Below are 113845 nucleotides of genomic sequence, written 5' to 3' on the forward strand. Positions count from 1 at the left end.
TGGTGGAGGGAGAAGGATTCGAACCTTCGAAGGCAGAGCCGTCAGATTTACAGTCTGATCCCTTTGGCCGCTCGGGAACCCCTCCACGGGGTATTTCCTGATTGTCACTACTTTGCACTTGAATGGTGGAGGGAGAAGGATTCGAACCTTCGAAGGCAGAGCCGTCAGATTTACAGTCTGATCCCTTTGGCCGCTCGGGAACCCCTCCCCAAGTGCGAGGCGCATACTATCAGATCCAGAGGCTTTGTGAACCCCTTGATGAGGCATCTGGCAGTAAAAAATGACTGTTCGTCGATTTTTTGATACATACAGCTCAAAATTCAAGCTTATCAGCAAGTTGTGCGCTGCTTTTCTGCACAAAACCGCATCCGTGCAAGTTGGCGATCGCGCTGAAGAGAAGGCAGATAGCAGAAGACCGCCAGTGTCGGCGGTCTTGCCGGGCATCACATCTAGCGCTGGAACGGGTAGACCGAACCCAGTTTCAGGATCTGGGTCAGCTCGTCCAGTGCGCTGCGGGACTCCTGCACCAGTGCCGGATCTCGCAGGTCATCGAGGGTCAGGCGGTCGCGGTAGTGACGATCGACCCAGCCATCGAGGCGGGCAAACTGGCTGTCGTTGATAAGGCAGGCCGGATTGACCGCAGCGAGTTCCTGATCGTTCATGGCAACCCGCAGTCGCAGGCAGGCCGGGCCGCCGCCATTGCGCATGCTCTGTTTCACATCCATATAGTGGACCGCCTTGATCGGAGTCTCCTGCGTCAGCAGCTTGCCAAGATAGGCCGACACCGCCGGATTATCGCGGCACTCGGTGGGGGCGATAATGGCCATCTCGCCACTCGGCAGGGTGAGGATCTGGGTGTTGAACAGGTAGGATTTCACCGCATCCAGCACGGATACCTCGGCGGTTGGCACTTCGATAAAGTGCAAATTCCCCTCGCCAAACTTGCCGCTGATCTCGGTCAGTACCGCTTCGGTGTTGAGGAACGCTTGCTGGTGGAAGAAGAGCACGTTCTGGTTGCCCACCGCGATCACGTCGTTATGGAATACCCCCTGATCGATCACCTCCGGGTTTTGCTGAATAAACACCACGCTCTCCTCGCCAAGGCCATGCAGGCGGGCGATGGCCTGGCTTGCTTCCAGAGTCTGGCGGGCCGGGTAGCGCTTCGGCGCCGGGCGGGAGTAGTCAAAGGCGCTGCGGCCATAGACAAACAGCTCGACCCCCGCCTCACCATAGGCGCGACAGAGGCGGGTATGGTTGGCCGCCCCCTCGTCGCCGAAGTGCTCATTCTCCGGCAGATGGAGGTGGTGGCTGAAGTGGCGATCATTGTTGAACACGGCGCGCAGGATGCGACCAGTGACGTCGGGCTCCAGGGAGCGGTGAAACTTGTTGGTCAGGTTGGCGGGGGTGAAGTGAATGCGGCCATCCTGGGTATCGGCACTGGGAGAGACGGTGGCGGCGTTGGCGGTCCACATGCTGGAGGCCGAATAGCATGCAGCCAGTACGGCAGGAGCCTGCTTGGCGGCCTGCTCCAGCACCCGGGCATCGTTGCCGGTGAAGCCGAGGCGGCGCAGGGTGGCGAGATCGGGACGCTCTTGTGGCGCCAGTACCCCCTGGGTCATGCCAAGCTCGGTCAGCGCCTTCATCTTGCGCAGCCCCTGTTTGGCGGCCTCTTTCGGATTGGAAGCCTCCTGGGCATTGCTCTGGGAGGCAACGTTGCCGTAGGAGAGGCCAGCATAGTTATGAGTCGGGCCGACCAGACCGTCGAAATTGACCTCGAAGTGCTTCATTGAGTACATCCTTTCGATTTTTATGATGGGTAGCGGTTCCTTCCGCGCGCAATGCGTCGGGGTTGGGCCATTATAAAGAGATTTTATGTTTTTGTAACAAGCCGGTAACCAGCAGACGTTTTTATGTCGTTTCAGATATAAAAAGAGGGGCGGTATGGCAGAAAATTGAAAAAGCGGTTGCGTCCAGCCTGTTGCCTTCGCATTAATAAATAAAGAAGCAATAAAAGAAGCCGTGTGGTTCGGGCTGGTCAGGCAAATTTGCTCACAAGATTGCTTTTTAGCGCCAAATCTCTTATACAGCCCCACAAAACCGCACACCAACCCCGTCGGGTGCAATGAGGATAATAGTTACAGCATGGGCAAATCACTGGTCATAGTGGAGTCTCCGGCCAAGGCCAAGACGATCAACAAATATCTGGGCAAGGACTACGTGGTGAAATCCAGCGTGGGTCATGTTCGCGATCTGCCCACCAGCGGCAGCGCCAGCACCGAGCCCAAGAAACCTGTCATTCGCGGCATCAAGTTGAGCGAATCCGAGAAGGCTGCCAAGGATCGCAAGGCCCTGTTTGCCCGGATGGGTATCAATCCGACCGCTGGCTGGCAGGCCAACTACCAGATTTTGCCCGGCAAGGAGAAGGTGGTCAGCGAGTTGCAAAGTCTGGCCGAGAAAGCCGACACCATCTATCTCGCAACCGACTTGGATAGAGAAGGAGAAGCGATCGCCTGGCACCTGCGCGAGATCATCGGTGGCGACGACAGCCGCTACAAGCGCGTGGTGTTCAACGAGATCACCAAGAGCGCCATCAAGGAGGCGTTTGCCCAGCCGTCCGAACTCAATATTGACCGCGTCAATGCCCAGCAGGCCCGTCGTTTCCTCGACCGCGTGGTGGGTTACATGGTCTCCCCGCTGCTGTGGAAAAAGCTGGCCCGCGGTCTCTCCGCCGGTCGGGTGCAGTCTGTCGCGGTGCGTCTCATCGTCGATAAAGAGCGCGAAATCAAGGCGTTCGTTCCGGTCGAGTTCTGGGATCTCAATGCCGACCTGCTGACCGCCGACAAGAGCGATCTGCGGATGGAAGTGGTCAGCCGCAACGGGGCCGACTTCAAGCCGGTGACCCAGGCCGAGACCTTTGCCGCTGTCGCAGCCCTGGAAGGGGTCGACTACAAGGTTGTTAACCGGGAAGACAAGCCGACCGGTTCCAAACCGTCCGCGCCGTTTATCACCTCCACCCTGCAGCAGGCGGCCTCTACCCGTCTGAGCTTCGGGGTCAAGAAGACCATGATGATGGCCCAGCGTCTCTATGAAGCGGGTTACATCACCTATATGCGTACCGACTCCACCAACCTCAGCAAAGAGGCGGTTGAGGCGGTGCGTGAATATATCGGCGAGCAGTATGGCGCGGCCTATCTGCCAGCCGAGCCGAATTTGTATGGCGCCAAGGCCAATGCCCAGGAAGCGCACGAAGCGATCCGTCCCTCCAACGTACAGGTGACTGCCGAGATGCTGGAAGGGATGGAGCCGGATGCCATGCGTCTGTACGATCTCATCTGGCGTCAGTTCGTTGCTTGCCAGATGACCCCGGCTCAATACGACTCCTCCACCCTGACCGTCAAGGCGGGTGAGTTCGAGCTCAAGGCCCGTGGCCGTACCCTGCGCTTCGCCGGTTGGACCAAGGCACTACCGCCGATGGGTCGCAAGGGCGAAGATAGCCAGCTGCCGGCGGTGACCGTTGGCGAGGTGCTGAAACTGGTCAAGCTGGATCCGCGCCAGCACTTCACCAAGCCGCCGGCCCGTTTCACCGAAGCGGCGCTGGTGCGCGAGCTGGAAAAACGCGGCATCGGCCGTCCGTCAACCTACGCCTCCATCATCTCCACCATCGTTGATCGCGGTTATGTGCGGGTCGAAAGCCGCCGTTTCTTCGCCGAGAAGATGGGCGAGATCGTCACCGATCGTTTGGTGGAGAACTTCGTTGAGCTGATGAACTACGAGTTCACCGCCAAGATGGAAGACAAGCTCGATGGCATCGCCGAAGGGAGCCTTGAGTGGAAGAAGGTGCTGGACGCCTTCTACGCCGAGTTTACCCAGGAGCTGGAGAAGGCCGACAAGGCGCCCGAAGAGGGCGGCATGCGTGCCAACCAGATGGTGATGACCGATATCGACTGCCCGGATTGCGGCCGCAAGATGGGTATTCGTACCGCCACCACCGGCGTGTTCCTCGGCTGCTCCGGCTATGCCCTGCCGCCGAAAGAGCGCTGCAAGAAGACCATCAACCTGGTCTCTGCCGACGAATTTGTCTCCGCCACTGACGGCGAAGAGGCAGAAACCGAAGCGCTGCGCGCCAAGCACCGCTGCGGTGTCTGTGGCACTGCGATGGATGCCTACATCATCGATGACAGCCGCAAGCTGCACGTCTGTGGTCGCAACCCGGATTGCGATGGCTACGAAATCGAGAAGGGCCAGTTCAAGCTCAAGGGCTACGAAGGGCCGAGCATCGAGTGCGACCGTTGCGGAGCCGAGATGCAGCTCAAGAACGGCCGTTTCGGCAAGTACATGGGCTGCACCAACGAGACCTGCAAGAACACCCGCAAGATCCTGAAAAACGGCGACATCGCGCCGCCGAAGGAGGATCCGGTGCCGCTGCCGGAGCTCAAGTGCACCCAGTCCGATGCCCACTTTGTGCTGCGTGACGGGGCTGCCGGTCTGTTCCTGGCGGCCAGCAACTTCCCCAAATCCCGCGAGACCCGCGCGCCGCTGGTGGAAGAGCTCAAGCGCTTCAAGGATCGCATCTCCGCCAAGCACAAGTATCTGGCCGGTGCCCCGCTCACCGATCCGGACGGCAACCCCGCTATTGTGCGCTTCAGTCGCAAGACCAAGGAGCAGTACGTGATGAGCGAGGTCAACGGCAAGGCGACCGGTTGGACCGCTCACTACGACAACGGTACCTGGCAAGAGAGTTTGCCAAAGGCTAAAAAAGCGTGATGAAAAGAGGCCCCGACAAGGGGCCTCTTTGCTTATGGATAGCGGTATACTGAGACAGCTGCAAGGAGTGCAGCTGTCGTCAATCGCGAAGTAGACAAGGAGGTTGAGATGGAGATTAACGAGATCCGGCCGGGTATGAGCTGCATGACCCGGGAAGGGGCGGCCTATGTGCTGGAGGTGGACCGGCAGAGCCTGCTGGTGCTGCTGCAGCGTGCGGATGAGACCATACCGGTGCAGGTGCGCAGCGACGAGATCCTGGCGCCGCTGGAGTGATCCGGCTGTGACCCCCTCAAAACGGCAGTAGAAAAAGCAGCTCGGCCAGATCGGGCTGCCATTGCCACTCCTTCATTCTGACCCTCCCCCCGATCACCACGACCCCCTCCTGCTGCAGGCGTCCCGTCTGTTCGGCAAAGCCTGGCGACCCTTTCGGTAACGAGATGGTGCCCGCTGCGCCCAGCACCCGATGCCAGGGCAGTACCTTGTCGGTTTCCCGCAGCACCTTGCCCACCAGTCTTGCCCGTCCGGGCAACCCGGCCAGATCGGCCACCTGACCGTAACTGACCACCCGGCCTGCCGGGATCAGGGCGATGATCGCTTCGATACGGGCCGTTTTGTTCAATGGGGATGGTCTTGGTTCAATGCTCATAAACCCGATTCGTCAAAAACAACAGAAGCGCCATTGTGGCGCTTCTGTCATGGGGCTGGCAATGATTCAGCCGAAGGTCTGGCTAAGCCCCTTCAGTTGCTTGGCCCGTTCCAGCAGAGCCTGACTGGAGTGATCGACATCCAGCATCTTCTGACTGTTGGCGTGGGAGTATGCGGATATCTGGTGGATGCTGCGGCTGATCTCCTCCACGACCGCTTGTTGCTGCTCAGCAGCGGTGGCGATCTGGGTGGAGTGTTCGGTGACCAGCTCTATCTCTGCCAGCACGGTATGGAGACTGCTGGCGCCCTGGCGGGTCATCTCGGCACATGCGCGGGTCTGTTGCAGGTTCTCCTGCATCATCCCCTTCCAGCGTCCCAGCGTGTGCTGGATCTGCTTGATGCTGCCCTGGATCTGCTCGGTCGCCTTGTGGGTGCGGGTCGATAGAGTTCGCACCTCGTCGGCCACCACTGCAAAACCACGGCCCTGCTCCCCGGCGCGAGCCGCTTCGATGGCAGCGTTGAGGGCCAGCAGGTTAGTCTGCTCGGCGATGCCCTGGATCTCGCCCATCACACTGCCAATCCGTTCGGATTCGCTGGCGAGCTCTACTGCCGAGTTGAACGCCAGCTCTGCCTGTTTGGCGAGCTGTTCGATCTGTTGTTCGGTCTGGTTCAACTGCTGGTTGGTTTGTTCACAACGATTGCGAGCTTCGTTGACCTGACCGTTGGAGTCCTGAATGTTGCGGGCGATCTCGTGGGCCGTGCTAGCCATCTGAGTCATAGCCGTAGCCATCTGCTGGGTCTGGGCATCTTGCTCGTTGATATCGAGACAGGCCTGATGAGAGGCCTGCTTCAGATTGATGGCCAGGGTTTGCAGAGGTGCCGTGGCATCGTTGATCCGCCCCAAAACGGTTCGGATGCGGGCCTGCAGCATCTTGATATGAAAATCGGCAATGGCGCCGGGGTTGTCACCGGAGTAGACCAGCCGGGTCAGACTGTCATATTCACGGCCCAGTTGCTGCAGATAGTGGGGCAGGGCAAAGAGCTCGCGCCAGTAGGCTCCGCCAATAAGCAACAGGGGCAGCAGCATCAGCAGGACGGTCATGGCCCCTTGACTGGCGAAGGTCCAGCCCATCAGGCCGAGCAGCAGCAGGGTAATGGCCGGGGTGCGTACTTTGGCAAGAGAGGGGAGATTGCTGCTGTTGCCGCGCTCGGCCTTGAGCAGAGCTTGGTAGGTCTGAGCGGCGATGCGCTTGAATTGGGGCTCGGGCTTGCAGCGTACCGACTGGTAGCCGCTGATCCTGTTGCCTTCGTAGATGGGGGTGACGTAGGCATCTACCCAGTAGTAACGGCCATCCTTGCAGCGGTTTTTTACCATACCGCGCCAGGGTTTGCCCTCCTTGAGGCGGGCCCAGAGATCGGCGAAGGCGGCCTTGGGCATGTCGGGGTGGCGTACCAGATTGTGGTTGTGTCCCACCAGTTCATCGACCGGGTAGCCTGCGATGTCGCAGAAGGCCGGGTTGGCGTAGGTGATCACCCCGCGCAGGTCAGTGGTGGAGACCAGTTGTACGTCGGCAGGAAACTCCACTTCGCTATCCAGGGTATGGACATCTCTGCGGGCCATAGGAATACGCTCCGATGTTCTTGTTGATAATGTTGTCGTTGTTATTGTGGCAGATCTGGAGGTGGCCGCAGGCTCGCGCCAGCAGGATGCAGACCAGCTTCATTAGGGGCTGGATTTTGCCAATAATGGCGGATGAATGGTAGGGGGAAGTTGATGTTTTGTTGGCTAATCGTAAAAAAGGCGGCCAATTGGCCGCCAAAGTAGAGACAACATTACCTCTGTGGCATCCGGTAGCGCACCTGCAACTGATCGAGGATCTGCAGCTGACCCGGCAGGCGGGCGGCGAAGTGATCCCAGCCCTTGTGGGCGGGATCGCTCCAGGCCACCTCGGCCGTGGCCAGCATACGCGGGAACAACATGTAGTCGAGACGATCACGGCTGGTGATCAATTCTGACCACAAGGGGCTCAGCACCCCGAGGATGTTATCGTTGGCATGGAAATCGGCTGGGGCAGGATCGCAAGCATAAACCTGCTCCAGATTGAGGGTCCCCGCCCAGTAGAGGCCGGGTTCATGAATATCGGCGCTCCAGGCGAGATCCAGATAGAGGAACTGGGCGGGCGCCATCACCACAGGATAACCCGCGGCGGCAGCATCCAGCCCCGCCTGAAAGCTGGTCCAGGCACAGATGGCCGCTTTGCGGCTCACCTTGTCGCCGTGCAGGATCTCCTCCCAGCCGATCATTTGTTTGCCTCTGGCGGCCAGATAGCGCTGGCAATGGCGCAGCAGATGGCCCTGCAGTTCACGGCAGTCGGCGTAGCCCTGTTCGGTCATCAGCTGCTGGCAAGCGGGACTGTCGGTCCAGACCCCGGTCGGCACCTCGTCACCCCCCATGTGGATCTGCGGGCCGGGGAAGAGCTCGCATACCTCGTCCAGCACCGCCTCCAGAAAGCGGTAGGTGCCGGGCAGGGCGGGGTTGAGCACGTTGTCATCGAAATGCTGAACCGAGCGGTAGCGGGAGTGATCCGCCGTTTCGATCAGCAACTCGGGCAGCGCCTTGATGGCGGCGTGGCAGTGGCCCGGAATGTCGATCTCGGGAATGACGGTGATGCCGAGCTCACTGGCATAGCTCACCAGCTCCTTCACCTCGCTCTGGGTGTAGTAGCCGCCATAGGGTTCGGCACCGCCGCTGAGCTGGGGGTCGATCGCCAGATTATGGCCGCGCCAGGCACCCACGTCGGTCAATGCCGGGAAGGCCTTGATCTCGAGTCGCCACCCCTCGTCATCGGTCAGGTGCCAGTGGAAGCGGTTGAACTTGTAGAGGCTCATCAGCTTGAGCAGGCGCTTGATGGTGGCCGGTGTGTGGAAGTGGCGGGCGCAATCGAGAAAAATGCCGCGAAAGCCAAAGCGCGGGGCATCCTCCAGCGTGACGCAGGGCAGGCTCTCGCCATGTTGCAGATACCACTGGGCCAAAGTCACCAGCCCGTGGCGCCAACCCGTTTCGTCGGCGGCGGCAATTACCACCTCCTGCGGCGTGATGGTGAGTTGGTAGGCTTCGGGGGCCAGTTTGGCCTCGGTCAGCCGGATTTCAGCGTCGTGATCCTGCTCCAGCGCCAGCGACGTCAGCTCGTTGAAGTACGCCAGCAGCCTCGGCACATCGCGGGGAGCGCTGACATGAGCCCGCTCGGCCAGCCGGAAGTTCCCCTCCAGCATTACCAGATGAGCCGGTTGTGGCACTATGCCGGGCAGGGGCTCGACATCCGGCAGATCTGGGCGGGTTACCGGCGGGTTTTCCAGTCCGAGATCCTGAGCTGCCAGCGTCACCGGCAGCAGCTGGGCACCCGTAGTCGCCTCCGGCAAGCTGAGGAAAAAGCCTTGCGGCATGTCGGAGAGCTTCTTGATGGGGGTCTGGCGGCAGCAAAAGCGCAGCTCGCAGCTGCCAGCGTTCGGGACAATCACCTTGTAGCTGCCGCTCTGGCGCTCCAGCTCGCCCCCTTGCAAGGAGTCGGGGTCGATATGGCGAGCCAGACAGAAGTGCAGCTTCCACTTGGTATCCGGCATGCGTGAGAGGGTGAAGGTGAACCAGACATCCTCGCCGTCACGTCGGGCGACCTGGGTGTGGATCAGGGGTGTAGACATGGAAAATCCTCTGATTGGGCAAACAGGATGGCACCATCGAGCGCATCTGCCTGGGGGGGGATCAGGTTGAGCTGGCCGAGACGGGGAGCGAGGCGGGTGCCAATCCCCCCAAGCAGGGCGATCTGTCTGGCACCGAGCTGGGTCATCCCCTCCAACAGGATCCGCAGTTGTTCGCAGGTTTCGTCCAATAGCTGATTGGCGAGCTCGTCGCCATCGCTGGCTGCATCGAACACCCAGGGGGCAAAGTGGCCATAGTCCGCCGGAATGGCGCGGGTGGCCCAACGTACCACTTCGGCCTGATCCCGCTTGAAGCGGTCCATCAGGCGGATGGCGAGGGTGCTGGGGGGAAGAATGCCGTCGTGGCAGAGCAGGGATTGCTGGATGGCGCGCAGCCCCAGCCAGGCGCCGCTACCTATGTCTGAAATGGGGAAGCCGCGGCCGGAGCAGGTGCGGATCTGCCCCTCCTGATAGACCAGCCCCACCGAGCCGGTACCGGCGATCAGAATGGCCCCCTCACGGCCGCCAAAGGCGCCGAGGCAGGCACCGAAGGCATCGGAGGTGAGCCTGACGCTGGCGAAGGGGAAGGGCATCTCGAGCAGGGCGTGATAGCAGTCGGCCAGCTCGGCGGAGGCGAGCGCCAGCCCGACCCCCATCTGCTGTTCACTCTCGATAGCGATCCCGGCGGCAAGGCGGGCGCTGGCGATGGCGGCCAGCACATTGGCGTGGGCATGGGGGATGCCCAGCTCCAGATTGGAGCCGGCCGCGCGCCCCTCTCCGAGCAGCTTGCCCGCCCGATCCCGAATGCGGGCGCGGGTGTGGGTGCCCCCGCCATCGACGCCGACCCAGAACTCAATCATGGCGACCTCCATTTTCCTGCACATTCAGCCAGGTGATGGCCAGGGCAAACCAGGCGGCGTGGGGGATCCACTGCTCGCCCCAGCGCCAGTTCTGATCCAGCCGATCCTTGTACTCCTCTGGAATAAAGGCCACCTCATTTTCGTCATCGAATCCGGCGGTGATGCCGTTGCAGATCCCCCCCTGCGCATTGGGATACCCTGCGGTATAGGCGGGGTTGTTGATGCCGTGGCCCGCCAGCATGCAGGCGTTGAAGGGGTTTTGCCCGAGGATCCAGTCGAGTTGGCGCTGACCGTAAGTGATGAGCGGCTGGCTCTGGCGGGGGAAGTGACGGGCGCCAGCAAAGGCCATGGCCGCCAGCGAGGCCAGGCGGGCATTCTCCCCCTGCCACCAGTAACCGGATTCGTTGTGGTGGGGCATAAAGAAGCTGATACGTGGCGCTTCGCCAACCCCTTTCACATACTGGCGAGCAAGGGAGAAGGGGTTGCCCGCGCGGGCACAGAGCGCCAGCTCGGCGGCCAGTGCCTGCTCGATCACGCTCTGCACCGCGGCCTTGCGCTCCCGATCCGGCTCTACCCCCAAATATTCAAGCAGCGCCAGCACCGGCAAGCCCGCTTCGGCGGCGTGGTAGTAGGGGCGCGAGCCATCCTCGTTGGCGGACCAGTAGTGGCCAAGATCCGGGTGGCTGTGCTGACGGGCGCACAGCTTGCCGGCCCGATCCCGCACCTCGCCGAGCCACTCGGGCCCCAGCGTTTTGGTCAGCTCGACCGCCGCCAGCAGGGCGCAGTAGTCGTCGATGATGTTCTCGCAGCCATCGTCCAGATAGGCGTGGTTGTGCTCGCGCAGGTGCAGGTAGCCGCGCCGCGCCGCCTCGGCATAGCCGCTTGCATCGATATCGCCGCTGATGCTCTCGCGCGCGGCCCGGGCCAGGGCGGCAATGGTCATGCCCCCGCCCTGACGAAAGCCGGCCTGCCAGTTGGCGGACTTGAGCCCCTGTTGGGTGGCATAGGCGCACAGCTCGCGCTGGGCGGGATCCTTGCTCCACTTGTCGAACAGGGTCATGTAGAAGAAGCCCGACTCATCCTGCATCCGGCAGAGGAAATCGGCGCCGTGCAGCGCCTCGTCATTGAGCCGCTTGCAGAGGTTCACCCCGTCGATATCGCGGCGCGGGGCCAGCAGTTCCCGGCACTTGAGCAGGGCCCACACCACCATGGGGGTCTGCTGGGGGTTGAGGTAGTTGGCGTAGGAGAGGTGGCTCAGGTACTTGCTCATGTCGCCGCTGGCATCGAACCAACCGCCGTGCACATCTTTGTGCTGGTCGGTGCCAAACAGGCGGGCGCTGCGGTCGGCCCGATCGAAGGTGCCGCTGGCGCGCTGCCCCTTGAAGTAGTGAATAACGTCCGAGAGGCAGCGGCTGGCCAGCAGATCCTGGCCGATGGCAAAGCGGGTGGAGCGGACTATGCCTTGGGCAGTGATCGCCTCCAGCCGATAGTGGCCGGGCTCCTTGAATGCAGAGAAGTCGGCGCGCCAGTAAGCACGCCCCTGCCAGCCGGGGACGCTGCCAGCCGGTTGCAGCGGAGTTTCAAACAGGATCTGGCCATCATCAAGGCGTTGCAGCCTGACATAGCCGCCGAGATCAGGGGCGGGGGAGGTTTGCAACAGGGCGACCTTGTGTCCGTCGCACTCGTAGCCCACCTGATTGATCAAGAGTTCCATCAAGGTATTACTCCTGTGGTTCACCGCCGGGCGGTGAGGCACATCACGGGGCTGTGGCCGCCCCGTATCGAGGCATGGCCGGACAGGGTTGTCCGGCCGGTCTAAGGCTCACCCTCACTCGTAGAGGTAGCAACGCACGAAGTGGTTGTCGGCAAGCTTGGTTATGGGGGGCAGCGCCTCCTTGCAGCGGGGCATCGCCTGATTGCAGCGCCCGGCAAAGGGGCAACCGCAGGATTCCGGCGTCCAGAGCGGGATCTCCCCCTTGCGGCCACCCTCCAGCTCGGCGTGGATGCTCTTCTCCGGGTCGGGCACCGCCGAGATGAGCAGCTGGGTGTAGGGGTGCTGCGGGTGGTGCAGGATCTCGTCCACTTCGCCCCACTCCACCATGTGCCCCACATACATCACCGCCAGATCTTCCGCTACATAGCGGGCGGTGGCGATGTCGTGGGTGATGTAGAGCATGGAGACGCCGAGCTCGTTCTTCATCTGCTCCATCAGGTTGAGGATGCCGATGCGAATGGAGACGTCGAGCATGGAAGTCGGCTCGTCCGCCAGCACCACTTCCGCCTCCACCGCCAGATTGCGGGCGATGTTGACCCGCTGACGCTGGCCGCCGGAGAGCTGGTGCGGATACTTGGCCGCCGTTGCTTTGGCGGGGGTCAGGCCGACCTTTTCCAGCAGGGCGTAGACCATGTCGGGCAGCTCTTTCTTGTCGATCACCTTGCTGTGCAGCAGCAGGGGACGGGCGATGTGGTGATAGATGGTGTGGGTCGGGTTGAGCGAACCGAACGGATCTTGCCACACCATCTGCACGCTCTGGCGATAGTCCAGCAGGGCGGTGCCCTTGTTGAACTCCTCCAGATCGTGGCCGCGATAGAGAATGCGCCCGGCACTGAGCTTGTACATCTTGGCGATGATCTTGGCGATGGTGCTCTTGCCGGAGCCCGACTCACCGACCACCGCCAGGGCGCGGCCCCGGTGCAGGTTGAAGGTGATGTCGGAGAGTGCCCGCATCTTGCCACTCTTGATGGCATTGGAGTTGATGGGGAAGTCCTTGTAGAGGTGCTGGACTTCGATGATGGGTGCATCGGTTTTGGCGATTTGCATGACAGACATCCTTAACAGCCAGCGGCCTTGTCCAGATAGATCACGGAATCTTGTTGCAGTCCCTGCTCCTCATAGAGGTGGCAGGCGGTCTGTTGCCCGGGGCGGATCTCGGCCAATCTGGTGTACTCCTGACGGCAGCGATCGTGCACCTTGCCGCAGCGGGCCTGAAAGCGGCAGCCGACCGGCACCTCCAGCAGGTTGAGCGGGGTGCCCGGGATCCCTTCCAGCACCTTCTTCGGCCCGTGCAGGGGCGGGAAGGAGTTGCCGAGCCCTCTGGTATAGGGGTGCAGCGGTGCGGTCAGGATCGCCTTGGAAGGGGCGACCTCCACCAGTTCACCGGCATACATGATGCCGATGCGATCGCAGAACTCCACCATCAGGGAGAGGTCGTGGGTGATGAACAGAATGGAGAAGTTGAACTTCTCTTTCAGGGCATAGACCTTCTGCAGGATCTCCCGTTGTACCACCACATCGAGCGCCGTGGTCGGCTCATCCATGATGAGCAGCTCGGGGTTGAGCGCCATGGCGATGGCAATCACCAGCCGCTGGCGCATGCCGCCGGAGAACTGGTGCGGGTAGTCCTTGAGCCGGCTCGGGTGGATATCGACGATGGTGAGCAGCTCCTGGGCGCGCTTGATCGCCTCGTAACGGGTCATGCCGGGATTGTGTGCCAGCAGCACGTCGCAGAACTGCTCCTCCATCCGCAGTACAGGGTTCAGGGCGTTCATGGCGGACTGGAACACCACCGACACCTGTTGCCAGCGATAGGAGCGCAGCCGCTCGTCGTTGTAATGGAGGATGTTCTCCCCCTTGAACAGGATCTCGCCACCGCTGATGTAGGCGGGCGGCTTGTGCAGCCGGGCCACCGAGAAGGCGACGGTGGATTTGCCGCAGCCCGACTCACCGGCGAGACCGAAGATCTCGCCCTGTCTGATGTCGAAGCTCACCGAGTTGACGGCGCGCACGTCGCCATTTTCGGTGATGTAGTCAACGCAAAGATTGCGTACTGACAGCAGGGGATGCTTGTTCATGCTGTCTTCTCCTGTGCTGTGGCAACCGGAGTGGTGACCGGCGCCGCGAGTTTCTTCCAGCGGCTCAGCCCTTTGTGGGAGCGCAGCTGCGGGTTGGCAATCTCGTCGATGGCGAAGTTGAGCAGAGCCAGACCGGCACCCAGTGTGGCGATGGCGAAGCAGGGGGCCAGGATCTCCCACCAGGCGCCGACCAGAATGGCGCTGGAGGTCTGGGCGTTGTAGAGCATGATTCCCCAGCTCACCACGGTCGGGTCGCCAAGCCCCAGAAACTCCAGGGTAGCTTCGGTGACGATGGCGTAGATGATGGAACCAATGAAGCTCACCCCGATGATGGAGATGAGGTTGGGCAGGATCTCCACCAGAATGATGCGCCAGGCCGGCTCGCCCAGCACTTCGGCGGCGATGACGAACTCCTTCTCGCGCAGGGCCAGGGTCTGGGCCCGGATGACCCGCGCGCCATAGGCCCACGAGGTCAACCCTATTATCACGGCAATCACCGCCGGTGACGCCTCCCCGATAAAGCTCGCCAGCACCAGTAGCAAGGGGAGGTTGGGGATCACCAGCACCACGTTCATCAGGAAGGTGAGGCATTCATCCACCAGACCGCCGAAGTAACCTGCGGTGATGCCGATGGCGACGGCCAGGGTGCAGACCAGCAGGCCAGCGCTGAAGCCCACCATCAGTGAGATACGGGCGCCGTTGGTGAACTGGGCCCAGATATCGTGGCCCATGCGGGTTGAACCCATCACGAACTCGGCACTGGGCGGCTGGTGCGGGCGAGCCACCCGTTTGGTCGGCTCGTTGCTGGCCAGAATGGGGGCAAAGAGGGCCATCAGTACGAAGGCAACCACGATGGCGAGGCCACAGGCAGCCTTCTTGTTGCCCAGCAGGATTTTGAGAATGGTCGGCATACGCATCTTATTTGCCTCCTGTACGCAGACGGGGATCCAGGAAGACGTAGAGCACGTCGGCCAAGAAGTTGAAGCTGAGCATGGTGATGGTCATGATGAGCAGCTGCCCCTGAATGAGCGGGTAGTCGCGGGCCAGAATGCCCTGATAGAGGGTCAGGCCCAGGCCGGGATAGTTGAAGATAACCTCGGTGATGAGAGATCCACCGATGACGAAGCCGAGCGCCATCGATAGGGCGGTGACGCTGGGCAGAATGGCGTTGCGGGCGCCGTAGTTGAAGATCACCCGGTTGCTGGAGAGCCCCTTGGCCTTGGCCATGGTGATGTAATCCTCGCCCAGCAGGTTGATCATGTTGTTGCGCATGGTGATGAGAAAGCCCCCCACCTGCACCACGGCCAGGGTCAGCACCGGCATGATGGCGTGGGTCATGATGCTCTTGATGTGCTCCCAGCCCCAGTCAGCCTTGATCTCCGGGCTGTAGGCGTAGCCGATGGGCAGCCATTCGAGGCTGACCCCGAACAGGAACAGGGCGAGCAGGGAGACCACCACCGGCGGAATGGCCTGCATCACCAGGGTGAGCGGGGAGAGAATGCTGTCCATCCGGCCGCCGCGATACCAGGCGGCGAAGATGCCGACGATGGAACCGATGGAGAAGCTCAGGATGGTGGAGGTGCCGACCAGAAACAGGGTCCAGCCGATGGCACGGCCCAGCACGTCAGAGACCTGCTGCGGGTAGAAGCGCACCGAGGTGCCGAGATCCCAGGTGAAGACACTCTTCACATAGGTGAGAAACTGGGTGCCGATGGGGCCGTCGACAAAGCCGAAGGTGGCTTTGAGGGCTTCCAGGGCGGCGGGTTCCATCATGGCGCCAGCGCGGGCAAACATCACGGAGACAGGATCCCCTGGCATGGCACGGGGTAACAGGAAGTTGATGGTGGCGGCTACCAGAAAGGCAACCAGATAGAAGGAAAAGCGTCTCAGTATGAATCCCATGATAGTACCTTTTACTGCAAGTCTGCCCCGCGTCGGGTATAGCTACCCCAACCCCGGCGGTGCCGGGCAAGAAGGGGATTAACGGGGAAGATGGCCCCCCGCAGGGGGCCGGGATTGTTTAGCTGTTTGGCTTGAGGGACAACACGTGCAGCAGACGCTCAGGGGTGTCCGGGTGGAGCTGAGGTTTGGCTACCGGGTTATCAGCACTGAACCAGCCGTTGAAGCGCTTGGTGCTGTACTCATACCAGGTCGGGTTGTTGAAGACCGGAATGATGGTCTGGTTGGCACCAACACGATCCTGGATGGCGAACATGATCTCCTTCTGCTTGGCCGCATCGGCGGTCTGGGTGAAGTCATCGATCAGCTTGTCGAGCTCGGGGTCCTTGTAACGGGGTGCGGCGAAGCGGTTGCCACGGTCACCCATGTTGCGGGAGTGGAACGCGGTCTCGAAGTACTTGTGCGGGTTGGCACCGGCAAAGTAACCCTGCAGCGCGACATCGAAGTCACCGGTGATCAGGTTCTCGGTCCAGACGGTTGCTTCCGGGGTGGCGGTCTTGGCGTTCAGGCCCAGCGCCTGCAGCCCTTCTACACCAATCTGAACAGTGTTGACCCAGTCGGTCCAGCCGTTCGGTACCAGTACCTTGAACTCGATCTTTTTGCAGCTCGGGGTGTCGAGGAACTTGTCGCCGTCACAATCCTTGTAGCCTGCCTCTTTCAGCAGGGCCTTGGCACCTTCCAGATCGAACTTGTTGTACTTACCGTACTTCTTGTCCACTTCCGGGTTGTTCCAGGAGTCAAAGGCTTTGCCCAGACCTGACGGGTACTCGTTGACGGTGGGGTAGCCGTAGCCCGCGATATCCACCATGGACTGGCGGTCCATCGCCATGGAGAAGGCGCGACGGAAGTTGATATCGTTGAAGGCTTCGTTATTGCCCGGGTTCTTGGTCTGGAAGTTGACGTTGAACGCCACGGTACCGGAGGCCGGGAACCAGTATTTGTTGTTCTTCGGATCGTTGCCAACGTAGAGGCGCTCGATATCCGGTACGAAGGAGCCGAACCAGTCGATGTCACCCTTCATGACAGCCGCCAGCACCTGGTCGTTGGTGGCCATCTGCGGCATGCGGATACAGTCGATGGCGAGGTTGGCGTTATCCCAATAGTGCGGGTTGCGGCACTGGGTGTAGAGCTGGGCGGAGAAGTTGTCCACTTCGGTGAAGGGGCCAGTACCAACCGGCTTGTCGTTGGTGAAGGCAACCGGATCTTTCACCGATTTCCACTGATGCTCCGGCACTATGGGTACCAGCACCAGATCGTTCACCACGTTGGTGTTGACCTCGGTCAGGTCGAATTTGACCTTGTTGGGGGCCAGCTTCTCGACGCTCTTGATCTGGGTCCAGATTGAGCGCTCATCCAGCGCCTTGTTGGCCTTGACCAGATTGAAGGAGAAGATGATGTCATCGGCATCAAAGGCTTCGCCGTCAGACCACTTCACGCCGTCACGCAGATCGAAGGTGACGGATTTCAGGTCATCGCTGAACGCATAGTTGGTGGCCAGACGATAGACGGGTTTGCCCCCTTGCATATCGTTGAAGATCACCAGCGGCTCATAGATGAAGTGACGGGTGGTGTGCAGCAAGCCCGCTTGCAGGAAGGGGTTGAAGTTCTTGACCCAGGCGGTTTCCTGCTGTGCGACCATGGTCAGCACGGTTTTGTTTTCTGCGGCCATGGCGTTACCGGCGGCACCGGCAAGCATCATGGTTCCCAGCATTACAGCGGTAGAGATTTTGGATACTTTGGCAAGCATATGTTTTCCTTTCTTATTTTTTGGCATTCCCGAGGGTTCGCCTTGTTTTGTGTGAGCACCGGTTTCGCATGCTGATGAAATCGGCCCTCTGTGTTGGTCAGGTGTCTAACCTTTGTCGTTCTGTTTTCCAACGCCCTAAGCAAACCAGAATTAACAGGAAAACAACAACTATTGATTTCGTTGTTTTCGTAAAAATTGACGGTGTTACGTCAATCTCGTCAAAATGCTTTTTTATCTGTTTAGAATCATTGGTTTGCGTTATTTGCTCTCGCGTAGAAAGTGGCTGTGAAAATGGCGTATATGACAAATTTGTGAATTGGATCTGCTCTCGGTTTCGGGGTCGGGCGGGGCTTTGTTTTGCATAAAAAAAAACCAGATTGCCAATTGTGATCCGGCGCCCGTTTAGGGCGCCGTGTCACGGCTTGCGGTTGGCGAGTTGACGCAGGGTCTGGGCGCTGTGCTGCAACTGCTGGCGCTGGTGGTCATTGAGCGGGCAGTGGCCCAGCACATACTCGGTGGTGGCCACGACCGTCTTCCAGCGTGGCGACTTGGGCAGGGTGTCCAGACTCAGGTATTTGTCGAGGGTGCGGGTCTGCGGGCTGGATCTGTCCATATAGACCCGCCACAGCTTGCTCTTCTCTGCCAGCACGATTTTGCCCTTGCCGGTCCCCTGCTGCCAGGCATCCAGGGTGAGCTGCATGGTCTCTACCAGCGCCCGGCGCAGCGGCTCGTCATCCTGCTGGCGAATGAGGTCGTCGGCCAGCGAACGGAACTCGCCACCCAGGCGGCTCAGCTCGCCCAGCAGCTGTTCATCTTCGATGATGGCTTGCCGCGAGAGGTTCTTGAGGGCGTTCTCCAGCGCCATTACCCGGTTCTCATCCTGACGCAGCTCGGTACTCAGAGTGAGGGCGAAAGCGGCCTGTCCTCCGAGCGCGATGGGCAGGGCACGGGCGTTGAGCACGTCCTTCTGCCCGGCCACCAGAAACTCCAGATTGTGTTCCCGCTCGCTGGCAAGGTCGGGCCACTGCTGTTGCAGTGGGGTGGCGAGCCACTCATTGAGGGGCTGCCCCTCCATGGCTTCCGGCTCCTGTCCCAGCAGGCGCGCCAGCACCCGGGAGGCAAACAGCACTGTGCCCTGCTCGTCGATAAAGATCATGGGGTCGGCCCCTTCACCGAGCAGGGCCAGCAGCCGCTGCTGATCCTGATGCAGCCGATCCTGCAGGGTGAGGCGATGTTCGATCTCCTGCTTCAAGAGCCGGTTTTCCACCAGTGAGGCGCGTCCGGCCTTGGCCTCGAGCAGTGCCTTGACCCGGGCAAAGAGCTCCTCCTTGCAGAAGGGTTTGACCAGATAGTCGTTGGCACCGGCCCCGAAGCCCTCCTCGATATCCTTGGGTTGGTTAAGGGCGGTGAGCAGCAGCACCGGCAGCATATCTTTCGGGTGCTGCTGGCGCAGGCGGCGGCAGACGTCAAAACCGGAGAGGGTGGGCATCATCACATCGAGCAGAATGAGGTCCACCGGCTCTTCGGCCAGCTTGGCCAGCGCATCGTGGCCATCGCTGCTGGGCAGAATGCGGTAGCCGCAGGGCTGCAGCAGATGGCGCAGGATGTGCAGGTTGATGGGCTCGTCATCCACCACCAGAATGAGCGGCGCATCCTCGGGGGGAGGGGGCAGATCGTCGCTCTCCCAGTCCGGCAGGATCAGAGGTTGCTGGCGCACCAGCTGATGCTCGATCTGGCGGCTGTCGAGAGTCAGATTGGCCGCTTTGCCGGTGGCAAGGGGCAGGGTAAAGGCGAAGGTAGAGCCAACGCTCGGCTCGCTCTCGACAAACAGCTCGCCCCCCATCAGGTGCACCAGCTGACGGGTGATGGAGAGACCAAGGCCGGCCCCCTGCTTGCTTACCTCCGGGCTCATCTGTACCAGCGGCTCGAAGATATGTTCGAGATGATCGGGGGCGATGCCGATGCCGGTATCCGTGACCTTGATGCGCAGGAAGTTGTTCTCGACGATGGCACTGAGCACCACCTTGCCCTGCGGCGTGTACTTGATGGCGTTACCCACCAGGTTGTAGAGCACCTGTTCGAGCCGCTGTTCGTCGGCCAGCACCGGCGGCAGTTCGGCCGGGCTGATATCCACCAGGGTGAGGGGTTTGGCCTGCACCAGATGCAGGCAGAGATCCAGCACCAGCCGGATAACCCCTTTTGATGAGACGGGCTGGGAGTGGATCTCCAGCTGGCCATAGCGCATCTGATGGTAGTCGAGCAGATCGTCCACCAGACGGGCCAGGCCGTCTGCGCTTTTGATGATGAGCCCGAGCTGCTTTTGCTGCCCTTCGGTCAAATCCTGCTGACTGGCGAGCATCGACTCGGCCATCCCCTTGATACCGTGAATGGGGGTGCGCAGCTCGTGGGAGGTGTTGGCCAGCAGTTCATCCTTGAGCTTGTCCGCCTGCTGCAGGCTGAGGTTCTGCTTGTGGGTCAGCTTGACCTGCTGTTGCAGCTCCTGGGTCTGCTGTTCGATCAGTTCGATCTTGTCCTTCACCGAGCGCTGCATATGGCGAAACGCCTCGGCCAGCCGGTCGATATCATCGCCGGTGCGCTCGATGGCGATGGGGTGATCCAGCGCGCCGTCGGCCACCTGCTCGGCCGCTTCGGTCAGGGAGCGCAGCGGCGCCGTGATGGAGTGGGAGAGCCAGCGGGAGAAGAGGATCAGCAGCAGTACCGAACCCGCGCCCAGCACAATTACCAGAGTTTCCAGCTGGCGGATCGGGGCATAGGCTTCCCGGGTGGAGATCTCGGCGATAAAGGCCCACTCGGTATCGAACACCTTCACCTGGGTGTAGGCGGCCAGCACCTCGTCATCCTGATAGGAGTGGAACAGCCCGACCCCCTGCTCGCCGGAGAGCGTCTTGGTGATGAGGGGTGTTTGCAGCGGCCGGAAATTGGGGCTAAAGCTGTTCTCGACGCTGAACTCCGGTGCCAGCCAGGCATCGGCGCGCATCCGCTTGTCAGGGCCGATCAGGATGGTCTCGCCGGTCTCGCCCAGCCCCTCCCGCTCCGCCATGATCTGGTTGAGCTTGTCCGGCAACAGCTCGAAAATCACCACCCCGCGCACATAGTCGTACTGCATCACGGGGGCCGCCATGTAGGCGACCACCTGCCCGGTCAGCTCGTTGCGGCCAAAATCGGTGAACTCGAAGATCTGCTGCGGTTTCTGGCCGCCATCGAGGCGGCGTTTGATCTTGGCGAAGGTCTGGCCCAAGCCACTGCCCTGATAAGGTCCGGAGAGCAGATTGGTGGCAAAGTTGGGGTGCTTGGTGACCGAATAGACCACATCACCGTTGAGGTCCACCAGAAAGATGTCGCTGTAGTTGGACTTGCGCACCATGTCGGCATAGCCGCGATGAAAGCGCTGGTGCACCCGGCCATACATCTCGTCGGCGAGGATAAGCGCCGTGATGGAGGGTTCGATCTCCACCTGACTGTCCGGTTTGCGCAGTTGATCCCAGGAGCCGGGCAGATAGCGGGCCTGAGCACGGCTGCGGGCCTCCTGCGGTGTGGTGCCCAACTTCTCGAAGGCGCCGGTAAAGCCATAGAAACGGCCGATACTGTTGCCGGCGAAATCCTGCTGGGAGAAGTTGATGATCTGCTCTTTGAGGTTGTTGAAGTAATCCTCGAGCTGACTCTTCTTGATATTACGAACGGAGACCAGGTGGTTGGAGGTCTGGGTGGTGAGATCCTTGCCGTGGCTGTATAGGAAGAAGAGGGTGATGACCAAAAAGGGCACCATGCCCAACATGAAAAAAGCCAGCATTAACTGCGGCCTGAGCCCACGAAGCGTGAAGATCCATTTCATCTTGTGATTTTCAATTGAGAATCCGGTTATTAAGCCGCTCAAGTCTCGAACGAAAGCGTAATCATTTCAACGACTTTATCCCAAATTCGCTTGGTGGGTCACAGCTGGCTGGAGAAAAATGCAGCAAGGCGTTTAAACCCTGAGCAAACAGTCTGCATCAGGGCTTAAATTGCGAAAAAGGGGTTGTGCTGGCGCTCGTGGTACGTATAATGCGCCTCGTTGTCAGGCAACTGGCACGAAAGCAGTAACGCGGGAATAGCTCAGTTGGTAGAGCACGACCTTGCCAAGGTCGGGGTCGCGAGTTCGAGTCTCGTTTCCCGCTCCAATTTTCCATCGCACCAACGATGGAATTCACTTTCAAGACAATCAGTCTTGTCAGCATGGCGCGTTAGCAAAGCGGTTATGCAGCGGATTGCAAATCCGTTTAGTCCGGTTCGACTCCGGAACGTGCCTCCATATTCTCTCTTTTTTTCCCTGATTTATTTATCACTCTTCGAGCCGTGAAGCTTGGTCAGTATCCTTGCTGCACCAGTAACTGTTCGCAGCCAGCCTGTTTCCATTCGCGCTCGAGATAGTGGCTCACATCCGCCATGTTTTGCCCCCGATATTGAAACTGCACCTCGGCGCTGTGCTGGTTGAGATCCGCAATCCGTTGCTTCAGTGTGCCGCATTGCCACAGGCTGACGGTGGGCACGCCCCGTTCGGCCAGCACGATGGCATCTTCCCGATTCAGTTGCCACTCCTCCAGTTGTGCCCGTGTCAGGGCAACCATCAGCACCAGCAGTGCCACTTCCGGCAGTTTCATGCGTGTCTCCCTACTGCATGTTTTTCCCCTGATAACTGTGGCAAAGCGCACGATTTTCGCAAGTTTGTTAACTGTTGGTTAATGACGTAACCCGTTTTCAGTATTTCCCGTTTTTCACCATTTTTTTATAAAAAAAATGCGTTGGTGATGTAGTAATCCTACATGGAGTGGGGTAATCTTTGCTCAGTGGTCTTACCAGTAAGGAGTTACATCATGTTTCATCCCTTTTCCCTGACTCAGATTATTCTTCGTCGCATTTATGTATTGCTGGTGGGCATTCTGGCTTTCCCCGTGATGCTGTTTCGCAGCGATCGTGCCCGCTTCTACAGCTATCTGCACCGGATCTGGAATAAAACCAGCACCAAACCGGTGTGGCTCAAAATGAGCGAGCGTGGCGAGCGGATCTTCTACTAAACCCCATTCGCACCATGTGCAAAAAGAGACAGCCAAAGCTGTCTCTTTTTTTATCTGCTTGCCGCAACTCCTGGCTCCCACCCCCCCCCCGCTTGTTGATTTCTTGTTTCTTGCAAGTTGCGTCCAGCCCTGCCTGTTGGCGGGGCTTTTTTATGTCTGACGCATCTCTTTTGATGGAAGCAGTGAAGAAGATTAACGGGATGAAAGCACCATATGGCACTTTTCCCGTTCATTAATGGGTGGTCGTCGAGAAATTTTCAATGATGAAATAGCTGTTTAAAATCAATTGATTGAGTGTCTTTCTTTGGGTTTTTTAACTCTTTTTGTGTTTTTTTGAAAGGGAACATCCCGTTTGCCGGTTCTATTGCAGGTACCCGGTTGCGACAAATCGGGGATATCAGCAACATCCAACGACATCAAAAGGAACATGAACATGAATGTTAAAAAAAGCACTGCTATCGCCTCCGCCATGACCGGTCTGCTGGCGCTGGGCGCCCAATTTATCGCGGCACCAGCCATGGCTGCCGATGAAAAGGAGAAGTGCTACGGCGTGGTCAAGGCCAGCAAAAATGACTGTGCGACCAAGAGCAGCTCCTGCGCCGGTACTGCCAAGGAAGATGCTCAGGGTGATGCCTTTGTGGTGATGCCCAAAGGGCTGTGCGAGAAGCTGGTCGGCGGTTCGCTGCAACCCAAGTAAGAGACATCGGGCAGGGGATGGCCAACGGGCCGCCCCCTGCATCTTCTCTGATTGGCGAAAGCGAGTCTTGCGATGAACCCTTTGATTGGTATCGGATTACGCACTCCCCATTACGATGAGATCCGGCAAACCCTGCCGGCAGTCGGTTGGCTGGAGGTGCACAGTGAAAATTACTTCGAACGGCACAGCCAGGGTTTTCAGGTGCTCGCCGAACTGGCGCAGCACTACCCCGTCAGTCTTCACGGCGTTGGCATGTCCCTCGGTTCTGCCGACCCGCTCGATCCGCACCATCTGCAGCAGTTGTCGACACTGGCCGCGGCGATCAAACCGGTACGGATCTCCGAACATCTCAGCTGGGGCAGCATTGGCGGGCGTTATTTCAACGATCTGCTGCCGGTGCCCTATACCCGCGCCTCCCTGCGCAACATGAGCGACAAGATCCAGCAGGTACAACAGACTCTGGGTTGCCGCATGCTGATTGAAAATCCCTCCTCCTATCTGCAACTGGCCGGGGAGATGAGCGAGTGGGAATTTCTGGCCGAGCTGCAGCAGCGCAGCGAGTGCGGCATCCTGCTCGACCTCAACAATCTCTATGTCAGTGCCTTCAATCACGGTTTCTCTTGCGATGAGTATCTGGCGGCGATCGATCTCGCCACCGTCGGGGAGATCCATCTGGCCGGTTATACCGAGAAACAGCTGCCGGAAGGCTCCCTCTATATCGACACCCACAGCGCCCCTGTGGTGGAGCCGGTCTGGGAACTCTATCGCCAGATCTGCCGCAAGCAGGCCATTCCGACCCTGATTGAGTGGGACCTCGAGATCCCGCCGCTGCCGGTCTTGCTGGCAGAGGCGGCGCAGGCCAGCGCCATTCTGGATGAGGCGCGTGTCATGAGTGGACCACGGGAGGTGGCCCATGGCTGAACTGGCACAGTTGCAACAGCACTTTGCCGATGGTCTGCTGGGGGCGCCTGACGCCATTTCCCCTCACATCAGCTCCCGGCTCTTTTCTGCCGAATCTGTGCTGCAGGTCTATCGCAACCACTTCATCCTGAGTCTTGGCGAGGTGCTGGCGAGCAGTTATCCCGCCGTTAAGGCCATGGTCGGGGATGACTTTTTTGCAGCGGCGGCCCGTGGCTTCGTATTAGCCGAGCCGCTCAGGGAAGGGAGCGTCATGCACTATGGCGCCGGATTTGGCCAATGGTTGGCCCGCTTGCCAACTACAACCGGACTGCCCTGGCTGGAGGCGCTGGCTCAGTTCGAATGGCAGCTTGAGCGTGCCAGTCTGCTGCCGCTGGAATCACGCTGCTGGCCAGCCGAGCGTCTGGCCGCATTATCGCCGCAACAATGGGAGCGGCTGCGACTCTTGCCAGCCACTGATCTGCTGCTGGTTGCCAGCGATTATCCGGTGCTGGCCCTGTGGCAGATGGCGCTGCACTGTGGTGAAGCGGTGGAGGTGCTTGATGCCCCCGTCTGGTTGGCATTGAAGAAACAGCCGGATTGCCGGGTTGCACCCTTGCCCCTGACGGCGGGTGAGTGGGCGCTGCTACAGGGTTGTCTCGCTGGTACGGCGCTGGTCGATCTGCTTGCGGCCGACCCTGCGGCCAGTGAACATCTCACTCGCCTGATAACCCTTGGTCTGCTGGTGGATATGGAGGTAATGCCATGATGGCAAACAAATGGCTGGCGCTGGCCAGCTCAAGTGGTGATTTGCCGCGCTGGAGCAGTACCGGTGTGCTGTTGCTGGCGCGGCTGTGGGTCGCGTCGGTTTTTATCACTTCAGGCTGGCTCAAGCTGACGGCGTGGGATTCCACCCTCTATCTGTTTGAATCCGAGTATCAGGTGCCCCTGCTGCCCTGGTTGTGGGCTGCTTATCTGGGTACGGCGACCGAGCTGCTGTTGCCGCTCTTCCTGCTGGCGGGGCTTTTTACTCGCCCAGCCGCCTTGCTGCTGTTTGGCTTCAATATCATGGCGGTGATCTCCTACCCGACCCTCTGGGCGGGTGGCTTTTACGATCACCAGCTGTGGGGCTGGATGCTGCTGACCCTGATCATCTGGGGCGGCGGTGTGCTGAGCCTGGATCACTGGCTGACACGTCGCAACCATTGATTTATCAGTGATTTTCCCCAATCACAAAGAGCGCCACAAGGCGCTCTTTGTCATAATGACGGCCGGCGAAATTTCCCATGAGAGAAAAGGAGCAGCCAATGATCATTCGTCAGGCAAGGGTCGCAGATATACCCGCACTGGTGGCGCTGCGCATGGAGCTGTTTTGTGAGGTCGGTGAGCTGGTGACGCCGCAGGCAGACCCGGCCTTGTGGCAGGCCACCCTTGACTACTTTACCCGGGCGATGAGTGAAGAGAGCGCTTTATCTTGGCTGGCTGAGGCCGATACGCAAGAGGGCGGCAAACAGATCGTGGCGGCAGGGACGCTGGCACTGTTTGAACGGCCACCCTATCCCGGCAATCTGGCGGGGATGGAGGGGTATCTGCTCAATATGTATACGCGGCCACAATGGCGCCAGCAGGGGATCGCCACGGCGCTGCTCGATGCCATTACTGCCTTCGCCAGCGCGCGTCAGCTGGGCAAGGTGTGGCTCCATGCCAGCGAGCAGGGGCGCCCTCTCTATGAGCGGATCGGCTTTGTCGCCAATCCGGCCTATCTGGAGTGGCAACCGGCGGTGGAATAAGGGTTGCAGCTCTGCATGAGTGGCGTTTGGTCGGTGAATTTGATTTACAGCAATAAATATGGCGTCAGATGGGATCGCGGCAAAGCCGCCAACTATGCTGATGGAGCACGCCACCATTATCTTATTGATCCACTGCGTGGTTTGGCCATGGTGGGTGCCAGTCTGGAGGATACGTTTCGATGTTCAATAGCAAACTGAAAGCCGAGTTGCAGCAGTGCCAGGATCAACTTCTGGAACAGCAGGGATTTTTTGACGCAGTGCACGGCAGCGTGGCGACCATCACCTTTACGCCGGATGGCACTGTGCTGGCCGCCAATGATCTCTTTCTCAACGTGGTGGGCTTCAGTGCGCCCGAGGTTATCGGCCAGCATCACCGTATCTTTTGCGACAAGCTCTATGCCCAGAGCAGCGACTATCAGCAGTTTTGGGCGGATCTGAAGCAGGGGCGTTCCCGTACCGGGGTATTCCAGCGCTTCAACAAACGGGGCGAGGCGATCTGGCTGGAAGCGACCTATTTTCCGGTCAAGTTGCGGGGCGTGGTGACCAAGGTGATCAAGATCGCGGCCGATATTACCGAGCACCACCTGCAACTGCTCAGCCAGCAGGCGGTGGTGACGGCGCTGGATCGGTCACTGGCGGTCATCGAGTTCACCCCTGGCGGGGAGGTGATTGCAGCCAACGGTAATTTCCTCCATACCATGGGCTATACCCTGGCTCAGGTGCAGGGCAAGCATCACCGCATCTTCTGCGACGATCAGTTCTATCGAGACCAGCCCCACTTCTGGGATGAGCTGGGCCGTGGTCAGTTCAAGTCCGGTCTCTTCTGTCGTCAGAACAGTCACGGTAGCAAGGTGTGGCTGGAGGCGACCTACAACCCGATCCTTGATGAGCATCGCAAGGTGGTGAAGGTGATCAAGTTCGCCAGCGACATCACCGAGCGGATCAACAAGAGCGATGCGGTGCGGGAAGCGGCCATGTTGGCCCACGATGCGGCGCAGGAGACCCTGAACTGCGCCGAGCGCGGCGCGGGTCTGCTCTCCTCGGTGGTCGATACCTCCAGCCTGATTGCCAGCCAGCTGACTCACAGCATCGGCCTTATCAATCAGCTGAACGAGCAGTCGCGTAGTATCGAGGCGATCGTCTCCACCATCAGCAGCATCGCCGACCAGACCAATCTGCTGGCCCTTAACGCAGCCATTGAGGCGGCGCGGGCGGGGGATCAGGGTCGTGGGTTTGCGGTGGTGGCTGACGAGGTTCGCCAGCTGGCGGCCCGCACGTCTCTCTCTACCGACGAGATTGCCAAGGTGGTACAGAACAACCGGGAGCTGACCGCCAAGGTCACCTCCGAGATGTCTGACGTCGCCAGCAGCGCCGAGCTTGGCAAGCAGCAGGTGGGCGAGGTGAATGAGGTGATGAGCGACATCCGCCGGGAGGCGAACAACGTCTCCAGCACCGTCTCTGATCTGGCCATCTGAACCCCCTGACTTCCTGTCATGCTGGGGCATTGACTCATATTTGAGCAGTCAGTGCCCCAATCTGAACCCCTCCTGTATCGTCCCGCCATTGTGAATTGTCCTCTTCTGGCCCCTTGATTAGGCTTGCCGCCTCATTCATTTCAGAGCAGGAACAGAACACGATGGCATTACAACAGAAGGGGCGGGCAATGGCCCTGCTGGTTATGGTCGCGAGCATGGGGCTGAGCGGCTGTATGGGGCAGATGGGGCTTTCCGGCATGGTCACCAAGGGCAACCTGAGCGTGGTGGATAACCGCTACGCTCGTGCCGGGGTCTTTATGCTGCTCTCCCCTGTCTACGGTTTGGCCGCGACCGCTGACCTGTTCGTCTTCAATACCATCGAGTTCTGGTCTGGCAAGAACCCTATCACCGGCAAATCTCCGGCTGTGGTGGACATGAAAGCCAATCCGGTGCTCAAGGTGAACCAGCATCTGGATCCAGCCCTCAAGAAGGTGCCGCTGGCCATGCTGCCACAAGGGGTGCGCGAGGTGGAGATCAGCTACCCGGACGAGCATACCGCCCAGATGGAGGTGCACTATCTGGATGGCCGCCGCAGCATGATGCGTGGCGAGAAGCGTGGCGAGCTGATGGATATCTATTTCGATGGCCGCTTTGTCTCTACCCTGAGCCGCGCAGAGCTGGAAGAGCGGGCGAATCAGGGCAAAGCTGCTGCCTAAATTCAACTGAATCCAGATCGATCCAGCTTCAGATGGGGTATACCTAATCTGCTGGCAAAATCGCCATGATGTCTAAGGGAGTAGACTATGACGGTGAATGGATTGCGATTGGCGGAGTTGATTGGTTCCCTCAGTCATGCGCTCGATATGACCGAGGGGCAACCAAGAGGACACTGCATTCGCTGCTGCTGGATAGGTTCCCGTCTGGGGGAACGGCTGGGACTGGATGCCCGGCTGCGCCATGACCTCTACTACACGCTCCTGCTTAAGGATCTTGGGTGCAGCAGCAATGCTGCCCGTATCTGCGAGCTCTATCTCACCGACGATCTTCACTTCAAACGCGATTTCAAACTGGTGGATGGCTCCCTCTCCGAGGTAGTCAACTTTGTGCTGGGCCACACCGGCTTGCAGGCGGATCTGCTGGGACGTTTTCGCAGCCTGTTTCATATCTTTCGCAACGGTGACCAGATTGCCAACGAACTGATCCAGACCCGCTGTCATCGGGGAGCGGATATCGCTCGCCAGCTCCGTTTCAGTGATGATGTAGCCGATGGCATCCTCTCCCTTGATGAACACTGGAATGGCAAAGGTCGGCCCCTGCAACTGGCTGGCGAGGCGATCCCGCTCTTCTCGCGCATTGCCCTGCTCTGTCAGGTGGTGGATGTGTTTCACGCGGCTGCAGGTCCGGATGCGGCGCTCAAGGAGCTGCGCGAGCGCAGCAGCAGCTGGTTTGATCCGGCACTGGTTCGCGAATTTGAAGCGCTGGCCGACGAAGAGTTCTGGCAAGGACTGGCCGATCCCCGACTGACCGAGTGGGTGCTGGTCCACCCGGCCGGGCAAGGGGAGGTAGCGCTGGATGAAGAATATCTGGACGAAATCGCGGCGGCCTTCGGGCAGGTGGTGGACTCCAAAAGTCCCTACACCGCGGGTCACAGCGGCAGGGTTGCGCTCTATACCGACATTCTTGCCACCCAGATGGGGTTGTCCGAGTCGCGTCGACGCTGGCTCAAGCGGGGCGCCTTGCTCCATGATGTGGGCAAGCTCGGGGTGAGCAACGCCATTCTCGACAAGCCAGGCAAACTCGATGCGCAGGAGTGGGCGGCGGTGCAGATGCATGCCGCCTATACCGAGGAGATCCTGAGCCGTATCGGCGCCTTCGAGGAGCTGGCACAAGTGGCGGGCGCCCACCATGAGCGGCTCGATGGCAAGGGCTACCCCAAGGGGCTGAAGGGGAACGAGATTACCCTTGAGACGCGCATCATCACCACAGCCGACATCTTCGATGCCATCACCGCCAAGCGCCCCTATCGCGGCGCCATCCCTGTGCCGCAGGCGTTGGAGATGATGGCGGAGAATCTGGGCACCGCAATAGACCCCGATTGTTTTGCCGCCCTGCAGGCGGGTATTCAGGATTTCTCCCTCTACCTCACCACCGAGCAGCCGCTGGCCAATGCCAGTTAAGATTTGCAGCCTTCATGGCCCAAGTGGCCAGTCAGACAGCAAAACGCCCCGCAACAGCGGGGCGTTTTGCATTGGGCCTAGTCGGGCTGCTTGCGATGGGGCGGGGTGAGGATCAGCCCCAGCAGGCGGCGCAGGTGGGTGAGCTGTTCGGTCAGCTGGACGTTGAGCCAGAGGTAACCATTGATGGCTGCCTCTGCGTTGGGCGGCAGCGACACCCGGGTCGCCACCTCGTGCAGGCGGGCGATAGCGTCATCTGCGCCGCGACCGTCACCGGTTTGCATCATCAGGGCAAGCTGGTTGATTGCCTCCTCGGTGGCCAGATGGCAGGCTTGCAGCGCAGCCGTGCTCTGCATCAGGAAGTGGCTCTCCCGATCGTTCCAGTAGGTGTTGGCCAGCATCTCAAGAGTGCAGAGGGTGTTGCGCATGGTGACCTGCACCGCATCAAACAGGGCGACGCTGTGGCGTGTTTCCTTGGCCGCGGGGGCCAGCAGGGCCCGCAGTTTGCCGGTCTGTGCCAACAGCTGGGAGAGATTGTGCTTGAGGCGCGGGCGCTCCAGCACATTGGGGGAGAGGTGGGTGTGATAGAGCCGCCCCGACTGCTGCAGGATCTGGTGCAGTTGCAGCCGCCAGTGGCTGTAGGCCCGCTGGGGATAGATGCTGCAAAAGAGCAGTGCCAACAGGGAGCCCAGTATCACGTCAGCACTGCGCCACAGCGCCGTCTCTATGTCCCCCGGCATGGCCCCCATGGTGACCCCCAGGGTGATGCCGATCAGCAGCCCCACATAGGGGCGCTTGCCGAGGGCCAGATAGCCGCAGAGAAACATGATGCACCCGCACCAGATCAGGGTGAGCGGTAGCGAGTAGATCTCGAGATAGAGCGCCACCACCCCGCAACTGGCGCCGAAGATGGTGCCCACCACCCGCTGCAGGGCGCGGGAGAGCACATTGCCCCAAAACGAGATGGGGCCCATCACCACCACCAAGGTTATCAGCGGCCAGGTGCTCTCCGGCAGTTTCAGCTCGCGGGTCAGCAGAAAGGTGAGCATAAAGGCGAGCGCAATGCGCAGGCCATGGACGATCCGGTAGCGGCCATAGACCAGCAGATCGAGTCGGGAGAGGGGGGCATCAAGACGCACGGTCTGCCTCCTGTCAGGTGGGTGACGGGGCGCCGTGCATCCGGCCGACGCCCCGTCGGGATTTAGGCCAGTCGTCCCTGCAGGGGGTGGATCCAGACCCGCTCGCCAACGGCGATCCCGGGTTGATCCGGTACGATTTCGATCAGGCAGTTGGCCTCGGCCATGGAGCTCAGAATACCCGAGCCCTGCGGCCCTGTAGTGCGCACCCGCAGCTGGCCGTTACGGTCCTGATGGAAGATGCCGCGCAGAAATTCGGTGCGCCCCGGACGGCTCTTCATCTTCTCGTCCGCCAGTGCCGAGAGGCGCAGCGGCTGCCACCGCTTGCTTTGCAAGCGGGCGATGGCGGGCTCGACAAACTGCAGCACGCAGATCATCGCCGCTACCGGATTGCCCGGCAGGCCGAAGAAGGGGGTCTGCCCCAGCTTGCCAAAGGCGAGCGGGCGGCCCGGCCGCATCTGGATACGCCAGAAATCGATCTGGCCGAGCTCCGCCAGCACCAGCTTGATAAAGTCGGCGTTGCCTACCGAGACCCCACCCGAGCTCAACACCAGATCTGCGCTGGCGGCGGCCTGCTCCAGCTGCTGGCGCAGGATGGTCTTGTCATCGGGAATGATGCCAAGGTCCATCACCTCGCAACCGGCGGCGCGGATAAGGGCCATCAGGGTGAAGCGATTGCTGTCGAAGATATGACCGGGGGCGAGCTGCTCGCCCGGCGCCTGCACCTCGTCGCCGGTACTGAACAGCGCTACTTTCAGCGGGGTGCGCACAGTGAGACTGGCTTGACCGAGTGATGCCGCCAGCCCCAGCTGGGGGGCGCCAAGCCAGGTACCGGCCGGGATGGCGACCGCACCTTTGGCGAGATCTTCCCCGGCCAGGCGCACATTCTGCCCTGCGCGGATCGGGGCGGTGACCGTGACCCACTCACCTTCAATCTGCGTCTCTTCACGCATCACCACGGTATCGACACCGGGGGGGAGCGGGGCGCCGGTCATGATTTGCACCGCCTGACCGGCTAGCACAGGCTCGTGGCGCTGCTGGCCCGCCAGCACTTCCCCCACCAGTTGCCAGCGACCGGCGGCGAGATCGTCGCTGCGAAGGCCGATGCCATCCATCGCCGAGTTGGCGTGGGGCGGCACATTGATGGGGCTTATCAGATCGGCGGCCAGCACGGCGCCGTGGCACTGGGCCAGCGGTTTGTCGCTGCAGGCCGTGCTCGGGGTGAGGGCCGCCAGAATGGCATTGCGGGCCGCCTCGACCGAGAGAAAGCCCTTGCCCGCCTCCGGCTCCTTGCTCTGGCAGCCGTCAAGCCAGCGGCAGACGAAGTCGGCAATGGCCGCCAGATCGTTGATATCGAGGCGGGGCAGGCTTGTCTGCTGTTGTTCGCCACTCTGTGGGGGCTGATCGCTGGCCAGCGCTATGATGTCCCGGTCTTCGGGGAAGAGCAGCGGCTTGCCAATTTCGGCGCGGTGCAGCTCGATTTTCGGGAAGTGTTCGTGCTTGAACCCCTCGACCAGCAGCAGATCGAGCTCTGTCTGATCGAAGCTGGCCAGCAACTGGCGAAAATCGGCTTCGGCCAGTTCCGTTTCAATGATACGGGCATGACGACGGCGGGAGGCAACCATCATCTGCTGGGCACCCGCCTTGCGCAGGCGGTAGCTGTCTTTGCCCGGCTGGTCGATATCAAAGTCGTGATGGGCGTGCTTGAGCACCCCGATGCGCAGGCCACGATCCACCAGCAGGGGGATCAACTGCTCCAGCAAGGTGGTCTTGCCGGTGCCGCTCCAGGCGGCGAAGCCGAGCAGGGGAAGAGTGGGGGCCGGGGTCATGAGGTGACTCCTTGTTGGGGGTCGATAGCCGGGGCAAGCAGACGGGCCTCGTAGGCGGCCAGCTCGGCAGGGCTATTGAGATTGATAAAGGCATCCGGCTGATCGGCAAAGCTCACCACCGCCATATGGTGGCGGGCAAACCAGATATCGATTTTGCGCTCTCCCTCTGCCAGCGCAGCGGTGAGGGAGGGGAGCAGGGATTTGTGCAGCAGGGCGACCACGGGTTGCAGCCAGTCGCCGTCGTGGGCTACCACCAGCTCGGTATCCGGGGTCAGGGCGGCGCGAAAGCGGCTCATCAGATCCAGCGGTAGGGCGGGGCCATCGCAGGGGACAAACAGCACCCAGTCGTGACGGGCGGCGGCAAGACCTGCCTGCATGCCCGCCAGCGGGCCGAGATAATCGTTGTTGTCATCGCAGATGACCGGGGCCAGCGCCTGATAGCGGGCCTGACTGCGGTTGGCGTTGATCAGCACCTCATCCACCTGGGGGCGCAGGCGCGCCAAAACATGGTCGATAAGAGGGCGTCCCGCCAGTGCTACCCATCCCTTGTCTTCGCCCCCCATCCGGGTGGCGCGGCCTCCTGCCAGGATCACTGCTGATACGGCAACGGGATCAGAGTGGCTGTCGCTTTTTGAAGTCATGTCGCTCGATGATTTTTAAAGGGGTCGTCTCTTGCAGCTGGCCACGGGCGAGGGTCCATTGCCGCTCGCACAGGTCGGTCAGGGCGTTGCTCTGGTGGCTGATGACGACCAGGCCGCTGCCATGTTCCCGCAGATCTTGCGCCAATGCGGCCATCAGGGCAACCGAATGTGTGTCGAGATTGGCGGTGGGCTCATCCATCAGCAGAAAGGCCGGTTGCAGCGCCCAGGCGCGCGCCATCGCCAGCCGTTGCCGTTCGCCACCGGACAAAATGCTGATGTGCTCCCGCGCCAGCCCTTCCAGCTCGACCCGGCGCAGCGCCTCGAACACCCGGATCTCGCTGCCGAGCTGTTTATCGAGCGCCCAGGCCACGTTGTCGTGCACCGTGCGATCGAACAGATAGGGGGTCTGGTGCAGATAGGTGACCCGGCCCGGCCCCAGATCCCGCTTGAGCAACCGGTTGAGTCGCTGTTGCCAGCGCCCCGGCAGATTGGTGTGGCCGCGGGTGGGGGTCAGCAGCCCCGCCAGGATCTTGAGCAAGGTGGTCTTGCCCACCCCGTTGGCTCCGTGCAGCCAGATGGCATCCCCCGGTGCGATGGCGAGCCGGTCAATCTCGAACAGCTGGCGCTCGCCAAAGCGCATCGTTAGCTGGTGGGCGGTCAGGGCCATGGGGTACTCCTGTTGATACACAGTGGGGGCATGGTCAGTTCTTCAGATAGCTGTGGCCGCGACACGCCGTCAGCAGCAGGTTGAGCAAGAGGGCGAGGGTGAGCAGCACTATGCCGAGTGCCACCCCCTGGGTGAAGGCCCCTTTCTGGGTTTCCAGCGCGATGGCGGTGGGGATATTGCGGGTAAAGTGCAGGATGTTGCCCCCCACCATCATGGAGCAGCCCACCTCGGTGACGATGCGGCTGAAGGCGCCGATGATGGCGGCCAGCAGGCCAAAGCGGCACTCGTGCATCAGGCCGATCAGCGCCTTGGGCCAGGAGACCCCCAGGGTCAGGGCGGTCTCCCAGGCGCGCCGATCGCTCTGGACAAACGCCGCGTGAGCCATGGTGGCGATCACCGGAAAGGCGATCAGCATCTGCCCCACCACCATCGCCTGCTGGGTAAAGAGCAGCTTCCAGTCGCCAAAGGGGCCGGCCCGCGACAGCAGCATGTAGAGCAAGAGGCCAATCACCACAGTCGGCACCGATTGCAGGGTATTGATGCAAGAGAGCCAGAGCCAGCGGCCGGGCAGCGGCAGATAGGCCAGGGCAAAGCCCAGCAGCAAGGCGGGCAGCAGCACCAGCAGCAGGGCGATGCAGGAGACGGAGAAGGAGACCCCCACCACCTGCCACAGTTCAGTGTCACCACTGAACAGCAGGGCGAGGGCCGCCAATGTCGTGTCGATCAATGTCGGCATCAGGCGCCTCCCTCAGCGAACCGGGGGAGGGCCATCAAGGTCAGCTCAGCGGTCAGCGTTGCCATTATTTCCCGTTGGCATCCGCTACAAACAGCGCCTGACCGGCTACCTTGAAATCGCCGATCAGCTTCTGGCCATGCTCGGAGACCAGCCAGTTCTTGAGGGTGCGGGCCCCTTCGGTGTTGAGATCCGGGTAGCGCTTGGGGTTGACCAGGATCACCTGATAGGGGTTGAACAGGCGCTTGTCGCCCTCCAGCAGTACGGCGAGATCCAGCTTGCTCTGGTAGGCGAGCCAGGTGCCGCGGTCGGTCAGGGTGTAGGCACCGAGCTCGGAGGCCATGGTCAGGGTGGGGCCCATCCCCTGGCCGATGGATTTGTAACCGGCAAACTCGGGTTTGACGTCAGCGGCTTGCCACAGGGTCTTCTCCTTGATGTGGGTACCGGACTCGTCACCGCGGGAGATAAAGGTCTGGCCCTGCTCCTTGATGGCTTGCAGCCCCTTGGCTGCGTCGTGCAGTTTGCCGAGACCCGCCGGATCTTTCGCCGGGCCGACGATAACGAAGTCGTTGTACATCAGGTGTACCGGCTCGATGCCAAAGCCTGCGTCGACAAACTTCTTCTCGGCAGACGGTGCGTGGGTCATCACCAGATCCGCGTCGCCGTTCTCGCCCATCTTCAGGCTCTGGCCGGTACCGGCCGCCATCACCTGCACCGGATAACCGGTCTCCTTGGTGAACTGGGGCAGCAGCCAGCCCAGCAGACCGGACTGCTCGGTGCTGGTGGTGGTGGCGAGGCGGATCGGCGCTTTTGTGGCATTAGTATCAGCTTCGGCGTGGGCCACACCGGCGATCAGCAGGCTGGCGGCGAGGGAGAGGGCAAAACGTTTGAGGCTGGTTTTTATCGTCATCGTGATGCAACTTTTTTCAGGGTGGCTGAGGAGAGGGCAAGAGTAAGCAAGCAGGGTGCCAAACTGTTCCTTTGCCGCTGCATTCACGGTTTGCCTTTTAAAAACAGAAGCTTATTAGAATCAATTAGGTGAGCTTGTTATCGCTTTTAATAATTGGTGTTGGTGCTTTTGATACGGTAAGGACAAAATGTCCCACTAAGGTTCCGGTTATCGGGACATTCACCGACCGTACGTGCATCCGAGGTACTTTTTTCCATGACACTCCCTCCCAGCCGCTGGTCTGCCCTCTCCCTGCTTATCGTTGACGATGAGCCCGGCATGCGCAGCTTTCTGGCCAAGGCGCTGGCCAAGCGCTTCGCCCAGATTGAGACTGCCGCCAGCGTGGAGGAGGCGGAAGCCCTGCGCTGCCGCCTTCACTTCGACCTTATCATTGCCGACATCCGGCTGCCGGGGCGCTCCGGCATCGAGTGGCACGAAGCCATCGACCCGGCCACTCGCCGCAGCGACATCATCTTCATGACCGGTTTTGGCGATATGGAGACCGCCCTCAAGGCGCTGCGCCTCGGCGCCAGCGACTTTATCCTCAAGCCATTCAACCTCGATCAGATGGTGCAGGCGGTGGACAGAGTCATCGAGCGCCGCCAGATGGAGCGGGAGAACCTGCTGCTGCGCCGGGAGGTGAGCAAGCTCTTCCCGCCCACCCTGATTGGCGACAGTGCCAAGACCCGCGAGCTCAAGACGCTCATCGCCAGAGTAGCCCCCTCCAATGCCGCCGTATTGGTGGAGGGGGAGTCCGGCACCGGCAAGGAGCTGGTGGCCCGCGCCCTGCATCAACTCTCCGGCCGGATGGGGGCCTTTGTGCCCCTCAACTGCGCTTCCATCGCGCCGGAGCTGCTGGAAAGCGAGCTGTTTGGCCACGTGCAGGGGGCCTTTACCGGCGCCCGCAAGGGGCGCGACGGCCTGTTCCGGGTCGCCCATCAGGGTACCCTGTTTCTCGACGAGATCGGCGAAATGCCGCTCGCCATGCAGGCCTCGTTGCTGCGGGCGCTGGAGCAGAAGGCCATCCGCCCGGTGGGGGCCGAGCGCGAATTGGCGGTGGATGTGCGCATCGTCGCCGCCACCAACCGCAACCTCAAGGCCGAGGTGGAGGCGGGCCGCTTTCGCGAAGATCTCTTCTATCGCCTCAACGTGGTGGCGCTGCCGGTGGCCCCGTTGCGGGAGCGGATCGACGATATCCCCGCGCTGGTACACCACTTTACCCGCCAGCTCACCGCCGAGATGGGGATGGGCTCCTTGAGCTGGACCCACGAGGATGTGGTAGTGATGCAGGCCTACCCCTGGCCCGGCAACGTGCGGGAGCTGCGCAACCTCATCGAGCGCTGCCTGCTGCTGGGCAAGCCCCCGGCGGATTACTGGCAGAGCAGCAAGCCTGCCGAACAGGGCACGAGCGAGGAGGGTTATCCGCTGGCGTGGCCGCTGGCGGAGGTGGAAAAAGCCCACATCCTGCAGGTGGTGGCGAGCCATGATGGCAACAAGTCTGCCGCCTCCCGGGTGCTCGGGGTGGCGCGCAAGACGCTGGATCGCAAATTCAAGGAGTGGGCCATCGAATGAGGAAGGCTGATCGGATGGGGTGGCGATGAAACTGACCCTGCTCTCCCGCTGCATGCGTGCCCTGTTGCCCCGTTGCGTACGCACCAAGGTGCGCTGGCGCCTGCTGCTGCTCACCTCGGTACCCATCATGCTCACCCTGGTGGGCATGATCGCGCTCACCCTCTACTGGACCCTCACCTACAGCTGGCAGAACCTGCTCACCACGGTGCGCAGCGATCTTGGGGTGGCCCACCACGCCATCACGGTGCAGCAGCAGCGCCAGACTGAGCATCTCGAGCATCTACGCGATGCCTGGGCCTTTCAGCTTCGGCTGCGGGAATCGCCGGATCAGTTGCATGACTGGGTGATGCCGCTGGCGGCCAACTATGGTCTCGATTTTCTGCGCTTGCGCCGTGGCCCCGAGCTGGATCAGCTGACGGCGCAGGAGCGGGCCGCCCTCACGGCCGGGCGCAGCGTCAGTCACTTCGTGGTCTGGTCACAGCAGGAGATGCTCGCCCTCTCCCCGCAACTGGCCAAGCGGGCTGTGCTGTGGCAGCGGGATGGCACCAGGGTGGTGGAGGACCGGGGGCTGATCAGCCTCTCACTGACGCCGGTGATGGGCCGAGACGGCTCCCTTTGGGCCGTGCTGGAGGGGGGCGAGCTTGTCAACGGCAGCACCCGGCTGGTGGATGAGCTCAAGGGGCAGGTGTTTGCCAAAAATACCCTGCCGGATGGCAGCGTCGGCACCGTTACCCTGTTTCTCGACGATCTGCGGGTGAGCACCAATGTGCCGGTCAGCAGCAGCCGTCAGGTGGGCCGGGCGGTGGGTACCCGGGTCTCGCCGCCAGTGCGCGAGCAGGTGCTGGGGCGGGGGGAGATGTGGGTTGACCGCGCCTTCGTCCACGACGCCTGGTATGTCTCTGGCTACGAGCCGCTGCTGGGAGCCAGGGGCGAGCGGCTCGGCATGCTCTATGTGGGCTTTCTCGAGTGGCCCATTATCCGCACCTACCTCACCAATCTGGTGGAGCTGGGTTCCGGCGTAGTGCTGCTGTTGCTGCTCTCCGGCCTGCTGGTCTATCGCGGCGCGCGGGATCTCTTCTCCCCCATCGAGCGGATGCACAAGGTGGTGCGGCAGGTGCAGGCCGGGGAGTCGGCTCGCATCGGCCCGCTGGCCCTCGACCCTGACCACGAGCTGGCCCAACTCGGTCGCCAGTTCGACGCCATGCTGGACAGGCAAGAAGCGCATCAGCAGCAGATGGCTCGCAGCGCCGACGAGCTGGAGCAGAAGGTGGCCGAGCGTACCCAAAGCCTCGAGCTCAAGACCGCCGAGCTGGAAGATCATATTCATATGCTGACCGAGGCGCGCCAGCAGCTGCTGATCAGCGAGAAGCTGGCGGCCCTTGGCGAGCTCTCCGCCGGGGTGGCCCATGAGATCAACAATCCGCTAGCGGTGATCCTCGGCAATGTGGAGCTGATGAAGCTGGAGCTGGGGGAGGCGGCCGAGCCGGTCAGCGAGGAGCTGGCGCTGGTGCTGGCCCAGATCGAGCGCATTCGTGCCATCACCCGCAGCCTGCTGCAATATTCGCGCCCCGGCGATTACGAGACGGCGCCTGTGTGGCAGCACCTTAACCCCATCATCGAGGAGAGCCTGACGCTGGTGCGCTCCGCCCTGCGCCAGCAGCAGGTGGAGCTGGTGGCCGATCTCAAGGCCCAGCAGCCCATCGAGGCGGATCGCCAGCAGCTGTTGCAGGTGCTGATCAACCTCTTGGTCAACGCCAGCCACGCGCTGGGGGAGCAGGGGGAGATCCGGGTCGAGAGCCGCGACTGGGTCGATGAACAGGGTCAGCTGCGCGGGGCAGAAGTGCGGGTGATCGATAACGGCAGCGGCATCGAGGCGGCCATTATCGACAAGATCTTCGACCCCTTCTTCACCACCCGCGCCACCGGCACCGGTCTGGGGCTGGCCCTGAGCCACCGCATCATCAGTCGCTGGGGCGGAGAGCTCTTGGTGGACTCCACCCCGGGGCAGGGGAGCTGCTTTACCGTGCGGCTGCGCAGCCACGCCCTGCTGCCCAGCGGCAGCGAGCCTGCGAAACTGGAAGGGTGGCGCATCGCCCTCAATGCCGAGGGGCGTGAGACAAGCGATTGATGCTGTTATAAAAAGGCCCGTGATAAAAACAGCCCGTCAACATGGTTGGCGGGCTGTTTTGTCGGTGGGTGAGTGGTTATTTACTGCGGGCTCCACACCAGCTTGCCGCTCTGGGTCAGGTCATAGCCGCCGAGGCGGGCAGCCAGCTCGCGCCCCTCGGGGGATTGCAGCCAGCCGATCAGCTGTTGCAGCAGGGTACGAAAAAAGACCCCCTGCGGCATCACCAGATCGAAGCACTCCTGTGACAGCGGCATAAAGCCGAGGCCAAACTCGGTGGCGGTGCTCTGGGCGCCGGGCCCGACGTCCGCATCGCCACGGCTGATGGCGGCGGCCAGCTCCCGCTCGCTGTTGACCTCGAGGGTGCGCTCCAGCCGGGTCAGCGACTCCCCCTGGGTTTGCAGCCACTCCTGCAGAGCGCGCTGGCTGCCTGCCCCCTCCTGACGCATGGCCCAGCGCCAGTCGAGCGCCTCTTTCGCCTCCTTGGGTTGCAGCCCCTGCCGCAGCACCAACCCCTGTACCCGCCTAAATCCATGAACGATCACCCATTGCCGGTGGCCCTGATACTGCTGCACCAGCGCCGGGTGGCGCAGGTGGGCTTCCTCGGCCTGCCCCCAGTGGATGGCGCAGAGATCCACATGGCCGCGTGCCAGCATCGCCAGCCCCTGACGGGTGCCGCACGGGGTGTAGCCCACCAGTGCCTGGGTGCCGAGCTGCCGGGCCAAGCGGCTGCTGGCGTAGTGCAGCAGCACGTCGTCCGAGCCCGCCAGCAGCAGCCGGTCGTTCATCACCCCCTCGTGGCAGCTGCCAAGCAGCCAGCGATCGAGCAGGGATCGCGGAAACAGCCACTTGCCGGTTGCCTTGGTGGCGGGGATGCGCGCCTCGTTGGCGAGCTGGTAGACCTTCTTCTCGTTGAGATCGAGGTACTCGGCCACCTGCTTCACATTCATAAATTCGTTCATGGTTTAATCCCGCATCCCGCGACCGGTCGAACCGGGCGCCAACACCGGCGGCTTCTCGTCCAGCACGATATGGTCGTGGCCGCTGAAGACCTCGAAATGGCGCCCCTTGGCGCGGGCAATCATGGTGATGCCGAGCTGGCGGGCGAGATCCAGTCCCATCTGGGTGACGCCGGAGCGCGACAGCAGCACCGGAATGCCCATCTGCGCCACCTTGATCACCATCTCCGAGGTGAGCCGCCCGGTGGTGTAGAAGATCTTGTCGTGGCCAGCCTCGCCACTCATCCAGAGCTCGCCCGCCAGAGTATCCACCGCATTGTGGCGTCCCACATCCTCGACAAAGGAGAGGATTTCGCTGCCGCGACAGATAGCGCAGCCATGGACGGCACCCGCCATCTTGTAGGTTTCGTTATGGGCCGACAGCGCCTTGAGCAGGGCGTAGAGGGTGCTCTGTTTAAGCTCGGGCGCCGCCAAGACCACCCCTTCGAGCTTCTTCATCACGCTGCCATACATGGTGCCCTGACCGCAGCCGGAGGTGACCGTCTTCTTCTCCAGCGACTTGTCGAGATCGGCGGCCTGCTGGCTGCTCACCACGGCGGCGGCCTCGCTCTCCCAGTCGACGATCACCGACTCGATGGCCGCAATATCCTCGATAAAGCCCTGATTTTTCAGATAACCCAGTACCAGTGCCTCGGGGCGGGCCCCCAGCGTCATCAGGGTTACGATCTCCTTCCAGTTGAGGTAGACCGTCAGTGGCCGCTCACAGGCGATTTGGCGGGTTTGCAGCGTGCCCTGCTCATCCATCACCTCGACGGCCATGGTGAGCTGGGCGGCTGCATTGCTTTTGATAAAGGTCGGTGTCATGGGCCCCTCGCGACCGGTTGCCGGGATCTAAGGGGAGGGATACAGCAAGTTTTGTTCCAGATTACTTTGGGCGAGATTCTCTTTTTTGGAGTTAAGTAGGTTCGAATAGCGGAGCGTATTCGGACGATCGCGAGATGTGCAGCCTTGAACTCGGGCGCATATCGCCAGGTCGTGACGCTATGCTTGGTTTTTCGGCTGCAAAAAGAGAAAGGGGATGGCTGAGAGTCCTTATTCCACAGTTTATCATTACGCAGCAAGCGGTATCTCCCCGCCGAATTGGTGCGGCATGATTGACCACTCTCGACAGAAAATGGAGTGACCGGTTAACGGATTTATCGTTGAGTCATCGGAATGACCGAATCAACCAATCGTTAGATACTCGATTGTCCGAATACGCTCCGCTATTCGAACCTACGGCCCTCATATTTTTAATTTGTATGGCAATGTGTTAATGTTGTTTTTAAAATTACCAATTAGTCATTTTCAATGGGGGGAGTAAAATGGAAGGGATTAAAGAATGGTTGCAAAGAAATATTTATGTAATGGCTGATTTCACTGACGAAACATACACGAGTATTTCTGATTTTAGTGTTATGTGGGCAATTTTCGAGGGTACTCAGTTACAAGATCGTCCTGAGGGGCGATCCGCGGTGGATGAGCTGGAATTTGTAGCACAACGAACTTTCTATTGTGCTACCGTTTTGGAGTACGCGCGCACTTACTGGTCACAGCGTTATATTGGAGCTGATGGTGAGGGAAATGATAAATTCAGAAGGCTAGGTTTTAGGCATAAACCGCATTCTGAATTAGTACTTCGAGTATTGAAAGGAGAGGTAGTCAATGAAGAGGAACGGATTCATGCTTTGCTGCTAATAGTATATCGTCTTCGAAATAATTTATTTCATGGTGAAAAGGACATGGCGAAAATTAACAGTCAAGTTGAGAATTTAACATATGGCGCTTTAGTGCTAAAAGACATTATTGAAGCTACAAGAAGACATGTATTTCTAAACGTGACATAAATATTATCTCGTATGTTGGGATGAATTGTAGGTTGGTGCTGAACGAAGTGAAGCCCAACGTTTACCGCGTGATCTTGTTGATGTAGGCAATCATTCTGGTCACTTGGTTATTGCCAGCACCAATCTGGATTGGGATGTGGGAAAATTGGTTTTTCTTTACATGTTGGGCTTCGCTGCGCTCAGCACCAACCTACGCTCTGCACCCACCTACGCTCCGCGCCAACCCATATCCCGCACGACAGGCCAACCCGCAGCAAAGCCCCTATCAACCACTAAACCTGCCTTGGCCCCACTCTTGCTAAGTCTTATCCCATTGATGGCCGTGGCCGCCCTGAATGTTCCCTCTGTGATCCGCCCCGAACGGGGTGGATTACGGGGGAGGGCGGCCCGGCAGAGACCTTCTGATGGGAGCCGTGACAGTGCAAGAGACAACCAATACCTTGCCCCCGCAGCGCTGGCTGCAACTGGAGTTAAAGGCCATCGACAGCCAGGTTGGCCGCTGGCAGAGCCGCCGTTTCGAGATAGCGGCGCTCCATCCCGCGCAGCCCGAGGCTGCAGGCGCCTTGCCCCTTACCCTGTTTCGCGATGAGCGGGGGGATTATCGCTTCAACCTGAGCTCCGGCTCGCCCCGCCTCTTTGTCACCGGAAGCCGCGTGGACAGTGGCTTTGTGGCCGATGGCCTGACCCTGAGCCAGACCGTGGCCGCCTCCTATATGGATGGCGAGCGGCAGGTGCTCTCCTGCCCGCTGCCCGAGGCGCTGCAAGCCTGGGTGGAGGCCTTTATCGGCCGCCACGGCGAGCTGCTGGAGGCCCGTCGCAAGGGCAAGAAGGGCAAGGGGCGGGCGCAGGATCAGTTGGGTGTCGATAGCCAGGATCAAGCCAGCTGCGGTGCCGTTAAAGCCACCGGCCCCGATGGCCGCGAGCGTGGCAGTGACAGCGGAAATCGCGCCCATGAGTGAGTTCCTTAAGCGCTGGTCGTCTCGCAAGAGTGAGGCGCGCAAGCATCAGGCATTGCAGCCAAGGGAAGAGGTTATCCCCGAGGCAGTTGCCGCCCCCATAGAAGGCAGTGGCGAAGGTGAAACTCCAGATACTGCGCTGGATAGCTCCGTAGTCAGCACTGACAAGGGGAGCAGTGAACCTCTTGCCGTTGAGAGGGCCGAGAGTGGCGAGCTGCCGCTAACAATGGGGCAGCCGGGCAAGCCAAAACTCCCCGACAGGGAGGCGCTGCGGGCCATGTTTCGCAGCCATAAACCGGATGGACTCGACGACTACACCCAGGACTTCAGCCAGCCCGAATTGCTGCCTGCGGCCCTGACCGCCGGGCTGCGCAACTGGCTGGTAGAGCAGGTAACCGCCCCGGAGAGCGAATCGGTCAATCCGGCCAGCGGATCCGCTGAACCGGTGGCGCTTGTCAGCGAACCTTCCACCGACGAGCTGGCTGATAACCATTCTCAAACCCATACCGACGATCGGGACATTTTGGTTTCCTCTGGTGGACAAAATGTCCCAACCAAAGGTGGGGAAATGGAACCCTCAGGATCCTGACTCCCTGTCAGTCACTTTTTTTCCGGGGGAGTTGGCTCGCCTCTTGCTCTCTCGGCTTACCAACAAGCGCCCATCCCATGAGGTGGCGCGCGCAGGAGTGTATGTGAGCACTGAACAAACATTGCCAAATCTGAGCCCAAATCTGGCCCACGGGGCGGGGACGGCCGAGCATAACGCGCGCGCTCGCGCCTATGCCCTGCAGCATACGGTCAAGACCGACAACCTGATCCCGGCCACTGTCTCATACCAGAGTCAGGGGCGCCTGCTGCTGGTCGGCCCGGAAGATCGGATTCGCCGCGCCGCCAGCCTGCTGCCCGCCGGGGTGAAGCCCACCCTGCTGGTGACCGAAGCGGTCCACGATGCCGAGGCGGTCGATCTCGAAGCCATTTTTGATGCCACCGCATCCCTCGCGGCCCTGACCCTGCGCGAGCCGAGCCTGACAGGGTATCTCGGCCAGTTCCAGCTCACTGGCCTCAATGGGCAGGGTGAGCGGGTTAATCTGGCTGCGCTCTGCTTTCCACAACAAACGGTTGTTGGTAGCGAACCGCGCTTCGATCTGGTGGCCGATCTGGGCCGCGCCCCGCTCTTTGCGCTGGAGCGCCCGCCGGTCGGTTATCTGCATCTTGCCGATGATCAAGGGCTGGCCGAACGGCTTGCCGAGCTCTGCGCGCTGACCGGTATCTTCGACAAGCCGCGCTATTTTCGCCTCGACCCCGAGGCGTGCGCCTTTACTGCCCGCGGCGTGCCCGGTTGCAGCCGTTGTCTCGATGTCTGCCCGACCGATGCCCTCAAGCCCATCAATGGTCGCATCCAGATCGATCCCCATCTCTGTCAGGGCTTCGGTAGCTGTGCCTCTGCCTGTCCGACCGGGGCGATTGCCTATCACCAGCCCGATGCCAACACCAGCGGCGACTACCTGCTGCGCTTGCTCAAGCACTACCGGGAGGCGGGCGGCGACGCGCCTCGGTTGTTGATCGCCGGTGAAAACGAGCGCGAATGGGTGGAGGCCGAACTTACCCGCCTGCCCGCCAACTGGCTGCCGGTCTGGGTGGAGGAGAGCGCAAGCTTAGGCATCGAGAGCTGGTTCGCCGCACTCGCCTATGGCGCCAGCGCGGTGCGCATTGCGCTGGGTGACGATGCTCCCGCCAGCGTGCGGGCATTGGTTGAACGGGAGCTGGCGAGCGCCGCCGTGCTGCTGGCGGGCGCTGTGCTTGCTACCGATCGCATTGCTCTGTTTAACCCGGATGCTGGTGAGCCTGTTTCCGGCCAGCCAGCCGTTGCCCTGCTGGAGAAGCCGCTCAAGGGAGACAAACGGGAGAACCTCTTTGCCGCCTTCGATGCCCTCTGGCAGGCCAACGAAGGGCGCCGCGAGCCGCTGGCGGTGCCCCACGGTGCCCCATACGGCAGTGTGGAACTCAAAGAGTCTGACTGCACCCTCTGCATGGGCTGCGTGGCGGTCTGCCCGAGCCGTGCCCTGCATGCGGTGGGGCACACTCCGGGTCTCAACTTTATCGAGCAGGATTGCATCCAGTGCGGCATGTGTGAAAAGGCGTGCCCCGAGCAGGCCATCGTACTGGTGCCCCGCCTGCAACCCGTGCCCGAGGCGCGCCGCGCCGTGCAGAGCCTGAAAGCCGAAGAGGCGGCCTGCTGCATTCACTGCTCCAAGCCGTTCGCGCCCGCCTCGATGATCCGCCGTATCCAGCAAAAACTGGCCGGTCACTCCCACTTCCAGAACGAGGCCGCCCAGCGGCTGCTGATGTGCGAGGAGTGTCGGGTCAAGGATGTGTTTGCAGCGCTGGCGGCGGATCCCGTCTCCCAGCTCAAGGTGTGAGGGCCAGTGATGAGTGAACAACATAACGAAAAGGCTGGCGAACTGACTATGACCGAACTGGAACAGAGCAGCGCCGATCTCTACGCCCTGCTGGCAAGCCTCTGGCGCGCCGCTCCCCGTGGCGAACAGCTCGCCTGGCTGCAAGGGTTGCAGGCTATGCCGGGCCCCTTTGCCAGAGGGCTGGGGCTGGTGCAGCTGGCAGCCAGTAGCCACCACGAAAACGAGCTTGCCGAGGAGTATCAGGATCTCTTTATCGGGCTGGGGCGCGGGGAGATCGTGCCGTTTGCCTCCTGGTATCTCACCGGCTCATTGATGGAGCTGCCGCTAGCGGTACTGCGCGCAGATCTGCAGTCCCTCGGTTTTGAGCGCCAGAGCGGAGTGTGTGAGCCGGAAGATCATCTCGCCGCCCTCTGTGAGGTGATGGCGGTACTGATTGGCGAGCAACACCCGGAGCGCAACCGCTTCTATGAGCGCCACCTTGCCCCCTGGGTACTCGCCTGCTGCCGCGATCAGCAACAGGCGAAAGGGGGTAGCTTCTACCGGGCAGTCGGCGCCCTTGCCGAAGATTTCTTCAAGCTGGAAAACGAATTGCGCCTGCCGTTTGGCGCCTGCGTGGTGAAGGGCTGAACGCTTTTGTCCACCCGCAACAAAACGAGCAGACGAGATATCCCATTGGACGCGAAGCTGGCGCACAGGCGCCAGCAAGAACAACAACAGAGGTCACAAGAATGAGCGATGAACAGCTGAAAGACCCGTCCCGCCGCAATCTGATCAAGGGAGTTGGCGTGGTCGCCACCATAGGTGTGCTGGCCGGTGCCACCGGCCGGGTGGTGGGCAAAGAGGTGTTGACCCACGACACCGAGCCTGATCAGGGCTATCGGGAGACCCCCCATGTTCACGACTTTTATCGCACCCTGCGCGGCACCGACTGAGCCGGATCAGTGAAGGAGAACTCATGAAACTGACGAAACGTGCCGAGCAGCCTCAAGTGGGCGAGCAGGGCAATGAGGCCATTCGCGGTCAGGGGCTGACCCGTCGCGCCTTTATGGTCAACTCCGGTCTGGTAGCCGGTGGCGCCGTGGCTGCCGGTTGGCTGGCACCAGCCATGATGCAGCGGGCGGAGGCCAAAACCGTGGCGGCCGACGTGCCGGTCGAGGTGAAGCGCACCATCTGTTCCCACTGCTCGGTGGGCTGCGGCGTCTATGCCGAGGTGCAGAACGGCGTCTGGACCGGTCAGGAGCCGGCCTTTGATCACCCCTTCAACCTTGGCGGTCACTGCGCCAAGGGAGCGGCCCTGCGCGAGCACGGCCACGGTGAGCGTCGCCTCAAGTACCCGATGAAGCTGGTGGGTGGCAAGTGGCAGCGCATCAGCTGGGATCAGGCCATCGAAGAGGTAGGCAATGAAGTGCTGCGTCTTCGCAAGGAGTCCGGCCCCGACAGCGTCTACTGGCTCGGCTCCGCCAAGCACTCCAACGAGCAGGCCTACCTGTTTCGCAAGATGGCGTCGCTTTGGGGCACCAACAACGTGGATCACCAGGCGCGGATCTGCCACTCCACCACGGTCGCTGGCGTCGCCAACACCTGGGGCTACGGCGCCATGACCAACAGCCTGAACGACATGCACAACAGCAAGTCGATCATGTTTATTGGCTCCAACCCAGCGGAGGCCCACCCGGTCGCCATGCAGCACATCCTGCTGGCAAAAGAGCGCAACGGCTGCAAGATTTTGGTGGTCGACCCGCGTCGCACCCGCACCGCCGCCAAGGCAGACATGTACCTCTCCCTGCGTCCGGGCACCGACGTCGCCTTTATCTGGGGCATGCTCTGGCACATCTTCAAGAACGGCTGGGAAGATAAAGAGTTCATCCGCACCCGTGTCTACGGCATGGATGAGGTGCAAAAAGAGGTGGCGCGCTGGACTCCGGCGGAAGTGGAGCGGGTAACCGGCCTCAACGAACAGCAGGTCTATGGCGCCGCCAAACTGCTGGCCGACAACCGCCCCGGCTGCGTGGTCTGGTGCATGGGCGGCACCCAGCACACCACAGGCAACAACAACACCCGCGCTTACTGCATCCTCGAACTGGCCCTCGGCAACGTGGGCAAGAGCGGGGCGGGCACCAACATCTTCCGTGGCCACGACAACGTGCAGGGGGCCACCGACTTTGGCGTCACCTCCGACTCCCTGCCCGGCTACTATGGGCTGGAAGAGGGCTCCTGGAAGCACTGGGCCCGGGTGTGGGATGTGGATTACGAGTGGATCAAGGCGCGCTTTGACAACAAGGCCTACAACGGCAAGCTGCCGATGAACAACAACGGCATTCCGGTCTCCCGCTGGGTGGACGGGGTGCTGGAGAACGCCGATCTCATCGAGCAGGGCTCCAACATCCGCGCCATGTTCTACTGGGGCCATGCGGTCAACTCCCAGACTCGCGGCCCGGAGATGAAGAAGGCGATGCAAAAGCTCGACATGATGGTGATTGTCGACCCGTACCCCACCGTCGCCTCGGTGATGAACGATCGCACCGACGGCGTCTACCTGCTGCCGGCCACCACTCAGTTCGAGACCTATGGTTCCGTCACCGCCACCAACCGCTCCATGCAGTGGCGCGACAAGGTGATTGAGCCTCTGTTCGAATCCAAGGTCGATCACGAGATCATGTATCTGCTGAGCAAGAAGCTTGGCTTTGCCGACCAGCTGTTCAAGCACATCAAGGTCGAGAACAACCAGCCGCTCTTGGAAGACATCACCCGCGAGTACAACCGCGGCATGTGGAGCGTGGGCTACACCGGCCAGAGCCCGGAGCGGCTCAAGGCGCACCAGCAGAACTGGCACACCTTCCACAAGACCAACCTCAAGGCCGAAGGCGGCCCGGTCAGCGGCGAAGTGTATGGTCTGCCCTGGCCCTGCTGGGGCACCCCTGAGATGAAGCATCCCGGCAGCCACATCCTCTACGACACCAGCATTCCGGTATCGGAAGGGGGCGGTGGTTTCCGCGCCCGTTTCGGCATCGAGTATCAGGGCGTCTCGCTGCTCGCCGAAGACTCCTGGCCGAAAGGGAGCGAGGTGGAAGACGGTTATCCCGAGATCACTGCCGACCTGATGAAGCAGCTCGGCTGGTGGGATGAGCTGACCGAGGCCGAGAAGAAAGAGGCCGAGGGCAAGAACTGGAAGACTGATCTCTCCGGCGGTATCCAGCGGGTCGCCATCAAGCACGGCTTCGTGCCCTACGGTAACGCCAAGGCGCGCTGCGTAGTGTGGACCTTCCCGGATCAGGTGCCCAAGCACCGCGAGCCGCTCTACACCCCGCGCCGGGATCTGCTGGCCGACTACGCCACCTGGCCTGATTCGAAGAGCCTGTGGCGCCTGCCGACCCAGTACGCCTCGGTGCAGGAGAAGGATGTCAGCAAGGAGTTCCCGATCATCCTCACCTCCGGCCGTCTGGTGGAGTATGAGGGGGGCGGCGACGAGACTCGCTCCAACCCCTGGCTGGCTGAATTGCAGCAGGAGATGTTCGTCGAGATGAACCCGGCGGATGCCAACGACGTCGGGGTGGGCGACGGTCAGGATGTGTGGGTCGAGGGGCCGGAAGGGGGCCGGGTCAAGGTGAAGGCGCTGGTGACCCCGCGGGTCAAACCGGGGCTTGCCTTTATGCCGTTCCACTTCGGTGGCCACTTCGAGGGCAAGGATCTGCGATCCAAATATCCGGAAGGGTCTGACCCCTATGTGCTGGGGGAGTCGGTCAACATAGTCACCACCTATGGTTATGACCCGGTCACCCAGATGCAGGAGACCAAGGTCACCCTGTGCCGTTTTCGCAAAGTAGGAGCCTGATCTCATGGCCAGAATGAAATTCATGTGTGACACCAAGCGCTGCATCGAGTGCAACGGCTGTGTGACGGCGTGCAAGAACGAGAACGACGATGCCCTCGAGTGGGGCATCCAGCGTCGCCGGGTGGTGACCCTCAACGACGGCCTGCCGGGAGAGACCTCCATCTCGGTCGCCTGCATGCACTGCACCGACGCCCCCTGCATGGCGGTCTGCCCGGCCGACTGCTTCTATCACACCGACGACGGCATCGTGCTGCACAACAAGGATCTCTGCATCGGTTGCGGCTACTGCCTGTTTGCCTGCCCGTTCGGGGCGCCCCAGTTCCCGAAGACCGCCGCCTTTGGCGATCGGGGCAAGATGGACAAGTGTACCTTCTGCGCCGGTGGCCCGGAAGAGGATCACAGCGAAGCGGAGCGCCAGAAGTACGGCGCCAACCGCATTGCCGAGGGCAAGCTGCCCATGTGTGCCGAGCTCTGCTCCACCAAGGCGCTGCTGGCGGGGGATGCGCAGGTGATCTCCGATATCTTCCGCGAGCGGGTTGCCTATCGCGGTGCCAAGGATGCGGCTTGGGGTAATGGCGATGAGCTGTTCCACGATGCCAGCAAGCTGAACAAGCAGGGAGGGGCGGCATGAAAACCTGGCTAATGGCCCTGTTTGCTGCCCTGCTGTTGGTGAGTACCGCAAGTTTCGCCGATGCCGAGAAAGAGGCGGTCGGCTTTGCCGGCGCCGATTATTGGCGGGCGGTGAAGGATGGGCAGGAGGGGGTGACCACCTCCCGCTCGCCGGAGCACGGGGTGCTGATCTCGGTGCCGGGCCAGCTCTGGTTCGAGGTGAAGACCAAGTGGGTGTCGCCGCTCGGCGCCATCGCCATCTTCGGATCGCTCGCCATGTGTGGCCTGATGTACCTGGTGGTGGGGCAGACCAAGCTCTCCAAACCGCGCACCGGGCGCAAGCTCAAGCGCTGGAGCAGGCTGGATCGGGCGCTGCACTGGACCACGGCGGCCATGTTCCTGACCCTCTCCGGGTCGGGCCTGGCCATCATCTACGGCAAGTACTTCATCAAGCCGGTGGTGAGCCTCGGGGTGTGGGAGAACTGGATCTGGTTCGCCAAGGTGTTCCACAACTACGTGGGGCCGCTCTTCTTCCTCTGCCTGATGGGGGTGCTCATCAAGTGGTTCCGCCACAACATCGTCAACATGGTGGATGTGCAGTGGTTCATGAAGTTTGGCGGCATGCTCGGCAAGCACAAGGGGAGTCACCCCTCGGCGGGCTTCTCCAACGGTGGCGAGAAGGCGATCTTCTGGCTGCTGATCTGGTTTGGCGGCATTGTGGTGGCGACCGGGCTGTTCCTCGACTTCCCCATCTTCGGCCAGCTGCGTCGCCAGATGGAGTGGGCCAGCTTCATCCATATCGTAGGCGCCTTGATCCTCATCTGCGGCTTTATCTTCCATATCTACATGGGCCTGTTCCAGCTGGAAGGGGCGCTGGAGGGGATGGTGACCGGCGAGGTGGACGAGACCTGGGCCAAGGAGCACCACGACCTCTGGTATGAAGAGGTGAAGCACACCCTCGATGAGCCCAAGGCGGGCAAATCAAGCTGATGGTCGACAAAGAGTAAAGAGAAGGGGCGCTGCGGCGCCCCTTTTGATGGCGGGTCGATCGTGATGGCAAATTGATTGAGCGATGCCGCAAACGGCGATGGTTTTTTGGGCCACCTTGAGCAACAGTAACAGGGGTTCCATTCACACAAGGGATGACAAATGATGAGAAAAGCATGGCTGGCAGCGGTATGTGCATCTGCGCTCTTCGGTGGTATTGCGGGCGTGGCGCAGGCGGCTGACGGGATCAAGACCCAGCAGGTGCAGTTCAAGAAGGGGGAGTCAGGGGCAACCATCAACGGCACCATTCAGGGTAGTCAGACCCTCGATTACAAGCTGACGGCCAACAAGGGGCAGAGCATGGTGGTGATCCTGACCGGCAAGCCCTACTTCAATATTCTGCCGCCGGGCAGCAAGGGGGAGGCGATGTTTATCGGCTCTACGGAAGGGAACAACTTTGAGGCGACCCTGCCTGCCAAGGGCACTTATACCATTCGGGTCTACCAGATGGGGGCGGCCGAGAGCAGCAAGGCCAAGACGCCGTTCAAGCTGGAGGTGGGCATCAGCGGCTAATGCCAGCAGCTGACAAGCATCACAGAGGTGGCGGCCACAAAGGGCCGCCACCGTTGTTTTATCACCTCTGTTTTTGCCTCGCCAAGGTTAATAGTCCCCCCGGGCCAGCCGCTCGAAGTAGCGCTGATAACGTCCGCTGGCGATGGCCTGCTGCAACTGTTGATTGAACTGATCCCGCAGTTTGGCTGAATCCGGCATCTTGCGCGGGAACATCACAAAGCTGTCGTTGCGCAGAAAAGGGGTCTGACTGTGGGTGATGAGTGCCGCGCTGGTGGGGTCGAGCTGGCTCTGCAACTCGGCCAGACCGACTCGCAGCTCTTGCGGATAGAGGTCGATCCGTCCGCGCAGCAGCTTGCCGAAATTCTGTTTCACGTCGGTGACTTTCTGTTGGGTTACCTTGCCATCGGCCACCATCTTGTCCAGCTCGGGCCCGTAGCTGTAGGCGATATCGCCCCCCAACCGCATGCCGATGATCTGCTCAAGGCGCTCGGCCTGCAGCTGCCGTGATTTGAGGGAGAAGAAGACAAACTGCTCCTGCAGCACCGCTTCGCTGAACAGAAAATCCTGTTCCCGCTCCGGTTTGTGCATCCAGACGGCGGTGGCGTCGTAGAGCTGGCTGTTGGCCGCCAGCGAATAGACCCGACCCCAGGGGGCGAAGTGGAACTTCACCTCATAGCCCGCCTCCTTGAACAGATCGCTGATGAGGTGGGCCACTGGCCCGTGCTGTTTTGACTGCTCGGAGACGAAAGGGGGCCATTCACCCACGATGATGTTGAGCTCCCGGCCCGGCGCGGCGAGAGCCGACTGGCAGGTCAGAAATAGCCACAGAGCAAGCAGCGGGATCAGGCGCATGGCAGAAAGAAGGGGACGCAGGCTGGCAGAGGCGAGGGCATCAGGTCACTCCCGGCTGTGATGCGGTGAAAGGGGCTGGGTTGCCCGCAATGCTAACATGAGTCTCATTCCTTGCCGTGGATATTTGTCTCGCCGGGGTCGCCGGGCGCCTATTTTGGCCGCAGGGTATGCCCAAGCTCACAAAACCGATCGAGTAAACGTCATATGATTGATTTCATTATGAGTCTTGCTCTCCTGCCGAACGGCAATTTCACGTAAATCAAAGAGAATGACTATGGCTACCGGACAATATCTGCTGTGGAAAGATGCACAGGGACAAGATTTTCGCCCCGTTGCACTGACCGGCACTGATCTGCTTAACAATCGATACCTCAACAAGGGCACGGCCTTCACCGAACAGGAGCGGGCCGATTTTGATCTCGATGGTTTGCTGCCGCCTCAGGTGCAAACTTTTGAAGCCCAGCTCGAGCGAGTGTATGAGGGGTTCAAGAGCGCTTGCAGCGATATCGAGAAGTACCAGAACCTGCGTGCCCTGCAGGATCGCAACGAAACCCTGTTTTATGCCCTGTTGTCACGCCATGTGGAGGAGATGACTCCCTACATCTATACCCCGACCGTGGGCAAGGCGTGCCAGGAGTTCAGCCACCGCTTCCAGAAGCCGCGCGGCCTCTACATCACCCCGGACAACGTGGATGACATGGGCAGTCAGGCCCGTCACTTCGATGCCAAATCGATCCGCATCATAGTCGTCACCGACAGCCAGGGCATTCTGGGGATCGGTGACCAAGGTGTTGGCGGCATGGGGATCCCCATCGGCAAGCTGGCGCTCTATACCCTGGGTGCCGGTATTCACCCCGCCTGCTGCATGCCCATCGCGCTGGATGTGGGCACCGACAATCAGAAACTGCTCGATGACCCCATGTATCTGGGCCGCCCCCACAAGCGTATTCGCGGCAAGGAGTATGAAGAGTTCATCGACAAGTTCGTGCAGGGGGTCAAGCGCCACTTTCCCAATGCCGTGCTGCAGTGGGAAGACTTCAGCAAATCCAATGCCTTCAACAATCTGGCCCGCTACCAGCAGGCACTGCCGTCATTCAACGATGACATTCAGGGCACCGGTGCCGTGGTGCTGGCCGGTATCATCGGCGCGGTCAAGGTCAAGGGGGAGACCCTGGGCCAGCAGAACTATCTGGTCTATGGCGCTGGCGCCGGCGGGGTTGGCGTCGCGGATCAGATCTGCGCGGGGATGATCCGCGAGGGGATGGATCCGCAGGCGGCCCGCGATCGCATCTACATCCTGGATACCCAGGGGCTGGTGTGCGACAACCGGGACGGGCTCGACGAGTACAAGCGTCGCTACGCCAAACCTGGGCTGTTGTTGGCGGGTTGGGATACCGAGGTGCCCGGCAAGGCCAATCTGGCCGATGTGCTGCGTCATGTGCCCATTACCGTGCTACTGGGTACCAGCGGCTCGGGCGGGGCCTTCCAGGAAGAGCACATCCAGCTGATGCTGCAGCATTGCGAGCGCCCCATGGTATTCCCGCTCTCCAACCCGACCGCCAACTGTGAAGCGCTGCCGGAAGATATCTACCGTTGGAGCAATGGCAAAGCCATCGTTGCAACCGGTAGTCCGTTCAAGGATGTGAGCTACGAGGGGCAGGAGTTCAGGGTCGGGCAGGGCAATAACGTCTTTATCTTCCCCGGTGTAGGTCTGGCGGCCATCGTCAGCCAGCTCCGCGAGATCACACCCGATGTCTTCACTACTGCCGCCTTTGCGCTGGCTGAGTGCGTGAGTGAGGTGGACCTGGCGAAAGGAGCCGTCTATCCCCGCATTCGCGAGCTGCGCAGCATCTCGGTGCATGTGGCGACCGCCGTGCTCAAGGATATCGTGCGCCGGGATCCCTCCCACCCGCTGATCGGTCAGGATTTGCAGCAGCATATCCTCAACCACATGTGGGAGCCGGTTTACCTGCCCTATCGTCGGGTATAACCGCATATTCACCGCCGAGATAACGGGTCGGTAAAGATGACAAGGGGGTAGCGCTGCTACCCCCTTTCGTTTATCCCCGTGGCATTCACTAAGTTCGCAATGGCCGCCAGCGCCCTTCCTGATTGCGACAGGCGGTATCCTGCCACTGCTGGCTCGCCTTACCGATATAGAGTTGCTCGCGATAGTCGCGACACCACTCCCCGCCGGGATGGCGGAAGGTGCGTAGCGGGGTGACGCTACCCGAGTGACGATTAGCCGGATTGAACCAGGTGAGGCTCTGCCCTTTGGTGCGGGTTTCCAGCGCCTTGGCAAGGGCCTGATTGGCCAGTTGAACATCAGCCTTATCCATCTGATGGTAAAGTGGCGGAGTGTCGACCGTGGCGCAGCCAGAGAGGCCGAGCAGGAGGAGTGTTATCAGATATCGCATCATGGTTGCCCCTGTTGGCGAAAACCGTTGTTGAGCAGCGCCCGCTCCTGATCATCGGTAAGCACTTGCTGGCGATCATCGACCGTGCCATCACCTCTTAGTTTGTTGCCGTTGGCATCGACAGCATCCACACCGTTGTCATCGACCGTGCCATCGCCCCTGAGTTTGTTGCCGTTGGCATCGACGGCATCCACACCGTTGTCATCGATGGTGCCATCACCCCTGAGCTTGTTGCCATTGGCATCGACGGCATCCACACCGTTGTCATCGACTGTGCCATCGCCTCTGAGCTTGTTGCCGTTGGCATCGACGGCATCCACACCGTTGTCATCGATGGTGCCATCGCCTCTGAGCTTGTTGCCATTGGCATCGACCGCATCCACGCCGTTGTCATCAACGCCATTGCCAAACCCGCGGCCACCCCCATGGCGTTCTCCCCCTGCATGTTTTTCTCCACCAGCATGCCGTTCACCTCCACCATGCTGCTCTCCGCCGGCATGCTCGCCTTGGCCGCCACTGTCATCGCTGCCCCCATCGCTGTCGCTGCCACCGCCGCTGTTGCTGCCTCCGCCGTTGTCGCTGCCTCCGCCGCTGTTGCCACCACCGCCGCTGTCGCTGCCACCGCCGCTGTTGCTGCCGCCGCCGCTGTTGCTGCCGCCGCCGCTGTTGCTGCCGCCGCCGCTGTTGCTGCCGCCGCCGCTGTTGCTGCCCCCATCGCTGTCGCTGCCACCGCCGCTGTTGCTGCCTCCGCCGTTGTCGCTGCCTCCGCCGTTGTCGCTGCCACCGCCGCTGTTGCTGCCTCCACCACTGTTGCCCCCACTGCCACCATCGCCATCTTTGTTGTGAACGATCAGCTCATTGGCTATGTAGCTGTGGCTGCCATCGAGCAGCAGATTGAAGAGTGCGGTAGTGGGAGATGCCTCGATCCAGCAGAGTGACTCAACCAGCAGTAATTCCGGCTGGGGTTGCAGGGCCAGATTGCCCGTCACCATGGCAGGTGCCGGGCGACACATTATCTGCATGCCGGTAAATAGCGGCAGCACTGCCAGTTGCGGGTTTTCGGTTCGGGTCATGGCCGGTGAGATGGCCGCCCAGCCCCGAGTGGTCAGCAGAGGGTGCTCTGCGGTAAAGAACGGGGGCAGATCATTGATCCCGTAGAGTCTGCGTTTGCCTAGTATGACCCGTTCGATCGCCATGATCCGGTTACTGCCGCCGTGCTGATCCAGCACCCGTTCACCGACCCGCAGCGTCTCTATAGGGCGGGTGGAGCCATCGGCCATCGTGATGCGAGTGCCGGCGATAAAGCAGGACTTGGCATAGGCCTGATTCATTTGCCACTCATTGTGGGCGAAATCATAACTGAACGGGTTTGCAAACAGGGCGAGTGCGATGGCCGAGCCGATCAGCAATCTGCGCTGGCTGGCCTTGAATGGGGGCTGTGACATGGGGACTCCTTGTCCATCTTGATTCACAGGATCCATTATAGAGCGCCCCCTGGCGGCGGCATTTTTGACCATGAACACAATAAACATGATGGAAAAACGATTGGCGTTCGTCACAATAATGCGTAAAATCGCATACTCGATGCTTGTAGCAACGAATCCCGCCTAAAAAGCCAGTTTCATGCCCTTCCCAAGCAGTAAAAGGTAACAAGTGACGCATTTGTGTTCATTTCGCGCCTTGAAAAAGTCTTGTGATAACTGAAAAGTGATAAATATCCCCATCAGTTATCAAAAAATTAAGGACATCCATGTTTTCCTTAGTCAAGCAAAGTGTCGCCGGGCTGCAAATCCTGTTTGTCGCCTTCGGTGCCATGGTTCTGGTGCCTCTGCTCACCGGATTGAACCCCTCCATGGCCCTGCTTGGCGCCGGTGTAGGCACCCTGTTGTTCCAGCTCTGCACCCGCCGCCAGGTCCCGATTTTCCTCGGTTCCAGCTTTGCCTTCATCGCCCCCATCATCTACGCCACCCAGACCTGGGGATTGCCATCCACCATGTTTGGCCTGTTTGCCGCCGGTTTCATGTATTTCATTCTGGCTGCGCTGATCCGGGCAAAAGGGATGGGCTTTGTGCACAAATTGCTGCCGCCCGTGGTGATTGGCCCGGTGATCATGGTCATCGGTCTTTCTGTGGCGCAGGTTGCCTGCAACATGGCGATGGGCCGTGCCGGTAGTGAGCAGGTAGTACCAGCGGGTACTGCGCTGACGCTGGCTGGTATCTCGCTGGCGGTCACCCTGATTGCAGCTGTGTTCTGCAAGGGGTGGATCAAGCTGATCCCCATCCTGTGCGGCGTGATTGCTGGTTATGTCTCGGCGGTATTCATGGGCCAGGTGAGTTTCGATGGTATGGTGAACGCCCCCTGGCTGGCGCTGCCCCACTTCGAAACCCCGGAGATCAACTGGGCTGCTGCGTTGTTCATGTTGCCGGTAGCCATCGCCCCCTGTATCGAGCATATCGGTGGCGTGTTGGCGATTGGTGGCGTGACTGGCAAGGATTACACCAAGGATCCGGGTTTGCACCGTACGCTGGCCGGTGACGGTATCGGCGTCTGCTTCGCCGGTTTCATCGGTGGCCCACCCGTGACCACCTACGCCGAAGTGACCGGTGCCGTGATGATCACTCGCAACTTCAATCCGGTCACCATGACCTGGGCTGCGGTGTTTGCCATCATTCTGGCCTTCTTCGGCAAGTTCAATGCGCTGCTTACCTCCATCCCGATGCCGGTGATGGGCGGTATCATGCTGCTGCTGTTCGGATCCATCGCTGCCATCGGTCTCAAGACGCTGGTGGAATCCAAGGTGGATCTGGGGCTGTCACGCAATATCGCCATCGTTGCCGTGACTCTGACCGTCGGTGTCGGTGCGCTGGAGATGAAGATTGGCGACTTCGCGCTGGCCGGCGTTGGCCTGGCCTCCGTTGCCGCCATCCTGCTCAACCTGATCCTGCCTGCGCACTCCGAAGAAGGAGTGATGGACGCGGCCAAGGACTGAGTTTCACCAGACGTTGATTGTTGATTTGGAGAAGGCCACCTCGCGGTGGCCTTCTCATTTTCGGATATCTAGCGCCACTTTTTGGCTCGACGGAGCTCATCTGGAATCTAATTTGGAAGCAGATGAGGGGGTTAGCATTCTCATTTGACGTATCTCTTTTCGTGACCTTAGCTAAAGGACAGGTTTGGCTCTGAGGTCTCCTCGAGCAGTATGGGAAAATGGATGTTGGCGTTTTCTATCATTTCTCTCCCAGACCCCTGTCATAAAACGATGCGCTTTTTCTTTGCCACGGCGCTGTTGTATGGCAGAGGCTTATCCGCCCCACTCCGCACTCCCCTTATGCTGCACTGGAATGTTTCCTCCTCGATTTGTTGTGAGCCTCCCTCGCCGGTTGCGTTTCGTTGCGCACAGGCAAAATCCGGATCTGTTTGCTGCTGCACATGGGTGGGCGGCGAGCCGTGAAAGCCGGCATGACCCCAGCGGGTCAGACGTGCACCGCCATCGGTAACGGCGGATGTTCAGGGATGAATGGCAAGCAAAGCGAGGTTGCAATGAACTATCAACTGCTGTGGAAAAGTGCAATTTTTTCAGTCACTTCCATGATGGCGATAAGCGCTGTTCAGGCTGCGCCACTGAATGTGATGACCGAGGATTACCCGCCATTCAACATGCAGGGGGAGGGGGGCAAGATTGTCGGGCTGTCGACCGAGGTGGTCGAAGAACTGTTCAAGCGTGCTGGAGTCGAATACAAGCTGACCCTGATGCCTTGGAAACGGGCGTACGAAGATACCCTCGGTACTCCTAATACCGCCCTCTACTCCACGACCCGCACTCCGGAGCGGGAAGCACTGTTCAAGTGGGTAGGGCCGCTGGTCAATAACAACTGGGTGTTTTTCTCCAGTTCGACCGCCAATATCACGGTCAAGTCGCTGGAAGATGCCAAGCAGTATTCGGTGGGTGGCTATAACGGTGATGCGGCCGCCGAATATCTCAAGGCCCAGGGATTTGCCAAGTTGCAGCTGGCGGCCAACGATACCGCCAACGTGAAGAAACTGGAGGCGGGCCGCATCGATCTCTGGGCTACCGGCCAGTATCTGGCCCCCTATCTGGCCAGCAAGGAGAAGGTGGCCTCACCCAAGCCGGTCTTCGTGTTCAAGGAAACCCAGATGAGCTTGGCGTTTAACAAGGACACGCCCGATGAGCTCATCACCAAGCTCAACGAGATCCTAGCAGCCATGAAGGCGGATGGCACCATCGACAAGATCAATGCCAAGTACCAGTAACAGTACCAATAGCAAGTGCCACTCAATGGCACTGCGCCGGCTGCCGTAAAACCGGGAGGAAACCATGGATTGGAAAAGTCTGACGTTCAGGATTGCCGTGTTGACCTCCCTGTCGGTGAGTCTGCTACTGGTGTTGTTTGGCGCTTACAACTACAACGCGGTCAGGGCGGAGAGCTACAGCAAACAGAGTGCGCTGGTCGAACAGGCCATCGGCCGGCTGCAGCTCTCCCTGCCCGGCCCGCTGTGGAATTATGAATCGGCCTTCATCGAGGCATCGCTCAAGTCCGAGCTGGCGGCCGATATCCTGAGTGCTTTGCTGGTGGTCAACAAGGACAAGCTGGTGGCCGGGTTTGCCCGTGATTCGGCGGGGGACATTGCTCCCGTGACAGCCATGCCTGCCGATACCGCTGCCTATGGGGGATATGATCTGGTCTATGACGACAGCGGCCAGAAAAACACCGTGGCCCGATTGCTGGTGCAAACCAGTGATGCCGCCATTCAGGCCCAACTGCGCCAGCAGTTGATCACCACCGTCTGGCAGATCCTGGTGCTCGATCTCTGCATCATCGCGTTGCTGATGGTGCTGATTCATCGCAATGTGCTCAGGCCGCTCCATCAGATGAATCAGGCGGTGTTTGATCTGGCCAAAGGAGAGGGGGATCTGACCCGGCGTCTGAAGATCAGCCGTCAGGATGAGATGGGCGCGCTGGCCACCAACATCAACCACTTTATTGCCAAGTTGCAGGAGATGGTGGCGGAGATCAACGAGCTCTCTGCCGGTGTGTTGCAAACCGCCGAACTCTGTGACGCCCTCTCGGCAGATACCCGGGTAGGCAGTGACGCCCAGCAATCCGAGCTGGATCAAGTCGCCACCGCCATCACCGAGATGAGTCAGGCAGTGCAGGAAGTGGCTGGCAATGCGGTGAAAACCTCTGGCGCCACCGATGAGGCCAACCTCTATGTGGAGCAGGGTTACAATCTGGCGGGCCATGCCAATGAGGCCATCCATCAACTGGTGGGGGAGGTGGAGCGGGTCGCCACCCTGATGCGCACCCTTTCGACCGAAAGCAGCAGCATTGGCACCATCATCGAGGTGATCAACGGCATTGCCGAGCAGACCAATTTGCTTGCCCTCAACGCGGCCATCGAGGCGGCGCGGGCGGGTGATCAGGGGCGCGGTTTTGCGGTGGTGGCGGATGAGGTACGCACCTTGTCGGGCCGTACTCGCCAGTCGACGGAGGAGATCAGCGCCAGTATCAAGCGGTTGCAGCAAGCGACCCAGAATGTCGGTGCCGGCATGCAACAGAGTCAGGAGAAGGCATCCCGCGCCGGAATCGAGGCGGCAGATGTGCAGATATCGGTGGAGAAAATTAAAAATCAGGTCAGCCTGATCCGCGAGATGAACATGTATATCGCCCAGGCATCGGAAGAACAACACTCGGTGGCGGAGGCGGTCAGCCACAGTGTCAACCGGATTGCGACGCTGAACAGCGAGAGTGCGGCCAGAGTGGCACAGGTTGCCGAGGCCAGCAGCGATCTGCGGCAGCTGTCGGCCCAACTCGACACCCTGCTCAAGCAGTTTCGGGTCTAGTCACTTAACTTCGCCCCGTTGGATCATCCTGCGGGGCAGGCCGGTTCCCATTATTTTGAGGCGCGGCGAGATGTCGTGAGGGGCAAGGGGCCTTGTCCTGCAGCGCTTTTCGTCATGCCCATGTCACTGTTCAGCTGAGATTGGCGTGATCGTGATACGCGAAACTCGCAGCATCATGCTCTGCCCGATACGCAGTCCGACAGCGCTGGACGCATATTTTCATTTTCCCCGCTCATGCCTGCCTGCATCTATTGTGCCGCTGATCTCGACCCTTTAGAATTTCGTTTAATTACAGCGAGTCCTGAGCCGCCATCTGGCTTTATCAGGTGTGGAATCCCATCTTCTTCATGATGAATGCAAATAACAGGTGGTTGGTATGACGGGGGTTGCGCCAGGCAATAACATATCAGCCTATCACTTCGGTGATTATGTCTTTGATGTCAAAAGGCGAGAGCTGATCTTCTGTGCCGACAAGGACAACTTGCAAAGCGCCCGGGTGGTGCGTTTGTCATCGGCAGAGAGCCTCATTTTCAGCTATCTGCTCGATCACCATGACGAGGTGTGCGACAAGGATCTGTTGCTCGAAATCGGCTGGTTGGGTCGCCCCATCAGCCCCAACTCACTGAACGTGGCCATCGCCAATATTCGTCGCCACTTCGCCTCATCCCCCCAGACGCTGGATATCAGAAGTACCCCGAAAAAAGGGTACTCCCTGCATCTGAACTGCAAGATGAAGAGCTATTACGGCAAGGCACTGCCAACAGAGAGTGAGCCCTTGCCCGAGCCGATGAGCGAGCCCACGCCTGCAGCGGCTGCGCAGCCACCGTCGACATCACCAAGCTCCGACCACGAGGTCATCAAAGAGCCTGCTGCTCCCCGTTCTTTTGGTGAGCGCGCCAAACTTGCCTTTCTCAGCGGTATCGGGCGGCCAATGCTGGCAAGGGGCCTGATATACGTCAATCTGCTACTGGTTGTGCTGGTGGCGTTTGTCGCCAGCTATCTCCATTTCGAGTGGCTCCATGTGCACTGCACCGACTCGCCGACCGGCGTTGTTTGCCAGATGGAGGCACGGAGCGATGTGCCACCAGTCAAACCGGCATCGCTGGTGCTGGTCTCCGGCCACCAGGTTCGCGTGCTTTCCTATAAAGAGCTCGAAAAAACGCTGTAAGGGATCTCTGATGAAACGAACGCTGAAAAATACCTTGCTGCTGTTGCCACTGCTTGTCGTGTTGCTGTTTGTGGTCGGGATGTTTATCAACAGTCTGGGCTGCCATTACGACCTGAAAATGTCGGCCAATGGAGTCAACTATCACGGGGTGTGCCGCTGGGGCAAAATCACCGTGATCGAAGAGGAGGAGGCGACCAGGGAGAAGTGGCGGGTGACCGGTTTTCAACTGACCTTCTTCAACCAGCTTGTTTACCTCATCGACAGTCGTACCCAACTGCACGAATCGGGTAACGATGACTCCTATCTCAATGAGTACAACCTGATCCAGTCGCAATATGCGCTGGTCAACTATGCTTGGGTGCCGCTGACCGAAAACAAGGTGGCAATTTTCCAGCGCGATCCGGTGCATGAGGTCGTGATTGCCCAGCGAGATGGCTGGTTCGATCTCTACCGCTGGTTCTTCCCCCCGGCACCGCTGGTGCCTGTTCAGCCGCAAAGCGCAGGTGCCGGGCGTCCCGCTAGCTTCTAAGCAACTTGCACCAGGGGCCGGTGATATCGCAGTGGCCTGTCTCATCACTGTTTTGCCAGCCCAGCCTATGGTAGAAGGCTACTGCCGCCGTGTTGCGGGTCGCAACCTTGAGCGAGCCGTGCGGCGAATCAGCGAGGCCCCGCTCCAGCAGGGCGCGCCCGATCCCCTGGCCGTGCCAGTCGCTTGACACATAGAGGTGATGGACGAAGTGATCGGGCTGCCAGATGGCGATAAAGCCGCAGATATTGCCCCCCTGCTCGGCTACCCACACCTGTTCACCTTTGCTCTGTTCCTCGAAATCCTCGAGTTGGAAACGGGCGGGATCGACCCAGTGAAAGGTGTGGCGGCGACTCTTTAAAAACAGCCGGGCCAGTTGGGGAATGTCGTGTTCTTCCATGAGCCGGATCATGATGCCCTCCCGGATCAAGCCAATGTTCATTGAGGCAGCTGCACAGGGGCAGGTTAATCGATGCAAATGACAAGGGTGTGATTAAGCACTGTCCATTGTATTTGCCATGGGGCTATACTGCCGGAGTCCCTTGTATGGATGGCTTGAGGATCGCTGATTTATGGACAATAAACTGATTGAAGGCAACATTTTTGTTCCGGCGCACATAGACGATGTCTGGCACGCCTGGACTACCGAAAGCGGTCTGCGCAGTTTTCTGGCTCCCGAATGTTTGATGGTGGCCGAACCGAATGGTCCTTTCGAGATCTACTTCAGGCCTGATGCCCCACTGGGTGAACGTGGCAGCGAAGGGTGCCGGGTCATGGCTGTCATGCCCTATGACTTGCTCAGTTTCAGCTGGAATTTCCCGCCCACCCTACCCCATATCCGCCAGCAAAAGACCCAGGTTTGCCTGCGATTTGTGCCGGAAGGGCAGGGCACGCGCCTCTACTTCCTGCAGAGCGGTTGGGCCAATGATCCGGATTGGGATCAGGGTTATGCCTATTTTCGGGAAGAGTGGCTGGAGACCAGCCTGCCACGGTTGCAATACCGTTTTACCCATGGCCCCATCGACTGGAACAATCCGCCAGACAAGGCGCAGTTGAAGGCGCTGGCCCAGTAATCCCGGATATCAGACATAAAAAAAACCGGCCAAAAGGCCGGTTGAAACAGTTCAGGCTTGTCAGGTGACAAACGTATCCAGCGGATGAGAGTCGCTTTCCACTCCTTGTGAAGCACAACACTCTTGGTTACGTGCGGCTACTTTATGCCATTCACACTGAATCGAGGCTGAACCATGGATGATCCCGCCTCGTTCCCCTCTTCAATCAGATAGTGATCCCCATCGACTGGCGCAAGTAAGCGCCCGCACCGAGTAGCCCCGGCCCTTCATGGGTGATCAGAAACACCGGGATCTCCTTGAGATAGGACTTGAAGCGCCCCTTGTCTTCAAAGGCGACCCGGAAACCGGAACCGGTAAAGAACTCCTGGAAGCGCGGCACTATGCCACCTGCGATATAGACGCCGCCAAAGGTGCCCATATTGAGGGCCAGATTGCCGGCAAAGCGGCCCATCAGCACGCAGAACAGGCTCAGGGTGCGACGGCAATCGAGGCACTCCCCGGCCAGTGCGCGCTCGGTAATGTCTTTGGGGGCAAACGGCTCTGGCTCACGGCCATCGGATTTCACCAGCCCGCGATAGAGATTGACCAAGCCCGGGCCGGAGAGGAAACGCTCTGCCGAGACATGGCCCAATTCGCCTCGCATTACTTGCAGCACCGCATCTTCCTCTTCGGTGTTGGCAGCAAAATCCACATGACCACCTTCACCCGGCAGGCTCAGCCACTGCTCACCCGCCTTGACCAGATGGGCGACCCCAAGGCCGGTGCCCGCACCATATATGGCGATGGGCTTGCCCGCTACCGGCGCGGCGCCGCCAAGCTGGATGCGATCCGATTCAGCCAATACCGGCACAGCCATCGAGACCGCAGTAAAGTCGTTGATCACTTGCAGGCGTGCCAGCCCGAGATTGCTCTGCATCTCGCTGATGGAGAACTCCCAGCTGTGGTTGGTCATGGCAACCCAGTCACCATTGATGGGGCAGGCGATGGCGATGCAGGCTTCAGCCACCTGTACCTTGTGTTCTTCCAGATAGAGGCGTACCACGGCTTCAAGGCTGGGATGGGCCAGACCTGAGTAGGTCTTTGCCTGAGAGATCGTACCGGTGGCCAGCTCACACAGGGCCAGACGCGCATTGGTGCCGCCGACATCGCCGACCAGCGCATGGGTATGCTGCATAACAACTCCTTCGTTACAGGATGGGGACGACTCTGGTGTCCCGAGATTATTGTTGGATTATGACGGCCCATTCTATCCGAGCTCAGGCTTGCTCACCCGCCGGATCGATACAAACGTGCGCCTGCTCACAGTGTTGTTGCTTTGCAACATTTGTAAGCGCTTTCATGGCTAGGTGACGTTTTGTAACGAAAAGTACGAAATAATTAGAGATGAGTCATACTTTGTATGGCAGGCGTTAGTTGCGATAACCGCTTGTCTTGTATAGTCCTTAGCTTGAATGGAAACTTGCTTAGCCGTAGATTGAGTGCAAAGACACTGAAGCTAAATTACAAAAACGCCTGGTGGTGATGATGAATACCCTTGATAAAATTACGAACAACTTGGAAAGTTTCAGTAAATCAGAACGCAAGGTTGCCGAGGTGATCCTGGCGTCTCCCCAGACCGCCATCCACTCCAGCATCGCTGCTCTGGCCAAGATGGCCGATGTCAGTGAACCGACCGTCAACCGCTTTTGCCGCCGTCTCGATACCAAGGGCTTTCCTGATTTCAAACTCCATCTGGCCCAGAGCCTGGCCAATGGCACCCCTTACGTAAATCGTCATGTGGAAGCGGAAGATGGGCCTGATACCTACACCGCCAAGATCTTCGAATCCACCATGGCTTGTCTGGATGCCGCCAAAAACAGCCTGGATATCTCTGCCATCAACCGCTGCGTCGATATCCTGACCCAGTCCAAGAAGATCAGCTTCTTTGGCCTTGGCGCCTCCTCCGCCGTTGCCCGCGATGCCCAGAACAAATTCTTTCGCTTCAACATTCCGGTAGTGAGCTTTGACGATATCGTCATGATGCGCATGAGCTGCATCAACAGCAGCGAAGGGGATGTAGTGGTGCTGATCTCCCACACCGGTCGCACCAAGGCGCTGGTCGAAATCGCCGCGCTGGCTCGCGAGAACGACGCCACCGTGATCGGTATGACCGCCAAGGACTCCCCGCTGGCCCGCGAGTGCAATCTGGTGCTCTCCATGGATGTGCCGGAAGATACCGATGTCTATATGCCGATGGCATCCCGCATCGCCCAGCTGGCGCTGGTGGATGTGCTGGCGACCGGTTTTACCCTGCGCCGGGGGATGAAATTTCGCGAAAATCTGAAGAAAGTGAAAGAGGGATTGCGCGAATCCCGCTTCGAAACCCCGCACTCTTCCTGAACCGTCGGGGGCTCCGGCCCCCGACTGTCTATGCCACCCGCCTTGGTGTAGTATTGTAATTTAATAACAAAAACCACCCAGATGGTTTGTAAACGGGTGCATCGAGCCATGGGCTTGATGGGGCAGAATCTCAAGTCATATCAACTTCATATTGGAGTCTTTCATGCCTAGACGTACAAAGATTGTAACCACACTCGGTCCGGCTACCGACCGCGAAGGGATCCTCGAAGGGATCATCCGCGCCGGGGCCGACATGGTGCGGATGAACTTCTCTCACGGCACTGCTGAAGACCATATCCTGCGCGCCAATCAGGTGCGTGACATTGCTGCCAAGCTCGGTCGTCACGTCGCCATCATGGGTGATCTGCAAGGCCCGAAAATCCGTGTTTCCACTTTCAAGGATGGCAAAATCTATCTGGCCATCGGTGACAAGTTCATTCTCGACGCGGCACTCGGCAAGGGTGAAGGGTGTCAGGAGCAGGTCGGTATCGACTATAAGAGCCTGCCAGACGATGTGGTACAGGGCGACATCCTGCTGCTGGACGATGGTCGTGTGCAGTTGAAGGTCGAGCAGGTTGAAGGCACCCGCATTCACACCACGGTGACCGTGGCTGGGCCGCTCTCCAACAACAAGGGCATCAACAAGAAAGGGGGCGGTCTCTCCGCTCCGGCCCTGACCGAGAAGGACAAGGAAGACATCAAGACCGCTGCCCGCATGAATGTGGACTATCTGGCTGTCTCCTTCCCGCGCTGTGGCGATGATCTGCGCTACGCCCGCGAGTTGGCCCGCGAAGCCGGTTCCAATGCCAAGATCGTGGCCAAGGTTGAGCGCGCCGAAACCGTCGCCACCGATGAGGCGATGGAAGACATCATCCTCGGTTCCGATGCTGTGATGGTCGCCCGTGGCGATCTGGGTGTCGAGATCGGTGACCCCGAGCTGGTTGGCGTACAGAAGAAGCTGATCCGCCACTCCCGTCGTCTGAACCGTGTGGTGATCACCGCGACCCAGATGATGGAATCGATGATCAATGCGCCGCTGCCGACTCGTGCAGAGGTCATGGACGTGGCCAACGCCGTGCTGGATGGTACCGATGCGGTGATGCTCTCCGCCGAGACTGCTGCCGGTCAGTTCCCCATCGAGACCGTGACCTCCATGGCGAGCGTCTGTGTCGGTGCCGAGAAGCACCCGAGCCTGAACGTCTCCAACCACCGCATGAGCTACACCTTCACCTCGGTAGAAGAGGCGGTGGCCATGTCCACCATGTATGCGGCCAACCACCTGGAAGGGGTCAAGGCGATCGTGGCACTGACCGAATCCGGTACTACGCCGCTGCTGATGTCCCGTATCAGCTCCGGTCTGCCGATCTTTGCCATGTCTCCCCACAACAAGACCCTGGCCTGGACCAATCTCTACCGTGGCGTCACCCCGGTGATGTTTGACGGTGACGAGACCAAGCCGGTCTACGAAGTGTGCCGCGACGCGCTGGCCGTGCTCAAGGAGAAGGGGCTGCTGCAGAGCGGCGACATGGTGCTGCTGACTCACGGTGACAAGATGGAAACCGTGGGCAGTACCAACACCTGCAAGGTGATGATGGTCGAATAAGCCTGTCCGGTTTTACTGTGCTTAACAAGGCTGCTCCTCTTTGATGAGCAGCCTTTTTGTTAACTGCTGTCGGGCTGTTGCGGGATAAACAGGACTCAATGATTGCTTAACCAGATTCCCCTTCCGATAATGCGGGAGTGATTTTCAGCGGGTAGCCTGTTGTAGGTGATCGCACCAGGTAACCCAGACACTCGACAATACGGGAGTGAAAAAATGAACAAGCGTAACTGGTTGCTGGCCCTGTCACTGAGTCTGGCCTTCTCACCCTGTTATGCCGACTGGGCCAAGCTCAAGGCCGCAGCGTCCGATCTGGGAGCGGCAGTGAGCGAGACCAGCAAGGAGGTGTGGCAGGATGTCAGCGATTTTTCCAAAAAGAGCTGGGCTTCCATCTCGGCCTGGGGAGAGGATGCCTTCAATACCGCTGGGGTCTGGACCGACAAGAGCATCGCGACCGGCAAGGAGTGGCTGAAGGCGGCCGACAAGGAGCTCAACGAGATGCTCAACCCCAAGACGGCGAAAGAGGCGAGGATCGCGCTCAATACCATGGCCGACACTGCGCTGATCCGGTTGTTCAACGAGCAGCCATCAGCCAAGTTGTTGTTTGACAAGGCTTATGGCTATGCAGTGTTCGATTCGCGCAAGTTCTCCCTGATGCTGCATACCAATCAGGGGGCCGGGGTGGCGGTCAATCGCAAAACCGGCAAGCACACCTATATGAAGATGTTTGGCGCAGGTCTGGCGGCCGGGATTGGTGGCAAGTTCTATCAGCAGGTGATCCTGTTTGAAGACAAGGCCAGATTCGATGCCTTCGTGACACAGGGGTGGGAGGCTACCTCCGAAGTGGGCGTGGTGGCAGGCAAGGAGAGCGCCGAACTGATCGCCAAATACAATGGCGGCATGGCCATCTACCAGATTGGCGAGAAGGGGTTGCTGCTCGATGCCAATATCTCCGGCTCCAAGTACTGGATTGACAAGGACTTGACTGAAACGAGCCGCTAATCCCGCCGTTATCGGTTGCTCACTGCACGCCATGCGCTTGTCGTGATCTTGCCAACAGGCCCGCAGTGCGGGCCTGTTTGTTCTCTCGGTGTCAGTGGGCTGAATAGACCTGCTTGCCCTTGAACATGGTCCAGAGCACCTTGGTCTCCTTGATCTCTTCGCTTGCTACCTGTTCCAGATTGCGATCCAGCAAGATCAGGTCAGCACTCTTGCCCGCGCTGATGGAGCCAATCTCTTTCTCCCGTCCAATTACCTTGGCGGCGTTGAGGGTATAGGCCTGCAAGATGGCCTGACGGCTGATCTGCTCGCTGGCGGGGGGCAGCAAGCCAAGCTCCCCTTGACGAGTGATCGCGGTATACATGGCGAGGAAAGGGTTGGGGCTGGAGACCGGCCAGTCACTGGCACCGGCGATAATGGCGCCGCTTTGCAGCAAGCTGCCTGCCGGATAGAGGCGGGCTAGCAGTGCCGGGGGCACTTTTCCTTCAAGCAGCAGGGTGGTCGCCACGTTTTTTCCGGCCCACAACAGTTGCATCGATGCGGCCACATTGAGCGGTTTGAAACGGGCAATGCTGGCCGGGCTCACCACCTCCAGATGGGTGATGCTGTGCAGCAAGCGGTGATCCCGATTGTGGGCCCGGGCATAGGCGATGGCATCGAGGGATTCTCGGACGGCCCGATCGCCGATGGCATGAAAGTGAGCGATCAGTTGATGGGCATCCGCGGTGCGGATCAGCTCGTTGAAACGCTGCTTGTCCAAATCGTCCTTGCCGCTGTAACCGGGACGGTTGAGGTAGGGCTCGCTCAACTTGGCGGTCTGGGATGGATACTCGATGACACCATCTTGCAGGATCTTGATCCCCACCAGTTTAACGTCCGGGGCATCTTGAAACTGCTGTCGCAGCGCCAATACGTCATCAATGATGACGGGTGAGGCATGTATCCCCACCAGTGCCAATGCAGATACATGTCCGGTCAGCTTGCCTTCCCGGGAGAGCATGCTGTACGCCGGCAGCAGGCCGGTATCGCGGCGATCCGGCTCGGCGTTGAAGATGGGCGCAAGGGGGCGAATGTTGCTGATAGGGTCCATCCAGGCGGTAATGCCCACCTGATTGAGCTGTTTGGCGGCGGTCATGATGGCCTTGGCAATCGTCTCGTCGCTGACGGGGGGCAGGGCCTTGAGGATGGCATCCCAGCCGCCTTCCGAGGCAAAGCCATTGAGCTTGCCGGATGGGGTGAGGCCAAAAGTGCCTTTCAGCGGAGCATAACGGCCGTCAAGGGAGCCGGCATCAATGCCAGCCTTGCGCAGCATGGCCTGATTGGCCCAACCGGTGTGGGCATCCGAACCGGCAAGCACCACCGGGATCTGCCGGTATTGCGGGCCATTGAACACCTGATCGAGCAGGGGAAGCTGATGCCAGTAGTCGAGGGAGACATTGCTGTATAGCTCTACATCGCCCAGTGTCAGGCGGGGATCATCCTTGCTGCGGGTCAGAAATTGCTGCACCTGCTCAACCTCATTCATGGCATCGGGAAAGTTAACCGTCATCCCCTGAAAACCGGCAAATGCCGCATGAACATGGCTGTCGATGAGGCCTGGCATCAGGTACTTTCCTTTCAGATCAAGACGCTTGGCATGGCTGCCAAGGCGGGCACTGACCTCCTGATAGCTGCCGACTGCCACTATCTTTTTACCTTCAATGCCGACCGCTTCCGGGTGAGGGTTCGCCGGATCACCACTGTAGATGGTGCCGCCAAAGATCAGCGTCTGGCTCTGTGACTGGGCATTGGCGGCAGCGGGAAGCGTTACCAGCAGGCTGGCTAGAAACAGCGTTTTGATATTCATGGGCATGACTCCGTCGCTTCGGTGCCCGAAGGCACCGAAGTGGGTAAATGGAAATGAGGTATCGGCTTATCGGTTGATCAGCGGGATACAGATATCAAACACGTAATGATCCCGGTCGGAGTCCGTGCCTGAGTGGTATTGCTCGTAACACGGACGATCGTCGCAGTTCAGCCCTTGGCCCACTACCCAGCGAAACGCCGTCTCCCAGCAAGCGACCAGTTGATCGCCGCGAGCGATAAACTGACAAACCGCATAGGGGCCCGCGGCGATGGTCTGGGTGGTTAACTGGCGCCCAGCGGGGATCTCTGGCCCCAGCTCGATGCAGACGTCAGTACGACAACGGGTCTCATCGGTGATATCGGGGATATCCCAATAGAGACTCAGGGTACCCGCCGGTGTCATCGCCTCGTCTGAGGCGAACAGCGCGAGCAAATCCCGATGAGCTTGCTCACAGGTCTCTTTGCCATAGGGGCCCAGGCGGCGCATGTACGCCACGCGCCTAGCGGGCATCTGCCTGACGCTTGCCCCCTGCAACAGACCCGGGTGTTCGGTGACCGGGTGCATGACCAGGCCATCATAGGTGTCAAAGGGAAGGGGATCGTTTCCAATCTTGCTTTTCCAGTTTCCCCCCTGCTGCTGGCGGTATTCCGAAGGGCTCATGGCGAAGTGCAGGCGAAAGGCCTTGGCGAAATTCTGGGAGCTGGAGAACCCGGCGGCCAGTGCGAGGGTGGTGATGTCGCTCTGGGGGGAGGCGAGCAAGCGACGGGCAGCGCGCTCCATACGCAGGCGCCGGGTAAATCCGGCAATGGTCTCGCCGACCATCGTCTTGAAAATACGGTGGAAGTGGAAGGTGGAGATGGCTGCCGCCGCTGCGACCTCATCCAGGCCCGGATTGTCATCCAGATGGTGGCTGATGTAGTCCATCGCCTTGAACACGGGTTTGCGATAATCCAGAGCGGACTCCTTGCCAGCCAGCAAAAGTGGGCGTCAGAGTCGGATTTAATCAGAGCCACCTGCCGTTGTCGAACCCGTCCGGCCTGGTCTGGCCACTCATCCTCGTCGCGTTTTTAACGCATTGGCACTCTAATTGCTTGTTGCATGCCAGCGTCAATGATTTGTCTGGGGATGGAAAATGGAAATTAGTGCAAGCAGCCTGATGCAAGAGATGCAGGCGCTCAAGATCGAAGCAGGCGCAACGCCGCTGGCACAACCCGGTCGTCAGGTAACCTCCGACTTTGGTCTGCTACTGCAACAGGCGCTTGGCAACGTCAACGAGCTGCAAGGGGCCGCCAATGATCTGCGTACCCGTTTCGACATGGGCGACAAGTCGGTGGATCTGGCCGAGGTGATGATCGCGGGCCAAAAATCCTCCATCGCCTTTGAAGCCACGGTACAGGTACGCAACAAGATGGTCGATGCCTACAAAACCATCATGAACATGCCGGTATAAGCGACGCCAATAAACCATGACGACTGAACATCATGAACATGTCAGCAATAAGGACATAAATCGTGGCTACTGACCAAAACGGCGATCTGCTGATAAACGATGAGGGCACCGCCGCCCTCGATGAAAATGAGCAGAAGAGTTCGGCGCTGGGCTTCCTGTCCAACACCGATGTGCTGCGGCAAATCACCCTGATCCTGGGGCTTGCCATCTGTCTGGCCATTGCGGTGTTTATCCTGCTGTGGGGCAAGGAGCCGGACATGCGTCCCCTCGGCACCTACACCACCCAGGAGCTGGTGAAGACTCTCGACTTCCTCGATCAGCAGAAAATTCCCTATGAAGTGGATGGCAAGAGCGTGCTGGTCAACGCCGAAAGCTACCCCACTATCCAGCTGGCCCTGACCCGTGCCGGTCTTGCCAATGCCACCGATAGCAACATCGGTGGTGAAGATATCCTGCTGAAAGATTCCAGTTTCGGCGTCAGCCAGCGGATGGAGAGTGAACGTCTGAAGCTGAGCCGCGAGCGCCAGCTGGCGAGCGCCATCGAACAGTTCCAGAATGTGGCCAAGGCCCAGGTGCTGCTGGCTATCCCGAGAGACAACGTGTTTGCCCGCAACGAACGCAAACCCAGTGCCACCGTGGTGCTCAACCTGAAAGGGGCGGCGCTGGGGCAGGGGGAGGTGGACTCCATCGTCGATATGGTTGCCTCTGCCGTGCACGGTCTCGAGCCGACCCGCGTCACCGTCACCGACCAGAATGGCCGCCTGCTCAACTCCGGCTCGCAAGACCCGATCTCGGCCCAGACTCGCAAAGAGTTTGCCATGCAGCAGAAGCAGGAGCTGGAGTACAAACAAAAAATTGACGCCATCCTGATCCCGGTGCTGGGGGCCGACAACTATACGGCGGAAGTGGATCTCTCCCTCGACTTCTCCCAGCAGGAGCAGACCCGCAAGACTTACAACCCGGATCTGCCTGCAGTGCGCTCCGAAATGACCATGGAAGAGAACAGCGCCAGCGGCAGCAATGGTGGGGTGCCCGGCGCGCTCTCCAACCAGCCCCCTGCCGCCTCCAATATTCCCGAGGAGGCGACCGGTGGTGATGGTGCCAGCGCTGCTGCTTCGGGCCGTTCCCGCAAAGAGGCAACCCGCAACTTCGAGCTGGATACCACCGTCAGCCATACCCGTCGCCAGATGGGTGGCATTCGCCGTATGACTGTTTCGGTTGCCGTGGATTACAAAGCGGTACCCGGTGCCGACGGGGCCGTGACCCGTGAGGCACGCACCCAGGCAGAACTCGATACATTGCGTCGTTTGCTGAGCGGTGGCCTTGGCTTTGATGTGACCCGTGGTGATACCCTTGAGGTGGTCGCGATTCCGTTCAATCGCCCAGAGCTGGATACCGTGGCCGAAGTGCCGCTCTACGACCAGCCCTGGTTCTGGCGTGCGGTGCGGATTGCCGCCTCGGTACTGGTGATCATCGTCTTGATCGTCACCGTGGTTCGCCCCATGCTCAAGCGACTGCTCTATCCGGATGCCAAACCGGAAGGGGAAGTGGATTTCGACAACCACACCGTACTGGGTGGCGACGACGAGTTGAGTCTGCTGTCAGCACAAGTCGAGAACGATCAGGTATTTGGTGTACGCGATGGCCAGCTGAAACTGCCGGATCTGCACCGTGATGAAGACTTGCTCAAGGCGGTACGTGCGCTGGTGGCGAACGAGCCGGATCTGGCCGCTCAGGTCATTAAAGAATGGGTAACGAACAAAGATGCCTGAAGAAAAGAAGAGTCAAGTCACCGGCAATGACATCACCGACAGTCAGCGCCAGATCCTCGACCAGATGTCGGGGATGGAGATGGCTGCGGTGCTGATGCTGAGCCTCAATGAAGAGGATGCCGCCCAGATCTTCCGTCATCTCGAGCCCAAGCAGGTGCAGCGGCTCGGTATGTCGATGGCCTCCATGTCCGACTTCAGTCACGATCGGGTGGCGGCGGTGCACCGTCAATTCATCGACGATATCCAGAAGTACACCAACATCGGTATCGGCAGCGAAGACTTCGTGCGCAAGGCGTTGGTGGCGGCCCTTGGCGAGGACAAGGCGAGCAACCTGGTGGACCAGATCATTCTCGGTTCCGGCGCCCGTGGTCTCGATTCGCTCAAGTGGATGGATGCCCGTCAGGTGGCCAGCATCATCCAGAACGAACACCCGCAGATCCAGACCATCGTGCTCTCCTATCTGGAGCCGGAGCAGTCCGCCGAGATCCTGAGCCAGTTCCCGGAGCAGGTGCGCCTCGATCTGGTGATGCGTATCGCCAACCTCGAAGAGGTACAACCGGCGGCACTGCAAGAGTTGAACGACATCATGGAGAAACAGTTCGCCGGTGCGGCCGGTGCCCAGGCAGCCAAGATGGGCGGCCTGAAGGCTGCCGCCAACATCATGAACTATCTGGATACCAATATCGAAGGCCAGCTGATGGACTCCATCCGCGAGTCGGACGAAGAGATGAGCCAGCAGATCCAGGATTTGATGTTCGTGTTCGAAAACCTCATCGATGTGGACGATCGCGGCATCCAGACCATGCTGCGGGAAGTGCCTGGGGATCTGCTGCAACGCGCCCTCAAGGGCTCCGACGATCAGATGCGCGAGAAGATCTTCAAGAACATGTCCAAACGGGCGGCCGAAATGCTGGCGGACGATCTGGAGGCCATGGGGCCGATCCGGGTCTCCGAAGTGGAAGCAGCCCAGAAAGAGATCCTCTCCATCGCCCGTCGTCTGGCGGATGCTGGCGAAATCATGCTGGGTGCCGGTGGCGGCGAGGAGTTCCTCTAAGCCATGGCCCATAAACAGAACCGCGATGCCAAGCCCGCATCAGGCAGTGGTGAGGAGCCGCGCAAAGCATGAACAACAAACTGCGTGGGTATGTGCGCCCCGAGGGCGATGATGCCCGGGTTGAGACTTGGGGCTGGCCCGAGATGGAGGTCGAGGTAGAGGCGGGAGCGCCTACCAATGCCCTTGGCCTGGCCCCTGACTGGTATCAGCAGGAAGAGGAGGTGGTGGAGCCGGAGCCCGAACAGGAGCCGGCCCCCAGCATCACCGCCGAAGAGCTTGAAGCGATCCGTCAGGCCGCCTGGGAAGAGGGGATGGCCGAGGGGCGCGAGTCCGGTTATGCCAAGGGGATGGAAGAGGGCAAGCTGGAAGGATTGCAACAGGGCCACTCTGCCGGTCTCGAACAGGGGCGCGAGGAGGGGCTGGCTATGGGGCGCGAGCTGGTGGAGCAGGAGATCGCCCACTGGCAGGGGCTCGCCACCCGCCTTGCCAATCCGCTTAACGAGCTGGATCAGGCGGTGGAGCAGCAGCTGGTCTCCCTGGTGATGCAACTGGCCCGCGCGCTTATTCGTCACGAAGCGGAGACCTCTCCTCGTATTTTGCTGGAGGCGCTTAAAGAGGGGTTGGCCTTGCTGCCTGCCGCCGAACAGGGGGTGACTCTGATGTTGCATCCCGACGATATCGCACGCATCGAGCAGGCATTTGGCGCCGAAGAGTGCGCCAAGCGCCACTGGCGATTGCAGAGCGATCCCACCCTTTCCCCTGGCGATCTGCAACTGGCGACCGAGCTCTCCAGCATCGATCTGACCCTCTCCGGTCGCATCGATCAGTTGCTGCGCAACTTCTTGCGGGACAATGCGTCGCAGAAACCGGCTTCGCAGGACTCACGCCCATAACCGATACCGGACGTTGCTGTCCGGCTGCACTTTTTAGCTCTCAGGAGGCCAGATGAGCGGCTCGCTACTGAACCGGTTGCAAGGGTACAAGGTACGCGACAGCGCCCCCAAACCGCCGGTCGCCGGTAAATTGACCCGGGTGGTGGGGCTGACCCTCGAAGCCATCGGCTGCCGCGCCGCCATCGGTGCCCTCTGCCGCATCGATACCCTTGATGGGACGCTGGAGGCTGAAGTGGTCGGTTTTTCTGGCGATCGCCTCTATCTGATGCCGAGCGAGCAGCTCAAGGGGGTGATCCCCGGTGCCCGAGTGGTGCCCATCACCGAAGAGCACGGCATTCCGGTCGGCATGAACCTGCTTGGTCGAGTCATCGACGGCATCGGCCAGCCACTCGATGGGCTCGGCCCCATTCTCTCCTCCCAGACCGTGCAGTTTGCCCAACACCGCATCAACCCGCTTTCTCGCCGCCCGATCCATCAGCCGATGGACGTGGGGGTACGTGCCATCAATGCAGTGCTGACGGTAGGGCAGGGCCAGCGGATGGGGCTGTTTGCCGGTTCCGGTGTCGGTAAATCGGTGCTGCTTGGCATGATGACCCGCGGCTCGGTGGCGGATGTGGTAGTGGTCGGCCTCATCGGTGAACGGGGTCGTGAGGTGAAAGAGTTTATCGAAGACATTTTGGGAGAGGAGGGGCGAGCCCGCTCCGTGGTGGTGGCGGCTCCCGCCGACGCCTCGCCACTGATGCGGCTCAAGGGGTGTGAAACGGCGCTGGCCATCGCCGAGTATTTTCGCGATCAGGGGCTTAATGTGCTGCTCTTGATGGACTCCCTCACCCGTTATGCCCAGGCCCAGCGTGAAATCGCGCTGGCGGTGGGCGAGCCGCCAGCGACCAAGGGTTATCCACCGTCGGTATTTGCCAAATTACCGGCGCTGGTGGAGCGGGCGGGTAACGGCAGTGACGGCCAGGGCTCCATCACCGCCTTCTTCACCGTCTTGACCGAGGGGGATGACCTGCAAGATCCCATTGCCGATGCGGCGCGGGCGATCCTCGATGGCCACATAGTGTTGTCGCGCGAGCTGGCCGATGCGGGCCACTATCCGGCTATCGATATCGAGAAGTCCATCAGCCGGGTTATGCCTATGGTGACCTCGCCGGAACATATGGATCTGGCGCGCACCCTCAAGCAGTTCTACTCCCTCTATCAGCAGAACCGGGATCTCATCACCATCGGCGCCTACAGTCAGGGTTCCGATCCGCGCATTGACCGCGCCATCATTCAAAAACCCTATCTGGATCAGTTCTTGCAGCAGGGGATGCGCGAGGTCATTCACTACGATGATGGCCTGCAAGCCTTGCAGATGGTGGCGATGCCATTGATGCGCTGATGATGGTCGGTAACAGAGAGGTCGACGATGAGTAAAGGGTTGGTATTGTTGGCCGATCGGCTGGTGGAGGCGGAGCAGCAGTGTGCGCTAGCACTGGTGAAGGCGCAGCAGGATCTCAAGCTGTTCATGGATCAGCAAAATGCTCTCAACCAGTACCGCCAGATCTATCACCAGCAGTGGACCGATCGCGGCCTACAGGGGATTTCGCCCCAGCAAAATACCCAGTATCACGCCTTTATCAACAAGCTCGAACAGGCAGCGACCCAGCAGTACGAAGGGGTGTTGCAGGTGCGTCAGGCGCTGGAACAGCGCCGTGAAGAGTGGCTGGCGGCCCAGCAGCGGCGCAAGGCGGTGGAGCTGTTGCTGGAGAAGCAAGCGAGCCGCGAGCAGCAGAAAGCCCAGCGTCAGGAGCAGAAGATGCTGGATGAGTACGCCATGTTGCGACGCTTTCATCAATCTGGCCTGTAACTTGCTTTGATATGGACATTGTCGGCGGCCATCTCTTTGGGGGCCACCAGAATTCAGGGATCCCATCATGATGCAGACACTGTTGACACAAACGCCTTCGGCTCCGGCCAACGGGTTGGACAAAGCGCCTCTGAGCGGTTCCGTCGAGAGCAAAAGCATTGATGGTCGAACCGGCAGCGACAGCAAGGGGGATTTCGCCACCCTGATTGCCAAGGCCCGGAACAGCGAGCAGGGCGCCGCCGAGGCCACTCAGGGCGGTAACCATGTCCGATCAGCCAAATCTTTGGCGACCGAGAGCGCCTCCCCCAAAGAGGAGACCAGCAAGGAGCAGGATCCTGACGCCGACAACAAGGTGGAGGAGGTCCCTGCCACCGACTTTCTGCTGCGCCTGCAAGACTCCCTCAAGCTCGATACCTCGCTAGTGACTCCCCAGCTGGCGGTGGCGGCCCAACAGAGCGCCACTGCGGTAGACGGCAATCCGTTGCCGCAAGAGGGTGAGCTGGAGGGGATTGCGCTTGATGAAGGCGAGCAGCCCCCTGCCGCTGCCAGAATTGCCAGCCAGCTTGCCGGTCAGACCGGGGCGCAGTCGCCGCTGGCGACGACCGCAAACTCGACTTCAGAAACCACCGTATCCTCCTCAGCGGCGCGAGTGGTGGCGAAGGGCGATGCCTCTGCTGCCGTTCTCTCCTCTGAAGGTGAAGATGCCGCCACCACTGCGGATGGGCAGACCGGGGAGAAAGCCTCTGCCAAGGGCGAAACCCTCGGGGCAGATGGCAAGCACACCAAGCCCATCACGGGGGCAGAGCGGATGACCCAGCTGGCCAAGGTGCTGCCGGTCGATGAGTCGGCAAGCACCACCAAATCCGCTGAGTCACTCGCAACAAAAGAGGCTGGCGACAGCAAATCCGATCTCGCCGCCAGCAATGCTTTGACTAACAAGGGGCAGGCGACGCAAGCCGCGACTCAGGGGGCTGCGCTCAAGGCCTTCAATGAGGGGCTCAAGCAGCCTGAGGCGGGCGCTGCAACAACTTCAGCAGCTGCGGATGGAAGTGGGGTAGCTGGCAAGGGGGCAGAAAAGAGTGCCGCCGAGGGTAGCCAGCAGCCAGCCACCGCCGCCAATCAAGGTTCGGCGCCCGTGAGGACGGCGCAGAGTGCCGCAGAAAGTGCCGCAGCCCAGAGCAGCGTAACGGCAAATGCGACGGCTCAGACCGATAGTGCTGCCGCCCCCGTGATGGTGGCGCCGCAGCAGGTGTTGGCACAGGCTGAATCTCAGGGGCCGCAAGCACCGCTGTCGACTATTTCAGCCGGCATCAAGCAGATGGAAGTGACCGGCGCCGACGAGGTGCGAAAAGCGCTTTCGCTTGAGGTAAAACCGAAGGCCGGTGAGGCGGAGAAGAGCTTGGTTGCGACGACATCTAGCAGTGAGAGCAGCCCGAGCCAGACCGTTCAGCATGGCCAGAACAGCCAGCCCCAGGTGGTCGAGAGTCGGGCGCCCGCCGCTGAGACTACGCTGCGACGTGAGCCGCAGAATTTACCCCATTTGAAACTGGCCAGTCAGGAAGCGCCTGCCGAATTGCACCAGAAGGTGAACGTGATGCTGGCCGAAAAGCTGCAACAGGCGGAAATTCAGCTCGACCCCCTTGGCCTTGGCAAGATGAAGATCCAGATCCAGATTGGCGCCGACAGCCAGGCCAACGTCCATTTCGTGGTACAACATGGACAGACCCGCGAGATGCTGGAGCAGGCGATGCCCCGGCTGCGTGACATGCTGGCAGGGCAGGGGATCCAGCTTGGCCAGACGCAGGTGCAGCAGCAGTCGCAACAACAGCAGCAACAGGGCCAGCCCACCTTTAACGGGCAGGGGCAGCAAGGTCAGAGTAGTGGACAGCCGCGGTCCGGTAACGGGCTGGTTGAAGGGGAACTCACCACTTCCAACCCCAGTTTGCTGGTGGAATCTACAAACGGTTCCGGAATTGATTTCTATGCTTGATGCAATCCCGAGTAAGTTTATGATATCGAACAAGTTTGAGACTAGGGTGGACAAGGGATGGCTGACGATAACGAGTTGACGCTAAAAGACCCGGCTGCGGGCAAGAAAAAGAAGCTGATCATTATCATTGCCCTGGCGGTAATTTTGCTGGGCGGTGGTGGTGCTGGCGCCTTCCTGATGCTCTCCGGCTCCGATAAACCGCCCGCTGAAGCGGCGGAAGGTGCCGAGGCCACACCCAAGGAGGAAGCGCCTAAACCTTCCCTCTATGTCGGTATGCCGCGCCCCTTTGTCTTCAACGTCGCAGGTGCCCAGCGAGATAGACTGGTGCAGATCAAGATCCAGCTGATGGTACGCGGTACCGCCGACGAGACGCTGGCCAAACAGAATATCCCCCTGATTGAAGGCACCTTGCTGCGGGTATTCAGCGCAGCCAGTGCCGAACAGCTGATGACCTTTGAAGGCAAGGAGAAGCTGCGCAAGGATTCACTGGAAGAGTGCCGTCGGGTGCTCAAGGACCTGGTCTCTTCCCCCGTTATCGAACAAGTGCTGTTTACCGGCTTTGTAATGCAGTAGGTGAAGCGTGAGCGATCTGTTAAGTCAGGACGAAATTGATGCCCTCTTGCACGGTGTCGATGATGTCGAAGAGGAAGAGATAGGCGGCGCTGGAGACCCCGGCGTAGCCCAGTTTGACTTCTCCTCCCAAGACCGCATCGTCCGTGGTCGCATGCCGACGCTGGAGCTGGTGAATGAACGTTTCGCCCGCCATATGCGGATCAGCCTGTTCAACATGATGCGTCGTACCGCTGAGGTCTCCATCAACGGCGTGCAGATGCTCAAGTTTGGCGAGTATGTTCATACCCTGTTTGTGCCGACCAGTCTCAACATGGTGCGCTTCCGCCCGCTCAAGGGGACGGCACTCATCACCATGGAGGCCCGACTGGTCTTCATCCTGGTGGAGAACTTCTTCGGTGGCGATGGCCGTTATCACGCCAAGATTGAAGGGCGCGAGTTCACGCCGACCGAACGGCGCATTATCCAGATGCTGCTCAAACTGGTGTTTGAGGATTACAAGGATGCCTGGGCGCCGGTGATGGATGTGGGGTTCGAGTATCTCGACTCCGAAGTGAACCCTGCGATGGCCAACATCGTCAGCCCGACCGAGGTGATCGTGGTCAGCTCGTTCCACATCGAGCTCGATGGTGGCGGCGGCGACTTCCACGTGGCGATGCCTTATTCCATGCTGGAACCGATCCGCGAGCTGCTGGATGCCGGTGTGCAGAGTGACAAGGGGGATACCGACGTACGTTGGAGCAAGGCACTGCGTGACGAGATCATGGACGTCAAGGTGGAGCTGCGCGCCAAGCTGCTGGAGACCGAACTCACCCTGCGTGAGCTGATGGAGCTGCGACCCGGCGATATCATTCCGGTCGATATGCCGGAAAATTTGCTGGTCTTTGTGGAAGACTTGCCCACTTTCCACGCCAAGATGGGCCGCACCAAGGATAATGTGGCGCTCAAGATTACCGACAAGCTCAAACGTCCGGAAGGGGTCAAGACGGAGATGCATCTGGTGACCCGGGGCGGAGTACGAATTGATGGCGAGGCCGAGCTGGAAGAGCTCGAGCGCAGTATCGAAGATCAACAGCGATAATTGACGGTTTATTACGGTAAACGGTCACGAAGTAGCATAAGGAAACAAGATGAGCGGAACTGAGGAAGAGGATCTGATGGCTGATGCCTGGGCTGCGGCTCTGGAGGAGCAGGTGACGGCGGAAGCCAAGCCAGCCCCGCTGGAAGAGTTGAAAGATGATGCCCCCATCAGTGCCGAGGAGCGTCGCAAGCTCGACACCATTCTCGATATTCCGGTCACTATCGCCATGGAGGTGGGCCGCAGCCAGATCAGTATCCGCAACCTGTTGCAGCTGAACCAGGGCTCGGTGGTGGAGCTGGATCGGGTTGCAGGCGAGCCGCTGGATGTATTGGTCAACGGTACCCTGATCGCTCATGGCGAGGTGGTGGTGGTGAACGACAAGTTCGGTATCCGCCTGACTGACGTCATCAGCCAGATTGAACGGATCAAGAAGCTCAAATGATGCGCCTCCTGTTGTTATTGCTGCCTGTTCCGGCCTTTGCCGAGACAGCGGCATCTGCCAACGAGCCTAGTCTGAGCTCCTGGTTGCTCTCCAGTCTGATGGTGATTGGTCTCATTCTGGTGCTGGGCTTTCTGCTCAAGAAGAGCAAGCTGGCGACCGCCATGGGGGGCGGCCAGATGCGGGTCATCGCCTCGTTGCCGGTGGGTTACAAAGAGAAGCTGCTGGTGGTCAAGGTGGGCGAACAGCAACTGCTGGTCGGCGTAACACCGCAGCAGGTCAACTTTCTCTACCGGCTGGAGGAGCCGCTGGATGAAAACCAGCCGCAGGCGTTTTCCCAGCAGCTTGGCAAATTGATGGGCAAGCATGAAAAAAGCTAACGGCTTATGGCTGAATACGGGGCTGCTGGTCAGCCTGCTGATACCACTGTTTTGCTCCTGGCCTGCGCTGGCACAAGACGCCATGTCGGCGGTGACCGTCAAGACCATGGGGGATGGCTCTCAGGAGTACAGCCTGACCCTGCAAGTGCTGGCGCTGATGACCGCGCTCTCCTTCTTGCCGGCCATGGTGATCATGATGACCTCGTTTACCCGCATCATTGTGGTGTTGGGTATCTTGCGCCAGGCGATCGGTCTGCAACAGAGTCCTTCCAACCAGGTGTTGATCGGCATCGCCCTGTTCATGTCGTTCTTCATCATGTCGCCGGTGCTGGATCGCATCAATGATGAGGCGTTGCAGCCCTATCTGGCCGAGACAATTCAGGCAAAGGATGCGCTGGAGCGGGCCGAGTTGCCCATCCATCAGTTCATGCTGGCCCAGACCCGCATCAAGGATCTCAACACCTTTATGGAGATCGCCAACGTGCAGGTGGAGAAACCTGCCGATGTGCCGCTACGAGTGCTGATCCCGGCGTTTGTCACCAGCGAGCTGAAAACCGCCTTCCAGATTGGTTTTATGCTGTTCTTGCCATTTCTGGTCATCGATCTGGTGGTCGCCAGTATTCTGATGGCGATGGGGATGATGATGCTCTCGCCGATGATTGTATCGCTGCCTTTCAAGCTGATGCTGTTTGTGATGGTGGATGGCTGGAACCTCATTCTGGGGTCGCTGGCCAACAGTTTCGGACTGGGTGCCGGTTAGCCGGTCGAGCGCAAGGAGCCCGAACATGAGTCCTGAAACCTTTGTCGACGTCTTTCGTGAGGCGCTCTGGCTGGTGACCATCATGGTGTGCGCCGTGATCCTGCCCAGCCTCGCTATCGGCCTGGTGGTAGCCATTTTTCAGGCGGCCACCTCCATCAACGAACAGACCCTGAGCTTTCTGCCTCGTCTTATCGTGACCCTGCTGGCCCTGGGAATTGGTGCTCACTGGGGAATGCAGAGTCTGATGGACTTCTTCATACTGATGGTCAATCAAATCCCCGAGGTGGTGGGATGACCTACACAACCGCTCTGATCATGGAGTGGTTGTCTTCCATCCTCTGGCCGCTGGCGCGGGTGAGCAGTCTGCTGATGGTGATGGCGGTGTTCGGCAGCCGCCTCGCTCCTGCGCGGGTACGGATGGGGCTGGCTTTGGCCATCACCTTTCTGATTGCCCCGCTGCTCCCGAAAATGCCCCCCATTGAACTCTTCTCTGCCGGCAGTTTTCTGGTATTGGGCCAGCAACTGCTGATCGGAATTGCCCTCGGCCTGATGACCCAGTTTCTGATGGAGAGCTTCGTGATGGCCGGTCAGGTCATCGCTATGCAGACCAGTCTGGGTTTTGCCACCCTGGTGGACCCGATGAATGGCCAGTCTGCCCCCGTGGTGGGTCAGTTTTATCTGATGCTGGCGACCCTGGTGTTTCTGGCGCTGGATGGTCATCTGGTGATGCTGCGGCTGGTCATTCTTAGTTTCGAGACACTGCCTGTCTCCGAGCACGGCCTTTCGGTTTCGTCCATGAAAACCCTGAGTGCGTTTCTGGGTGTGATGTATCAGGCTGCTTTGGTGATGTCGCTCTCAGCCATCGTCGCCTTGCTCTTAATCAACTTCGCCTTTGGTGTCATGACCCGGGCGGCGCCGCAACTCAACATTTTCAGTATCGGTTTTGCGGTCAGCATGATGTCGGGTCTGCTGATCCTCTGGCTAACTATCGGCGGGTTCCTCGGTCACTTCGACATCATGTGGGAGCGGGTGCAGGAGGTCAGCTGCGAGCTGATCAACACCCAGTGTTTCGGGGGCGCTCATGGCTGATACCGACCAGGAACGTACCGAACAACCCACGGGCAAACGACTGCAACAGGCCCGTGAAAAAGGGCAGATTGCACGTTCAAAAGAGCTGGGGACCGCCAGCGTGTTGCTCTCGGCGGTTTTTGGCCTGCTGATGCTCAAGGGCTCGCTGGCGACGGCCATGATCAAGGTTGTCACCATGGGCTTTACTCTGGACAGGGAGCAGGCTTTCGATCCCAATGCCATGATCGCCATGCTGCCGGCGCTGCTGGGGGAACTGGTTCTTCCGCTGGGACTCTTGTTTGCACTGGTGGCGATTGCCGCTTTTATCGGCAACACCCTGATGGGGGGGATGAACTTCTCCACCGAAGCCATGATGCCCAAGATGAGCAAGCTGAGTCCGCTCAGCGGCCTCAAGCGAATGTTCGGGGTGCAGTCGCTGATTGAGCTGGTCAAATCCATCGCCAAGGTGGTGTTCATCACCCTGTTTGCCTGGTGGATGTTATCCAGCCAGTTCAATCACCTGCTCAACCTCTCCATGGAGGGATTTCCCGGCGGCATTATCGATGCGCTGGAGCTGTTTCTCTGGATGTTGATCATCCTCTGCTGCGCCCTGCTTCCCATCGTTGCCATCGACGTGCCGTTCCAGCAGTGGAATCACATGCGTCAGCTCAAGATGACCAAACAGGAGGTCAAGGACGAGTTCAAGGACAGCGAAGGCAAGCCCGAGGTAAAGGGCAAGATCCGTCAGTTGCAGATGCAGATGGCGATGCGCCGGATGATGGGGGATGTACCCAAGGCCGATGTGGTGATCACCAACCCGACCCACTACTCGGTAGCGCTCAAGTATGATGCGGGCAAACCCGGTGCCGCGCCCAAGGTCGTGGCCAAGGGCACCGATGAAATTGCAATGAAGATCAGGGAGATCGCCAGAGAGTACGAGATCCCCATCATGCCGTCACCGGCTTTGACCCGGGCTATTTACCATTCAACCGAGCTGGGCCACGAGATCCCGGAAGGGCTGTTTGCGGCGGTTGCCCAGGTGCTCGCCTATGTCTTCCAGCTCAAGAAATTCCGTCGTGGTCAGGGGCGCCGTCCCCAACCGCTGGCTAAAGATCTGCCCATTCCGACCGAATATCGCAAATGACAAAGTTCTGACGTAGTCAAAATAAATCCATTGTATTTCAATGTCTTGTATTGTTGGCTTGATGTTTGCTTTAATCTGGCACCAGCAGGTTGAAATTGAGAAGCGCGATGGAATTCAAGGCAGTATTGGGCCAGTTCAAAGAGTACCGAGGAGTATTGGGCAAAGGCCTTGGCACCCCTCTGCTGGTATTGGCCGCGCTCGGCATGGTGGTGTTGCCCATCCCGCCGCTGATGCTGGATGTGCTCTTCTCCTTTAACATTGCCCTCTCCATCGTGGTGCTGCTGGTATCCGTTTATACCCGCCGTCCCCTCGAATTTGCCGCCTTCCCGACCGTACTGCTGCTCGCTACCTTGCTGCGGTTGGCGTTGAACGTTGCCTCGACCCGGGTGGTGTTGCTGGAAGGTCATAATGGTAGTGCGGCGGCCGGCCATGTGATCGAGGCGTTCGGTAACGTGGTGATCGGCGGCAACTATGCGGTCGGCATCATCGTTTTCACCATCCTGATGATCATCAACTTTGTGGTCATTACCAAGGGTGCCGGGCGGATCGCGGAAGTGAGTGCCCGTTTTACCCTTGATGCGATGCCAGGCAAACAGATGGCCATCGATGCCGATTTGAACGCCGGCCTCATCAATCAGGAAGAGGCGAAGAAGCGTCGCCAGGATGTGACCCAGGAAGCCGACTTCTACGGCTCCATGGATGGTGCCTCCAAATTCGTCAAAGGGGATGCCATTGCGGGCATCATGATCCTCTTTATCAACATCATCGGCGGCTTCATCATCGGGATGATGCAGCACCAGCTGACCTTCAGCGAATCGGCCGAGATCTATACCCTGTTGGCCATCGGTGACGGTCTGGTGGCGCAGATCCCCTCCCTGCTGCTCTCCATCGCCGCCGCCATCATAGTGACCCGTCAGAATACCGATCAGGACATGGGAACCGCGGTGCTGGGTCAGCTGTTTGACAATCCCAAAGCCCTGATCATCTCCGCCGGTATTCTGCTGATGATGGGACTGGTGCCGGGGATGCCCCATTTCGCCTTCCTGAGTCTGGGGGCTCTTGCCGCCGCTGGCGCCTGGTGGTTGCTGCGCCGCGAGAAACTGGCGGCCGCCAAAGCGGCCAAGGGTGAGCTGTTGCCTGCCACAGCCGAGCAGCCTCATGAACAGAAAGAGCTGAGCTGGGACGATGTGATGCCGGTGGACATCATCGGGCTGGAAGTGGGTTATCAGCTGATCCCGCTGGTGGATCGCAATCAGGGTGGCGAACTGCTCAACCGGATCAAAGGGGTGCGCAAGAAACTCTCGCAAGAGCTTGGCTTTCTGGTCCCGGCCGTCCACATTCGCGACAACCTGGAGCTGGCGCCAAACCAATACCGCATCACCTTGATGGGGGTCAGTACCGGCGAGGCCAATGTCTACCATGATAAGGAGATGGCCATCAATCCGGGGCAGGTGTTCGGCCAGATCCAGGGGATAGCCACCCGGGATCCCGCCTTCGGACTGGAAGCGGTCTGGGTTGCCAAGGAGATGGTCTCTCAGGCACAGACGCTGGGGTATACGGTGGTGGATACCGCGACCGTGGTGGCTACCCATCTGAGCCAGATTCTGACCAATCATGCGGCTCTGCTGCTGGGTCATGACGAGGTACAACAACTGCTCGACATGATTGGCAAACATCAGAGCAAGCTGGTCGAAGGGTTGGTGCCGGAAGTGATCAGCATGGGTAACCTTGTGAAGGTATTGCAGAATTTGCTCAATGAAGGCGTGCCAATCCGCGATATGCGCACTATCCTGCAGACCCTGGTTGAATACGCGCCGCGCAGTCCGGATCCGGAAGTGCTCACGGCCGCTTGCCGGATTGCCCTGCGTCGCCTGATTGTGCAGGAGATTGCAGGCCCCGATCCCGAGCTGCCGGTGATTACCTTGGCGCCGGAATTGGAACGTATATTGCATCAATCCCTGCAGGCAGGTGGCGGTGATGGTGCCGGTATTGAGCCGGGTCTGGCAGAGCGGATGCAGCGCTCGCTGGTGGAAGCCACTCAACGACAAGAATTGGAAGGCCAACCGGCCGTGCTTCTGACATCGGGGATCTTGCGCAATACCCTGGCGAAATTTGTCAAGAATGCCATTCCTGGATTGCGCGTTCTGTCTTATCAGGAAGTGCCCGACGACAAGCAGATCCGCATCGTCAGTGCGGTAGGGCAGAACTAGTTAGCGGAGACGACGGGTGAAGATTAAGCGGTTTTTTGCCAAGGATATGCGAACGGCTCTGGCCGAGGTCAAGGAGACTCTCGGGCCTGACGCTGTCATCATGTCCAACAAGAAGGTCACCGGAGGGGTAGAGATAGTCGCCGCAGTCGATTATCAATCCCAGGTTCCGGGGCCTAAAGATGCGCCGGTTCGCCGTCAGCTGAACGATGAGAGCGTCAATATTTCGTCTGCTGCACGGCAGATGATCCGCCCCGAGCCGTCGCCGGCGAAGGAGCAGAACGAACATTATGCCGATACCCTGGCCGCCTTGCTGGCGCGCCAGCAGAAGCTCAAGCCGGGCAATGGGGCGCCAATGGGCAATACCCAATCTGCCGGTCTGGCCGCTGCCAATGCAGCGCCCAGAACATTGGCCGAGCAGGGGCAGTGGGGCGCCGCTCCGGAGCCTGCCAAACCCAAGGTCCGGGTTGCTTCCGGCCAGCGTGCTCCTCAACCTGCCCAGCGGGATCAGGAGATGGAAGGGATGCGCAAGGAGATGGCCAGCATCCGCAAATTGCTGGAGCACCAGATCTCCGGGCTGATGTGGCAAGAGGTGGAGCGCCGCGAACCGATGCGGGCCCTGTTGATCAAGGAGCTCAAGAAGCTCGGCTTTGATGATGCCTTTGCCGATCAACTGGCGGGACTGATCCCCGAAGATATGTCCATCCATCAGGCGATGGCCCAGTTGGCCGAAGTGCTGACGGCCCAGCTCAAGATCAGTGAGGACGAGATCATGCGTCAGGGCGGCGCGGTTGCACTGCTTGGCCCGACCGGGGTGGGCAAAACCACTACCATCGCCAAGCTGGCTGCCCGTTTCGCCATGAAGTATGGCGCCGAGCAGGTGGCGCTGATCACCACCGACAACTACCGGATTGGTGCCCATGAACAGCTGCAGACATATGGTCGCATCATGGGGTGTCCGGTTCGTCAGGTGCGTGATGCCGAAGAGCTGGCCAGCGCGCTTTATCAGTTCCGCCATCGCAGGTTGGTATTGATCGATACGGCAGGGGTTGGCCAGCGGGATATCCGCCTGACCGAGCAGCTCGATACCTTGGTCAAGAATGCCAAGGTGCGGATCCGCAGTTATCTGGTGATGTCGGCCACCTCCCAGCGTCGGGTGATGCAGGAGGCGGTCGACCATTTCCGGCGTATTCCGCTTAGCGGCTGCATACTTACCAAATTGGATGAAAGTCTGAATCTGGGCGAAGTGATTAACGTGTGTATCCAGAATTCATTGCCCATCAGCTATATCACTGACGGACAAAGGGTTCCGGAAGATATTCAGGTTGCCAATGCGGCGCAGCTCGTCGGGGCTGCCATGGGCTCGCTGGAGCGAGAAACAGAGGAGCCCTATTTCTGGGGCGCAGGCTTTGGCGAGGCCGAAGATTCGGAGTTTTATGAGTAACATGTATATGGATCAGGCGAGTGGTCTGCGCAAAATGCGTCAAAACAATCGAGTAAAAGTAATCGCCGTTTCCGGTGGTAAAGGTGGCGTGGGCAAGACCAACGTGACCCTGAACGTGGCCGGAGCCATGGCCGCCCAAGGCAAGCGGGTGATGGTGCTGGATGCCGACCTGGGTCTGGCCAACGTCGACGTCATGTTGGGGCTGCGGGTTCATCGCAACCTCTCTCACGTGCTGGCGGGTGAGTGCACCATCGACGATATCATCGTCGAAGGCCCCTACGGCATGATGATCGTGCCTGCGACCTCAGGCACCCAGTCCATGGTCGAGCTTTCTCCGGTGCAGCATGCCGAACTTATCCGTGCCTTCAGCGAAATGAAGACCCAGGTCGACATCCTGCTGGTGGATACGGCTGCGGGGATCTCCGACATGGTGCTGAGCTTCACCCGAGCAGCTCAAGACATCATGGTGGTGGTCTGTGATGAGCCGACCTCCATCACCGATGCCTACGCCCTCATCAAGATCCTCTCCAAGGATCACGGCGTGTTTCGTTTCAAGGTGGTGGCCAATATGGTGCGCAGTCTGCGCGAAGGGCAGGAGCTCTTTGCCAAACTGACCCGGGTCACGGATCGTTTCCTCGACACTTCGCTGGAGCTGGTCGCCTGTGTACCTTATGACACCAACCTGCGTGCCGCCGTGCGCAAGCAGAAGCTGATTGTCGAGGCGTTTCCCAAGTCGCCGGCCGCACTGGCGTTCCGAGCCCTTGCCAACAAGGCGGCGAGCTGGCCGGTTCCCAACCAGCCGGGCGGCCATCTGGAGTTTTTCCTGGAAAATTTGTTGCAGAAACCGGCCACAACACAGGAAGGTTCCCGTGAATAAAGCCCAAGCGTACTTGCGTCATCAGGATTCCTATGTGCTGGTGGAGCGTCATGCTCCCCTGGTCAAGCGAATTGCCCAGCATTTGTTGGCTCGCCTGCCCAGCAGTGTCTTGCTGGATGACCTGATCCAGGCAGGTATGATTGGGCTGCTTGAAGCCTCCCGCAATTTTGACGGTAGCAAGGGGGCCAGCTTCGAGACGTATGCCGGGATCCGCATCCGAGGCGCCATGCTGGATGAGATCCGGCGTGGTGACTGGGTACCCCGCTCTGTGCATCGCAACAGTCGGGCTATTGCAGAAGCGATCGAGAATGTCGAGCAGACGCACGGTCGTGACGCGCGAGATAACGAAGTTGCTGCCGAGATGGGGGTCTCCATCGCTGATTACCATGCGATGCTGCAAGACGTCTCCTGCGGCAAAATTATCGGCATCGAAGATTTGGGGGTCAGCGAGGATGTGATCGGCAACCCCGATGATGCCCCTTCAGGCTCGGGATTCGATGAATTGGCTGCCGAGCGATTTCAGATTCAATTATCCGAGCAAATTGGTCGTCTACCAGAGAGAGAAGCTTTGGTTCTCTCTCTTTACTACGATGAAGAGCTGAATTTGCGTGAAATTGGCGAGGTTTTGAATGTCAGCGAGTCGCGTGTGAGCCAGATCCACAGTCAGGCAATGCACAGATTGCGTGCTCGTTTGAGAGATTGGCATCTATAAGTGTTTGTACTGGCTACACTGAGATGAAACTCTAAGGCATAATCCGCACGACACAACCCGTTTTTAGCATCATGTAAGTGAGCCACTCTGGTGGCTATTTAGGAGGGAATTTTGGACAAGAACATGAAAATCCTCATTGTTGACGATTTTTCAACGATGCGCCGGATTATCAAGAACTTGCTGCGCGACTTGGGATTCAACAATACCCATGAGGCGGATGACGGCAATACAGCGCTGCCGATGCTGAAAAATGGTGATTTTCAGTTTGTAGTTACCGACTGGAACATGCCTGGCATGCAAGGTATTGACCTGCTTAAAGCCATCCGTGTCGATGAGAAGCTCAAGCATCTGCCGGTACTGATGGTAACCGCTGAAGCCAAACGTGAGCAGATCATTGAAGCCGCCCAAGCTGGCGTCAACGGTTACATCGTCAAGCCCTTCACCGCAGCAACGCTCAAAGAAAAACTCGACAAAATTTTCGAACGAATTGGCTAAGGAGCTGCAGGGATGATGGCCAAAACGAGAGCAATGATTTCGCTCGACCAGGCAAGGATGCTTGTTGCTCATCTGGAGCAAGGCGAATTTGAGCTGGCCGATGAACTGCTTGCCGAAGTATGTGCCCCCAACGCAGCCGATCTGTTTGAAAAAGTAGGTCAGCTGACCCGACAACTGCATGATTCACTTCAAGAATTTCGCCTTGATCCCCGTATTCCCGATTTGGCTACTCATGATATTCCCGATGCTCGGGAGCGCTTGAGCTACGTTATCGATATGACCGACAAAGCGGCCAATCGCACAATGGATGCGGTGGAAGCCAGTTTGCCGATAGCGGATCGCCTGAATGACAATATCCAGCTGGTGATGCCGAACTGGAATGCCCTGATGTCTCGTGACATGAGCGTGGGGCAGTTCAAATCCTTATGTCACCAACTTGATGATTTTATTAAGGCTTCAGAGTCTGATGCCGATAAATTACGGCAACTGCTGACAGAAATCCTGATGGCACAAGATTTTCAGGATTTGACAGGTCAGATGATCCGCAAGGTCATCAAGCTTGTTCAGGAAGTTGAAACAAAATTAATAGAAATGCTGACCATGTTTGGTGAGGCTTCTGCTGAGCATTCAACTCGTAGTATTCCTGTCAACGGGATTGAAGCAGAGGGCCCTATCATGAACCCCGAGGCTCGTGCCGATGTGGTCAATGGTCAGGATGATGTGGACGATCTGCTGTCTAGCTTGGGATTCTAATGGAGTGACGCATGGCCTTCGAAGTTGATGAAGACATACTGCAAGACTTTCTGGTCGAAGCATCCGAAATATTGGAACAGTTGTCTGAACAACTGGTCGACTTGGAAAAGCGGCCCGATGACAAGAACCTGTTGAATGCCATCTTTCGCGGTTTCCATACCGTGAAAGGGGGGGCAGGTTTTCTGTCGCTCGGTGAACTGGTTGATGTATGCCATGGTGCGGAAAACGTGTTCGATATCTTGCGTAATGGCAAGCGAACCGTTACTGCGGAGCTGATGGATGTGATCCTGCAAGCGCTGGATGCCATCAATGTCATGTTTGCCCAAGTTCAAAATCGCGAAGCACCCAGCCCTGCGTCAGATGATTTGCTTCATGACCTCCACGAGTTGTGCAAGCCAGAAGGGGAAGAGCAACTGCGTACTGCAACCAGTGCGGCTGCGGTTGTAGAATCTGAACCTGCAGCACCGGCAGTTGTTGAAGAAGTTGCTCCAGAAGTTGTTGAACCCGCAGCCATCAGCAGCGAGCCTGCTCCTGTCAATGGCGGCGGCTCGATCGATGAAATTTCTGCAGACGAATTTGAACGTCTGCTGGACGAGCTTCACGGCGTGGGTGGGGCTCCGACCAAGACGGCTGCAGCAGCCCCGATAGCGGGTGGCTCTGGCGATATCACCGATGATGAGTTTGAGGCCTTGCTGGACCAGCTCCATGGCCAGGGACAGCACATGGGGGCACCAGAGGTGAATCCTCTGAAGTCGGTGCAAAAAGAGGTGGACGAGCTTATCGATGATGATGAGTTTGAGCGTCTGCTTGATGAATTGCATGGCCGTGGCCAAGGGCCTCAGAGTACTCTGGCACCTGCCGCACCTGCCGCACCTGCCGCACCTGCCGCACCTGCCGCACCTGCTGCGGTGACTCCGCCCAAACCGGCCACTCCTGTAGCCAAACCTGCACCGGCTGCTCCCGCAAAACCTGCCGAAGCAGCCAAAGCACCAGCGCCTGCCGCCAAGGCGGCGCCTGCGCCAGTAGAAAACAGTGCCGTGCAAAGCGATACGACGGTGCGGGTGGATACCAAGACTCTCGATGTCATCATGAACATGGTAGGCGAGTTGGTACTGGTTCGTAACCGGCTGGTGAGCTTGGGTATTGCCAGCAATGATGAAGAGATGTCAAAGGCGGTTGCCAATCTGGATGTGGTAACGGCTGACCTGCAAGGTGCGGTGATGAAAACCCGCATGCAGCCAATCAAGAAGGTATTTGGTCGTTTCCCGCGCGTGGTGCGTGATCTGGCCAGAACCCTCAAGAAAGAGATTGAGCTGGTGATGGTGGGGGAAGAGACAGATCTGGATAAAAACCTGGTAGAGGCGCTCGCCGATCCTCTGGTTCACCTCGTTCGCAACTCATGCGATCACGGGGTCGAAATGCCGGATGTTCGTGAGAAAGCGGGCAAACCGCGGCAAGGGACGATCACCCTTAGCGCCTCCCAGCAAGGCGATCATATCCTGCTTTGCATCGAGGATGATGGAGCAGGGATGGATCCTGAGAAACTCAAGTCCATCGCTATCAGTCGCGGTGTTCTGGATGCAGATACTGCCGCTCGCATGAGCGACAACGATGCCTATAACCTGATCTTTGCCCCGGGCTTTTCAACCAAGGCCGAGATCTCCGATATCTCTGGCCGTGGTGTCGGAATGGATGTGGTTAAAACTAGCATTGTCAGCCTCAATGGGTCGGTGCATATCGATTCCACTTGGGGGAAAGGTACCCGTCTCGAAATCAAGGTTCCGTTGACGCTGGCCATTCTGCCAACTCTGATGGTGGAAGTGGGTGAGCAGACCTTCGCACTTCCCCTTGGTTGTGTGAACGAGATTTTCCATCTGGATCTGAAAAAGGCCAACATGGTTGATGGCCAGCTCACCATCATTGTGCGCGAGAAGGCGATACCGCTCTTCTATCTGCACAAGTGGTTGATTCGTGGCGCCAACAAGCGTTCACGTCAGGATACCGGACATGTGGTGATCGTGCAGATTGGCACTCAGCAAATCGGGTTTGTGGTAGACAGCTTGATTGGTCAGGAAGAGGTGGTGATCAAGCCACTTGATAACCTGCTGCAAGGCACCCCTGGCATGGCCGGTGCGACGATTACCAGTGATGGCGGAATCGCTCTTATTTTGGATGTGCCGAGTCTGCTCAAAGCATATGCGCGTAGACATTAATAGCTCAGGCCCAAGGAGTTAGAAAAACAACAATGGCAGTCAAGGTATTAGTTGTCGACGATTCGAGCTTCTTTCGCCGTCGGGTGAGCGAGATCATCAATCAGGATCCCATGCTGACGGTGATTGATACGGCCCAGAATGGACGTGAAGCGGTGGACAAGGCGATGTCGCTGCGCCCTGATGTGATCACCATGGACATCGAAATGCCCGTGATGGATGGCATCAGTGCGGTGCGGGAGATCATGGCCAAGTGCCCAACCCCCATTCTGATGTTCTCCTCCCTGACCCATGAAGGGGCCAAGGCTACGCTTGATGCGCTGGACGCCGGTGCCCTCGACTTCTTGCCCAAGAAGTTTGAGGACATTGCCAGAGACAAAGATGAAGCGGTCAGACTGTTGCAACAGCGGGTAAAGGAGATCTCCCGCAAGCGCTTCCTGATGACATCCGCTGCTCGCCCCAAAGCACCTGAACCGGTTGCTCGTGCTCCTCTGGGCAGCACTGTGCCCAGAACTTCAGATCGTCAGCCTGACCTGCAACGTACTGTGCCAAACGCTTCATTCAAGCGCAGTGGCAAGAGTTATCAGTTGGTGGCGATCGGTACTTCTACCGGCGGACCTGTTGCTTTGCAAAATGTGCTGACCAAGTTGCCGGGGGATTTTCCCCATCCAATCCTGCTTATCCAGCATATGCCAGCCACTTTTACCGCCGCCTTTGCTGCCCGTCTCAACGGGTTATGCCAGATTGGCGTCAAGGAAGCGGAAGATGGCGATGTGCTTAAACCAGGACATGCCTACCTTGCTCCCGGTGGCAAACAGATGCTGCTGGAAGGTCGTGGTGCAGGGGCTCGCATTCGCATCGTGGATGGCAACGACAAGGTCAATTACAAGCCTTGTGTGGATATTACCTTTGCCTCTGCGGCCAAGACCTATGCCGACAAGGTATTGGCGATTGTGCTGACCGGTATGGGCGCAGATGGCCGTGATGGCGCCAGACTGCTGAAAGAGCAGGGATCAACCATCTGGGCTCAGGATGAGGCTTCCTGCGTGGTATATGGTATGCCCCAAGCAGTAGCCAAAGCGGGGATTGCCAGCGAATCACTCCCTCTGGACAAGGTGGCCCAGCGTATTCTGGTTGAGTTGGGGCGCTAATCATGGGCTTGCTCGGTCTGCTCCTGGCATTGGGGGCTATTGCCATTGCCCAACTGTGGCATGGCGGCTCCCTGTTGACGCTGGTGGACGGCCCCGCTTTTTTGATCGTGCTGGGTGGTACCGTCGGCGCCGTCACGTTGCAGACTCCAGCCAAGTACATCTTGCTGGCGTTGCGCCAGCTGTTATGGATTTTTATCCCTCCCCGCCAAGATCTTGCGACGCAGGCCGAACGGTTGCAGTCATGGGCAGTCTTTGCGCGCCAGCAAGGGCTGCTTGCCCTTGAAAATCAGGCCGAGCAGGAGGAGGACAACTTTACCCGTCAAGGGCTTGGCATGATTGTCGATGGGGTATCCACAGAGGATATCCGTATGCTGCTGGAAGCGGACATCGATATCGAACAGGAGCGCAATGAACATGCCGCCAGGGTATTTGAAGCCATGGGGGGGTACAGTCCGACCATCGGGATCATCGGTGCCGTGCTGGGCCTGATCCAGGCCATGTTTCATCTCGAAGACCCCTCAGCACTGGGGGCGGGTATCGCAGTGGCATTTGTGGCAACCATCTATGGAGTGGGGTTTGCCAACCTCATCTACCTGCCTATCGCCAACCGGCTACGCGCATTTCACTATCACTATGCACTCTTTCAGGAGATGACCCTGGAAGGGCTGCTGGCTATTGCCCATGGTGAAAACGGCTTGCAGGTTGAACGCCGACTCAGGGCCTATTTGAAAGGAGAGTAGCCATGCGCAAGCGCTATCGGTTGCACTTGCAGGGTCGCGAGCATCTTGACCGCTGGCTGGTCTCCTATGCCGATTATATGACGCTGATCTTTGCCTTGTTTGTGGTGCTCTACTCTGTTGCACTGGTGAATAAGGACAAGTATCGCGCGGTGATTGATGGTATGAGCCAGGCGTTCAGTGTCATGCAGTCTGGCGGCAATGGCTTGCTTGAAGGGCAGGGTAATTCCCTGCTGGATAACCCGGTATCTGCCTCTCCATCATTGCTGGAAAGCCCAGCATCCCCCTCTCCTTCACTTGCTCCTATTTCTGGTGTGCCAGTGCTGCAAGATGGCGCGACACTTGCAAAACTCGATATGCAGTTGCAACAGAGCATGGGCTCGCTGGTGGATGCCGGTATCGTCAAACTGACGCAAGATGAGAATTGGCTGACGATAGAACTTAGTTCCGGGTTGTTGTTTGGCAGCGGTAGTGCTTTTTTGGGACCAAACGCTGCACCGGTCATTAATACTCTTTCAAGTATTCTCAAACCGGTCGATAACTATGTAAGGGTTCGGGGTTATACCGATAACCAACAGATAAATAATGAAATTTATCGTTCTAACTGGGCGCTTTCTGCTGCTCGGGCCGAAGCGGTACTCAATGGTTTGATTGCAGATGGGATCGCCCCCCAGCGTCTGGCGTTCGAGGCATATGGCGAGTTTTCCCCCTTTGCTGACAACGGCAGCGAGCAGGGCAGACTGCAGAATCGCAAGGTTGTGGTCGCTATCTCCAAGTTTGCCTGGGTGCCGCCAGCACCTGTGGTTGCAACGCCTACGGTAGTTGCTGAACCGGTTCCTGCTGTACAACAGGCGGTGGATGCAGGAGAGATAAAGGTGATCACCTTGCCCGGTGGTGGCATACGCATAACAACAAGGCAGGATTGATACAGTGATTGTTTGGACGGTTGCCAACCAGAAAGGTGGTGTGGGTAAAACCACCACAGTGGTCTCGCTTGCGGGGATCCTGGCCCAGCGTGGCCAGCGGGTGCTGTTGATTGATACCGACCCCCATGCTTCGCTGACTGCATATCTTGATTTTGATTCAGATCGCCTGGATGGAACCCTCTATGAGTTGTTTCAAGCTGTCAAACCGACAGCCGAGCTTGTCAATAAACTGACGCTCAAGACCAAGTTCGAAAATATCAACTTACTGCCAGCATCTATTACCTTGGCGACCCTTGATCGGGTGATGGGAAATCGTGAGGGGATGGGGCTGGTACTGAAGCGGGCACTGCTGCGAATTCAGGAGCAATACGATTACGTGCTGATCGATTGCCCGCCAGTGCTGGGGGTGATGATGGTCAACGCGTTGGCTGCCTGCGATCGCATTCTGGTGCCTGTCCAGACCGAATTTCTGGCCCTCAAGGGGTTGGAGCGGATGATGAAAACATTCGAGATCATGCAGCGTTCCAAGCGTGACAAGTTCCGCTATACCGTGATCCCGACCATGTTCGACAAGCGCACCCGTGCCTCTCTGATGACCTTGAAGTCGATCAAGGATCAATATGGAGATTCAGTGTGGAATGCGGTGATCCCTATTGATACCAAGTTTCGGGATGCCAGCTTGCTGCATATCCCCCCGTCTATCTATTCTCCTGGGAGTCGTGGAACCTATGCATATGAAACGCTGCTCAACCATCTTGATGCTCTTGAGCGGCAACGGGTTCATGAGGTGACGGCATGAGAGATACCATTCAAGTACGGGCGATGGATGACTATTTCCACTCCCTACTGCTCGATGAGCCACTGGTGCTGGATGAGGTGGAAGAGGTTCAATCTGCCCCTGTTTTGCAGTTGCAACGTCAGCCCCAAAGCGTCCCCGAGGTAGTCGCCTCACCTTACCTCGAAAGCGATCCACGGCTTGCCCAGCTCGGTGAGCTATTGGCTCAGGTGGGACAAGTCCAGTTTGAGAATGACGCCTTCACCCAGGAGATAACACTCACCGCACCGCTGGAGATTGTGGCGGAGGAGTCACTGTTGCCGGTGGAGCCTGAGTGGCCTGCGGAGGTGCTGCTCCCCGAGGTTGCGGAGCCCCATACTACTATCCTGACCGAGACAGCGCTGGAGGTTGCTCCGGGAGAGGCCAGTGAACCGGTCGCCTGGGAAAATATCGATACCGGCAAAGAGTTTCAGGCCCTTTTCTTTGAAGTCGCGGGTGTGACGTTTGCGGTCCCGTTGACCGAGCTGGGTGGTATTCATCAGCTGGGCGAGATCACCTCCCTGTTTGGCCAGCCGGGCTGGTACAAGGGGATCATGACCTCTCGCGAGCAGAAGATGAATGTGGTCGATACTGCCCAGTGGGTCATGCCGGGTCAGCATCTCGAGATGGATGATTACAAGTATCTGATTATGCTTGGTGAATCGCCGTGGGGATTAGCCTGCCACCATCTCAAAGGGACTGAATTGTTACACCGTGACCAGGTGAAATGGCGCCATCAGGAGGGCAAGCGCCCCTGGTTGGCGGGCATGGTTAAAGAAAAAATGTGTGCCCTGTTACACGTCCGCGAATTGCTCCTGTTGCTGGAGCGTGGGGTTAACATAGAAGGTCGCTGATAACTTCTGCAATCGAGCTGTTTTATTGCTAGTTTTAGCAGTAGACGTTTTCATAAAAGGAATAAAAACATGACAGAAAAGCGCAATATTGCACAGAATCTGGCCGAAGATGAAGTGCTGCAATGGGTAACCTTCCAACTGGAAAACGAAACCTACGGCATCAATGTGATGCAGGTTCAGGAGGTGTTGCGCTACACCGAAATTGCACCGGTGCCGGGTGCGCCTGAGTACGTGCTGGGGATCATCAACCTGCGTGGCAATGTGGTGACTGTTATCGATACCCGTTCCCGTTTCGGTCTGCCTTCTGGTGATGTGAGTGAAAACTCCAGGATCGTGATCATCGAGGCCGAGAAGCAGGTGATTGGCATCATGGTCGACAGCGTGGCGGAAGTGGTTTATCTGCGCTCTTCCGAAATCGATGCAGCACCTGCGGTCGGTACTGAAGAGAGCGCCAAGTTTATTCAGGGGGTGAGCAACCGTGATGGGCAACTGCTGATCCTGGTTGACTTGAACAAGCTGCTCTCCGATGAAGAGTGGGAAGATATCGGTTCCCTCTGATAAGTAAGGTGATGTTTTGATAATCGAGATGGTTGCCTTGGGGATGTCCCTGATTGCCTTGGCGTTTGCCTCTTATATTTGGTTCAAGAGCAAGCGCAGCAAGCAGGAGTCCGAGGCCAGTGTGGCAACCCTGCAAGGTCAGTTGGAAAGCTTGCGCAAGCAGATGATGGAACTCCATACTGGCGCTATTGGCATGGGGCAGCGTCTGCAGTCGGTGGAAGGGACGATGCAGCAGGTCAATGAGCGCCAGCAAGAGCTGACCATGCAGGATCCCGAACGCAGGCTCTACAGCCGAGCGGCAAAGATGGTCGAACTGGGCGCCGATCTTGATGAAGTCATGAGTGAGTGCGAGTTGCCAAAGGCAGAGGCAGAGCTCTTGATATCGTTGCGAAAAGGTCGCTCTTGATGATTCAGGAAGGCAATTGCCTTCCTGAATTTTATGGCGTGCAGCCGCTTGCCCCCCGGCTGCGTTGAGCGGATGGTTTCTACCGCATTTTCTTTGTGATCCCGGTCCCCAGTCAGTTCAATTGTTGCATCTTTGAAAAGACGTATTCCAATACTGTGTTAAGATGCAGACCGCTTCATTTTCTCTGAAAAAATCCCCATGCTGCTTCAAGTTAACAATCTGAGCTGCGTGCGCGAAGATCGCACTCTGTTTGAACATCTCTCTTTCTCTGTTGCGCCCGGCGATCTGGTGCAAATTGAAGGGCCCAACGGGGTCGGCAAGACCAGCCTGTTGCGGTTGTTGACCGGGCTGTCGCAGCCGTTTGCCGGTGAGGTGTGCTGGAATGGGGAGAATATTCGTCACTGTCGCGATGAGTATCATGCCAATCTGCTCTATCTCGGTCACCAGCCAGGTGTCAAAGCGGCGCTGACCCCTTTTGAAAACCTGAAGTTCTACCAGCAGTTACATCACCCGCAGCAAACAGAGATCGACTTGTGGCAGATATTGGCCCGGGTAGGGCTGGCGGGGTTTGAAGAGAACCCGACCGGGCAACTCTCTGCCGGCCAGCAACGCCGGGTGGCTCTGGCCAGACTCTGGCTGTCACAGAAACCGGCACTCTGGATCCTCGATGAACCCTTTACCGCCATCGACAAGCAAGGGGTCAAGGTGCTCGAGCAGCTCTTTCTGGCCCACGCCGAGCGGGGTGGCATGGTGATCCTCACCACTCATCAGGATCTGACCCTGATGCAGGGACGGCTGAAGACTATCTCGTTGACCCCCTTCGCATCGACATTGCAGGAGTAACGCCATGTTGCGCGCTGTTATGCACCTTATTCACCGTGAACTGCTGATGGCTCTGCGCCAGCGTTCCGATATTCTCAATCCGCTCTGGTTTTTCCTCATCGTCATCACCTTGTTTCCGTTAGGGATTGGCCCGGAGCCCAAACTGCTGGCCCGTATTGCCCCGGGGATCATCTGGGTGGCGGCGCTATTGGCGGCCATGCTGTCGCTGGAGCGACTGTTTCGCGACGACTTTGCCGATGGCGCGCTGGAGCAGATGATGCTGATGCCGCACCCGCTGGGCTTGCTGGCGCTGGCGAAAGTGGTTGCTCACTGGCTGCTGACCGGCTTGCCGCTGCTGCTTATCTCTCCCTTGCTGGCGATTTTGCTGTCGCTGGATATGAACACCTATCTAGCCGTCGTCGCGACGCTGGCACTGGGCACTCCTGTATTGAGCCTGCTCGGCGCGGTCGGGGTCGCGTTGACGGTGGGATTGCGCAAAGGCGGGGTGCTGCTCAGTCTGCTGATCCTGCCGCTCTATATTCCGGTACTGATTTTTGCCACCTCAGCCATCGATGCCGCGGGGATGAGCTTGCCCTATGGCGGGCAGCTTGCCATTCTGGCCGCCATGCTGGTGGGGGCTTTGACACTGACGCCGCTGGCTGTGTCGGCGGCGTTGCGGGTCAGTCTCAACTGATGGCTGTGAGTTGAACCGAATTTGGCTCCGAATGGGGTCTTTCTGCAAAAAATAATGTTGCGATGGATCAAGGAGAGTGCCGCTTATTGCTTTCGGGGTATTTGATGCTGCCCTGCGGTCGGTATGGTAGGCCTCGCCAAACGATTAATAACAAAAAGGTTTTGTGAGCTATGTGGAAATGGTTGCACCCTTATGCCAAACCGGAGCGTGCCTATCAGCTGGCAGGCACGCTGTTGCCCTGGTTTGTGGTGATTAGTCTGCTCTCGTTTGTGATCGGTACTGTCTGGGGCCTCGCGTTTGCGCCAGCGGATTACCAGCAGGGAGATTCGTTCCGGATCATCTATATCCACGTGCCTTCCGCCATTCTCTCCATGGGAGCCTACTCCACCATGGCGGTGGCCGCCTTTATCGGCCTGGTGTGGCAATTGCGGATGGCGGACATGACGGTTGCAGCCATTGCGCCGGTCGGCGCCGTATTTACCTTTATTGCCCTCTTTACCGGTGCCGCCTGGGGCAAGCCGATGTGGGGAACCTGGTGGGTCTGGGATGCGCGGCTCACCTCTGAACTGATCCTGCTGTTTCTCTACCTCGGCGTGATTGCTCTCTACAACGCCTTCAGCGACAAGGTGGTCGCTGGCCGTGCGGCCGGCATTCTGGCACTGGTTGGGGTGATCAACCTGCCCATCATTCACTACTCGGTGGAGTGGTGGAACACCTTGCATCAGGGGGCTACCATCACCAAATTTGACAAACCCTCCATTTCACCCGAGATGCTCTGGCCGCTGTTGATCATGATCCTGGCGTTTGCCGCGTTTCTCGGGGCCCTGACCCTGATGCGTTTTCGTAATGAACTCCTGATGCGGGAGTGGCATCGCCCCTGGGTCAAAGAGATTGCAGAGCAGGAGAAGTAAGCATGCACTTTGCCTCTTTCAGTGATTTTATGGCGATGGGCGGTTACGCCTTCTATGTCTGGCTCTCTTTTGGCCTGACGCTGGTGTGTCTGGTCGGCATCATCATTTCTACCCGCATGAAAACCCGCAGCCTGCTCGGTGAGTTGCGCAGCAAGCAGGCGCGTGAGGCCCGTCGCAAGGCGGCCCAGCAGATGGAGAACACCCTATGAACCCGAGACGCAAAAAACGCCTCACTATCATTCTGGCCATTACCCTGGGTCTGGCGACCGTCAGCGGGCTGGTGCTCTACGCCCTCAGTCAGAATATCGACCTCTTCTACACCCCGAGCGAGCTGGTGGAGGGGAAGGGGCCGGACAAGATCAAGCCGGAAGAGGGGCAGCGCCTGCGCATCGGTGGGTTGGTCGTGCCGGGGTCGGTGCAGCGGGATCCCCAGAGCCTCAAGGTTGCCTTCAAGCTGGTGGATAACGGCGGTCATCTGGTGAAGGTCGAGTTTGACGGCATCCTGCCGGACTTGTTCCGTGAAGGGCAGGGGATTGTTGCCCAGGGCACCCTCAAGGATGCCACGACCGTAGAGGCGTTTGAGGTGCTGGCCAAGCACGATGAGAACTACATGCCGCCGGAAGTGGCCGATGCCACCAACGGCATGCACTTCAAGCCGGAGTATACCGAGGCGCAGTTGAAGGGAGCCAAGCAGTGATCCCTGTGGTGTTTGCCTTTTCCGCTTTGCCTGCCGTACCTGGTGCGGCTGTTGTCACCGTTCAATTGAAAGGAATGCCTTCATGATCCCGGAATTAGGTCAGTTTGCGCTGATCCTGGCCTTTGCCACCGCTCTGCTGCTGGGCAGTTACCCGCTGCTTGGCGCCAGTTGGGGGCGTCTTGGCATGATGTCGGCGGCCCGTCCGCTCGCTTATGCCCAGTTCTTGTTGCTGCTGCTGTCGTTTCTCTGCCTGACTTGGGCCTTTATCGATAACGACTTCACCGTGCAGTATGTGGCCACTAACTCCAACAGCCTGCTGCCGCTCGCATATCGCATTTCCGCCGTATGGGGCGCCCACGAAGGCTCCCTGCTGCTGTGGGTTCTGACCTTAGGGGGCTGGACCGCGGCGGTGGCCATGTTCAGTCGCCGTCTGCCGCTCGATGCGGTGGCGCGGGTGCTCGGCGTGTTGGGGCTGATCTCGGTCGGTTTCACTGCCTTCGTGTTGTTCACCTCCGATCCCTTCACCCGCACCTTGCCCTATTTCCCGGTAGATGGTCGTGACCTCAATCCGCTGCTGCAGGATCCGGGTCTTATCTTCCATCCGCCGATGCTCTACATGGGTTATGTGGGCTTCTCGGTGGCGTTTGCCTTTGCCATTGCTTCGCTGATGACCGGCCGTCTCGATGCGACCTGGGCCCGCTGGTCGCGCCCCTGGACCATGGCGGCCTGGGTATTCCTGACCCTCGGTATCGTGCTCGGCTCCTGGTGGGCTTACTACGAGCTTGGTTGGGGCGGCTGGTGGTTCTGGGATCCGGTAGAAAACGCCTCCTTCATGCCTTGGCTGGCGGGTACCGCTCTGCTGCACTCGTTGGCGGTGAGCGAGAAGCGCGCCACCTTCAAGGCGTGGACCGTGCTGCTGGCCCTCTCAGCCTTCTCGCTGAGCCTGCTGGGTACCTTCCTGGTGCGCTCCGGCGTGCTGGTGTCGGTGCATGCGTTTGCCTCCGACCCGACCCGTGGTCTGTTTATTCTCGGCTTCCTGCTGGCGGTGATCGGCTCATCCTTGCTGCTGTTTGCCTTCAAAGGCTCGCAGGTGAAGAGCCACGGCAAACACGAGCTGTGGAGCCGCGAGACCCTGCTGCTTTGCAACAACATAATGCTGGTGGCAGGTCTGCTGACCGTGCTGCTCGGCACCTTGCTGCCGCTGGTGCACAAGGAGCTGGGGCTGGGGAGCATCTCTATCGGTACTCCCTTCTTCAACCACATCTACAGCTGGTTGATCATCCCGTTTGCCCTGCTGCTGGGGGTTGGCCCGCTGTTTCGCTGGCGTCGTCAGGAGCTGGGGGAACTCAAAAGCAAGGTGGTCGTGGCACTGGTGCTGAGTCTGGCCGCAGCCTTGCTGTTGCCGCTGCTCTTTGCCGAAACATTCAAGCCGTGGGCAGCGGTAGGGATTGGTCTGGGCGCCTGGATCATCGTCACCAGCGTGCAGGAGACCTGGGCGCGGGCCACTCACAAGCACAGCTTTGCGGTCGGTGTGCGCAAGCTTGGCAACAGCCACTGGGCCATGATCCTCGGCCATGTGGGGTTGGCAGTCAGCATCATTGGTATCGCCTGCACCCAGAACTACAGCATCGAGAAGGATCTGCGAATGCAGGCGGGTGATCGGGTGCACTTTGCCGATTACGAGTTCGTCTTTGCCGGGATAAAAGAGAAGAACGGCCCCAACTACGATGGCTTCAAGGGCGTGCTGGAAGTGCACCGCAATGGCAAGCAGGTCGCCCTGCTCAAGCCCGAGAAGCGGATGTACAAGGTGAGCCGGATGCCGATGACCGAAGCGGCCATCGATGCCGGTATCACCCGCGATCTCTATGCGGCGCTGGGGGAACAGCTCGACAACGGTGCTTGGGCGGTGCGGATCTACTACAAGCCGTTCGTGCGCTGGATCTGGTTCGGCGGCGTCTTTATGGCCATTGGTGGCGTGCTGGCGATGCTCGACAAGCGTTACCGTTTCGGCCGTCGTGAGGAGGAGGCCAAGGCATGAACAAAAAGACCTGGTTGTTTTTAATCCCCTTTATCGTCTTTTTGCTGGGGGCTGTGTTCTTGTTCAAAGGGCTCTACTCCGATCCCACCAAGCTTGAGTCCGTGATGGTGGGTAAAGAGGTGCCGGTGTTCACCCTGCAGGACATTTACGATCTGAAAAAGCAGCACGATCGCAGTATCCTGACCGGTCGCCCCATGCTGCTCAACGTCTGGGCCACCTGGTGCCCCACCTGCTATGGCGAGCACACCTACCTCAAACAGCTGGCGGGACAGGGTATTCCCATCATCGGCATGAACTACAAGGATGAGCGCGACAAGGCGATCAAGTGGCTGGCGGAGCTGGGCAACCCCTATCAGGTCAACCTCTATGATCCGGACGGCATGCTGGGGCTGGATCTCGGGGTATACGGCGCGCCGGAGACCTTCTTTATCGACAGCAAGGGGATCATCCGGTATCGCCACGTGGGGGATATCAACCCCGAGAACTGGGCGTCGACCCTCAAACCCATCTTTGATGCCATGAAGTGAGGGGAGTCTTGATGAGAGTATTTATTGCTTCCCTGCTGCTGTTGCTGGGATGGGTGGTGCAAGCGCCGGCCATGGCCGCTATCGATGTCTACACCTTTGACAACGACAATCAGGAGCAGGTCTTTCGCGAACTGACCAAGGAGCTGCGTTGCCCCAAGTGTCAGAACCAGGATATCGCCGACTCCAATGCTGGGCTGGCCAAGGACTTGCGCGACAAGACCTACCAGATGGTGCGCGAGGGCAAGGATAAAGATGAGATCGTGGATTACATGGTGGCCCGCTACGGCAACTTTATCCTCTATAACCCGCCCCTGATGGCCTCCACCCTGATCCTCTGGCTCGGTCCGCTGCTGGTGATCCTGATTGGTGGCGCCGTGGTCGTGATGCGCAGTCGCCGGACTCCTGCGGTGAAAAAACAACTGGATAACGCCCTGAGCGAGGAGGAGCAGCGCCGACTGGCCGAGCTGCTCAAAGAGGAAGAGAAACAATGACCGCTTTTTGGATAGTGATTGCGGGTTTGCTGGTGCTGGTGAGTCTGGCGCTCGTCGTGCCGCTGTGGCGTGGTGAAGGCAAACAGAGCATCAGTCGCTCGGCGCTCAACAAACAGCTCTATCGCCAGCGGCTGCTGGAGATTGGCGAAGAGCGCGAGCAGGGTGTCCTGGCTGAGGAGTCTGACTCGCTGGTCGAGCTGCAACGAAGCCTCTTGGATGATATTCCCGATGTGGAGCAGACAGCCCGCAGTGGCAAGAGTCTGATCTGGATCCCGGGTGTGCTGGTGCTGTTGGTGGTGAGTCTGGGGCTCTACTACAAGTTGGGCTCCTGGCAAGAGGTGAGTCGCTGGCAAGATGCCAGCAGCCGTCTTGGCGAGCTGAGCAACCGCATTCTGGTGGAACGCGATGCCCAGGTGACCGAGCAGGATCTGCTGGATTTCACGCTGGCACTGCGTACCCGCCTCAAGGATGAACCGAACGACTACCGCGGCTGGCTGCTGCTGGGACGCTTGGCGCTGGATGGCAATGATCCCGAGATGGCCAGCGAGGCGCTGGAGCGGGCCTACACGCTGGCTCCCCAGAAATCGCTGGTGGCGGTACCCTACGCGCAGGCGCTGATGATGACGGGGGATGAGGCGCAAGCGGATGCCCTGTTGCAAGCGGCTATCGCGCAGGATCCGGACAATATCGAGGCGCGCTCTGTCTATGCCTTTATGGCGCTGCAAAAAGAGGACTTCCAGACCGCGCTGGCTCGCTGGCAGGCGATGTTGCCACTGATGGAGAAAGGTACTCCCCGTTACGTGATGGTCGAGCGCTCCATGGAGTATGCCCGCGCGCAGCTCAAGCAGCGCGGCATCGAGGTGACGAATTCAGGCGCAGCCAAAGCGGGCGCAGTTGAGGGACAACCGCTGGCGGTGAAGGAGGGGGAATTCCCCATCCACGTCACGTTGGCGGCGGGCATTCAGATGCCGGAAGATGCCCATCTCTTCGTCTTTGCCGTGGTGCCCAACGGGCCGTCCATGCCCATCGCCGTGAAGCGTATCGCAGGGCCAACCTTGCCTGTTACCCTGTCACTCGGGGATGGCGATGCCATGATGGAGGGCAGCAAACTGGCGGCCTATCCGGAGCTGCAGTTCAAGGCACGTCTCTCGCGCGGCGGCAATGTGATGAACAAGGAAGGAGCCTTCGAAGGGGTATCCGTGCCGGTCAAGACGGCCGAGATCCCTGCTGCTCCGATTGACATCCGCATCGATCACGCCCTCTAATATGCCTTTGGATAACCCGGCTCCTGGATAGGAGCCGGGTTATCTATACTTCTGATAAATCAAAATAAAACGTCAGGACAATCATATGTATCTTCGTTCAGGGGCCATACTGGCAGCCCTCTTGCTGGCTGGCTGTGCCGGTGGCCCACCCAAGCCTGGCCCAGAGAGTCTGGATCTCAATCCCGGCATGAATAATCCGGGTGCCACCAGTACGGCGGCCGATCCCCGCGATCCCTTCCAGGGGGCCAACCGGGCCATGTGGGCGGTCAACTATGATGTGCTGGAACCCTATGTGGCACGTCCTGTGGTACATGCCTATGCCCGCTACATTCCGGTAGGGGTGAAGGATGGCATTGCCAACTTTGTTGCCAACTTTGATGAGCCAAGCAGCATGGTGAACCATCTGATCACCGGTGATTTGAAGGGGGCGGGCACCAACCTGGGGCGCTTTACCCTCAACACCACGGTCGGTCTGCTGGGTATCTTTGATGTGGCCAAACATGCCGGCCTTGAGCGTAACAAGCTGGAAATGGACACAGTGCTGGGCAGGGCCGATATCGGTAATGGTGCCTACATCATGGTGCCTGTCTACGGCCCGACTACCACCCGGGAGCTGGTTGGTGATGCGATTGACAGCTTCTACTTCCCCTATGCCCTGTTGACCTTCCCGATGAAGGTCGCACACTGGGCGCTGGATGGCTTGGGCACACGTGCCAAGCTGATCGATCAGGAGCGGATCATCGACAACTCCCTCGACCCCTATGCGCTAACCAAGGACTTCTACCTGCAATATAACCAGGGCAAGGTGACGGGCAAGCAGACCGAGCTGAAAGCGTCTCAGCAAGAGCAGGCCGACGATGCCAATCTGGATGAATATATGGACGAGTTGGACCAGTAAACGGGCTATCTCGATATGTAAAAGGCGCCTGCGGGCGCCTTATTCATTTACGCAGCCATATCGAGATAAAAAAACGCCCCGCAGTGCGGGGCGTTTTGGCAAGCGAGGCTGATTAAGCAGCCAGATTCTTGGCCACGAATTCCCAGTTAACCAGAGCCCAGAAGGTTTCCATGTACTTCGGACGCAGGTTGCGGAAGTCGATATAGTAGGCGTGCTCCCACAGGTCAACGGTCAGCAGCGGGGTGGTACCGGCTTCAGTCAGCGGGCAGCCGGCGTTGGAGGTGTTGACGATAGCCAGAGAGCCGTCAGCTTTCTTCACCAGCCAAGTCCAGCTGGAACCGAAGTTGCCGATGGCTGATTTGGTGAAGGCATCTTTGAACTCGGCGAAGGAGCCGAATGCCTTGTTGATGGCATCAGCCAGGGCGCCAGTCGGCTCGCCACCGCCATTCGGGGAGAGGCAGTGCCAGTAGAAGGTGTGGTTCCAGATCTGGGCGGCGTTGTTGAAGATGCCACCGTTGGAGGTCTTGATGATCTCTTCCAGAGACTTGCCTTCAAACTCGGTACCCGGCACCAGATTGTTCAGGTTGACCACGTAGGTGTTGTGGTGCTTGCCGTGGTGATATTCCAGAGTTTCCTGGGAGATGTGCGGTTCCAGAGCGTTGATTGCATAGGGCAGAGCGGGAAGTTCGAATGCCATTTTCTACTCTCCATTGGCTGGACCGTGCGAAGGCGACGGTTGCAAGACATTGCGTACTCTTTTCTATATGTGAAAAGAGTTGTTTTTAAAATGATGGGGCTGGGTAGCCCAAAGCCAAGGGATTGTAGCAGTATCAAAGATGGCCTAACAACTCTTGATTGGCGCCATGATCGCGATCAATCCTGTGTGGGTTCTTTGCACAATTCAAGCCGGGTCACCCCTTTGTCAGTTTGTGCTCGGGCAAGATTGCAGTAGAATGGCCGCCGAAATCGCTCTAGTGAGGCACCTATGGAAACTATTGAAAAGATTAAGCAGCAGCTGGCTGACAACCCCATCATCATCTACATGAAGGGCTCCCCCAAGCTACCCAGCTGTGGCTTCTCTGCCCAGGCCTCCCAGGCTCTGATGTCCTGCGGCGAGCCGTTTGCCTACGTTGATATCCTGCAAAATCCGGATATCCGCGCCGAATTGCCAAAATTCGCCAACTGGCCGACCTTCCCCCAACTGTGGGTTGAGGGTGAGCTGATCGGTGGCTGTGACATCATGATCGAGATGTTCCAGGCTGGCGAGTTGCAGGCTCTGATCAAAGAGACTGCTGCCAAGTACAAGAAAGATGATGCTGCAGCCGAGTAATCGGTTCTGTGTTGTCGAGAGGGAGCCTTATAGGCTCCCTTTTTTATTGTCCCGGTTCTGGCAGGCAAGCAACTGATTGCCGGTTGCAAAAAGCAACGCAATTGCCCTGGAAAATCTAATCTTTACGGTTTTGTTTTGGAGTTGTTAATTATATTGTTTGCCAATATATGATTACTTTTTTTAATCCATTTGGATTCAAGTGTTGCTGCCATCACATTATTTGATAATTTCACCGTAACGCAGTCTCTTTGTAGATTTTTTTGTGTTTATGCTCACATTAATTGCAAGTGATAGAACCTAGTATCGCTTCGCCCTGTGAAATAAAACCCTACAAATTAATAAATAAAAAGAGATTTGCGATGAAGATGTATAGCAATCTGCCCATTGGTCTTCATGATATTACTGAAGCCAAAAAAAGACTGACCAATCATATATACAAGACCGCGCAACTACCCTCTAACTACATCAGCGAACGTTGCCATGGCGAGGTTTACCTCAAGCTTGAAAACATGCAACGTACAGGCTCTTTTAAAATTCGTGGTGCCTTCAACAAACTCAGTTCATTAAGTCTGGAAGACCGACAAAAAGGTGTTGTCGCCTGCTCGGCGGGCAATCATGCCCAAGGTGTATCACTCTCCAGTGCCATGCTGGGAATTGATGCCAAGGTGGTCATGCCTTGCTGTGCCCCCAAATCAAAAATTGCTGCAACCAGTGACTATTCAGCCAAAGTGATCCTCCATGGAAATAGCTTCAATGACACCATTGCCAAAGTCAGCGAAATCGTGGAGATGGAAGGCCGCGTATTTATCCCCCCCTTCGACGATGCAAAAGTGATTGCCGGCCAGGGCACCATTGGCCTGGAAATTATCGAAGATTTGTATGATGTCGATAACATCATAGTACCGATCGGTGGCGGTGGTTTGATTGCCGGTGTTGCCATGGCTATCAAATCTATTAATCCGACCATCAAGGTGATTGGTGTGCAATCCGAGAATGTGCACGGTATGGCGGCTTCTTTCTATGCCGGCACCATGACCAATCACAGAACCAGCAGCACGCTGGCCGATGGCTGTGATGTGGCAAGACCCGGTTCACTGACCTTCGAAATCGTCAAACAATTGGTGGATGATATTGTACTGGTCACCGAGGATGATATTCGTCATAGCATGGTTGACCTTATTCAGCGCAACAAGGTGATTACCGAAGGGGCGGGAGCTCTGGCCTCGGCAGCGCTGCTCAGTGGCAAGCTGAAACATTATGTCGAAGGTAAAAAGACCGTCAGCATTATTTCGGGGGGCAATATTGATCTGACCCGTATCGCCGAAATTATCGAACAGAACAATATTCGTCAATTTAGCCTGTAAGGAATGCAGTCATGATATTAGACAGTGTTGTCACCGGCAGTAAAGAGAATACGCGTGCATGGCGTAAATCGGATACCACATGGGGATTAGGTCTGTTCGGTACTGCTATCGGGGCGGGGGTCTTGTTCTTTCCAATCCGGGCCGGATATGGTGGCCTGATCCCAATATTAATCATGCTGGTGCTGGCTTACCCCATTGCATTTTATTGCCACAGGGCGTTGGCCAGATTATGTCTTTCTGGCAGTAATCCATCGGCAAATATTACCGAGACCGTTGAAGAACATTTTGGCAAGATGGGTGGAGTGGTAATTACCTTCCTCTATTTCTTTGCCATCTGCCCACTGCTGTGGATATATGGTGTGACGATCACCAATACCTTTATGGCATTTTGGGAGCATCAACTACAGTTGGTTCCGCTTAATCGAGGTGTGGTTGCACTGGCATTGTTGATGTTGATGGCATTCGTGATCTACTTCGGTAAAGATCTGATGGTCAAGGTGATGAGCTATCTGGTCTTTCCCTTTATTGCCAGTCTGATCGTTATCTCTCTCTCCCTCGTCCCGTACTGGAACAGTGCCGTCTTTGATCAGGTCAATCTGAGCGAGATATCGATGTTTGGTCACGATGGTATTCTGGTTACCGTCTGGCTGGGGATCTCCATCATGGTCTTCTCCTTCAACTTCTCGCCGATTGTTTCCTCTTTCATTGTCTCCAAACGGGAAGAGTATGAGCAGGAGTTCGGGCGTGATTTTACCGAGAAGCGCTGCTCGAAGATTATCTCCGGTGCCAGCATGCTGATGGTGGCCGTGGTGATGTTCTTTGCCTTCAGCTGCCTCTTTACCCTGTCACCGCAAAATATGGCGGAAGCCAAAGCCCAGAACATTCCGGTGCTCTCCTATCTGGCCAACCACTTCTCCTCAATGACGGGCAGCAAGTCTGCGTTTGCCACCACTTTGGAGTATGCGGCGTCCATCATTGCGCTGGTTGCCATCTTCAAATCCTTCTTTGGCCACTATCTGGGGACGCTGGAAGGGTTGAACGGCCTTATCCTCCGCTTTGGCTACCAGGGCGACAAGAGCAAGGTTTCCAGTAAAAAACTCAACATGGTCAGTATGTTGTTCATCATGGGTTCGACCTGGCTGGTCGCTTATGTGAACCCCAACATCCTCGACCTGATTGAGGCAATGGGGGCGCCAATCATCGCTTCCCTGCTCTGTCTGCTGCCGATGTATGCGGTGAGCAAGACACCGGCACTTGCAAAATATAAAGGTCAGGCCAGCAACCTGTTTGTCACCATCATCGGTGTACTGACCATCCTGAATATAGTTTCCAAGCTGTTCTGAAAACCTTTTCTGCACGTCATCAGTCATTCAGGCCCCCTGGCGGGGTCTGCATGGCGCAGTCAGAAGTGCGCAATAACCTGTTCTTGGTTGGCCCAATTATGTGGGCCCAGGGCAAGGCTATCCGTGATTTGGCCACCACACTCAGTGGTAAATATGTTCTGACTGCAGTGACTCGACATCATAAATATCGAGGCGATGTAATGAAGTTTGATTCGTTGGTTCTGGTTATCAATTGCGGCTCTTCGTCGGTCAAATTCTCGGTACTGGACAGTAAAACCTGCGAGGTGGTGATATCCGGTATGGCGGATGGTATTGAGACGGCCCATCCCCAATTGCAAGTGGGTAAAGAGCCCGCTATGTCATTACCTGAAAATAACCACACCTGTGCATTGGCTGCCATCGCGGCGGAATTGAAAAAACGGGATCTGCTGGATGCCATTGCACTGGTGGGTCATCGGATTGCTCATGGTGGTAGTGAATTTAGTGAAGCCGTGATCATTGATGAACATGTATTGGCCAAAATCAAGCAGGTGTCACCCTTGGCTCCCCTGCACAATCACGCCAATTTAAGCGGCGTGATGGCCGCCCGCCAGCTATTTCCCAACCAGCCCCAAATTGCGGTATTTGATACCGGCTTTCACCAGACCCTCAAGCCGGAAGCTTATATATATGGGCTGCCTTACCAATATTTGCAGGATTACGGCGTGCGCCGCTATGGCTTCCATGGCACCTCCCATCGCTATGTGGCCGAGCAGGCCTGCGTATTTATGGGGCTGGATGAGCAGCATGCCGGTCTGGTCATCGCCCATCTGGGCAATGGCGCCTCTATTTGTGCGGTACAGGATGGCAAGAGCGTCGATACCTCGATGGGGATGACCCCGCTGGAGGGGCTGATTATGGGCAGTCGCAGCGGTGATATCGACTTTGGTGCGCTGGCCTATATCGCCAGCAAGACCGGGCAATCCATCGAGGATATCGAGCGGATATTGAATAAGCAGTCCGGTTTGCTCGGTATTTCCGGCCTCTCTTCCGATATGCGCGTACTGGAGGCGGCTTATCACGAAGGGCACCCCGGCGCAAAACTGGCGATCCACGCCTTTGTCCACCGTATTGCCCGCCATATCGGTGGCCATGCCACCTCATTGCGCCGGCTGGATGCCGTTATTTTCACCGGCGGTATTGGCGAAAACTCGGCCTTTATCAGAAAGCTGGTATGCGAACGACTTCAGGTATTTGGCGTAGCGATCTGCGAGCCGTTTAACCAGCGTCCCAATAGCGAGGGCTGCCGGGTAATTTCGGCGGCAGAATCCATGGTACTGGCGACGGTTATTCCCACCAATGAAGAGAAAATGATCGCGCTGGATGCCATTCGTCTGGGGCTGAAGGTTCGTCAGGCCGAGTGCGTCTGACATCTTCCACTGTAGTGTCATGAGTAGTGAATGAGGTTTATTTGATGAAAGTTGATATGCAATTGGATCAGGATAAATTCCGTCAGGCATGGCAAGGGTTTGCAGGTGAAAACTGGAAGCACGAGATCAACGTCCGTGATTTTATCCAGCAGAACTACACCCCCTATGAAGGTGACGAACAGTTTTTAGCAGATGCCACCGAAGCGACCACCACTTTATGGAACAAGGTGATGGAGGGGATCCGCATCGAGAATGCCACCCACGCGCCTGTTGATTTTGATACCAATATTGCCACCACAATCACCGCCCACGGGCCGGGTTATATCGAGCAGGGGCTGGAAAAAATCGTTGGCCTGCAAACCGACAAGCCCCTTAAAAGAGCACTGCATCCATTTGGCGGCGTAAATATGATCCGCAGCTCTTTTGAAGCATATGGCCGGGAGATGGATCCCGAATTTGAATATACCTTCAGCGAATTGCGCAAAACCCATAACCAGGGAGTGTTCGACGTCTACTCTCCCGAGATGTTGCGCTGCCGAAAATCAGGAATTTTGACCGGTTTGCCGGATGGTTACGGCCGTGGTCGCATTATCGGAGATTATCGTCGGGTCGCGCTCTATGGCATAGATTATCTAATCCGTGAGCGGGAGCTGCAGTTTGCCGATCTGCAACCGGCGCTTGAGCGGGGAGAGCAGCTGGAGCAGGTGATCCGCCAGCGCGAGGAGCTGGCCGAGCACAAGCGGGCACTGGTGCAGATCAAGCAGATGGCGGCGAGCTACGGCTTTGACATCTCCGGGCCGGCACGCACGGCGCAGCAGGCAGTGCAGTGGCTCTACTTTGCCTATCTGGCGGCGGTGAAGTCGCAAAATGGCGGGGCCATGTCCCTCGGTCGTACTGCCACCTTCCTCGACATCTATATCGAGCGGGATCTTAAGGCGGGGCTTATCAGCGAGCAGGATGCCCAGGAGCTGGTTGATCACTTCATCATGAAGATCCGCATGGTACGTTTCCTGCGTACCCCCGAGTTTGACTCCCTCTTCTCCGGCGACCCCATTTGGGCCACCGAGGTGATTGGTGGCATGGGGCTGGATGGTCGTACTCTGGTGACCAAGAACTCTTTCCGTTACCTCCACACCCTCAAGACCATGGGGCCGGCGCCCGAGCCCAACCTCACCATCCTTTGGGCGGAAGGGCTGCCGCGGGCCTTCAAGACCTATGCGGCCCGCGTCTCCAT

At 58.9% G+C, this 113845-nt stretch carries 105 protein-coding genes, 4 tRNA genes and 1 pseudogene (1 of these 110 cut by a window edge); 79 read left to right on the forward strand and 31 right to left on the reverse strand.

Annotation, left to right across the window (positions count from 1 at the left end):
- The 3 genes from AB5Y67_RS05410 to astB form a co-directional block, all read right to left on the reverse strand.
- Positions 1–85 (reverse strand) — tRNA-Tyr (locus AB5Y67_RS05410).
- 38 nt (positions 86–123) lie between these two features.
- Positions 124–208, reverse strand: a tRNA-Tyr gene (locus tag AB5Y67_RS05415).
- A 241-nt stretch (positions 209–449) separates the two neighbouring features.
- Positions 450–1787 (reverse strand): N-succinylarginine dihydrolase, encoded by a 1338-nt coding sequence (gene astB, locus AB5Y67_RS05420; RefSeq protein ID WP_064340881.1) that lies wholly within the window; start codon positions 1785–1787, stop codon positions 450–452.
- A 355-nt stretch (positions 1788–2142) separates the two neighbouring features.
- Here astB and topA point away from each other — a divergent pair, with 355 nt between their 5' ends.
- Positions 2143–4764, forward strand: coding sequence for a type I DNA topoisomerase (topA, locus tag AB5Y67_RS05425; protein WP_005362158.1), 2622 nt, complete (start codon positions 2143–2145; stop codon positions 4762–4764).
- A gap of 108 nt (positions 4765–4872) precedes the next feature.
- Positions 4873–5037, forward strand: coding sequence for a hypothetical protein (locus tag AB5Y67_RS05430; RefSeq protein WP_005334891.1), 165 nt, complete (start codon positions 4873–4875; stop codon positions 5035–5037).
- Between the two features lie 16 nt (positions 5038–5053).
- On the opposite strand, the gene AB5Y67_RS05435 is transcribed toward AB5Y67_RS05430, so the two are convergent.
- The 11 genes from AB5Y67_RS05435 to AB5Y67_RS05485 all read right to left on the reverse strand — a co-directional run bounded on the left by AB5Y67_RS05435 (position 5054) and on the right by AB5Y67_RS05485 (position 21376).
- Complete coding sequence (locus AB5Y67_RS05435) at positions 5054–5410, reverse strand: MGMT family protein (RefSeq protein WP_139460466.1); 357 nt, start codon at positions 5408–5410, stop codon at positions 5054–5056.
- Positions 5411–5476: 66 nt separating this feature from the next.
- Entirely contained in the window at positions 5477–7030 is a 1554-nt protein-coding gene (locus AB5Y67_RS05440) for a PAS domain-containing methyl-accepting chemotaxis protein (protein WP_199428291.1), read from the reverse strand.
- Positions 7031–7242: 212 nt separating this feature from the next.
- Positions 7243–9108 carry a beta-N-acetylhexosaminidase gene (locus AB5Y67_RS05445; protein ID WP_199428290.1) on the reverse strand — a complete coding sequence of 622 codons (1866 nt, stop codon included), beginning with the start codon at positions 9106–9108 and terminating at the stop codon, positions 7243–7245.
- The gene (locus tag AB5Y67_RS05450; protein ID WP_236293410.1) at positions 9093–9965 is read right to left on the reverse strand and encodes a BadF/BadG/BcrA/BcrD ATPase family protein; all 873 of its coding nucleotides are present in this window, start codon (positions 9963–9965) and stop codon (positions 9093–9095) included. The genes AB5Y67_RS05445 and AB5Y67_RS05450 overlap by 16 nt, the downstream gene beginning before the upstream one ends.
- Positions 9958–11679: a glycoside hydrolase family 9 protein gene (locus tag AB5Y67_RS05455; protein WP_199428288.1), complete on the reverse strand. Its 1722-nt coding sequence runs from the start codon at positions 11677–11679 to the stop codon at positions 9958–9960. Before AB5Y67_RS05455 ends, AB5Y67_RS05450 begins: the two co-directional genes overlap by 8 nt.
- Before the next feature lie 114 nt (positions 11680–11793).
- Positions 11794–12786 carry an ABC transporter ATP-binding protein gene (locus tag AB5Y67_RS05460; RefSeq protein ID WP_005353824.1) on the reverse strand — a complete coding sequence of 331 codons (993 nt, stop codon included), beginning with the start codon at positions 12784–12786 and terminating at the stop codon, positions 11794–11796.
- 11 nt (positions 12787–12797) lie between these two features.
- Complete coding sequence (locus AB5Y67_RS05465) at positions 12798–13817, reverse strand: ABC transporter ATP-binding protein (RefSeq protein ID WP_005334876.1); 1020 nt, start codon at positions 13815–13817, stop codon at positions 12798–12800.
- Positions 13814–14734, reverse strand: a complete 921-nt coding sequence (locus AB5Y67_RS05470) for an ABC transporter permease (protein WP_047439984.1) — start codon at positions 14732–14734, stop codon at positions 13814–13816. Before AB5Y67_RS05470 ends, AB5Y67_RS05465 begins: the two co-directional genes overlap by 4 nt.
- A gap of 1 nt (position 14735) precedes the next feature.
- Positions 14736–15719, reverse strand: coding sequence for an ABC transporter permease (locus AB5Y67_RS05475; protein ID WP_005353818.1), 984 nt, complete (start codon positions 15717–15719; stop codon positions 14736–14738).
- Positions 15720–15837: 118 nt separating this feature from the next.
- Positions 15838–17523 carry an ABC transporter substrate-binding protein gene (locus AB5Y67_RS05480; RefSeq protein ID WP_005353816.1) on the reverse strand — a complete coding sequence of 562 codons (1686 nt, stop codon included), beginning with the start codon at positions 17521–17523 and terminating at the stop codon, positions 15838–15840.
- A 415-nt stretch (positions 17524–17938) separates the two neighbouring features.
- Positions 17939–21376 (reverse strand): ATP-binding protein, encoded by a 3438-nt coding sequence (locus tag AB5Y67_RS05485; protein WP_325793598.1) that lies wholly within the window; start codon positions 21374–21376, stop codon positions 17939–17941.
- Positions 21377–21625: 249 nt separating this feature from the next.
- On the opposite strand from AB5Y67_RS05485, the gene AB5Y67_RS05490 reads away from it, so the two are divergent.
- Both AB5Y67_RS05490 and AB5Y67_RS05495 read left to right on the forward strand, forming a co-directional pair.
- Positions 21626–21701: transfer RNA gene (locus AB5Y67_RS05490), tRNA-Gly, on the forward strand.
- 57 nt (positions 21702–21758) lie between these two features.
- Positions 21759–21832, forward strand: a tRNA-Cys gene (locus tag AB5Y67_RS05495).
- A gap of 55 nt (positions 21833–21887) precedes the next feature.
- On the opposite strand, the gene AB5Y67_RS05500 is transcribed toward AB5Y67_RS05495, so the two are convergent.
- A complete protein-coding gene (locus tag AB5Y67_RS05500) occupies positions 21888–22181 on the reverse strand; it encodes a hypothetical protein (RefSeq protein WP_005347702.1) in 294 nt (97 codons plus the stop codon).
- Positions 22182–22394: 213 nt separating this feature from the next.
- On the opposite strand from AB5Y67_RS05500, the gene AB5Y67_RS05505 reads away from it, so the two are divergent.
- The 9 genes from AB5Y67_RS05505 to AB5Y67_RS05545 all read left to right on the forward strand — a co-directional run bounded on the left by AB5Y67_RS05505 (position 22395) and on the right by AB5Y67_RS05545 (position 29631).
- Positions 22395–22595 carry a YbfA family protein gene (locus tag AB5Y67_RS05505; RefSeq protein WP_005334863.1) on the forward strand — a complete coding sequence of 67 codons (201 nt, stop codon included), beginning with the start codon at positions 22395–22397 and terminating at the stop codon, positions 22593–22595.
- Between the two features lie 433 nt (positions 22596–23028).
- On the forward strand, positions 23029–23292 hold the full coding sequence (locus AB5Y67_RS05510) for a DUF2282 domain-containing protein (RefSeq protein ID WP_005334862.1): 264 nt from the start codon (positions 23029–23031) through the stop codon (positions 23290–23292).
- Positions 23293–23364: 72 nt separating this feature from the next.
- Positions 23365–24213 (forward strand): DUF692 domain-containing protein, encoded by an 849-nt coding sequence (locus AB5Y67_RS05515; protein ID WP_101529857.1) that lies wholly within the window; start codon positions 23365–23367, stop codon positions 24211–24213.
- Entirely contained in the window at positions 24206–24958 is a 753-nt protein-coding gene (locus AB5Y67_RS05520) for a DNA-binding domain-containing protein (RefSeq protein WP_101529858.1), read from the forward strand. Before AB5Y67_RS05515 ends, AB5Y67_RS05520 begins: the two co-directional genes overlap by 8 nt.
- Positions 24955–25398, forward strand: coding sequence for a DoxX family protein (locus tag AB5Y67_RS05525; protein ID WP_101529859.1), 444 nt, complete (start codon positions 24955–24957; stop codon positions 25396–25398). The genes AB5Y67_RS05520 and AB5Y67_RS05525 overlap by 4 nt, the downstream gene beginning before the upstream one ends.
- Positions 25399–25496: 98 nt before the next feature.
- Positions 25497–25979: a GNAT family N-acetyltransferase gene (locus AB5Y67_RS05530; RefSeq protein ID WP_101529860.1), complete on the forward strand. Its 483-nt coding sequence runs from the start codon at positions 25497–25499 to the stop codon at positions 25977–25979.
- Positions 25980–26158: 179 nt separating this feature from the next.
- Positions 26159–27454: a PAS domain-containing methyl-accepting chemotaxis protein gene (locus AB5Y67_RS05535; RefSeq protein ID WP_101529861.1), complete on the forward strand. Its 1296-nt coding sequence runs from the start codon at positions 26159–26161 to the stop codon at positions 27452–27454.
- Positions 27455–27615: 161 nt separating this feature from the next.
- A complete protein-coding gene (locus AB5Y67_RS05540; RefSeq protein WP_164461691.1) occupies positions 27616–28170 on the forward strand; it encodes a DUF3332 domain-containing protein in 555 nt (184 codons plus the stop codon).
- Positions 28171–28257: 87 nt separating this feature from the next.
- Positions 28258–29631: an HD-GYP domain-containing protein gene (locus AB5Y67_RS05545; protein WP_100653233.1), complete on the forward strand. Its 1374-nt coding sequence runs from the start codon at positions 28258–28260 to the stop codon at positions 29629–29631.
- A gap of 77 nt (positions 29632–29708) precedes the next feature.
- Here AB5Y67_RS05545 and AB5Y67_RS05550 read toward each other — a convergent pair whose 3' ends face one another.
- From AB5Y67_RS05550 to AB5Y67_RS05575, 6 genes are all read right to left on the reverse strand, one after another.
- Positions 29709–30767 carry an FUSC family protein gene (locus tag AB5Y67_RS05550; RefSeq protein ID WP_005353787.1) on the reverse strand — a complete coding sequence of 353 codons (1059 nt, stop codon included), beginning with the start codon at positions 30765–30767 and terminating at the stop codon, positions 29709–29711.
- A 62-nt stretch (positions 30768–30829) separates the two neighbouring features.
- On the reverse strand, positions 30830–32593 hold the full coding sequence (locus AB5Y67_RS05555) for a bifunctional molybdopterin-guanine dinucleotide biosynthesis adaptor protein MobB/molybdopterin molybdotransferase MoeA (protein WP_199428287.1): 1764 nt from the start codon (positions 32591–32593) through the stop codon (positions 30830–30832).
- A complete protein-coding gene (gene mobA, locus AB5Y67_RS05560) occupies positions 32590–33234 on the reverse strand; it encodes a molybdenum cofactor guanylyltransferase MobA (RefSeq protein WP_167571022.1) in 645 nt (214 codons plus the stop codon). Before mobA ends, AB5Y67_RS05555 begins: the two co-directional genes overlap by 4 nt.
- Positions 33206–33901, reverse strand: coding sequence for an energy-coupling factor ABC transporter ATP-binding protein (locus AB5Y67_RS05565; protein WP_005334830.1), 696 nt, complete (start codon positions 33899–33901; stop codon positions 33206–33208). The genes mobA and AB5Y67_RS05565 overlap by 29 nt, the downstream gene beginning before the upstream one ends.
- A 34-nt stretch (positions 33902–33935) precedes the next feature.
- Positions 33936–34637 (reverse strand): ABC transporter permease, encoded by a 702-nt coding sequence (locus tag AB5Y67_RS05570; protein WP_019446238.1) that lies wholly within the window; start codon positions 34635–34637, stop codon positions 33936–33938.
- A gap of 64 nt (positions 34638–34701) precedes the next feature.
- Positions 34702–35544, reverse strand: a complete 843-nt coding sequence (locus AB5Y67_RS05575) for a substrate-binding domain-containing protein (RefSeq protein WP_163129432.1) — start codon at positions 35542–35544, stop codon at positions 34702–34704.
- A gap of 255 nt (positions 35545–35799) precedes the next feature.
- Here AB5Y67_RS05575 and AB5Y67_RS05580 point away from each other — a divergent pair, with 255 nt between their 5' ends.
- Together AB5Y67_RS05580 and AB5Y67_RS05585 are read left to right on the forward strand one after the other, a co-directional pair.
- Positions 35800–37155 carry a sigma-54 dependent transcriptional regulator gene (locus AB5Y67_RS05580; protein ID WP_110302536.1) on the forward strand — a complete coding sequence of 452 codons (1356 nt, stop codon included), beginning with the start codon at positions 35800–35802 and terminating at the stop codon, positions 37153–37155.
- Positions 37156–37180: 25 nt separating this feature from the next.
- On the forward strand, positions 37181–39283 hold the full coding sequence (locus AB5Y67_RS05585; RefSeq protein ID WP_168769842.1) for a HAMP domain-containing sensor histidine kinase: 2103 nt from the start codon (positions 37181–37183) through the stop codon (positions 39281–39283).
- Between the two features lie 80 nt (positions 39284–39363).
- Here AB5Y67_RS05585 and AB5Y67_RS05590 read toward each other — a convergent pair whose 3' ends face one another.
- Both AB5Y67_RS05590 and AB5Y67_RS05595 read right to left on the reverse strand, forming a co-directional pair.
- Positions 39364–40230 (reverse strand): helix-turn-helix transcriptional regulator, encoded by an 867-nt coding sequence (locus AB5Y67_RS05590; protein ID WP_104014986.1) that lies wholly within the window; start codon positions 40228–40230, stop codon positions 39364–39366.
- A 15-nt stretch (positions 40231–40245) separates the two neighbouring features.
- Positions 40246–41103, reverse strand: coding sequence for a formate dehydrogenase accessory sulfurtransferase FdhD (locus AB5Y67_RS05595; protein ID WP_110302535.1), 858 nt, complete (start codon positions 41101–41103; stop codon positions 40246–40248).
- Between the two features lie 500 nt (positions 41104–41603).
- Between AB5Y67_RS05595 and AB5Y67_RS05600 the strand changes: the two genes are divergently transcribed.
- From AB5Y67_RS05600 to AB5Y67_RS05645, 10 genes are all read left to right on the forward strand, one after another.
- On the forward strand, positions 41604–42125 hold the full coding sequence (locus tag AB5Y67_RS05600; protein ID WP_133249544.1) for a hypothetical protein: 522 nt from the start codon (positions 41604–41606) through the stop codon (positions 42123–42125).
- Between the two features lie 404 nt (positions 42126–42529).
- Positions 42530–43084, forward strand: a complete 555-nt coding sequence (locus AB5Y67_RS05605; RefSeq protein WP_199428285.1) for a DUF3305 domain-containing protein — start codon at positions 42530–42532, stop codon at positions 43082–43084.
- Complete coding sequence (locus AB5Y67_RS05610; RefSeq protein WP_199428284.1) at positions 43077–43670, forward strand: DUF3306 domain-containing protein; 594 nt, start codon at positions 43077–43079, stop codon at positions 43668–43670. The genes AB5Y67_RS05605 and AB5Y67_RS05610 overlap by 8 nt, the downstream gene beginning before the upstream one ends.
- A gap of 103 nt (positions 43671–43773) precedes the next feature.
- A complete protein-coding gene (locus tag AB5Y67_RS05615; RefSeq protein WP_199428283.1) occupies positions 43774–45501 on the forward strand; it encodes a 4Fe-4S binding protein in 1728 nt (575 codons plus the stop codon).
- 9 nt (positions 45502–45510) lie between these two features.
- The gene (locus AB5Y67_RS05620) at positions 45511–46128 is read left to right on the forward strand and encodes a molecular chaperone (protein WP_040065378.1); all 618 of its coding nucleotides are present in this window, start codon (positions 45511–45513) and stop codon (positions 46126–46128) included.
- A 101-nt stretch (positions 46129–46229) separates the two neighbouring features.
- A complete protein-coding gene (locus AB5Y67_RS05625; protein ID WP_110302531.1) occupies positions 46230–46433 on the forward strand; it encodes a transcriptional initiation protein Tat in 204 nt (67 codons plus the stop codon).
- A 23-nt stretch (positions 46434–46456) separates the two neighbouring features.
- Positions 46457–49333, forward strand: a complete 2877-nt coding sequence (locus AB5Y67_RS05630) for a formate dehydrogenase subunit alpha (protein WP_199428282.1) — start codon at positions 46457–46459, stop codon at positions 49331–49333.
- A gap of 4 nt (positions 49334–49337) precedes the next feature.
- Positions 49338–49964 carry a formate dehydrogenase FDH3 subunit beta gene (gene fdh3B / locus AB5Y67_RS05635; protein ID WP_005334799.1) on the forward strand — a complete coding sequence of 209 codons (627 nt, stop codon included), beginning with the start codon at positions 49338–49340 and terminating at the stop codon, positions 49962–49964.
- Positions 49961–50932, forward strand: a complete 972-nt coding sequence (locus AB5Y67_RS05640; protein ID WP_005334792.1) for a formate dehydrogenase subunit gamma — start codon at positions 49961–49963, stop codon at positions 50930–50932. The genes fdh3B and AB5Y67_RS05640 overlap by 4 nt, the downstream gene beginning before the upstream one ends.
- A 159-nt stretch (positions 50933–51091) precedes the next feature.
- On the forward strand, positions 51092–51502 hold the full coding sequence (locus AB5Y67_RS05645) for a hypothetical protein (RefSeq protein WP_013723543.1): 411 nt from the start codon (positions 51092–51094) through the stop codon (positions 51500–51502).
- 87 nt (positions 51503–51589) lie between these two features.
- Here AB5Y67_RS05645 and AB5Y67_RS05650 read toward each other — a convergent pair whose 3' ends face one another.
- On the reverse strand, positions 51590–52354 hold the full coding sequence (locus AB5Y67_RS05650) for an ABC transporter substrate-binding protein (RefSeq protein ID WP_199428281.1): 765 nt from the start codon (positions 52352–52354) through the stop codon (positions 51590–51592).
- Positions 52355–52628: 274 nt separating this feature from the next.
- Here AB5Y67_RS05650 and AB5Y67_RS05655 point away from each other — a divergent pair, with 274 nt between their 5' ends.
- Positions 52629–54344 (forward strand): NAD-dependent malic enzyme, encoded by a 1716-nt coding sequence (locus AB5Y67_RS05655; protein WP_199428280.1) that lies wholly within the window; start codon positions 52629–52631, stop codon positions 54342–54344.
- 88 nt (positions 54345–54432) lie between these two features.
- Here AB5Y67_RS05655 and AB5Y67_RS05660 read toward each other — a convergent pair whose 3' ends face one another.
- Positions 54433–54774 carry an RT0821/Lpp0805 family surface protein gene (locus tag AB5Y67_RS05660; RefSeq protein ID WP_199428279.1) on the reverse strand — a complete coding sequence of 114 codons (342 nt, stop codon included), beginning with the start codon at positions 54772–54774 and terminating at the stop codon, positions 54433–54435.
- Positions 54771–56216, reverse strand: coding sequence for a hypothetical protein (locus tag AB5Y67_RS05665; protein WP_199428278.1), 1446 nt, complete (start codon positions 56214–56216; stop codon positions 54771–54773). The genes AB5Y67_RS05660 and AB5Y67_RS05665 overlap by 4 nt, the downstream gene beginning before the upstream one ends.
- 305 nt (positions 56217–56521) lie before the next feature.
- Here AB5Y67_RS05665 and AB5Y67_RS05670 point away from each other — a divergent pair, with 305 nt between their 5' ends.
- The 5 genes from AB5Y67_RS05670 to AB5Y67_RS05690 all read left to right on the forward strand — a co-directional run bounded on the left by AB5Y67_RS05670 (position 56522) and on the right by AB5Y67_RS05690 (position 62331).
- Positions 56522–57760 carry a uracil-xanthine permease family protein gene (locus AB5Y67_RS05670; RefSeq protein WP_005334784.1) on the forward strand — a complete coding sequence of 413 codons (1239 nt, stop codon included), beginning with the start codon at positions 56522–56524 and terminating at the stop codon, positions 57758–57760.
- 551 nt (positions 57761–58311) lie between these two features.
- Positions 58312–59043 carry an ABC transporter substrate-binding protein gene (locus tag AB5Y67_RS05675; protein WP_199428276.1) on the forward strand — a complete coding sequence of 244 codons (732 nt, stop codon included), beginning with the start codon at positions 58312–58314 and terminating at the stop codon, positions 59041–59043.
- A gap of 64 nt (positions 59044–59107) precedes the next feature.
- The gene (locus tag AB5Y67_RS05680) at positions 59108–60634 is read left to right on the forward strand and encodes a methyl-accepting chemotaxis protein (protein ID WP_199428275.1); all 1527 of its coding nucleotides are present in this window, start codon (positions 59108–59110) and stop codon (positions 60632–60634) included.
- A 376-nt stretch (positions 60635–61010) separates the two neighbouring features.
- Positions 61011–61802: a winged helix-turn-helix domain-containing protein gene (locus AB5Y67_RS05685; RefSeq protein WP_158109533.1), complete on the forward strand. Its 792-nt coding sequence runs from the start codon at positions 61011–61013 to the stop codon at positions 61800–61802.
- A 10-nt stretch (positions 61803–61812) separates the two neighbouring features.
- Positions 61813–62331 (forward strand): hypothetical protein, encoded by a 519-nt coding sequence (locus AB5Y67_RS05690; RefSeq protein WP_005353702.1) that lies wholly within the window; start codon positions 61813–61815, stop codon positions 62329–62331.
- On the opposite strand, the gene AB5Y67_RS05695 is transcribed toward AB5Y67_RS05690, so the two are convergent.
- Positions 62321–62740 (reverse strand): GNAT family N-acetyltransferase, encoded by a 420-nt coding sequence (locus AB5Y67_RS05695; RefSeq protein WP_199428274.1) that lies wholly within the window; start codon positions 62738–62740, stop codon positions 62321–62323. The genes AB5Y67_RS05690 and AB5Y67_RS05695 overlap by 11 nt on opposite strands.
- Before the next feature lie 160 nt (positions 62741–62900).
- Here AB5Y67_RS05695 and AB5Y67_RS05700 point away from each other — a divergent pair, with 160 nt between their 5' ends.
- Positions 62901–63401, forward strand: coding sequence for an SRPBCC domain-containing protein (locus AB5Y67_RS05700; protein ID WP_139741077.1), 501 nt, complete (start codon positions 62901–62903; stop codon positions 63399–63401).
- A gap of 205 nt (positions 63402–63606) precedes the next feature.
- Here AB5Y67_RS05700 and glk read toward each other — a convergent pair.
- Positions 63607–64578 (reverse strand): annotated as a pseudogene (gene glk, locus AB5Y67_RS05705) (glucokinase); the annotation flags it as partial.
- A 347-nt stretch (positions 64579–64925) separates the two neighbouring features.
- Here glk and AB5Y67_RS05710 point away from each other — a divergent pair.
- The 3 genes from AB5Y67_RS05710 (at position 64926) to AB5Y67_RS05720 (ending at position 68382) form a co-directional block, all read left to right on the forward strand.
- Positions 64926–65780 carry a MurR/RpiR family transcriptional regulator gene (locus AB5Y67_RS05710; RefSeq protein WP_005334759.1) on the forward strand — a complete coding sequence of 285 codons (855 nt, stop codon included), beginning with the start codon at positions 64926–64928 and terminating at the stop codon, positions 65778–65780.
- A gap of 163 nt (positions 65781–65943) precedes the next feature.
- Positions 65944–67383: a pyruvate kinase gene (pyk, locus tag AB5Y67_RS05715; protein WP_005362071.1), complete on the forward strand. Its 1440-nt coding sequence runs from the start codon at positions 65944–65946 to the stop codon at positions 67381–67383.
- Positions 67384–67596: 213 nt separating this feature from the next.
- Positions 67597–68382 (forward strand): hypothetical protein, encoded by a 786-nt coding sequence (locus AB5Y67_RS05720; protein ID WP_005362069.1) that lies wholly within the window; start codon positions 67597–67599, stop codon positions 68380–68382.
- Between the two features lie 91 nt (positions 68383–68473).
- Here the strand turns inward: AB5Y67_RS05720 and AB5Y67_RS05725 are convergent, their stop codons facing one another.
- Both AB5Y67_RS05725 and AB5Y67_RS05730 read right to left on the reverse strand, forming a co-directional pair.
- Positions 68474–70225: an amidohydrolase gene (locus AB5Y67_RS05725; protein ID WP_199428351.1), complete on the reverse strand. Its 1752-nt coding sequence runs from the start codon at positions 70223–70225 to the stop codon at positions 68474–68476.
- Between the two features lie 66 nt (positions 70226–70291).
- The gene (locus tag AB5Y67_RS05730; protein ID WP_199428352.1) at positions 70292–71203 is read right to left on the reverse strand and encodes a GyrI-like domain-containing protein; all 912 of its coding nucleotides are present in this window, start codon (positions 71201–71203) and stop codon (positions 70292–70294) included.
- A 154-nt stretch (positions 71204–71357) separates the two neighbouring features.
- Here AB5Y67_RS05730 and fliE point away from each other — a divergent pair, with 154 nt between their 5' ends.
- The 39 genes from fliE to AB5Y67_RS05925 all read left to right on the forward strand — a co-directional run bounded on the left by fliE (position 71358) and on the right by AB5Y67_RS05925 (position 107165).
- Positions 71358–71675, forward strand: coding sequence for a flagellar hook-basal body complex protein FliE (gene fliE / locus AB5Y67_RS05735; RefSeq protein WP_005353687.1), 318 nt, complete (start codon positions 71358–71360; stop codon positions 71673–71675).
- 62 nt (positions 71676–71737) lie between these two features.
- On the forward strand, positions 71738–73447 hold the full coding sequence (fliF, locus tag AB5Y67_RS05740) for a flagellar basal-body MS-ring/collar protein FliF (RefSeq protein WP_199428353.1): 1710 nt from the start codon (positions 71738–71740) through the stop codon (positions 73445–73447).
- Positions 73440–74501 carry a flagellar motor switch protein FliG gene (gene fliG, locus AB5Y67_RS05745; RefSeq protein ID WP_005334749.1) on the forward strand — a complete coding sequence of 354 codons (1062 nt, stop codon included), beginning with the start codon at positions 73440–73442 and terminating at the stop codon, positions 74499–74501. The genes fliF and fliG overlap by 8 nt, the downstream gene beginning before the upstream one ends.
- Positions 74502–74569: 68 nt before the next feature.
- A complete protein-coding gene (gene fliH / locus AB5Y67_RS05750) occupies positions 74570–75394 on the forward strand; it encodes a flagellar assembly protein FliH (protein WP_199428354.1) in 825 nt (274 codons plus the stop codon).
- A gap of 52 nt (positions 75395–75446) precedes the next feature.
- Positions 75447–76778, forward strand: coding sequence for a flagellar protein export ATPase FliI (gene fliI, locus AB5Y67_RS05755; RefSeq protein ID WP_005334747.1), 1332 nt, complete (start codon positions 75447–75449; stop codon positions 76776–76778).
- 27 nt (positions 76779–76805) lie between these two features.
- Positions 76806–77246, forward strand: coding sequence for a flagellar export protein FliJ (gene fliJ, locus AB5Y67_RS05760; RefSeq protein ID WP_005334746.1), 441 nt, complete (start codon positions 76806–76808; stop codon positions 77244–77246).
- Positions 77247–77313: 67 nt separating this feature from the next.
- On the forward strand, positions 77314–79236 hold the full coding sequence (locus AB5Y67_RS05765) for a flagellar hook-length control protein FliK (protein WP_199428355.1): 1923 nt from the start codon (positions 77314–77316) through the stop codon (positions 79234–79236).
- 57 nt (positions 79237–79293) lie between these two features.
- Entirely contained in the window at positions 79294–79809 is a 516-nt protein-coding gene (gene fliL / locus AB5Y67_RS05770; protein WP_043822474.1) for a flagellar basal body-associated protein FliL, read from the forward strand.
- 7 nt (positions 79810–79816) lie between these two features.
- Positions 79817–80887 carry a flagellar motor switch protein FliM gene (fliM, locus tag AB5Y67_RS05775; protein ID WP_005334736.1) on the forward strand — a complete coding sequence of 357 codons (1071 nt, stop codon included), beginning with the start codon at positions 79817–79819 and terminating at the stop codon, positions 80885–80887.
- A 49-nt stretch (positions 80888–80936) separates the two neighbouring features.
- On the forward strand, positions 80937–81329 hold the full coding sequence (gene fliN, locus AB5Y67_RS05780) for a flagellar motor switch protein FliN (RefSeq protein WP_005298791.1): 393 nt from the start codon (positions 80937–80939) through the stop codon (positions 81327–81329).
- Positions 81326–81706 carry a flagellar biosynthetic protein FliO gene (fliO, locus tag AB5Y67_RS05785; protein WP_199428356.1) on the forward strand — a complete coding sequence of 127 codons (381 nt, stop codon included), beginning with the start codon at positions 81326–81328 and terminating at the stop codon, positions 81704–81706. Before fliN ends, fliO begins: the two co-directional genes overlap by 4 nt.
- Positions 81693–82466, forward strand: coding sequence for a flagellar type III secretion system pore protein FliP (fliP, locus tag AB5Y67_RS05790; protein WP_123172598.1), 774 nt, complete (start codon positions 81693–81695; stop codon positions 82464–82466). Before fliO ends, fliP begins: the two co-directional genes overlap by 14 nt.
- A 25-nt stretch (positions 82467–82491) precedes the next feature.
- Positions 82492–82761, forward strand: coding sequence for a flagellar biosynthesis protein FliQ (gene fliQ, locus AB5Y67_RS05795; RefSeq protein ID WP_042082491.1), 270 nt, complete (start codon positions 82492–82494; stop codon positions 82759–82761).
- Positions 82758–83555 (forward strand): flagellar biosynthetic protein FliR, encoded by a 798-nt coding sequence (gene fliR / locus AB5Y67_RS05800; RefSeq protein ID WP_005353677.1) that lies wholly within the window; start codon positions 82758–82760, stop codon positions 83553–83555. Before fliQ ends, fliR begins: the two co-directional genes overlap by 4 nt.
- Positions 83548–84678, forward strand: coding sequence for a flagellar biosynthesis protein FlhB (flhB, locus tag AB5Y67_RS05805; protein WP_150996454.1), 1131 nt, complete (start codon positions 83548–83550; stop codon positions 84676–84678). The genes fliR and flhB overlap by 8 nt, the downstream gene beginning before the upstream one ends.
- A 107-nt stretch (positions 84679–84785) precedes the next feature.
- Positions 84786–86888, forward strand: coding sequence for a flagellar biosynthesis protein FlhA (gene flhA / locus AB5Y67_RS05810; protein ID WP_167556838.1), 2103 nt, complete (start codon positions 84786–84788; stop codon positions 86886–86888).
- Between the two features lie 16 nt (positions 86889–86904).
- Positions 86905–88329 (forward strand): flagellar biosynthesis protein FlhF, encoded by a 1425-nt coding sequence (gene flhF / locus AB5Y67_RS05815; RefSeq protein WP_199428357.1) that lies wholly within the window; start codon positions 86905–86907, stop codon positions 88327–88329.
- Position 88330: 1 nt separating this feature from the next.
- Positions 88331–89206 (forward strand): MinD/ParA family protein, encoded by an 876-nt coding sequence (locus AB5Y67_RS05820; RefSeq protein WP_013723550.1) that lies wholly within the window; start codon positions 88331–88333, stop codon positions 89204–89206.
- Positions 89199–89918, forward strand: coding sequence for an RNA polymerase sigma factor FliA (locus AB5Y67_RS05825; RefSeq protein WP_064340922.1), 720 nt, complete (start codon positions 89199–89201; stop codon positions 89916–89918). The genes AB5Y67_RS05820 and AB5Y67_RS05825 overlap by 8 nt, the downstream gene beginning before the upstream one ends.
- Positions 89919–90029: 111 nt before the next feature.
- Entirely contained in the window at positions 90030–90413 is a 384-nt protein-coding gene (gene cheY, locus AB5Y67_RS05830) for a chemotaxis response regulator CheY (RefSeq protein ID WP_013723552.1), read from the forward strand.
- A 12-nt stretch (positions 90414–90425) separates the two neighbouring features.
- Positions 90426–91166 carry a protein phosphatase CheZ gene (locus tag AB5Y67_RS05835; protein WP_005353668.1) on the forward strand — a complete coding sequence of 247 codons (741 nt, stop codon included), beginning with the start codon at positions 90426–90428 and terminating at the stop codon, positions 91164–91166.
- Between the two features lie 11 nt (positions 91167–91177).
- Entirely contained in the window at positions 91178–93379 is a 2202-nt protein-coding gene (locus AB5Y67_RS05840) for a chemotaxis protein CheA (RefSeq protein ID WP_368207580.1), read from the forward strand.
- A gap of 32 nt (positions 93380–93411) precedes the next feature.
- The gene (locus AB5Y67_RS05845) at positions 93412–94527 is read left to right on the forward strand and encodes a chemotaxis response regulator protein-glutamate methylesterase (protein ID WP_150389466.1); all 1116 of its coding nucleotides are present in this window, start codon (positions 93412–93414) and stop codon (positions 94525–94527) included.
- A gap of 2 nt (positions 94528–94529) precedes the next feature.
- Positions 94530–95267, forward strand: a complete 738-nt coding sequence (locus AB5Y67_RS05850) for a flagellar motor protein (RefSeq protein WP_064340925.1) — start codon at positions 94530–94532, stop codon at positions 95265–95267.
- 2 nt (positions 95268–95269) lie between these two features.
- Positions 95270–96190 carry a flagellar motor protein MotB gene (locus AB5Y67_RS05855; protein ID WP_064340926.1) on the forward strand — a complete coding sequence of 307 codons (921 nt, stop codon included), beginning with the start codon at positions 95270–95272 and terminating at the stop codon, positions 96188–96190.
- A gap of 4 nt (positions 96191–96194) precedes the next feature.
- Positions 96195–96989: a ParA family protein gene (locus AB5Y67_RS05860; protein ID WP_005353663.1), complete on the forward strand. Its 795-nt coding sequence runs from the start codon at positions 96195–96197 to the stop codon at positions 96987–96989.
- Complete coding sequence (locus tag AB5Y67_RS05865) at positions 96986–97858, forward strand: chemotaxis protein CheW (RefSeq protein ID WP_064340927.1); 873 nt, start codon at positions 96986–96988, stop codon at positions 97856–97858. Before AB5Y67_RS05860 ends, AB5Y67_RS05865 begins: the two co-directional genes overlap by 4 nt.
- A 69-nt stretch (positions 97859–97927) precedes the next feature.
- Positions 97928–98416 carry a chemotaxis protein CheW gene (locus AB5Y67_RS05870; protein WP_005298836.1) on the forward strand — a complete coding sequence of 163 codons (489 nt, stop codon included), beginning with the start codon at positions 97928–97930 and terminating at the stop codon, positions 98414–98416.
- Between the two features lie 28 nt (positions 98417–98444).
- On the forward strand, positions 98445–98822 hold the full coding sequence (locus AB5Y67_RS05875) for a DUF2802 domain-containing protein (protein WP_064341019.1): 378 nt from the start codon (positions 98445–98447) through the stop codon (positions 98820–98822).
- Positions 98823–99020: 198 nt separating this feature from the next.
- On the forward strand, positions 99021–99665 hold the full coding sequence (gene ccmA, locus AB5Y67_RS05880) for a cytochrome c biogenesis heme-transporting ATPase CcmA (protein WP_005362034.1): 645 nt from the start codon (positions 99021–99023) through the stop codon (positions 99663–99665).
- Between the two features lie 4 nt (positions 99666–99669).
- Complete coding sequence (ccmB, locus tag AB5Y67_RS05885) at positions 99670–100338, forward strand: heme exporter protein CcmB (protein ID WP_005353658.1); 669 nt, start codon at positions 99670–99672, stop codon at positions 100336–100338.
- Between the two features lie 170 nt (positions 100339–100508).
- Entirely contained in the window at positions 100509–101249 is a 741-nt protein-coding gene (locus tag AB5Y67_RS05890; RefSeq protein ID WP_021229891.1) for a heme ABC transporter permease, read from the forward strand.
- 2 nt (positions 101250–101251) lie between these two features.
- Positions 101252–101458: a heme exporter protein CcmD gene (ccmD, locus tag AB5Y67_RS05895; protein ID WP_019444732.1), complete on the forward strand. Its 207-nt coding sequence runs from the start codon at positions 101252–101254 to the stop codon at positions 101456–101458.
- Complete coding sequence (gene ccmE / locus AB5Y67_RS05900; RefSeq protein WP_005334685.1) at positions 101455–101946, forward strand: cytochrome c maturation protein CcmE; 492 nt, start codon at positions 101455–101457, stop codon at positions 101944–101946. Before ccmD ends, ccmE begins: the two co-directional genes overlap by 4 nt.
- A gap of 82 nt (positions 101947–102028) precedes the next feature.
- On the forward strand, positions 102029–103984 hold the full coding sequence (locus AB5Y67_RS05905; RefSeq protein WP_101529891.1) for a heme lyase CcmF/NrfE family subunit: 1956 nt from the start codon (positions 102029–102031) through the stop codon (positions 103982–103984).
- On the forward strand, positions 103981–104511 hold the full coding sequence (locus AB5Y67_RS05910; RefSeq protein ID WP_064335794.1) for a DsbE family thiol:disulfide interchange protein: 531 nt from the start codon (positions 103981–103983) through the stop codon (positions 104509–104511). Before AB5Y67_RS05905 ends, AB5Y67_RS05910 begins: the two co-directional genes overlap by 4 nt.
- Before the next feature lie 11 nt (positions 104512–104522).
- The gene (locus AB5Y67_RS05915) at positions 104523–105002 is read left to right on the forward strand and encodes a cytochrome c-type biogenesis protein (RefSeq protein WP_064340931.1); all 480 of its coding nucleotides are present in this window, start codon (positions 104523–104525) and stop codon (positions 105000–105002) included.
- Positions 104999–106267 carry a c-type cytochrome biogenesis protein CcmI gene (ccmI, locus tag AB5Y67_RS05920; protein ID WP_123172601.1) on the forward strand — a complete coding sequence of 423 codons (1269 nt, stop codon included), beginning with the start codon at positions 104999–105001 and terminating at the stop codon, positions 106265–106267. The genes AB5Y67_RS05915 and ccmI overlap by 4 nt, the downstream gene beginning before the upstream one ends.
- 85 nt (positions 106268–106352) lie before the next feature.
- Positions 106353–107165, forward strand: a complete 813-nt coding sequence (locus tag AB5Y67_RS05925) for a VacJ family lipoprotein (protein WP_005334673.1) — start codon at positions 106353–106355, stop codon at positions 107163–107165.
- Positions 107166–107277: 112 nt separating this feature from the next.
- Here AB5Y67_RS05925 and sodB read toward each other — a convergent pair whose 3' ends face one another.
- Positions 107278–107862: a superoxide dismutase [Fe] gene (gene sodB, locus AB5Y67_RS05930; protein ID WP_005334664.1), complete on the reverse strand. Its 585-nt coding sequence runs from the start codon at positions 107860–107862 to the stop codon at positions 107278–107280.
- Positions 107863–108150: 288 nt separating this feature from the next.
- Between sodB and AB5Y67_RS05935 the strand changes: the two genes are divergently transcribed.
- The 5 genes from AB5Y67_RS05935 to pflB all read left to right on the forward strand — a co-directional run.
- Positions 108151–108495 carry a Grx4 family monothiol glutaredoxin gene (locus AB5Y67_RS05935; RefSeq protein WP_005353650.1) on the forward strand — a complete coding sequence of 115 codons (345 nt, stop codon included), beginning with the start codon at positions 108151–108153 and terminating at the stop codon, positions 108493–108495.
- 359 nt (positions 108496–108854) lie between these two features.
- On the forward strand, positions 108855–109859 hold the full coding sequence (tdcB, locus tag AB5Y67_RS05940) for a bifunctional threonine ammonia-lyase/L-serine ammonia-lyase TdcB (RefSeq protein ID WP_005334660.1): 1005 nt from the start codon (positions 108855–108857) through the stop codon (positions 109857–109859).
- A gap of 11 nt (positions 109860–109870) precedes the next feature.
- Positions 109871–111202, forward strand: coding sequence for a threonine/serine transporter TdcC (gene tdcC, locus AB5Y67_RS05945; RefSeq protein WP_019444738.1), 1332 nt, complete (start codon positions 109871–109873; stop codon positions 111200–111202).
- Positions 111203–111402: 200 nt separating this feature from the next.
- Complete coding sequence (gene tdcD, locus AB5Y67_RS05950) at positions 111403–112611, forward strand: propionate kinase (RefSeq protein ID WP_199428360.1); 1209 nt, start codon at positions 111403–111405, stop codon at positions 112609–112611.
- 44 nt (positions 112612–112655) lie between these two features.
- Positions 112656–113845, forward strand: partial view of a formate C-acetyltransferase gene (gene pflB / locus AB5Y67_RS05955; protein ID WP_199428361.1) — the 5' portion only. Its footprint extends 1105 nt past the window's final position; 1190 of the gene's 2295 nt are visible here — the first part of the coding sequence; it begins with the start codon at positions 112656–112658; the stop codon falls past the right edge of the window.

The sequence above is a fragment of the Aeromonas sp. s12 genome (genome assembly GCF_040907925.1).
Taxonomy (GTDB): Bacteria; Pseudomonadota; Gammaproteobacteria; order Enterobacterales; family Aeromonadaceae; genus Aeromonas; species Aeromonas veronii.

Excerpts from the sequence above, each read along its gene's own strand:
- astB (WP_064340881.1), bottom strand. The coding sequence starts at position 1,787 with ATGAAGCACTTCGAGGTCAATTTCGACGGTCTGGTCGGCCCGACTCAT.
- topA (WP_005362158.1), top strand. The coding sequence starts at position 2,143 with ATGGGCAAATCACTGGTCATAGTGGAGTCTCCGGCCAAGGCCAAGACG.
- AB5Y67_RS05430 (WP_005334891.1), top strand. The coding sequence starts at position 4,873 with ATGGAGATTAACGAGATCCGGCCGGGTATGAGCTGCATGACCCGGGAA.
- AB5Y67_RS05435 (WP_139460466.1), bottom strand. The coding sequence starts at position 5,410 with ATGAGCATTGAACCAAGACCATCCCCATTGAACAAAACGGCCCGTATC.
- AB5Y67_RS05440 (WP_199428291.1), bottom strand. The coding sequence starts at position 7,030 with ATGGCCCGCAGAGATGTCCATACCCTGGATAGCGAAGTGGAGTTTCCT.
- AB5Y67_RS05445 (WP_199428290.1), bottom strand. The coding sequence starts at position 9,108 with ATGTCTACACCCCTGATCCACACCCAGGTCGCCCGACGTGACGGCGAG.
- AB5Y67_RS05450 (WP_236293410.1), bottom strand. The coding sequence starts at position 9,965 with ATGATTGAGTTCTGGGTCGGCGTCGATGGCGGGGGCACCCACACCCGC.
- AB5Y67_RS05455 (WP_199428288.1), bottom strand. The coding sequence starts at position 11,679 with ATGGAACTCTTGATCAATCAGGTGGGCTACGAGTGCGACGGACACAAG.
- AB5Y67_RS05460 (WP_005353824.1), bottom strand. The coding sequence starts at position 12,786 with ATGCAAATCGCCAAAACCGATGCACCCATCATCGAAGTCCAGCACCTC.
- AB5Y67_RS05465 (WP_005334876.1), bottom strand. The coding sequence starts at position 13,817 with ATGAACAAGCATCCCCTGCTGTCAGTACGCAATCTTTGCGTTGACTAC.
- AB5Y67_RS05470 (WP_047439984.1), bottom strand. The coding sequence starts at position 14,734 with ATGCGTATGCCGACCATTCTCAAAATCCTGCTGGGCAACAAGAAGGCT.
- AB5Y67_RS05475 (WP_005353818.1), bottom strand. The coding sequence starts at position 15,719 with ATGGGATTCATACTGAGACGCTTTTCCTTCTATCTGGTTGCCTTTCTG.
- AB5Y67_RS05480 (WP_005353816.1), bottom strand. The coding sequence starts at position 17,523 with ATGCTTGCCAAAGTATCCAAAATCTCTACCGCTGTAATGCTGGGAACC.
- AB5Y67_RS05485 (WP_325793598.1), bottom strand. The coding sequence starts at position 21,376 with ATGAAATGGATCTTCACGCTTCGTGGGCTCAGGCCGCAGTTAATGCTG.
- AB5Y67_RS05500 (WP_005347702.1), bottom strand. The coding sequence starts at position 22,181 with ATGAAACTGCCGGAAGTGGCACTGCTGGTGCTGATGGTTGCCCTGACA.
- AB5Y67_RS05505 (WP_005334863.1), top strand. The coding sequence starts at position 22,395 with ATGTTTCATCCCTTTTCCCTGACTCAGATTATTCTTCGTCGCATTTAT.
- AB5Y67_RS05510 (WP_005334862.1), top strand. The coding sequence starts at position 23,029 with ATGAATGTTAAAAAAAGCACTGCTATCGCCTCCGCCATGACCGGTCTG.
- AB5Y67_RS05515 (WP_101529857.1), top strand. The coding sequence starts at position 23,365 with ATGAACCCTTTGATTGGTATCGGATTACGCACTCCCCATTACGATGAG.
- AB5Y67_RS05520 (WP_101529858.1), top strand. The coding sequence starts at position 24,206 with ATGGCTGAACTGGCACAGTTGCAACAGCACTTTGCCGATGGTCTGCTG.
- AB5Y67_RS05525 (WP_101529859.1), top strand. The coding sequence starts at position 24,955 with ATGATGGCAAACAAATGGCTGGCGCTGGCCAGCTCAAGTGGTGATTTG.
- AB5Y67_RS05530 (WP_101529860.1), top strand. The coding sequence starts at position 25,497 with ATGATCATTCGTCAGGCAAGGGTCGCAGATATACCCGCACTGGTGGCG.
- AB5Y67_RS05535 (WP_101529861.1), top strand. The coding sequence starts at position 26,159 with ATGTTCAATAGCAAACTGAAAGCCGAGTTGCAGCAGTGCCAGGATCAA.
- AB5Y67_RS05540 (WP_164461691.1), top strand. The coding sequence starts at position 27,616 with ATGGCATTACAACAGAAGGGGCGGGCAATGGCCCTGCTGGTTATGGTC.
- AB5Y67_RS05545 (WP_100653233.1), top strand. The coding sequence starts at position 28,258 with ATGACGGTGAATGGATTGCGATTGGCGGAGTTGATTGGTTCCCTCAGT.
- AB5Y67_RS05555 (WP_199428287.1), bottom strand. The coding sequence starts at position 32,593 with ATGACCCCGGCCCCCACTCTTCCCCTGCTCGGCTTCGCCGCCTGGAGC.
- mobA (WP_167571022.1), bottom strand. The coding sequence starts at position 33,234 with ATGACTTCAAAAAGCGACAGCCACTCTGATCCCGTTGCCGTATCAGCA.
- AB5Y67_RS05565 (WP_005334830.1), bottom strand. The coding sequence starts at position 33,901 with ATGGCCCTGACCGCCCACCAGCTAACGATGCGCTTTGGCGAGCGCCAG.
- AB5Y67_RS05570 (WP_019446238.1), bottom strand. The coding sequence starts at position 34,637 with ATGCCGACATTGATCGACACGACATTGGCGGCCCTCGCCCTGCTGTTC.
- AB5Y67_RS05575 (WP_163129432.1), bottom strand. The coding sequence starts at position 35,544 with ATGACGATAAAAACCAGCCTCAAACGTTTTGCCCTCTCCCTCGCCGCC.
- AB5Y67_RS05580 (WP_110302536.1), top strand. The coding sequence starts at position 35,800 with ATGACACTCCCTCCCAGCCGCTGGTCTGCCCTCTCCCTGCTTATCGTT.
- AB5Y67_RS05585 (WP_168769842.1), top strand. The coding sequence starts at position 37,181 with ATGAAACTGACCCTGCTCTCCCGCTGCATGCGTGCCCTGTTGCCCCGT.
- AB5Y67_RS05590 (WP_104014986.1), bottom strand. The coding sequence starts at position 40,230 with ATGAATGTGAAGCAGGTGGCCGAGTACCTCGATCTCAACGAGAAGAAG.
- AB5Y67_RS05595 (WP_110302535.1), bottom strand. The coding sequence starts at position 41,103 with ATGACACCGACCTTTATCAAAAGCAATGCAGCCGCCCAGCTCACCATG.
- AB5Y67_RS05600 (WP_133249544.1), top strand. The coding sequence starts at position 41,604 with ATGGAAGGGATTAAAGAATGGTTGCAAAGAAATATTTATGTAATGGCT.
- AB5Y67_RS05605 (WP_199428285.1), top strand. The coding sequence starts at position 42,530 with ATGGGAGCCGTGACAGTGCAAGAGACAACCAATACCTTGCCCCCGCAG.
- AB5Y67_RS05610 (WP_199428284.1), top strand. The coding sequence starts at position 43,077 with ATGAGTGAGTTCCTTAAGCGCTGGTCGTCTCGCAAGAGTGAGGCGCGC.
- AB5Y67_RS05620 (WP_040065378.1), top strand. The coding sequence starts at position 45,511 with ATGAGTGAACAACATAACGAAAAGGCTGGCGAACTGACTATGACCGAA.
- AB5Y67_RS05625 (WP_110302531.1), top strand. The coding sequence starts at position 46,230 with ATGAGCGATGAACAGCTGAAAGACCCGTCCCGCCGCAATCTGATCAAG.
- AB5Y67_RS05630 (WP_199428282.1), top strand. The coding sequence starts at position 46,457 with ATGAAACTGACGAAACGTGCCGAGCAGCCTCAAGTGGGCGAGCAGGGC.
- fdh3B (WP_005334799.1), top strand. The coding sequence starts at position 49,338 with ATGGCCAGAATGAAATTCATGTGTGACACCAAGCGCTGCATCGAGTGC.
- AB5Y67_RS05640 (WP_005334792.1), top strand. The coding sequence starts at position 49,961 with ATGAAAACCTGGCTAATGGCCCTGTTTGCTGCCCTGCTGTTGGTGAGT.
- AB5Y67_RS05645 (WP_013723543.1), top strand. The coding sequence starts at position 51,092 with ATGATGAGAAAAGCATGGCTGGCAGCGGTATGTGCATCTGCGCTCTTC.
- AB5Y67_RS05650 (WP_199428281.1), bottom strand. The coding sequence starts at position 52,354 with ATGCGCCTGATCCCGCTGCTTGCTCTGTGGCTATTTCTGACCTGCCAG.
- AB5Y67_RS05655 (WP_199428280.1), top strand. The coding sequence starts at position 52,629 with ATGGCTACCGGACAATATCTGCTGTGGAAAGATGCACAGGGACAAGAT.
- AB5Y67_RS05660 (WP_199428279.1), bottom strand. The coding sequence starts at position 54,774 with ATGATGCGATATCTGATAACACTCCTCCTGCTCGGCCTCTCTGGCTGC.
- AB5Y67_RS05665 (WP_199428278.1), bottom strand. The coding sequence starts at position 56,216 with ATGTCACAGCCCCCATTCAAGGCCAGCCAGCGCAGATTGCTGATCGGC.
- AB5Y67_RS05670 (WP_005334784.1), top strand. The coding sequence starts at position 56,522 with ATGTTTTCCTTAGTCAAGCAAAGTGTCGCCGGGCTGCAAATCCTGTTT.
- AB5Y67_RS05675 (WP_199428276.1), top strand. The coding sequence starts at position 58,312 with ATGAACTATCAACTGCTGTGGAAAAGTGCAATTTTTTCAGTCACTTCC.
- AB5Y67_RS05680 (WP_199428275.1), top strand. The coding sequence starts at position 59,108 with ATGGATTGGAAAAGTCTGACGTTCAGGATTGCCGTGTTGACCTCCCTG.
- AB5Y67_RS05685 (WP_158109533.1), top strand. The coding sequence starts at position 61,011 with ATGACGGGGGTTGCGCCAGGCAATAACATATCAGCCTATCACTTCGGT.
- AB5Y67_RS05690 (WP_005353702.1), top strand. The coding sequence starts at position 61,813 with ATGAAACGAACGCTGAAAAATACCTTGCTGCTGTTGCCACTGCTTGTC.
- AB5Y67_RS05695 (WP_199428274.1), bottom strand. The coding sequence starts at position 62,740 with ATGATCCGGCTCATGGAAGAACACGACATTCCCCAACTGGCCCGGCTG.
- AB5Y67_RS05700 (WP_139741077.1), top strand. The coding sequence starts at position 62,901 with ATGGACAATAAACTGATTGAAGGCAACATTTTTGTTCCGGCGCACATA.
- AB5Y67_RS05710 (WP_005334759.1), top strand. The coding sequence starts at position 64,926 with ATGAATACCCTTGATAAAATTACGAACAACTTGGAAAGTTTCAGTAAA.
- pyk (WP_005362071.1), top strand. The coding sequence starts at position 65,944 with ATGCCTAGACGTACAAAGATTGTAACCACACTCGGTCCGGCTACCGAC.
- AB5Y67_RS05720 (WP_005362069.1), top strand. The coding sequence starts at position 67,597 with ATGAACAAGCGTAACTGGTTGCTGGCCCTGTCACTGAGTCTGGCCTTC.
- AB5Y67_RS05725 (WP_199428351.1), bottom strand. The coding sequence starts at position 70,225 with ATGAATATCAAAACGCTGTTTCTAGCCAGCCTGCTGGTAACGCTTCCC.
- fliE (WP_005353687.1), top strand. The coding sequence starts at position 71,358 with ATGGAAATTAGTGCAAGCAGCCTGATGCAAGAGATGCAGGCGCTCAAG.
- fliG (WP_005334749.1), top strand. The coding sequence starts at position 73,440 with ATGCCTGAAGAAAAGAAGAGTCAAGTCACCGGCAATGACATCACCGAC.
- fliH (WP_199428354.1), top strand. The coding sequence starts at position 74,570 with ATGAACAACAAACTGCGTGGGTATGTGCGCCCCGAGGGCGATGATGCC.
- fliI (WP_005334747.1), top strand. The coding sequence starts at position 75,447 with ATGAGCGGCTCGCTACTGAACCGGTTGCAAGGGTACAAGGTACGCGAC.
- fliJ (WP_005334746.1), top strand. The coding sequence starts at position 76,806 with ATGAGTAAAGGGTTGGTATTGTTGGCCGATCGGCTGGTGGAGGCGGAG.
- AB5Y67_RS05765 (WP_199428355.1), top strand. The coding sequence starts at position 77,314 with ATGATGCAGACACTGTTGACACAAACGCCTTCGGCTCCGGCCAACGGG.
- fliL (WP_043822474.1), top strand. The coding sequence starts at position 79,294 with ATGGCTGACGATAACGAGTTGACGCTAAAAGACCCGGCTGCGGGCAAG.
- fliN (WP_005298791.1), top strand. The coding sequence starts at position 80,937 with ATGAGCGGAACTGAGGAAGAGGATCTGATGGCTGATGCCTGGGCTGCG.
- fliO (WP_199428356.1), top strand. The coding sequence starts at position 81,326 with ATGATGCGCCTCCTGTTGTTATTGCTGCCTGTTCCGGCCTTTGCCGAG.
- fliP (WP_123172598.1), top strand. The coding sequence starts at position 81,693 with ATGAAAAAAGCTAACGGCTTATGGCTGAATACGGGGCTGCTGGTCAGC.
- fliQ (WP_042082491.1), top strand. The coding sequence starts at position 82,492 with ATGAGTCCTGAAACCTTTGTCGACGTCTTTCGTGAGGCGCTCTGGCTG.
- fliR (WP_005353677.1), top strand. The coding sequence starts at position 82,758 with ATGACCTACACAACCGCTCTGATCATGGAGTGGTTGTCTTCCATCCTC.
- flhB (WP_150996454.1), top strand. The coding sequence starts at position 83,548 with ATGGCTGATACCGACCAGGAACGTACCGAACAACCCACGGGCAAACGA.
- flhA (WP_167556838.1), top strand. The coding sequence starts at position 84,786 with ATGGAATTCAAGGCAGTATTGGGCCAGTTCAAAGAGTACCGAGGAGTA.
- AB5Y67_RS05820 (WP_013723550.1), top strand. The coding sequence starts at position 88,331 with ATGTATATGGATCAGGCGAGTGGTCTGCGCAAAATGCGTCAAAACAAT.
- AB5Y67_RS05835 (WP_005353668.1), top strand. The coding sequence starts at position 90,426 with ATGATGGCCAAAACGAGAGCAATGATTTCGCTCGACCAGGCAAGGATG.
- AB5Y67_RS05840 (WP_368207580.1), top strand. The coding sequence starts at position 91,178 with ATGGCCTTCGAAGTTGATGAAGACATACTGCAAGACTTTCTGGTCGAA.
- AB5Y67_RS05845 (WP_150389466.1), top strand. The coding sequence starts at position 93,412 with ATGGCAGTCAAGGTATTAGTTGTCGACGATTCGAGCTTCTTTCGCCGT.
- AB5Y67_RS05850 (WP_064340925.1), top strand. The coding sequence starts at position 94,530 with ATGGGCTTGCTCGGTCTGCTCCTGGCATTGGGGGCTATTGCCATTGCC.
- AB5Y67_RS05855 (WP_064340926.1), top strand. The coding sequence starts at position 95,270 with ATGCGCAAGCGCTATCGGTTGCACTTGCAGGGTCGCGAGCATCTTGAC.
- AB5Y67_RS05865 (WP_064340927.1), top strand. The coding sequence starts at position 96,986 with ATGAGAGATACCATTCAAGTACGGGCGATGGATGACTATTTCCACTCC.
- AB5Y67_RS05870 (WP_005298836.1), top strand. The coding sequence starts at position 97,928 with ATGACAGAAAAGCGCAATATTGCACAGAATCTGGCCGAAGATGAAGTG.
- AB5Y67_RS05875 (WP_064341019.1), top strand. The coding sequence starts at position 98,445 with ATGGTTGCCTTGGGGATGTCCCTGATTGCCTTGGCGTTTGCCTCTTAT.
- ccmA (WP_005362034.1), top strand. The coding sequence starts at position 99,021 with ATGCTGCTTCAAGTTAACAATCTGAGCTGCGTGCGCGAAGATCGCACT.
- ccmB (WP_005353658.1), top strand. The coding sequence starts at position 99,670 with ATGTTGCGCGCTGTTATGCACCTTATTCACCGTGAACTGCTGATGGCT.
- AB5Y67_RS05890 (WP_021229891.1), top strand. The coding sequence starts at position 100,509 with ATGTGGAAATGGTTGCACCCTTATGCCAAACCGGAGCGTGCCTATCAG.
- ccmD (WP_019444732.1), top strand. The coding sequence starts at position 101,252 with ATGCACTTTGCCTCTTTCAGTGATTTTATGGCGATGGGCGGTTACGCC.
- ccmE (WP_005334685.1), top strand. The coding sequence starts at position 101,455 with ATGAACCCGAGACGCAAAAAACGCCTCACTATCATTCTGGCCATTACC.
- AB5Y67_RS05905 (WP_101529891.1), top strand. The coding sequence starts at position 102,029 with ATGATCCCGGAATTAGGTCAGTTTGCGCTGATCCTGGCCTTTGCCACC.
- AB5Y67_RS05910 (WP_064335794.1), top strand. The coding sequence starts at position 103,981 with ATGAACAAAAAGACCTGGTTGTTTTTAATCCCCTTTATCGTCTTTTTG.
- AB5Y67_RS05915 (WP_064340931.1), top strand. The coding sequence starts at position 104,523 with ATGAGAGTATTTATTGCTTCCCTGCTGCTGTTGCTGGGATGGGTGGTG.
- ccmI (WP_123172601.1), top strand. The coding sequence starts at position 104,999 with ATGACCGCTTTTTGGATAGTGATTGCGGGTTTGCTGGTGCTGGTGAGT.
- AB5Y67_RS05925 (WP_005334673.1), top strand. The coding sequence starts at position 106,353 with ATGTATCTTCGTTCAGGGGCCATACTGGCAGCCCTCTTGCTGGCTGGC.
- sodB (WP_005334664.1), bottom strand. The coding sequence starts at position 107,862 with ATGGCATTCGAACTTCCCGCTCTGCCCTATGCAATCAACGCTCTGGAA.
- AB5Y67_RS05935 (WP_005353650.1), top strand. The coding sequence starts at position 108,151 with ATGGAAACTATTGAAAAGATTAAGCAGCAGCTGGCTGACAACCCCATC.
- tdcB (WP_005334660.1), top strand. The coding sequence starts at position 108,855 with ATGAAGATGTATAGCAATCTGCCCATTGGTCTTCATGATATTACTGAA.
- tdcC (WP_019444738.1), top strand. The coding sequence starts at position 109,871 with ATGATATTAGACAGTGTTGTCACCGGCAGTAAAGAGAATACGCGTGCA.
- tdcD (WP_199428360.1), top strand. The coding sequence starts at position 111,403 with ATGAAGTTTGATTCGTTGGTTCTGGTTATCAATTGCGGCTCTTCGTCG.